Origin of the sequence: Aeromonas sp. Y289-2 (genome assembly GCF_027705925.1) — a bacterium.
Taxonomy (GTDB): domain Bacteria; phylum Pseudomonadota; class Gammaproteobacteria; order Enterobacterales; family Aeromonadaceae; genus Aeromonas; species Aeromonas veronii.
In genome coordinates, this window is record NZ_JAPDCH010000001.1 from 406,736 (window position 1) to 522,078 (window position 115,343).

A 115,343-nucleotide genomic window follows, 5' to 3' on the forward strand; every position below is an offset into this window, starting at 1 on the left:
GATTGTGGTAGATTTGGGTCTCGCTCATGGTAACTCCCTGATTAATCGCAAGATGGGATTAGAAACGGCGCTATTGTAGGGGAAAGTGATGGTCAGGGTAAGCAGCAGTGGAAAGGAATTGAAACGAATTTGTTGGCTGATTGTGGCTGGCCTGCTGGGCGCCTGCACACCCGCCCCCGAATTTACCGATGCCACAGGGCAGTCGGTCAGCCTGCGCCACTTTGCCGGCAAGCCGCTGCTGGTCAACTACTTCGCCCCCTGGTGCGCCCCCTGCCTGCGGGAGATGCCGCGCCTCAACAGGCTGGCAGCGGAGGGCCAGATCACAGTGGTGGCCATCAACTACGACCCGACCACCCCGGCAGAGCTGGGCAAGCTGGCTGCGCAGTACCACATCAAGGTGCCGCTCCTTATTACCAATGAAGATGCCAGGCTTCCCTTCCCGCGCCCAAGCGGCCTGCCCACCAGCTATCTGCTCGATAGCGAGGGCAAGCTCAAGCAGACGCTGGTCGGCGAGCTCGACCAGCAGCAGATCGAGATGCTCAAGGCGACCGCCAGCAGCATGAGTCACTAGCCCATCGCTGCTATCACCGTCCCCCACATCAACGCCACCGCCATAAACAACAAGGGCGCACCATAGTGCGCCCTTGTTTGATAGGTTTCGTTAGCCCTTGAGGCTGTCGAGATCCTTCTTGGCCCGCTCCAGCTCGGTGATGCGCGCCTCCAGACGAGCCAGGGTCATCCGATCGCTGGTGGTGCCACGCGCCACGATCAGCTCGTCGATGGCCGCCTGATAATCACCGCGCAGGGAGAGGATTTCAGCCCGCGCCATATGCAGCTCGGTCATTCTGCCCGCCTTGCGATAGGCGTCGGAGAGCAGGTTCCAGGCCAGATTGTTCTCCTCATGGGCACGGGCATAGGGGTCGAGGATGGCGATGGACTTCTTGTAGTTGCCGCTCTCGAGGTAGGCGTTGCCGAGGTTGACCACCACCACTTCGTTGTCCGGCATCCGGCTGCGGAACTTCTCGAGGCGCGCGATGGCCTGAGCACTGCGCCCCTTGGCCAGATCGATGTCGGTCTGGGCATCGACGATAAAGAGATCTTCCGGATGACGGGCCGCCAGCTCCTGCATCAGGGTATCAGCTTCGTCAGTGCGCTTGAGCTGGATCAGCGCCAGCGCCTTGCCATAGATGGCGGCATCCTTGAGCGGGTAATCCCCCTTCTGGATCCGGCTATCGAAGTAGCTCAGCAGCCCCTGCGGGGTATCGGTACCAAAACGCACCTGAATCCGTACTTTGGCCAGCCAGAAGTCGAGGCTGGGCGGCAAGTCGCGGCGGCCATAGCTGCCCGCCCGAGCGCGAGCCTCGCTGATCCGGGTCTCCGGCAGCGGGTGAGTGAGCAGCATTTCCGGCGGCTTGCTGGCGTAACGGTACTCGGCAGCCAGTTTCTGGAAGAAATTGGCCATCCCCATGGGGTCGAAACCGGCATCATAAAGCGTCTTCATGCCGATGCGATCCGCTTCATATTCGTTGTCGCGGGTGTAGTTGATGGCCGACTGCATGGAGAGGCCCAGCGTAGTCTGCAACGCAGCGATACCGGCGGTCGGGTTGATCACAGCCAGCGCGATGGAGCCCACCAGACCGGCCAGGGTCACCGCCGAGCTGCTCGCCTGCGCTTCCATATAACGGGCGATATGGCGCTGGGTCACGTGGGTGATTTCGTGGGCCAGTACCGAGGCGAGCTCGCTCTCGCTGTCGGCGTAGAGGAAGAGGCCAGTGTGCACCTTGACTCGCCCACCGAGGAAGGCGGCCGCGTTGATGCTGGGATCATTGATGAGGAAGAAGGTAAACGGGAAACGTACCCCATCGGCGTTGGTCAGCAATCGCTGACCCAGATCGTCAATGTACTGGCTCAGCACCGGATCATCGATGATCGGCAGACCCGCACGGGCAAAGCGCATAAAAGCGTTGCCGTAACGCACTTCCTGCTCGATGGGCAGGGCAGCAACCCCGGCCGTGCCGATGTCGGGAAGCTGATTGTTGGCCTCGGCATGAAACGTGGCGCCCATCAGGGAAGCCAGCAGGGGAAGCGATGCCATCAGGGGGGAAAAACGTGCCACGTTATCTCTATCTCCATCAGAAAGGGCCTCGGCAGAATACCCTTGCCCATCAAGGGCTACAAGCGTTGTTTCACGCTCTTATCACGGCCATAATAGCGGCCACCTGCCTGATGGAGCCCCCATGGAAATTCTCGACCTGACCCCCTGGCGTTGCCCCGAGCCGCTGATCCGGCTCAAGCTCTGGTTAAGAGAGGCCAAAAGCGGTCAAACCGTCACCATCCGGCTGGCCGATGCGGGCTCCCGGCAGGATATTCCGGCCTATCTGCACCGTCAGGGCCACCATGTCGAGATGCAGCAACAACCGGACAATACCCTCTCTTTGCAGTTGGTTGTCGGGGCGAAACAGCCATCTTGAGCCCCAGTGATGTAAGGATGCCGTCATGTTAGAAGTATTGAAGCGCTGGTATCAGACCCGTTTTTCCGATCCCGATGCCGTTACCCTTTTTCTGTTGCTGGTGTTCTGCTTCACCATCATCTGGCTGTTTGGCGATCTGCTGGCCCCCCTGCTGGTGGCGCTGGTAATGGCCTATCTGCTGGAGTGGCCGGTCGCCCGGCTGCAAAAAGCGGGGCTGTCGCGCACCCTGGCCACCAGCGTCATTCTGCTCCTCTTTATTGCGGTAGCAGTCGCCTCCTTGCTGGGTCTTATCCCGACGCTGGTCAGTCAGGGGATCAATCTGGCCAAAGAGGCGCCGGCCATGCTGACCCACGCTCAGGATTATGTGCGCACCCTGCCGGACAAATACCCCGAGCTCATCGACGTCAGTCTGGTGGAGACCGTCATCGACAATATTCGCCAGCGCATCCTCAGTGGCGGCGAGCATCTGGTAAGCGCCTCCCTCAGTTCGCTGGTCAACGTGGTCGCCATCATGATCTACCTCATTCTGGTACCGCTGATGGTCTTCTTTATGCTCAAAGACAAGCGGGTACTGATGGGCAGCCTGCGCCGCTTCCTGCCGCGCAACCGCACCCTGGTCAACCGGGTGTGGGTGGAGATGAACAACCAGATCATCAACTACATCCGCGGCAAGGTGATCGAGATACTCATCGTCGGCATCGCCACCTATGTCCCCTTCGCCCTGATGGGATTGCGCTACTCGGTGCTGCTGGCGGTCGCGGTCGGCTTCTCTGTGCTGATCCCTTATATCGGCGCCGCCGTGGTGACGGTTCCGGTCGCCATGGTGGCCCTGTTCCAGTGGGGGCTCACCCCCGAGTTCGCCTGGCTGATGGTGGCCTATCTGGTCATTCAGGCTCTCGATGGCAACCTGCTGGTGCCGGTGCTTTTCTCGGAAGCGGTCAACCTCCATCCGGTGGCCATCATCATCGCCGTGCTGGTGTTTGGCGGCTTGTGGGGATTCTGGGGTGTCTTCTTCGCCATTCCCCTCGCCACCCTGGTCAAGGCGGTGCTCAATGCCTGGCCAAAACGTGAAGAGATGCCCGGTGCCGCAAAATAACCTGCTTCCCCTGCAATCGTGACAACGGAGTGTCCATGACCTTTTTTCGTCAAATCAGAGCGGCAGGGCTGACGGCCCTGCTCCTCGCTGCCGCTATGCCAGCGCGTGCCGATATCGATCTTGGCGCCATGGATCTGCTCACCAGCGACAGCCCTACCAGCCCGGTGCCACAGGGCTTTGTCGCCGGTGCGGCGCTCATCGGGGGACAGGCCCGTTATGAAGCGCAGGACAACGCCCTCTACGCCATCCCCGGCTTTATCTACTTCGGCGACCAGTTTATGTTTCTGGGGGATCGGGCCCGCTACTACTTCCACAAGGATGAGAACGTGGCCCTCTACGGCTATGGCCGGGTCCGTTTTGGCAATCTGGATCCCGAGGACTCTCCGGCCTTTACTGGCATGGAGCAGCGAAAATGGCAGCTGGAAGGCGGGATCGGTGGCAACATCATCACCCCCTATGCCCTGCTGACCGTGCGTGCCAACAGCGATGTCACCGGCCGCAGCAAGGGACAGGAGCTGCTGCTGTGGGCCGACTTCCCCATCCTGCGCGACAACCTGCTGATCATGCCGGGGATGGGGCTGATGCTGCGCAGCGACAAGATGGCCAACTACTACTTCGGCGGCATCTCCGAGAGCGAGGCGACTGCCCAGCGGCCCGCTTGGGATACCGGTACCACCCTATCTCCGATGGCGGCCCTCATCACCAGCTACCGCTTCAGCCCCAACTGGATTGGCATGTTTGCCATGAACTACGAATGGTATGATCGGGACATCAAAAACAGCCCCGTCGTCCAGCACGATGGCGAGCTCTATGCGGGTTTTGCGCTGGGCTATATCTGGTAACGGTTATGAGTCTTGAACCGTGAGACACGACCAAACAAAAGGGAGCCCTCGGCTCCCTTTTTCACGGCCATCATCAAGCTGGTCGTACAGCCTACTCAGGCGTCCAATTCAGGCTTACAGCGCCGCCAGAAAATCGGCCAGCTGCTGATTGACGAAGGACGGATTTTCCAGCGACGAGATGTGGCCAGCCATCGGGATCTCCCTGAACGGGCAACCCAGCACCTCGGCCATCAGATAGCCCTCCAGCACCGGACGAGCCTTGTCTTCGCAGCCGGTCATCACCAGTGCGGGAGTGGTGATCTCCTCCAGCCACTCGATACGATCTTCGCGGGTCACAAAGCTGCGGCCCACCGCCACCATGGCAGCAATCTTCTCGTTTGGCCAAGCGGCCAGACGCGCCTTGAAACCACTCATCAGCGCCTCATCAGGCTGGCTGGCAAAGAAGATAGGCGCCACCTGTTCGATGATGGGTGAAGGGACGGTGCCGAGCTGCTCGATCATCGCCAGCATGCCTAGGTAGCGCTCGCAGGTGATCTGGGGCTCGAGGCCGACAAAACTGTCCATCAGCACCAGACCCTTGAGGCGGTTTGGCACCATGCGCGCCAGCTCCACACCCCACATGCCGCCGATGGAGAGGCCCACCAGTACGAACTCGTCAACCCCGAGGGCATCGAGCAGCGCCAGGTGATCCCGCGCCAGAGTCGCCAGGGTGCAGCCACCTTCGGGGAGCAGGTCGGAATCGCCGTGGCCCCACAGCTCGGGAACGATGCAGCGATAGCTGCCCTTGAGCGCCTCGATTTGCGGCGCCCACATGGCGCTGTCCCACAGATAGCTGTGACCAAACAGCAGTACCGGCCCTTGCCCTTCGTCCAGATAGGCCATCCGGCGGCCCGCTATCTCCATAAAATGCTTCATGTTATCTCCTGTTGCCAGCGATGGGCGGGCAGTGTATCACGTCCCCCTTGGCAGGTGACGCCTCCCTGGTGCAAGCTGACAGTGACTCAAAGAAGTCACCCATGAAAGGATGCCAAAAGGAGAAGCCCATGGCGAAGGAGAAGAGCAAGAAGCGGCCACGTCTGGACAAGAAGTGCTACGAGCACCACCTTGCCCATCTGCAGGAGGAGCTGGTCAAGCTGCAGGAGTGGGTCAAGCAGGAGGGGTTAAAGGTAGTGGTACTGTTCGAGGGACGCGACGCCGCCGGTAAAGGGGGCGTCATCAAGGCGATCACCGAGCCGCTCAACCCCCGGGTCTGCCGGGTCACGGCGCTGCCCGCCCCCTCCGATCGGGAGCGCTCCCAGTGGTACTTTCAGCGTTATGTAGCCCACCTGCCCGCCGCTGGCGAGATGGTGCTGTTTGACCGCTCCTGGTACAACCGGGCCGGAGTCGAGCGGGTGATGGGATTTTGCAGCGACGCCGAGTATCGCGAGTTTCTGCGCGCCTGCCCCGAGTTTGAGCGGATGCTGATCCGCTCCGGCATCACCTTGATCAAATACTGGTTCTCGGTCAGCGATGAGGAGCAGGAGAAGCGCTTCAAGGAGCGGATAAATACGCCCATCAAGCGCTGGAAGTTCAGCCCGATGGATTTGCAATCCCGGTCACGCTGGGTGGAATACTCCCGCGCCAAGGATGACATGTTCACCTACACCGACACCGAGGATTGCCCCTGGTTCGTAGTGGAGGCAGATGACAAACGCCGTGCCCGGCTCAACTGCATCGCCCATCTGCTGAGCAAGGTGCCCTACGAGGCGATCCACTACGAGCCTATCAAGCTCCCCCCCATCAAGACCGAAGGGTATGAGCGCCCGCCGCTGGCCAGCCAGACCTTTGTGCCCGATATTACCGCCGAACTCGAGGCTTGAACCGGGCTACCTTGCCTATCTGCATGTTCCAATCGCAGGCAATAAAAAGCCGGTCTGACGACCGGCAAAAAGGCATTGATTATTAAGAAAGGAAAACCGGCACAACAAAAAAATCAGGTACGGATATATTTGGCGGTGCGGGGGAACGCCTGCTCCTTGGCATCGAACAGGTAGCAGGCTTCGGCCGGGATACCCACGCTGTAGGTCTGACCGGTCGCCACATCCACATCCGAGGTGGCCTTGACGGTAAAGTCGTGACCATCCACATCCATATAAACGAAGGACTCGGCCCCCAGGTGCTCGGCCACCTGCACGATCCCGCTCACCTTGCTGTGCGCATGGGGGTGATCCAGCGGCATCAGGTGCTCGGGGCGAATACCCAGCTCCACCTTGTCACCCACAGCGCCACTGCGGGCATCGACCCGGGCCCGCACGGTATCGCCAGAGGTCAACTTGACCAGGCACTCCTGCTCTCCAATCTCCAGCAACTCACCCGCCAGGAAGTTCATCTTGGGAGAGCCGATAAAGCCCGCCACGAACTTGTTGTCCGGGTTGTGGTAGAGATCCAGCGGTGAACCGAACTGTTCCAGGTTGGTGGCAGCTTCGGCCTTGAGCGGGCTCAGCACCACAATCTTGTCGGCCAGGGTCATCGCTTCCACCTGATCGTGGGTCACATAGATGATGGTGGAGTTGAGCTCCTTGTGCAGCTTGGCGATCTCGATCCGCATCTTGACCCGCAGCGCGGCATCCAGGTTGGAGAGCGGTTCGTCAAACAGGAACACCTGCGGCTGCTGCACGATGGAGCGACCGATGGCGACACGCTGACGCTGACCACCGGAGAGCGCCTTGGGCTTTCTGTCCAGCAGCGGCTCGAGACCCAGGATCTCGGCGGCGCGCATCACCCGCTTGTGGATGTTCTCTTTGTCCATCTTCTTGAGCTTCAGACCAAAGGCCATGTTCTCGTAGATGTTCATGTGCGGATAAAGGGCGTAGGACTGGAACACCATGCCGACGTTGCGCTCTACCGGCGGCACGTCGTTCATGTAGCGACCGCCGATGGTCAGCTCACCGCTGGTGATGTCTTCCAGACCCGCGATCATCCGCAGCAGGGTGGATTTGCCACAGCCGGACGGGCCGACGAAGACGATGAACTCCCCTTCCTTGATGGAGAGGTTGATGTTGCGCAGGGTGTCCTTGTGAACAGCCGGATCGTAATTTTTGCGAACGTTGTTGAGTACTACTTCAGCCATGACGAGCTCCGCTCTTGAATCTTTGCAAATCGTGATAGCGGGGGGAGTCAGCTCCCCCGGCCATAAACTTAACCTTTCACACCACCAGCAGTCAGACCGCCAACCAACCAGCGCTGTGCCAACAGGAAGACCACTGTGATGGGGAAACCGGAGAGCACTGCGGCCGCCGCGAAATCACCCCACAGATAGTTCTGCGGATAGAGGTACTGCTGGGCCCCGACCGCCAGGGTCAGATTGTTCACATCCTGCAGCAGGATGGAGGCCATGGGCACCTCGGTAATGGAACCGATAAAGGCCAGAATAAACACTACCGCCAGGATGGGCACCGACAGGGGCAACAGGATCAGACGGAATGCCTGCCACGGGGTCGCACCGTCGATGGCCGCCGCCTCCTCCAGGGAGGAGTCGATGGTCTCGAAGTAGCCCTTGATGGTCCAGACGTGCAGGGCAATCCCCCCCATGTACGCCAGGATCAGGCCACCGTGGGTGTTGAGACCCAGCCAGGGAATATAGTCACCAATCTTGTTAAAGAGCGCGTAGATGGCTACCAGCGCCAACACCGCCGGGAACATCTGGAAAATCAGCATGCCCTGCAGGATGGTGGACTTGCCACGAAAACGCAGGCGGGCAAAGGCGTAAGCACAAGTGGTGGAGAGCGTCACGATCATCAGGGCTGTGATGCCGGCGATCTTGATGGAGTTCCACAACCAGGTCAGCACCGGGAACGGCGGCGGCGTGATGCTGCCGTCGGCGTTGGTGATAGACATGCCCAGCGCCAGCTTCCAGTGATCCAGCGTCGGATTGGAGGGGATGATCTCCCCTACCGCGAAGTTACCGTTACGGAACGAGATGGCGATAACCATGATCAACGGGAAGATGATCAGCGCCAGGAAGCCCCACATGACCAGGTGGGTTGCCCACACCCGGTATTTGACTGATTTGGGTTGTACGATTGCCATGTTGAAGCCTCCTTACAGCTGCTTGTCGGCTTTGGACAATTTCAGGTTGAGCAGCGCCAGCGCACCTACGATGAGGAAGATAGCTGTGGCGATGGCACTGGCCAGACCGTAGTCCTGACCACCCGATCCCTGGAACGCAATCCGGTAGGTATAACTCACCAGCAAGTCGGTGGTACCGGCCGGGGTGCTGGCGCCGATGATGTCGGGCGCACCGTTGGTCAACAACTGGATAAGCACGAAGTTGTTGAAGTTGAAGGCGAACGAGGCAATCAACAGCGGTGTCAGCGGCTTCATCAGCAGCGGCACGGTGATCTTGAAGAAGTTCTGTACCGGGCCGGCACCGTCCATGGCGGACGCTTCATAGAGATCTTCCGGAATGGCTTTGAGCAGGCCCATGCAGAGGATCATCATGTAGGGGTAGCCGAGCCAGGTGTTGACAATCAGGATCATCACCTTGGCCAGGAAGGGGTTGGTATACCAGTCCGGTTTGATGCCAAATGCCGCTTCCAGGAACATGTTGATCTCACCGAAGTTCTGGTTGAACAACCCCTTGAACACCAGGATGGAGATAAACGCCGGGATCGCATAGGGCAGGATCAACATGACCCGATAGAAACCGCGCCCCTTGAGCTCTTCCCACTGCACCAGACAGGCCAGCACCATACCGATAGCCAAGGTGAAAGCGACGGAGCAGGTTGAGAAGATCACGGTCCAGATGAAGATCTGCAGGAAGGGTGACTGGATGCCCGGATCGGTGACGATGCGCGCGAAGTTCTTCCAACCGACGCTCACCACAAAGCCCGGAGCAATACCCTTGCCGACAAACTGACCCTGTTCGTCGATGTACTGATAGAAGCCGGTCTCACCATTGGGCAGCATCAGCTCGCCATTCTGGGTATCACGCAGCAGGTTGCTGTCTTTGATCACCACGCCGGACTTGAGCACGGCACCATCCATCAGACGGGTGTAGTGCTGCTTCTGGGCGGCAAACTTGCGCAGGCTGCTCAGGGTCAGGTGGGTACCGCCATCCGGCAGCACCAGATCAAGGTCACTCAGGTGAGTACGATGCTCAACAATGGCGCGGATCGGTGCGGCCTTGCTGGCCGATTCGCCGGTGAAGGGCTGCAGCTCGACCACTTGCTGTGTGTTCTGCACACGGCCCTCGCGGGACGCCAGCTCACGGGCCTTGTTGGTCATCAGGGAAACAGGTTGGCTGATAAAGGATTGATCATCCTGTGTCAGCAGCAGCTGGAACTGGCCGTTGTCGCCACCCAGCAGGGTAAAATCGAATTCACCGCCCGCCACCTTGTAGGTTTTCTTCAGGTGGTAGTCCCGCGCCTGCTCCACGGAGAGCAAGTTGGACCCCGAATAGTTGGTGAAGGCAATGCCAATGGTGTAGGCAAGAGGGAAGATGATAAACACAACCATGCCCGCAACACCCGGAAAGATGTAGCGATGGGCATAGGTCTTCTTGTTCATGAAGACATACAGACCGACGGAAACCACCACCAGATCCAGCAGCGCGAATACCCACTCGCCACTGGCGTACATCATCACGGCTGCGTAGCCGTTGAGGATGGCAACCAGGGCCGCTATGGTCCACTTAAGCCAGGTGTGCTTATCCTTCGGACCGGCATAGGACTCAACAGAAGGTACTACTTCCATGCCAATTAACCTTTATAACGCCAAGAGAGATTTGAGAGAGTGGGAGGCCATGACGGCCTCCCGGGTAGTGCGTGCTTACTGAACGATACGCTTGGCAGCGGTATCCAGAGCTTCGTCAACACCCTGACGACCGGAGGTCACGTTCTTGAGGGCAGTTTCGAAGGAAGACCAGAAACGGCTCATCTCGGGAACGGATGGCATCGGCTCGCCAGCCTGGGCGTTCAGCATGGTGGCCTTGATGTGCGGATCGGATTCCAGGGTCTTCTGGAAGGATTTCAGCGCAACGGCACCCAACGGCTTGTCGGCGTTAACCGGCGCCAGACCGGCATCGGTCAGCAGGTAGTTTTCCAGGAACTCGATAGCCAGATCCTTGTTCGGGCTGGCGGCGTTGATGGTGGCACCCAGTACGCCAACGAAGGCTTTGGCCGGCTTGCCGTTCAGGGTCGGCAGCGGCGCTACGCCGTACTTGATGCCGCTCTTGTCCAGGTTGCTCCAGGCCCAGGGACCGTTGATCATCATGGCCACTTCGCCCTTGTTGAACTTGGCGTCCATCACACCGTAGTCGATGCCTTTTTCCAGGTGACCGGACTTGATCATCTCGGAGATGTAGCCCACGCCCATCTTGGCACCTGCGTTGTTCACGCCGGTATCTTTAACGTCATAACCGGTAGCGGTTTTCTTGAAGGCGTAACCACCGTTGGCAGCCACCAGCGGATAGCTGAAGTACGGGGTGTCATAAGCCCACATGATGGCGCGCTTGCCGTTTTTCTTCAGAGTCTCGTCAATCTTGGCGATCTCTTCGAAGGTTTTCGGCGGCTCGGGCAGCAGGTCTTTGTTATAGATCAGGCTGACCGCTTCCATGGCAACCGGGTAGCCATAGGTTTTGCCATCAACAGTCATGGCATCCCATGCCAGCTGTTCAAATTTGCCTTTGGTGGCAGCGTTCGGCGTTACCGGAACCAGCAAACCGGCTTTGACCCACTCACCGTAACGGTCGTGAGCCCAGAAGAAGATGTCCGGGCCGTTGCCAGTGGCGGCGGCTTGCTGGAATTTCACTTCAACCTGATCCGGGTGAGCCACAGTAACCTTGATGCCGGTTTCTGCTTCAAACTTCTTACCCACTTCAGCCAGACCGTTGTATCCCTTGTCACCGTTGATCCAGATGGTCAGCTGGCCTTCATCGATGGCAGCAGTAGCAGAGCAAGCGACGCCAAGAGTGGCCAGACCGATCAGGGATGACAGCAATTTCTTTTTCATGAGCCTTTCCTTGTATTAGTTCCGCGCTGTAAGAGCATTGTGTGCGAGATGAATATTATCCCAAGCGGCAAACGGCTCACATGACGCAACTCGCATTTTTGAAATGCAATTACGTATTTCCTTCCAGAAAGTTTTGAAAACATTTTCTTATTTCAGGGAATTACGGCCATTTATCGGCTTAATTCCAGACAACCACAGAATAATAATTACCAAAATGAAATAAAATTTCATGAATGAAAGGGTTTTCACCTCAATGAAAACCCTTTCAGATGGTTTATTTTGTTTGATTTGTTAACAAAGTACCGCGCCAGTTTCGAGGTCTGCCCGGGCGCAATAAAAAAAGAGACCCCGCCGGGGCTGGGTCTCTTTTTGCCAGAAATGACGACTTGATCACACTCGGGAGCATGACTACGACTGGCGCAGCAGCTGATCCTTGAGATTGGGCGGCACACCCTTGATGGTCAGGGTGTCGGTCTGGGGATCGTAAAAGATCCGGCTGTTCAACAGCTTCTGCTCAAAGCTCAGAGTCAGACCGCCGCCGGAGCCAACAAACTTGGTCAGCCCGCGCAGGGTAGAGCGATCCGCCGGGAAGCGCTCTTCCAGCTCATACTCCTGACCGATAAAGCTGTAAAAATCGAGGTCACCGTCGCCAGGCAATTCTGCAGACAACTCCTTGATTTCGATCTCTTCACCGGCACTCGCCTGTTCGGTGCAATATTTGAAGACCTGCTTTTTATAGTCATTGCGCTCGGTCGGCTCGAGCTGACGACTGTCGCAATAATCTTCGACCGCCTGCAGCAAGCCTTTATTTTGTACCTTGGCATCCATGCCCTCGCGGGCACCCAGCAGATCCATAAAGAAGTCGCCCAGTTTGCGACCAATGCGCCCCTTGCTGAAGGTGATATAGCGGCGCGAATCAGGTTGGGTTTTCCATTCGGTCAAATCAATGCGGGCCACCAGATTGAGTTTGCCGATATCCAGATACTGGATATGGCGCAATTCCAGCGCTTCGCTGACGGTGACGCTCTCCTTGCCCTCCAGCAGGGCAATCAGCAGATAATCGACCCCGACGTAGTTATATTTGGCAAACAGCAGCACCCCTTGCTCATCGAGAGCGTGCTCCACCAGCTGCTTGACCAGCATCTGGGTCACGGTGACCGAGAAGGGGACGAATTCGGTCTGCTCGTCGAGCAGCTGTTCGAGGGCGATACGAAACGCGGGTGAAGGCTGCTTGGGAGCCTCTTCACCATCGGCCAGCTCGGCGACGGCGGCCTCGGGGTCGGCAAAGAAGCCAAAGCCCTTGCCGCCCTTGCCGTTGTAGATCCGATGCAGTTCCGCCATCAGTCCCTGTACCGCCTCATCAGGGGGCAGGGTCTGGCTGCGGGTATCGGCGTGGGGTTGACCATCGCCGCCCTGGCGCAAGGAGTGAAGAATGATCTTGTCGATATCGAGACTCATGTCACAAAGCCATAGTGTTAGCCGAAAGGGTGAAGTATTATAAGGCGCTTTGAACCGAGATGAACTGAAGATTATGCCTATCGTATCAAAGTACAATAACGAGCAATTTGACGCCCTGATGAACGACCTGATCACCGCGCTGGAAAAGCATAAAGCGCCGGTGGATCTCAGCCTTATGGTGCTTGGCAATCTGACCACCAATATCATCAACGGTATGGCACCGGCCCAGCGCCAGGCCATCACTGAAAAGTTTGTCCAGGCCCTGACCGCATCGGTCGATAATCGCCACGACGCACACTGAGTCCCCGACTCTGTTGATTTGACGTTTCTCAACGCAGATGGATCACTATGGTCGAAACCGGTAACCCCTATCGTGATAATGTCTCTCGCCTGATCACCTGGGGGCATTGGTTCTCCTTCTTCAACATTATTCTGGCCATGCTCATCGCCACCCGTTATCTGGGTGCCATCAGCTGGCCATCGACCACGCTTGGCGTGATCTATCTCGTTGTAAGCTGGATTGGCCACTTCTCGTTTTTGAGTTTTGTCACCTACCTGTTGACGATCTTCCCGCTCAGCTTCGTGCTGCCCAAGGAGAAGTCGTTGCGGTTCATCTCGGCCATCATCGCCACCCTGGCGCTGGTGTTGCTGCTGATCGACACCCAGGTATTCCGGCTGTTCAAGTTCCACCTCAACAGTCAGGTATGGCAGTTGCTGCTGGATCAGGCGCAGACCGAAGAGGGCTCAATCTGGAGCATCATCTTCGTTGCCGTGCCCACCATCTTCCTGCTGCAACTGCTGCTGTCGGCCTATGTCTGGCGCAAGATCAACAAGCGCAAGCGCCGCCAGTACGGCAATCAGGTGGGGCTGGCTCTGCTGATCTGCTTTATTCTGACCCACGTGGTCAACAGTTGGGCGGATGCGACCCTCTATCAGCCCATCACCATGCAGAGAGCCAACTTCCCCCTCTCCTACCCTATGACGGCCCGCTCCTTCCTAGCCAAACATGGCTGGCTGGATCTGGATCAGTACGAGAAGCAGGCGGCCTCCCAGGGTGATAACAGCGACAGCCGGATGCACTATCCGCTGCGCCCGCTCAACGTCAACGCGCCCCTGACTCACAACAATCTGCTGATTGTGGTGGTCGACTCATTGCGTTTTGACATGCTCAACAACATCAACATGCCCAATCTGCAGCGCTATGCGGATCAGCATCTGACGTTCCGCAATCACCTGAGTGGTGGCAACGACGACCTGATGGGCATGTTCAGCCTCTTCTACGGGTTGCCCGGTCACTACTACAAGGACATCAGCAGCGACAAGCGTCCGCCGGTGCTGTTCGACGAGATGCTGCGCCAGGATTACCAGTTCGGGCTGTTCGGCGCGATGGAAGATGCCCAGAAGTATCGCAAGAGCATCCTCGCCGGTCTGCGCAAACAGGTGTTTGTCTCCGAACAGAGTGACGATGGCAAGCTGCTGACCGACTGGCAACAGTGGCTGGAGAAGCGCTCTCCCGAGCGTCCCTGGTTCTCGCTGGTCTATCTCTCGAGCCCAGGCGACTACCAGTTACCCGCCACCATGAAGGGGCCGTTCCAACCGGAGCTTGCCAACTTCAATCCGGCGACCGCCTATCGGGCGGAGAACCTGCAAAAACTGGAGAACCGCTACAAGAACTCGGTCTTCTATACCGACCAGTTGCTTGAGCAGATGCTGACCAAATTGCAGTCGCAGGGGATGGACAGCAACACCATCGTCGTCATCACCTCCAACCACGGCCAGGAGTTCAACGACACCCGTAGCAACAGCTGGGGCGCAGGCAGCAACTACTCACCCTATCAGGTGCAGGTACCGCTGGTACTGGCCTGGCCGGGGCGCGGCAGTGACGTTTGGGAACAACCAAGCAGCCATTTCGATCTGGCGCCGACCCTGATGCAGGGGATGCTGGGCGTGCGCAATCCGGCGCGCGATTACAGCGTTGGCCGCTCGCTGTTTGATACCAGCCCGCGCAACTGGCTGCTGGCGGGGGATCAGAATGACTTCGCCATCTATGAAGGGGACACCATCACCCACTTCAACAAGCAGGGTGACTTCGAACTGCTGGAGCGCAACAGCTATCGCCCGATCAAACACGGCACCCCGGATATGGGCGCAATGATCCAGGTGATGAACGAGCTGAACCGCTTCTATCGCAACCAGTGAAACGCCCGTTAATGGCTTGATACCATAAAAAAGGCTCTGTCCCAATTACGTGTTGAAAGGCTAATCTTGAAGTAGGCCATCACCTTGAGGTCTACCATCATGGATACTCCAGCCTTTCAACACCTGTTGTCCCTTTTTCCCCAATTAACCCTGCGCCAGCGCCGTGTTGCTCAGCAGGAGCTCACTGCACCCCACACCATTACCTCGCTCAATAATCAGTTACCGGCATGCAGTGGCTGCCCACATTGTCAGGCTGATGTCACCCAGCTGGCGCCTTGGGGATGGAGTCGGGGACTGCGCCGCTACCGTTGCAAACTGTGTCTGCGCACCAGCACCGTTCTGACCAAGACGCCCTTGGCCAGATTGCGTAAAGCACAGTGCTGGGAAGACTACGCGCAAGCTCTCATCGAAGGACTGACTGTCCGCCAGGCCGCGCGGCACTGTGGGGTCAGCAAAAACACCGCGTTCCTCTGGCGTCACCGATTCTTGCGCGCGATGGCAACCCATCAGGCCACCCGGGAAGAGGGCATTGTTGAGGTGGATGAGACCTTCTTCCTTGAATCGTTCAAGGGGCAGCGGGGACTGCTGCGTCCACCACGTCATCGCGGTGGTAAAGGTCGAACTCGTGGAACCGGGCCAGATTGCATCCCGGTGATGGTGGTACAAGACCGTGCAGGCCACCATGTGGATTTCCAGTTGGAGAAAATAGATGCCGAGACGGTCATCACGGTGTTGAAGCCGTTGGTGTCACCGGATGCGGTGCTGTGTAGCGATGGCGCGGGTGTGTATGCCTGTTTCAGCAAGGAACAGGGTATAACCCATCAGGTGGTGCGCAATCGTCAAGGCGAACGGGTAGTCGGTGCGTATCACATCCAGCATGTGAACGGATATCACCATCGGTTGAAAGAGTGGATGGAGCGGTTCCATGGCGTGGCGACGCACTACCTGAAGAACTACTTGGGTTGGCGCAGGATGCTGGAGCGTTACGGAAAAGGCGTAAATATCAAAACATGTTTGCATGAGGCGCTGGGGCGCCCCATGCAACACGTAATTGGGACATAGCCATAAAAAACGCCCCGAATTCGGGGCGTTTTTCGTTGTATAGCCGGACCACGTTCACGACAGTTAGCCACCCCACCCTTGCGGGTACTTGTAGCCGACGAAACGCTTGGCTGCATAGGCCTTGAAAGCCGCCGAGTTGTAGGCTGCCGCCACATCTTTGGCAAAAGGCTGATCCGCATCTGCGCTTTTCACCACCACCCAGTTAATAAAATCGTAGCTGCGCTCCAGAAACAGTCCTTCAGTGAACGGGATTCCGCTGGAGGCGGCAAAATTACCGTTGATCACCGAAAAGTCCACATCCTCCCGCGAGCGGGGCAACTGCGCGGCTTCCAGCAGTACCAGCTTGAGATTGTGCGGATTGTTCACCACATCAAACTCGCTCGCCTTGAGCGGGTTTATCCCCTCCTTGAGAGTGAGCCAACCAAGATCCTGCAGCATCAACAGCGCCCGCGCCTGATTGGTGGGATCGTTGGGGATGGCCACCGTGCTCCCCTCTTTCACCTTGTCGAGTGCCGCCAGCTTGCCGGAGTAGAGTCCCATCGGACCGGTTGGCACCTGGGTAATGGGCGCCAGCGACAAGCCGCGATCTTTGGCAAAACTCTCCAGATAAGGTTTGTGCTGGAAACAGTTCACATCCAGTGATCCGTCAGCCAGAGCAATATTGGGAGTCACATAGTCGGTGAACTCCACCAGCTTGACCTTGTACCCCTTGGCCTCCAGCTGCGGCTTGATGGAATCGGTCACCATGTCGGCAAAATCCCCCACCGTAGTACCAATCACAATCTCCTGTTTGGTCGGCAAGGGCGCATCGGCGGCAACCGCGGAAAAAGAGAGGCTCCCGACCGCCATCGCGGCAATAAAGGTGCTGGCGCCAGTAGTGGCGCGCAAGGAAGCAGTCAAAGGAGAAGATAAGAAGGAACGAAACGGCATAGGGACTCCCTGTCAGGTACGCATCAAGCTATGGGACTGCGGCGGGGTGGCTCTCAGAGATTAGGCCCCTCAAACCGCAGCAATCTAGCCATCCAAACGGCTATTTCAATTACCATAACAGAGCCATCCACCGCCGCCAAGCAATAAACCGCTGGTCCCACCTCATCACCCTTGCTGTCACCCCCGAATGCATAGCTGTACTCACATTGGCACACACAACCATGCCACTCACGTTCAAGAGCGCACGAGCTCCCCTCGGGATTGCCCCGAATCGAGATGGCTGCGGCGAAGAAGAGTCACGAGAGAGTGAATTACAGATAAAAAGATCAGTAGTGAGCTGTGAGAACCATTCTCAATAGAACACATAACCAGTGTCATTGGAATACCTACCACAAACTGAATCGGATTTCTTTGAACCTCATTGCGTTTTTTGAAAATGGCTCTTTTTGAACCCCTTTCACCCGTGTATAGATTTCCGTCGCACTCAGGATGGTGCGATCCAAGATGGAGTTAAAAAAATAATGAAGCAAACATCGTTAGCACTGGCGATCACAGCACTGCTGTCGACCCTGCCCAGTGTGCTCGTTCAGGCAAATGAAGGTTGTGCGCCGCTCACCGGCAAGGAGAGCGGCATGGATATCGGACGCAGCAGCACCGAGCGCTGCCTGCCAGGTACCAATCCCCTGCAGGATCAGCAGTGGTATCTGCTCAACAGCGGCCAGGATGGATTCAGCGCCCGTGGCGGCATAGCGGGCAATGATCTCAACCTCTGGTGGGCTCATCGCACCGGCGTGCTGGGCCAGGGAGTCAATGTGGCCGTGGTGGATGATGGTCTGGCCATTGCCCACCCGGATCTGGCGGAGAACGTGCGCCCGGGGTCGAAAAACGTGGTAACCGGCAGCGATGACCCGACACCGACCGATCCGGATTCGGCCCACGGCACCTCGGTCTCCGGCATTATTGCGGCGGTAGACAACGCCATCGGAACCAAGGGGATTGCCCCGCGAGCCCAGCTGCAGGGGTTCAACCTGCTGGATGACAACAGCCAGCAGTTGCAGAAAGATTGGCTCTACGCCCTTGGCGACAGCGATGCCAGCCGCGACAACCGGGTGTTCAACCAGAGCTACGGCATGAGTGTGGTGGATCCCCGCTCTGCCAACTCTCTGGATCAATCCCAGCTTGATCGTCTGTTTGAACAGCAGACCCTCAAGGCGCAGGGTGCGGCCTATATCAAGGCCGCCGGCAACGGCTTCAACAAGATAGCGGCGGGCGGCTATGTGCTTAACCGCACCGGCAATGGCCCCAAATTGCCGTTTGAAAACAGCAACCTCGATCCCTCCAACAGCAACTTCTGGAACCTGGTGGTAAGCGCGCTCAACGCCGATGGCGTCAGATCCTCCTACTCCAGCGTCGGCAGCAACATCTTCCTGAGCGCGACCGGCGGCGAGTACGGTACCGACGCTCCGGCGATGGTAACCACGGATCTGCCCGGCTGCGACATGGGTTACAACCGCACCGACGATCCCAGCACCAACCGGCTGCACGGCAACTCGCAACTGGATGCCAGCTGCGACTACAACGGCGTGATGAACGGCACCTCCTCCGCCACCCCCAGCACCTCCGGCGCCATGGCGCTGCTGATGTCCGCCTACCCGGATCTGTCGGTGCGGGACCTGCGGGATCTGCTGGCGCGCAGCGCAACCCGGGTCGATGCCACACAGAAACCTGTGATGGTCAGCTACACCAGCAGCACCGGCAAGGTGCGCGACGTGAAAGGACTGGAAGGTTGGGAGCGCAATGCCGCCGGCATGTGGTTCAGCCCGACTTACGGTTTCGGTCTGATCGACGTCAACAAGGCCCTTGAGCTGGCAGCCAATCACCAGCCCCTGCCCCCGCTGGTACAGCTGCCATGGCAGAAGATCAATGTCACCGGCAGTGCCGCCGCCATTGCGGATGTGGGCAACAGCCCGACCAGCTCAACAACCCGCATCGCGACACCATTGACGGTAGAAGCGGTTCAGGTGATGGTGAGTCTGGATCATCAGCGCCTGCCCGATCTGCTGATCGAACTGGTCTCCCCCGCTGGCACCCGCAGCATCCTGCTGAGCCCCTTCAACAGCCTGGTCGGCCAATCTCTCGACCAGCAGCAGCTGGGCTTTGTGCGAACCAAGGGATTGCGCGACATGCGGATGCTATCCAACAAGTTCTACGGCGAATCGGCGCAAGGCACATGGCGACTGGAAGTAACCGACGTTGCCAACGGTACCCGTCAGGTCTCTCTGCTCAATCGCGAGACCCGTGAGCGTACCACCCTGACCGAGCGCAACAATCGCCAACCGGGCAAGCTGATCTCATGGTCCCTGCGGGTCCTGGGTCACGATGCCAACCGCAGCTAACACGCTAGGAGTATTACCATGAACAAACCTGTTACCTTGCTTCTGGCAACCCTGCTGGCCCCCCTCTCGGGACAGCTCTGCGCCCAGGAGTCCATCACCATGGATGGCAAGCAGTACAGCACCATAGAGGTGAACGGCCAGACCTACCTCATTCCTGACAATGGCAGCAAGAAGCGGGTCGCCCGCAGCCTTGACAGCAAGGTCCCGCAACAGACCCTGCGCCGCGGTGACGTGTTGATGCAAGGGGCCGCCAGCCCCGAACTCACCGTCAGTGGCACCCTGCTAGTGGAAGCTGACGATGCCAGCGCCAAGGCACTGGCGACTCGCCACGGCTTGAACTTCAAGCAGAGCAGCGGCGGTATCGCCCTGCTGGAGGCCAAATCGGGCACCGATCTCAACGCCATCGCCACCAAGCTCAAGAGCGAAGGGGTTAATGTGCAGATCGAGCTGTCGGGGGCCGAACAGCAGCCGAAATAGGTCGCGACACACAGATAACAAAGGGGGCCATCATGGCCCCCTTTCTGTGCTGCTTATTTTGATAGTGGCTTACTTGGCGCCATGCTGCTCCGCCAAATAGAGCCAGGTATCGACCACGGTATCGGGGTTGAGCGACACCGAGTCAATCCCCTGCTCCACCAGCCAGGCGGCGAAGTCTGGATGATCAGATGGGCCCTGACCGCAGATCCCCACGTACTTACCCGCCTTGCGCGCAGCCTGGATCGCCATCGCCAGCAGCGCCTTGACCGCCTCGTTACGCTCGTCGAACAGATGGGCAATCAGCCCCGAGTCCCGATCCAGCCCAAGAGTGAGCTGGGTCATGTCATTGGAGCCGATGGAGAAGCCATCCACGTGCTCGAGGAACTGGTCCGCCAGAAGGGCATTGCTCGGGATCTCGCACATCATGATCACCTTGAGCCCCCGCTCGCCGCGGCGCAGACCGTTCTCGGCCAGGATGTCGATCACCTGCTCCGCCTCGCCCACGGTGCGCACGAAGGGGATCATCACCTCGACGTTGGTCAACCCCATCACATCGCGCACCCGCTTGATCGCCTCGCACTCGAGGGCAAAGCAGGGGCGGAAGCTGTCGGCGATGTAGCGGGATGCGCCACGAAAACCGATCATCGGGTTCTCCTCGTGGGGCTCGTAGCCACGACCGCCCACCAGATTGGCGTACTCGTTGGACTTGAAGTCTGACATCCGCACGATCACCCGCTCCGGCCAGAAGGCGGCCCCCAGAGTGGCGATCCCCTCGGTCAGCTTGGCCACGTAGAACTCACGCGGGCTGTCGTAACCGGCGATCATCTTGCCGATGGTGGCCTTGAGCTCTGGGGTTTGCTGGTCAAACTCCAGCAGCGCCTTGGGGTGCACGCCGATCATCCGGTTGATGATGAATTCAAGGCGTGCCAGCCCCACCCCGGCATTGGGCAACTGGGCAAAGTCGAAAGCACGATCCGGGTTGCCGACGTTCATCATGATCTTGATGGGCAGGCGCGGCATATTGCCCACCTCGGTCACCGCCACATCAAAGTCCAGCTCGCCGTCATAGATAAAACCGGTATCCCCTTCCGCGCAGGAGACGGTGATCCGCTGGCCCGGCTGAATATGGTCGGTGGCGTTGCCACAGCCCACCACCGCCGGAATGCCCAGCTCGCGAGCGATAATGGCGGCGTGACAGGTGCGGCCACCCCGGTTGGTGACGATGGCGGAGGCCCGCTTCATGATGGGCTCCCAGTCCGGGTCGGTCATGTCGGTGACCAGCACATCGCCGGGTTGCACTTCGTCCATCTGGCTGATGGAGGAGATGACCCGCGCCGGGCCCGCGCCAATCTTGTGACCGATAGCACGCCCCTCGATCAACACCTTGCCCGCTTGCTTGAGGGCAAAACGCTCGAGGGTGTTAGCCTCCTGGCGGCTGCGCACGGTTTCCGGGCGGGCCTGCACGATATAGAGCTGGCCATCCTGACCATCCTTGGCCCACTCGATATCCATCGGGCGGCCATAGTGCTGCTCGATGATGAGGGCCTGTTTCGCCAGCGCCATCACCTCCTCATTTGTGATGCAGAAGCGGCTGCGCTCGGCCTCATTGGTGTCGACAATCTTCACCTGACGGCCGTGACCGGCATCGTCCGAATAGGTCATCTTGATAAGCTTGGAGCCGAGGGTCTTGCGCACCACCGCCGGGCGGCCCCCCTTGAGAGTCGGCTTGTGCACATAGAACTCATCCGGGTTGACCGCCCCCTGCACCACCATCTCGCCCAGACCATGGGCCCCGGTGATAAAGACCACGTCGTTGAAGCCGGACTCGGTATCCAGAGTAAACATGACGCCGGAAGCGGCGAGATCCGAACGCACCATCCGCTGTACCCCGGCCGAGAGGGCAACACCCTTGTGGTCATAGCCCTGATGCACCCGATAGGAGATGGCGCGATCGTTGAACAGGGAAGCAAACACATGCTTGACCGCCGTCATGACGGCATCGATGCCACGTACGTTGAGGAAGGTCTCCTGCTGACCGGCAAAGGAGGCGTCCGGCATATCCTCGGCGGTGGCGGAGGAGCGCACCGCAAACGAGGCCTCGACACCGGCACTCAACTTTTCATAGGCAACCCGGATAGCCTGCTCCAGCTCGGGCTGGAACGGGGCGTCTATCACCCAGTCGCGGATCTGCTGACCGGCCCGGTTGAGGGCGGCGATATCGTCCACGTCGAGATTGTCGAGCAGATGGTGGATCTTGCCGTTGAGGCCGCTTGACTCCAGAAACTCGTTAAACGCAAAGGCGGTGGTAGCAAAGCCCCCCGGCACGGATACGCCGGCGCCAGAGAGGTTGCTGATCATCTCGCCAAGGGATGCGTTCTTGCCGCCAACTCGTTCTACGTCCTGCATTCCGAGTTGTTCGTACCAGAGCACGTACTGTTGCACTTGGATGTCTCCAGGTTGGTGGGCACCGATGCCATAGCACCTCGTGCGCCCGATTTAATCGATGAGGTTATGGGTAAGTCAGGTGCGTTATTGTCTGTTTCTTTTGTTGCCAACGACCATGAAAACGTTTTCTATTGGTTTTCAAAAAAATCCCCGAGCAAGAGTTGGGGATGGTCGAATGACCGGAACATTCTACAATGGCGACACAAAAAGATAACGATTCAGGTTTGCAAGCCACTTCACAACTTGGGCACAGCAGACCGGTTGACAAAACTGGTATGGTTTCGGGAGATACTTCTCACCCCTTACCCCATGCGACCCCACCCGCGGTATCACAGGAGCCCTACGTGCACACCGTATTTTATGTTTCAGACGGCACCGCCATCACCGCCGAAGTGTTCGGCCACGCGGTACTGAGCCAGTTTCCGCTGGCCTTCGAGCAGATCACTATCCCCTTTGTGGAGACACTGGAGAAAGCCCGTCAGGTACGGATGCGGATCGACGAGCAGTTCCGCCAGACCGGGGTACGCCCCATCCTGTTTCACACCATCGTCGACCCGCTGGTACGGGAAGAGGTACTGAAATCGGAAGCGTGCGGCCACGACTTTCTCAATACCTTCGTCAGCCCGCTGGAGCAGGAGCTGGGGGTAAAAGCCGAGCCCCGCCTCCACCGCACCCACGGTATGGAGAATCGCAAGCTCTATGACGATCGCATCGAGGCGGTCAACTTTGCGCTGGCCAACGACGATGGCATCACCACCAAAGAGTACGATGAGGCGGACATCATCCTGATCGGGGTCTCCCGCTGCGGCAAGACCCCCACCAGCCTCTATCTGGCGCTGCAGTTCGGCATTCGCGCCGCCAACTACCCCTTTATCGAGCAGGACATGGGGATGCTGGAGCTGCCCGCCCCCCTCAAGGCCAACCGTCACAAGCTGTTTGGCCTCACCATAGCGCCGCAGCGGCTGCACGAGATCCGCAACCAGCGCCGAGCCAACAGCCGCTACTCCTCCATCGAACAATGCGAGCAGGAGCTGGCCTGCGTGGAGAGGCTGTTTCGCCAGGAGGCGATACGCTTCCTCGATACCAGCTCCCACTCGGTGGAGGAGATCAGCGCCAAGGTCCTCGAGGCAACCGGTCTGCGCCGCCAGCTCTGTTAAGCCAGCTTGACAGCTATCGGCATCAACAAAAGATAAAAATTACAGTGTCGCGGCGAAAGTCAGCTGTGGCGAACTGCAATTTACATAGATGACAGTGAAAAGCGTGGATAAAAAAGGGATAAGCACCACAAATGCTTATCCCTCTTCTTGTCGACCTTGGCGTTGTGCCTTGTCACCTGCTGCCAGTTAGCCGCTATTCGATTCCGTTCTGCTGCGCTCGGCAAACAGCCAGCGTTAACTAACGATTGAGCTCCGGGTTGTTCATCAACCGGGCATAGAAGGCCAGCAAACCGTGGCGCAGGCGAACCCGCTCCGCCAGCCAGCCACCAACGAGCGCCCCCGTTACCCCACCCACCAGCAACAGCGACTGCCAGTAGTGCAGCAACTCCTGGTCACCGAGTAACAGCCAACCCAGCAACATAATCGCGGCCACCAGCAACAACAGTGGACTGGCGGCAATCCCTAACCAGAGCGCCACCAGCACACCCCGGGCAACCCCTTGTTGCAGCACGCTGTCGCGCTCTCTGTACTCCAACTCCCTGCACTCTTCCCTGTACTCTTGCTTGTTTGGCATCATTTGCATCCATTTGTGGCTTGGCACCACAAAAGCACACCAACAAGACAAAATGTCAACAAAACAGAATTCGATTGCGCAAACATCAACCAAAAACTACCAAGAAGCCTCTTCAAATCATGAAAAAGCTACCTTTGGTACAAAATACGGCCATTAGAGATGGAAAACAGGTGCATTCATGGCGGATTATCACTATTCTGCTTCGGTTGCCAGCCAACAGTAAAAATTGAAAATGGCATGACGTAACGAAATAAATACAGCTTTCGTCAGGTTTTGGCTACGCAATGCGGCCTGCTCAGGATGAGCCCAACACCGACCAGAGACAACAGAGACGTAAGGACAGACCCATGGATTTGAAACAAGACGGTGAGGAGCTGAAGCGCGGCCTTAAAAACCGCCACATTCAGTTGATTGCTTTGGGCGGCGCCATCGGCACCGGCCTCTTTCTGGGCATTGCCCAAACCATCAAGATGGCAGGCCCCTCAGTCCTGCTGGGGTATGCCATCGGCGGCTTTATCGCCTTCCTGATCATGCGCCAGCTCGGTGAAATGGTGGTGGAAGAGCCGGTAGCCGGTTCATTCAGCCACTTTGCCTACAAATACTGGGGTGAGTTTGCCGGTTTTGCGTCCGGCTGGAACTACTGGGTGCTCTACGTGCTGGTGAGCATGGCCGAGCTGACCGCGGTGGGCATCTATGTCCAGTACTGGTGGCCCGAGATCCCGACCTGGATGTCGGCCGCCTTCTTCTTCGTGCTGATCAACGCCATCAACCTCTCCAACGTCAAAGCGTTTGGCGAAATGGAGTTCTGGTTCGCCATCATCAAGGTGGTCGCCATCATCGGCATGATTGGCTTTGGCGGCTATCTGCTCATCTCCGGTGCCGGCGGACCCGAGGCAAGCGTCACCAACCTGTGGGCCCAGGGCGGTTTCTTCCCCAACGGCATCAGCGGTCTGGTGATGGCAATGGCGGTGATCATGTTCTCCTTTGGCGGTCTGGAGCTGGTGGGCATTACCGCCGCGGAAGCGGACAACCCCGAGAAGAGCATTCCCAAGGCCACCAATCAGGTGATCTACCGCATCCTCATCTTCTACATCGGTGCTCTGGCTATCCTGATGTCCCTCTACCCCTGGGGTAAAGTGGTGGAAGGCGGCAGCCCGTTCGTGATGATCTTCCATGCACTGGACAGCAATCTGGTCGCCACCGTACTCAACATCGTGGTGCTGACGGCGGCACTGTCGGTCTACAACAGCTGCGTCTACTGCAACAGCCGGATGCTGTTCGGGCTGGCCAAGCAGGGCAACGGCCCGAAAGCCCTGCTCAAGACCAACAAGAGCGGCGTGCCGCTGGTTGCCCTCTCGGTCTCGGCCATCGCCACCCTGCTCTGCGTGCTGATCAACTACCTGATGCCGGGCAAGGCGTTCGGTCTGCTGATGGCGCTGGTGGTCTCCGCACTGGTGATCAACTGGGCGATGATCAGCCTCGCGCACCTCAAGTTCCGCAAGGCCATGGTCGCAGAGGGTGTCCAGCCCAAGTTCAAGGCGTTCTGGTACCCCTTCGGCAACTATCTCTGCCTCGCGTTCATGGCCGGTATTCTGGTGATCATGTATATGACCCCCGATTTCCGCATCTCGGTCGAACTGATCCCCGCCTGGCTGGTGGTACTGGGCATTGGCTTTGTCATCAAGCGCAAAGGACAAGCCCAAAGCAAGGTCGCAGCCAATCTGGGTTAATGCCCGCAGCTGAGAAAAACAATGCAAAACGCCGATCGGATGATCGGCGTTTTTTTATTGCGCGCAGCACTACTAGCAGCCATAGCCCTCAGGAAGGCAGCTCTTGCCTTTGATCTTGCCGATGCTCCGGGCTGTTGACGCAACACTCATCGCGGAAAAAGGCGATGATCTCCTCCAGCACCGCGTATTGAGAGACGCAAAGCAGGGTGCGACTCTCCCGGTTTTGCTTCACCAGCCCCACCGAGACCAGCGCCGCGATATGGTGGCTGAGGGTGGAAGCGGGGATCGCCAGCTGCTTTTGCAGCTCCCCCACCGGCAGTCCCTGCTCTCCCGCCTTGACCAGATGCTTGAAGATAAACAGCCGGGTCGGATGACCCAGCTCTTTCAATGCCTTGGCGACCTCTTCCAGTTGCATCTCTGCGCCCTCCACAAATTTGATATTTCGATAATACCAGAAATATCTTGACCGAACATTCATTTCGATTATTTTGGAAATATAGAAACCAAGTGAGGATACGACAATGAATGAGTGGTTAACCATGCTGACCGATGCAGCCCAGATGTTCCTGTTTCTGGCTGTCGAGCTGTCGGTGCTGTTTCTGGTCATTAGCGCCGGGGTCAGCCTGATCCGTCAGAAGATCCCCGACGAGAAGATCCAGCGGATGCTGGGAGCGAGACATGGCAAGGGCTATCTGCTCTCGGCCCTGCTCGGTGCTGTCACCCCGTTTTGCAGCTGCTCCACCATCCCCATGCTGAGAGGGCTGCTCTCGGCCAAGGCTGGCTTTGGCCCCACCCTCACCTTCCTGTTTATTTCGCCACTGCTGAACCCCATCATCGTCGGCTTGATGTGGGCCACCTTTGGCTGGAAAGTGACCCTGCTCTACGCCGTGATCGCCGCCAGCGTCTCCGTCATGGCGAGCATGTTGCTCGACAGATTGGGATTCGAGCGCCATGTCATCGACCCCAAAGAGGCCACCCCCTCTTGCGGTAGCAACTGTGGCCCGGCGACCCGCGCCACAACTCAAACAAATTGCAGTGACAACCAACGCAGTGCCATTCGCGCAATCAAACCCCTCAACGGGGCAGCATGCTGCCCGGCTCCGCAACCAGAGATGGCAGAACAGGCCACCCTCCCCTGCTGCGGCTATGGCACGGCTGCCCTGACCAGAGCGCCACAGCTCCCCACCGCCTGGGTCAAAGCTCGCATCGATGCCTGGCAGCAGTTCAAAGCGGTATTGCCCTTCCTGCTGCTGGGGGTGCTTATCGGCTCATTTATCTACGGCTTTATTCCGGCCGAGTGGATCGCCGCCCATGCCGGCGCCGACAACCCGCTGGCCATTCCATTCAGCGCTATCGTCGGGATCCCGCTCTACATCCGCGCCGAGGCCGTGATCCCGCTGGCGTCGGTGCTGCTGGGCAAAGGGATGGGGATGGGCGCCGTCATGGCGCTGATCATCGGCAGTGCCGGTGCCAGCCTGACCGAGGTGATCCTGCTCAAATCGATGTTCAGAACCCCGATGATTGCGGCCTTCCTTACCGTGATACTCGGCATGGCGATCCTGATGGGCTACCTGACGCAACTGCTGTTTTAAGTCGCCCATCTTTAAACAGACAGAGTTTTAAGCCAGCCGAGTGTGAAACCATCCGGCACCTCATAGACAAAACGCCGATCAACTGATCGGCGTTTGTCTATTCCGTACGGCAATCAATTTGAGACCGCCAAAGGATGAGGGGTTTGCTGCTCTCCGGGCCATGTGACTTGGCCTGCCACCCCTCGCCAAACCATGGTGTAAAAATGTGAGACCCATCCCGTCCCCACGCAGTAGCACAAGAGTTAATGTGCAACAACACAATAAATGAACATCCTCTGCCATACTCAAACGAAGTATTCCGTTACGCCGAAACCGGAGCCTGATCATGGTAACCAGCTCGCTTCACACCACAGATACCGAGGTTGAATTTGCCGACGATATCCAGTTGGTATCGACGACCGACCTCAAAGGGGACATCACCTACGCCAATCCGGCGTTTTGTCAGGTGGCAGGCTATCGCTTGGAAGAGATGTTGGGGCAGCATCACAATCTGGTGCGCCACCCCGACATGCCCAAGGCAGCGTTTGCCGATCTCTGGGCCCACCTGCAGGCAGGCAAACCATGGCGAGGCATGGTAAAAAATCGCTGCAAAGATGGTCGCTATTATTGGGTTGATGCCTATGTCACCCCGATCTATGAAGATGGCAAGATGGTCGGTTACCAATCCGTCCGCTGCCGTCCCGCCGCAGAGCACAAAGCGCGTGCCAGCAAGATGTACAAAACCCTTAAAGCCCGTGAAACCGGCTCTGCCATTCACATGGGCCTGCGTCAACTCACACCGGCCATGATGACCATACCTCTGCTGCTCGTCAGCGTGATCAGCGCGCTCTGGCTGCTCTCACCGCTGCAGGCGCTCTGGGTCATCATTCCTCTCTTGGCAGCCATCTGGTTCAATCGCCACCCTCTCTTCCTCACACCGCGATTCTTGCAGCAGCTCGAGCAGGATTACGACAGCATCAGCCGCCTTATCTTCTCGGGGGATGCCCCCCACAGCATTGCCGATTTCCATATCAAGCTCGGGCAAGCGAAGATCCGTACCGTACTCGGCAGGGTGGATGACACCACCGCGTCGCTCAATGCCATGGCCAATGACCTGCGCGGCTCCGCCTCGCTGGCCAGCCAGGATATCTCTTCGCAAGACACGCAGATCCAGCAGATTGCCACCGCCGTCACCCAGATGGCTTCGGCCGCCGAGGAGATCAACCGCAATATTCAAGACAGCAACAGCCAGATTGAAGAAGCCCGTAGCCACTGCATCACCACCAGCACCCAGCTTTCGGAAGCAGGAGAAGAGATGTCGGCGCTTGCTACTCAAGCGGAGCAAGCCTTTCAGTCAGCCGTCGAACTGGCGAGCGAATCCGAGCGGATCGGCACCATCATGAGCGAAATTCGCGGCATTGCAGATCAAACCAACCTGCTGGCGCTTAATGCCTCCATCGAAGCCGCACGGGCAGGCGATCAGGGGCGCGGCTTTGCAGTGGTGGCGGACGAGGTTCGCAGCCTGTCGACCAGAACCCACAAGGCGACAGAGCAGATCCAGAACAGCATTGGCCATATCCAGCAAACCCTGGGGGGATGGAAAGAGATGATGCATCTCAATGTGACCAGAACCAACGCCTGCCTCGCCACCACCCGGGCAAGTACCGGCAACCTGAATCAGGTTGTGATCGAGATAGACAAGGTCTCTGATTTTTCAAACCAGATCACCGCCGCTGCCACCGAGCAACAAGCGGTCATCGAGGAGATCAGTCGTAATATCAACCAGATATCCTCGCTCTCTCACGATAACAGTCTCAAAATCGATCAGGTGAGTGAAACCAGTGCCAACTTGCAGAGCAAAGCGAGCCAACTCAAGGACTTAAGCCGGACATTCGGATAGCAACATGCAGATAAAGTCCATGTAAACGAAGGGCCACCCGTCTGGGTGGCCCTGTTGTTTATAAGGCTTAACTGTTGCACCTAAACGTGATCATGACCATTTAAGTTGGAAACTAGCTGATCAATCGATTCAGTAACTTAGCGAGCCCACAAGTGACATTTAAGTTGGAAACTCAATAGCAATCCTCCGCCAGCTCAACCAACAAGCAGGACATTGAAGTTGGAAACCAAGTTCTGTTTGCCGTGACAGTGACTATGTAACTAAATTACAAAACAGCTAATTACCTCTTATGAGGATTAGTGAGCAGACGCTTGTCATTTGTGCGCGTTAGCAGAAAGGCTACATGCTAGTGTTGAAAAGTGTGGCAATGACATCATTTGTTAAGCACACCATCAAAATCCGATAGTTGTAAATCCTTTTTCCCCTGCAACATATCACTCGCTAACAATCTCCGCTGATCCAGCAAATCATCGAGCGTTGCCTCAAAGGTCTGAATTTCAGCATCACGTATGGTTGGATAATAGACAAATACATCCTTGGTCTGGCCGATACGGTATGCTCTATCGGTCGCCTGATCTTCTTTGGCCGGATTCCAGCATCGGGTGAAATGGATCACATGGTTTGCTCCCTGCACATTGACACCAAACCCCACCGCCACGGTGGAAAGAATAATTACATTGAAACCGGTCACAGCCTGGAAACGATCAATCAGACGTTGGCGACTATTCAGGCTATCGCTACTTGTACTGGTGTCCCCATTAATGATTGTTGGGGATATATCGAAACGGACCTTAACCGCGTGCTGTACTTCACGCTGAACATCCCGTAGTTCGGTGAAGATGATAACCTTATCCCCGCTGCGACGGATGTTATCCAGTTGTTCTAAAAGCCACCTCATCTTAGGGGAATGTTCGCGTAACCAAAGATCAGGCTCCACACAATAGGGGTGAGCACAGACCAGCTTGAGTTTATGCAACACAGGAAGGATGAAACTCTCTTTACTCCCTGCGGCCTCCTGCACCAATTGTCGCTGTCGATATTCACCAATCTGCTGGTTATAGAGGGAACGCTGCCGACTAACCATGGTCAGATTGCGGCAAGTGCGATCTTCTATCTTGGAAGGCAAATCCTTAGCCACGTCCTGCTTGGTTCGCCGTAAGGTTTGAGGTTCAATCAAGGAGCGTAATCGAGCCAGAGCAGCTAGATCCTTGCACTCTCCCTCTTCAATTGGTTTTTGGTATTCACGACCAAATTGGTTCAAGGCCCCGAGCAAACCAGGCTGGACAAAATCAAACAGGCTCCAAAGATCGATCAGGGTGTTTTCTACTGGAGTCCCAGTACAAGCGATACGAAACCTAGACTTCATGGCTTTTATAGCCCTAGTCACCATAGCTGCCGGATTTTTGATTTTTTGGGCTTCATCACAGATCACCATGGCCCATGACTGACGACCCAAGGAGATCTCTTGGGAACGCATCGTCTCGTATGTTGTTAACACGATACGAGCCTCCTTCAACCAACCGGGACGCAGCAAATTTGTTACACCCTGCTGACGCAATGATTCTGGGATTTCATAGCTACGAAACTTTGCCTCTGATAGAGCGTCACCGTAGAGTCGCATGACGACAATGTCATCGGCATAGAAGAACTTTCGCAATTCTGCTTCCCAGTTATCCAATAACGAAACCGGGGCAACGATAAGAACAGGATCGCCACTAGGTTGACGTTCCAGATAATCAACCACAAAGGTCAGCAATTGGATCGTTTTACCTAAGCCCATGTCATCGGCTAAGAGGCAACCAGATACATGTTCTGGCGACAGTTCGAACAGATGCTGTAACCATGCCACACCGTGCAATTGGTGCTCACGCAGCGAAATTTCTGGCTTAAGTCTCTCCGGTAAGGAAGGGGAAGAAAGATGCGCCTGTTCAATCGCATCTTGTCGCCACTTGGCATAACCCACCTCATCGATGTTTTCTTCCATCAACAAGCCAATGCCATTTTTCCTCATGGATTCTTGAACTGTTGTATCTTCGCTTTGAAGGCGCTTTTGCCATTCCTTTTGTAACTGCTCAGCCAAGCGCAACGGGACTGGTTGCTCAGAACCGGGCAAACAAAGATGTCCAATGTCGTTTGCAAGCGCAGCATCAATCCTCTTTGACAACTCATCTAGCAGAGCTGAATCATCAAAATTGATCTGTGCGATAGCATCTCCCAAGGATTCCTCTATTTCATGCGACTCGCTCGCGCTCGATAGCCAATCCTGCCCCGTGGTTCTAGCCAGAAAGGGCGATGAAACAGGAACGACTTCTCCCAGACCGATGATGCGATCCCCATAGCGAGAAAGCTCAAACAAAGAATCGAACAACTCTCCGGCCACCTCTCTTTGCCAGCGATCTAGCAACTTTTCGATGTCGAACAACTGCTGTTCGTCAAAGTCGCCGAGCTCAAGCTCAAAACCCTGCCAGAAACCTGCACTCATACCAGCAGCCATCTTAAGGCGAAGCTCTTGTACAAAAGGAGCAAATACTCCTGGTGAATTGAAACAAAGGGTTACATCTGGGAGTGGCTTTCGGCTTATTGGGGAAAGGTGCAGCAATACGATGGTGATTTTCCCACTCTCGACCTCGAATTGCGGCTCCAGACGAAAGTGATGAAAATAAATCCCCGCATCGACAAGCGATTGCTCGTGCTGATCTGGATCGAGTACTACGCTGGTCTTTTCTCCCAGCAGGGCATAGGGGTTACGTAACAAAGACAAAGCCGAATCCCCAGCAACTCTTCTGCCTGGGATCGCCTTGATGGCTTCGAGCACATGTTTAATTTCAGGCTCTATCACCACATGAGCAATAGTGCCATCTGACTGCGTTATACGGTATCTATCCTGCACCCGTTGCGTGGCATCAAATGAGGAAAGGAACCCTGCCGGTTGTTCAGGAAAATCAACGCTAACCTCAATGACGGGACAGGAATCGATCTCAGCCTTCCGTGGTCGCAAGGCCAGTCGCTGAGGCTTGACAACCACGGTCTTGGCAAGAAAACCATCCATGTCAGCATTAGCTGCCTTAGCTGCACTGCGAATAACGGCCCATCCCTCATAGTTGGTCGCCTCACCTGGTTGCTCCTTCTGACAACGAACAAGATCACGCAACGCTTCACAGAGCTGCCAGCTAGCCTCGCTCAGCAAACCCTGTCCTTTTGCCGTTGTTACTAACGCCCCTTGGCGTTTTAACTCAACATGTTCTCCTGTTGCGCCGTCACACCAGTGAGTAATCGCAACGGTAAAATGAGCATCAAGCAGGCTACCAGTACATTCCAATTTGGGGCGTACATCAGCAAAGTGAGGCAAAGATAACAACGCCAGACTGCTTTCATGCTCGGGATCCGCTAGTAATCGATACAAGTTACGCCAAGTTAGGAGCCAGCGGTCGCTAAGCTCTGCGGCGTAATCCTCCTCAGCAAGCTGTTCCAAATAGGCAACCAAGGCCCATCGCGCAGGTTCGTCCTGTATACTTTCGGCAAACACGAGCCCTCTTTGATCCGCCTGCCAACATGGGCTGAGATCAACCGGGTCATGCTTATTTTTCCCAAATTTGCTAAACCAACGTCCAAGCATCATTTTTTCCAAAACATAAACGGGCTACCATTTTTGACCACAAATCCATTGCGTCTAAGAAGCAAAATGTCATCTGTATTGCGCTGCTTGATCTCTATATGGAAAGCTCCCCCCTTAGCGCGATGATCCGTATAGTGCCGCAGGTTTCCGCCTAACTGTTCTAGCAGTAGAGAGAAATCATCTTTTATCGACACTGCCGCTTGGGGAGTACTAGTGCTTTCATTGTCCTGAATAACTGTACTGAACATGAGAGGTTTGTTTTTGTCCGCGATGAAGTTACAGCTTTTTAATAACCATTCATGCCGTTCATGCCGTTCCCTGAGCTCTATATGGAAAGTCCCATACTTGTTGCTGTTATCCACATAGCGCAGCAAGTTATCGCCTAACTGCTCAAGCAACAGGGTAAAATCCCTTTTCCCTTTACTGTCTGAATACACTGAGTTACTGGCTGCCGTCTGCCGTTCAGGTACATTGTAAGATTGGCGCTTAGGTTCTGCTTTGGCTGAGGATGCTTGATTGGATTGGACTGCTGGCTTGACAGATTGACTCCATGACTGATGGGCACCCTGTGGTGTAGGAATAATACCCAGCCGTCGCAATTCATAGTCATAAGTGGTCTGCCACCCCTCCATCGCATCAGGTCTAGATGGCCTAGGAGCATGACGCCAACGAGTACTTCCTCGTTTCAAAACACCATTAAGCTCTAATGTATGTGCATCTGGATTGAACCCACAGGAATCAGCATGATAGACATAACAGGCATTTCCTGTACGTGAAAACTCAACAAAAAGGTATCTGCCAATCTGCATAATTACAGCATTATCGGCTGACGTTCCTCCGGATAAATGCCCTAGGCGCCCCTTATTCTGATCACGAAAACGGGCAAACTCTACATCCCTGTTTAATTGTGCATCACGTCCCATCACAATTCGGGTGTAGCTCATTTGATCAGCAAAACGCAGCCAATAGAAGAGGCGAGCCTGATCAACCTCACCTTCGCCTTTAAGTAAACTAAAGAAATGTTGTAAATCCTGTTTGGCAAGCCAAGCACCCACCATGTCGCACACTGGTTTGCCTACATGGTGGCGCCAACGATTCTGCTCTGACTTCAACTGGGGATTTCCCCAGATCTCCAGACCAGCTTGCATCAAATGGGGTTGTGGCTGAGCATGACAGTGACAATCACGATACCGAGCAAGACAAGCGGCTAAGATCTCGTCAGCATGTCGTCTATTGTTTACCCCCATCAGCGTCAGCAACTCCGGTAACCGGGCTAAAAATCTCGTCTCATCAAGTTCGGTAATTTTCTTCTGCACGACCGCGATAACTTGATGCCAGAGCCAACTTTCTGCCGGGATCTGGGCAAGAGTCTGAAGCTGAGTAAGGTCTGTTACAGTCCCCTCAAATATCTGCTGCCCTAACTGCAAGCCAGCCTCACTCTGAAAAAGATCTTGGTGCTCATCAACTATCCGCATCCAAGCTTTCAGCTTCGCCGGATTCCGTAAAACTCGGTAACCATCCCGGATATAGGTGCGCAACTGTTGCCAGTTTTGACTCTTTTCTGGATCGATTGCCTGATAGCCAAAATAGCTAAAACAAAGTGCCAACCAATCTCGACGAGCTAACCCACTGTTATCGATGTGAGCACGAACATGCCTACCCACTCGTGGAAAGACTCTTTCATCATCTAGTAGTTGTTTACCTGCCTCAACAGAGTCAACAAGTCCTGCATATACCAGCCGCCACTGTCGTCGAGTGAGTGGTTCATTGCGCAGGAAAGCCGCCAAAGCGGCATGACGCTTCTCCTTCGGTGGTTCTGGTGCAGCATCCGCTTGGTCAAAGCTTGCCTCAACCTCAGCACTAGCTTGCTTCAAAGCAGCAAAAGAATGTAGAGGTCGCTCCAGATAGTGTTCCTTGACCCGTTCTACACTGGACTCCAAGGTCGCGGTAAAACGGGAAATTGCATCCACCATCAACGCATCTCCAATTGACAGCGTTCAGCAGTCATCAAACCAGAAAAATGAGGTGCGCTCTCCACTGCCTGCTGCTTGTCTTCCTTGAGTCCATAAAATTGCATGCGCAACTCTACTCGACGACTTGCCTCTTTGCTGTCCTTTGCATTGTTAAAAGAAACGCCTCCAGCTAAAAACAAGCTGCGGATCTGCTGTTGGTGCTCGGCTGATAGGGACTGCTGCAACTGGCTCCGCCCATCAAGCAGAGAACACATTACCCACTCGGAACGCTGTAGGGACAGATGGAGGTTATAGAGGTAAGAACCATCCGTATCAGTAAAACCTTCGACCACCACTTGCTTCATCCAACGTTGCCCTTCCGGGCTATCGGCAACATCCAAGATCAATGGCACCACATCCTGCAATGCCTGCTGACCCTGTGGGTCGAGAAAATATTGGTTGTGGCCAAAGCGACCAGCCTCCCCAAAGCTAATTCGGTTGTCGCGACAGTCTACCTTGATGATATTGCTCTTCTTTCGCGCCTGAATCTCCAGGCTTTGACAGATACGGGTAATATCCTGTCCTCTTTGCTTTTCCCCAGCCTCTACTTCCCGAATTCGCTGGGTCACAGATGCAAGTGAGGCAACCATAACCACTAGGAACAACACCATCATGGCGGTCATCAGATCGGCATAAGATATCCAAAATGGCTTTTCCGCCTCATCATAGCGACGTGAGGTTGAGGCCCCTTTCATCCCGAACATAAGTTAGCCCCTTAGCGTCGTACCTTGACCGACTCAAACAACTCGGAAAGATCCTCAATCCCTTCCTTCATTTCATCAATACCACCAGCAAGGCCTTTCACTGCCTTATCCAACTCGCTATCCAAACTCCCCATGGTCTTAACCAGATTTCGATTCAGCCCATCAGCAAACTCGTTGAACCCCTTTGCCATCGCGTTGCCGATCTGGTCGAGGTATTCTGTAGCCTCACGGTTCAGATCACGCATTCGCTCACCGTGTTGTTTAAGATCGCTAATAAGTTGCACTCGCTGGCTCTGTTCGCTCTGCGCTCCAGCGACAACAGACTCGATAGTACCCAGAATTTTGACGGCAGACTCTCGATGAGCGCGGTATTCTGCGATGATAGTTGTGAGCTCACGAGAAGCGCCTGCCAGGTCTCCACCAACTTGCTGTACCGACTCCATCACTTTGGCAGTAGTTTCACCAACCTGAGCCACACTATTGCCTGCCGTGTCGAACCGATCCGCAGCGAGGCGCATTTTGTCCGCCCCTTGTGCCATCTGCTGCAAGTGCTCCCTTGTTTGCTGACCAAGAACTTCAATAACTTGCTGCGCTTCTTCGCGCTGCTGTTCTACCAGCGCCATCAAACCTCGAATCTGTTGTTGCAGACCATCAACAATGTTCTCAGTCATAGTACGAACGTTAGTTAATGCTTGGCTATGCGCTGTATCCATGCCCTCTCGATTGGTCGCAAACGTCTCGAACATTTGCTCAAGCTTGGAGCCCAAATGAGTTAGTGAGCTCGACATGCTCGCCATAACCTCTTCTTGCCCCTGACCTACTCGGTGCTGAATCTGAGCAATAAAATGATCCAGATTCTCAACCATTGCTTGTTGCTGGCTATCGCTAGCCCGCTGTGCCACTTCTCTCTGCTGCTCGACCAATTGCAGCGTCTCTTTAAGCTGCTTATCCAACCCACCAATAACAGTCTCCGTTGTGTTCCTGATATCGGCCTGTGCCTGACGATGAGCAGCATCCATTCCCTCTTGGTTAGAGGAAAAGGTCTGGAACATCTGGTTGAGTTGGGAGCTCAAGAGAGTCAAGTTGGTGGACATGTTGCTCATGATCTCTTCCTGTCCCTGACCAACACTTTGCTGGACCTGCTCTATAAAGCTGGTCAGACTTTCGGCCATCTGTTGCTGACGAACCTCACTCTCAGCAAACAATTTCTCAAGTTGGTGAGCTATACGCTCACTGGCATCTTCGCCCGAACTTCCCATTCGTTCTACCGTAGTCTGCATCTGTGACAGCATTTCATTCATGCCCGTCTGCATACTTGCTTGGCCAGCCTGCATATCAGCAAGAAGTTGCGCGATCATGGAGGAACTTTGCTGAGAAGAGGATTCTCCAGCTCGTCGCATATCGTCAACCAATGCCATAAAGCCTTGCTGCATGGACTGCATTGCTGTTACGGACTGACCGAGCATCTCATGCAAACCGCTGAACTGTTGACCGAAAGATGCATCTAGTTTGCTCATGAAAGCACTCAGTACATCAGTCAATAGATGCTGTACCTGGCCCGACTGATCGCCACTTGCCTGCTTCACAGATCCAGCAATTTTTTCCAACGGGTCTTTAAGACTATCTTCGATAGAACGCCCAATTTGGTTAGCTAAAGACGCACCGACTTCTTGATAAGAGGTTGAGAGAGTGTTGGCTAATTTGAAGTTTTCCTGTACCTGGGTATCAACCAGGTTTTGCAACATGGTGCGTAGGTCATTCACCAAGCTGTCTTTCAGTTGCCGGGCATTCACTGCACTTTCATTGCTGGCCTTAACCAGGTCGGCTAAATATTCCTCACCCACCCCCCCCTTGAAGAGTTCATCAATGGACTCGGTCAGCTTTTCCAGCAATACAAGGCAACGTCCCCATCGAGCCTTCTCAAACCCAGTAACTAAAATAGAGGCCAAAATTGCAAATGAAGACCCAACAAAAGCGTAAAGTACATCACTGAGCAGGCGAGAAACACTTTCGGTCACTTTCGCGGGATCTGATACATCAAAATGCGACAATCCCAACATCAGTCCTAAAAAGGTGCCGACAATACCGATACCAGTAAGTACGCCTGGTAGATGCTTGAAAACCTCAGTGCGAAGCGGCATTTCCACCATACTTGGCACTGAGAAGAAGGTCGCTGACAGGGTTGTCGCGCGAACAGCTATCAAGCGACTCTCTCCCTCGGCCAGTTCACTCTGCTTATGCAAAGTGTCTTCATATTCTTTCCACGCATGCTTCATAGCTATAAATTTTGGCGATGCAAACATTGCTGTTGCCTGCTCCAACTTCTCAAAAGCAGGCAGGTCACGCAGTGGTTCTAATCCTTTGCTTGCCTGCTTCAGATTGTTCGCCACAAACAGAGATGGCCAAAGATAGAACAAGCCAAAAAGCACTAACAGCAGCCCGACCAGGCAGACCACGAAAGTAGGGGCAGAAGTCGGCTCAAGAAGCTTGAGCCAATCGAACAACAAGGTGAAATTCATGCATCACTCCCGATTTTGAAGTGATGCAGTATACCAATTCCAATGAACACTTTTTTAATCGAAATCATGCAATTGGGTCCAGTGAAGAAGGCTCGATAGCTATCCCCCGAAAAAACTTATTCAAAGTGACCCCATTATGTTTAATTACCGGCCTCGTTTCGCAAATCGACCACACTTTTCATGCAATTTAGGCCTGAAGCCAAACCTTTGATTCTCACGAGAGGCCATGGCAGCTCTGGAGGATTGAATATTTGTAGAGCCGCGAATAGGTTGATTAATAGTAGCCAGGCAGGGAACAGAGTGAGCGAACGATAATTGTCATATGGAGACCATCAACCAATCGGTGCGCGCTTGTGTTGAGCGATGACGAATCTAATTGGAATGAATGCACTTAACGCATTGATTAAATTGAATTAAATTATAATGTCGATTTTTTAGCCAACGACTTGCGAAATGCCCCAAACTAGATGATGACCCAATGAACTCCTGAGTGATGATTCGCATTGGGCTGCCATCAACAACCCCCAGACGGAGGCGCAGACTAATCATGACTCATGTAGAGCAATCTCCCCCAACCAGCAATCTATCTGTTCTGGAGTCGCTCGGTCTACCACGTAACTGGCTAGCCGCCCATCAGCACATAGTGTCTGGTGTATCTCCTGAGATCGTCGTCAAACTGAGCACGCTATTGGGGTCTAATACCCGAACAATTTGCCAGATGATTGGCATTAGCCGAGACACACTGAATCGCCAAATCAAACGGGGCAATCGCTTATCGACAGCTCAGGGAGATCGCGTTTACTGGGCAGCCTTAGCAGTGGACGCAGCCATATCCCTACACCGGGGAGATACTGCTAAAACGATGAGATGGCTCACCCGCTCTGCGTGGGGATTAGGTGGTGAAAAACCGGCCGATGTGATTACTACGCCTATGGGAGCGCAGGCAGTTATCGATCTTGTCGGCCGGATTCGGCATGGCATCCCCTGTTGATTAACAGTTCATACGTGACCATAAAGCACCAACAATAGGCTCATCTGGTGAGCCGATCACCCCGACCAATCGGCTCATTTGATGAGCCGATCACCTCGACCAATCGGCTCACTTGATGAGCCGATCACCTCGACCAACCGACTCACTTGATGAGCCGATGACCTCGACCAATCGACTCACTTGATGAGCCGATCAACACAACCACTCAAATCGTGGTTAGATAAGCTCTCGATTGCCTTCAATTTTCCCAAATTGATCAGGGTCTGCGGGTTGATAATCATCCGAAAACATATTCATCAACCGATGCTCCTGTCTCAGGTTGGCCAGCGCCCCAAAAAAGCAGCCTTCACATAGGTGTACCTGATATCGTTCACCATCGTGCTGCGAACCATAACCCCAGCAAGCTTCCAGCGTGCCGAATTCCTGCGTACCGAGCGATTTAGTAGTACTAGCACCACAGACATCGCACAAAATATCGACGACCTGTGTGGTAGGAACGATTGCTTCGACCTTCATGGCAATACTCCTCGTTGTGATGCCTGATATCAGAACCTGTATAGGTATCGACGGCGAGCATCAGGGCATAGGATGTTGAGCGGCATACGCCGCAACCAGCCGCACAGCCAATGCGTAACTGAGCGGTAGACGTGTTTTGTATTTCCTCAGGCAGTCTGGCCTATCGACTGCCCGTTCCAGTGCAGATAGAGAGCTTGCCTGCTCGGCCAGCAGCCCCAGTTGCTCAGCCAGTTTCCTATCCCGTTCTTCCCAATCCACACTGGGATGGTGAACTGCTCGCTTGGCGGCAGGTAACTGTTGATACAACCAGGCACGATCATGTTTATAGAGCCAGGTGAAAGCCGTTCTGCACACCTGCTCGACAAAGCCTCGACTAGCATCAGCATGTTTTGCCAAATATGCAGCCACCGTTACACGGTGCTCACGGAGACGGTTAACCCTTCTCAAATGCCGTCGCCAGTCAGACAGCCCTTGGTGGCTCTGAATAATGGCTTCGACCGCCCCGACAGAAACGCCATGACTGTGCGCGATCTGCTGCCGTGATCCCCCCATGAACGCCTGACGCCATATTCCCCGCTCAACTTCAGCTGTAATGCGCTTGGCACGGTGATCAACCGGTTGATTGTGTCTCAGGGCGAGTTGCTTGATATAGCCGATGCTGTATCCGGTCTGGCAGGCAATCTGTCGCATGGAAACCCGCTTCACCAACAATGTCAGTATTGCTGTTTCTGATAGCTGTCCGTCGCTAGGCATAGTGGATTGTATCTGCACCGCAGCTGGGCTACTGATAGAAAAAAATTCCGCTGGGCTACGGCTTACAAACGCCATCAGCATCACATGTTTCAGGTAGTGGTGACTGCGGTCACCGTGCACCAGCCCCGAGACGTATCGATAGTTGGCCAGCCCCGGCGGCACTATTGGCGTTATATCGGCAAACAACCCCTGCCAGAACTCCGTCATGGCCTGCAACAGGGGCTGGCTACGCAGATGGCCTCTGGCCGTCAGATAGCCCTGTTGCCCGAGCCATCGCTGGTACAGCTCAGCTAGCGACTCCGTTGGCGACTGGACGCACAGATACCGATGCATAGCGGTGATATATGTAGAAAGTTTGATTTCCTGTTCAGATGGACGCGATGGTTCACAGGGTATCTCGGGATCCGGTATTAGCAGTCGCCGATCAATACCTCCCGCACTGGCCGCCAGGGTTTGCAATCGTAGCTCATGCTTGGCACAGGCCGTGACCCCATACAACTGGTGTACTGTATGCCAATACCCACACCCGAACTGCTTTTCATCTTCTAGAAGACAGGCCGGACACCATTTCAGGCAAGCGCCACCGACCCTTAGTTTGCTGGCGGCTTGTCCTGACAGGGCCATTATTCCCCTCCCCTCACCCAGCATGGCGGCAGCCAGGGCGTGGACTTGGTGCTTATTGTTCAGCGTCAGGGCGAACAATGGGAAGGCCGAGCCGTGGTGCAGCAGGTATTGCGGATCCACCCCCGCCGCCTGGGCAGCCGCCTTAATATGGCCTGGTAATGCCGGATGCAACCGAACAGCAGGACAGTGGAATAGCTGGTTACAAAAATGGTTTCGATCACTGTATGCCGAATGAACAAAATACTGGCTGACCCAGCTGTAGGCCGACTCGCCAGGAATATAGGTGGGGATCACCGAGGTCAACACTGATCACCCCTCAGATCCCAAGAGCCCCACCAGATCGACGCCAGCATGCTGCAACATCATTAGATGGGCCAGAGGGTGCAACGGATCTCGGGCTGACTTCTCATGGTAGCCCCGTGCATTGCGCAGCTGTGGGGGTAATTGCCATACCTGACCTGGCCCCCCACTATTGGTGAAATACGCAGTAAGTGCCAGGGGATCACATTGCGAGTCCATCTGCTGAAACCACGCATTGATCGTTTTGATACTTTTGACCGTGCGCATCGCCTCGCCCGAGATGCCCATCGAATCAGTCACCAGCTGAGTTAGCGCACACAGGGTGAGAGCACTCGCGGACTGGGCTAATGCCAGCGACGCCAACTCAATCTCTTTCATCCGCTCGGAAAAATGACCATCGTATCCCCCCATCCAGTGCCCACAATGGGGGCAGAGGCCCTCGTATGGTGGGATCAGTTGTTCCGACAATAATTTGGCAGAAAAACCACAGCCTGCGCAGTGACCAGACAAACCGCATTGATGCCGATAACAATGGAACACTCCTGGTAGTTGATGATCTCGGTGGTAGTAGGGCATACCATGGAGCTCATAATCCTCGGCAATACAGTCTGCGCACCAGCGCCAATATTGGTGTTGTACATTGTGCAGGCCAGTCACCCGTAACCGAAGCTGAGAACGGCCCGCCAGTGCTGATGTCACTATCCTCTGCTCATCCGGAGTCAAAAAAGAAGCTAAATAATTGCCGACAGAGTGATCCTGCCACGCACGTTGAACGTGTCGGGCCCGAAATTGGGTATCGAGGACAGGATCGTCGGGATGACATAAACGATGGGGACGGATTTGTGGGCTGCTCAGCCCCAGCACCTGGGCCGTTGCAGTAAACGTCCCGTGCGTGCTCAGCACATGCATCCGGCCAACTACCGCCCCTAAATGCTCACCAGGTAGCAACTCCAGCCGATGGAGGATCATTTCCACGACCCCTTATCTACAGAGTAACCGAGTTGCCCCAGCAATGAATCCGGGGATAATTGCTCTAAAGTTTTTAGCTTCTTTTCCTCTGTTTTTGGCAGCTTTTTGGTGATTTTAACCTCGCCTTGCAGCAGGATTTCTCCTTCTGCTGAATATGCGTCTCCATCAACAACCTGACTATTTCCCACTGATTCGAGCAGTAACATCGGCGATAAGTCCTCAAATTGGTAGTAATCACCTTTACGCAGAGCACTCAACGCAGGCTGGAGGATTTTAAATTCGCGATTGAAACATAGGTCCAATGCTGCGATCGAGAGATCTTGATCTGTTGGTTTCAGCAGGGTTAGATATGATAGCGTGGCGCGAACTAGACTGGTTGCAATAGCCGGGATACCGGCACTCAAATAATGTATATGTTGGCGTAACACATCCTCTGATGTTTTCTGGTTTTTCAGAAATCTGGTTTGACATATCAGGCGGATAAAACGCAGCCAAAATGAGCTATTTATATCGCAGCTAACCAACTGCATAAATCCATTTTTAGTTGCTCGGCGGGTTAGCGTCATTTCGCTATCAAACAATTTCATCGTGGCCAATGTTCCGACAAACATCAACGGGATCCCCACTCGATTTAATAGTTCCTCTAAAAATTTCATGGTGGTTTTCTCGTTGTTACTGATCACTTCATTCTTGGCAGACCTGGCCAGGTTTTGCGCTTCATCAAGGATCAGCAAACCAACCCCATGGCCGATAAACGATTTTTGCACTACCGAAATCAACTCATTAACAGAGCGGTTCCTATGGGTATGGCTATAACTCTCACCAGTGACAGCGTCGAGTGATTCTAACAAGTTCAGCAAAAGTGCTTTTTGGCCACGGCGATCATGAATTTCAATGTACAGATAGGTCACCTGCACTCGACTCACAATAATTTCGTGACCATGCAGGTCCGTATAGCGATCATGCTCTATCGTTTGTGGTATCTGTTGGCAAATTTGCCTAACCATCGTGCTCTTCCCACGTCCGCTGAGCCCTAGCAATAACAGGCTATACTGAACAGACAACCCAAGACTCAGTACATGAGAGGCTTTCCATGGCTCGGCTTTGTCACGATCAATTGCAGCTAATAGCCGGCGCACATCTGCCCCCACTGGATTGCGTCGAGTATACCCGGCCTCGATCATTCGTCGTATTTGGTCATATAAACGGTACGCCTCATCTGGAGAGGTATACACGTCCGCCAGTTGATCTATGGCAGTGCGGATAAAATATGAATGCAGCGATTCATCCACCCCTGCAAGATCCAGATCACACTGAAAAGGGATCTCACAGTTCGCATAAAATTGTGCCGTTGAGAGCGGCAAGCCAAGCCCCTCGATATAGGGGTTTCCCCGATATTTTGAATTGGGATGTGGGTAATATTGAGGTGCGGCCATGACTATTTCTCCTGAACTGTAAATATTGTCGGATCAGCAAGGTTCTGACTGGGTGTTTTTTTAATATAATTATCTGGCTGACATGTATTTCTTAAATCAGCAGCAATAGCCATTTCCTCATGATGACGTTGCAAGTTCCCTTCGACCTGTTTATGGCTTTTCATTCCTGACTGTATATTTTTTGCAGTGGATTTTTTCAGTCCACGATTAGTTTTTCGAATTACCTCATCACATTCGCGAAAGTCCATTTCTAACACTGCGCGAGCATTGAATCTCTTCTCATCCAACGCAGCCAATTGTTGTTTAACAATATACAGGCGATGCATGACATTTGCCCAAACCTGATTCCGATATGCCTCACTGCGATCTGTCAGCTCAACCTGATAGACCTCATCACTCTCCTCAGTTTTAAACCAAAGATAATTAGTACATGTATCTATGTACCTGACTCTGATTTTGAAACGTCCGAGATTTTTCGCCTGATCCAGCCACTGCATTCGAACAATTTCATTACTGCTATAGTAAAGGCCTCGAAAAAATATCCCCTCAGCACGCACCGTAGCCTCATCCTCTGGCAACAGCGCAAATCGCAGACGGTCTATGGGAACAGGCCTCACCATCACTGAATTTTTCAGACCCCAGTTCCATACATCACGAGGAGTAAAACCAACCCCATCACGTGACATTTCTAGGTTGTGCGAGGTCACGCGCTGACGATGATTATTTGAATAGATAATGATATTAATAAGCCGATACATGAACTGTTCATACGTCAGCAGGGGGCGACGAGATGCGTGCTGATCCTCCTTATGTGGATACTTAACCACCTTGCCTGCCTCGAACGGGATCGCTAGAGTCTGAATAATGTCGAAAGTTTTCTCCACTTGGCCTTTCATATCCCCGCGATGATAGGCATTAAAATTACCGACTGTGATACCAATGAGTCCGCGCAGCAGGCTGCAAATATTGGTATCAGTATTCTCAGAGCCCCGGTCGAACGTTAATTCACGACATGGTAAATTGCAGGGCCAGTCAGCCTCTTCGATCTCCACACCATACTGCCTACAAAACGCTTGCTTACTGCTCATCGCATTGAATAGAGCCTGACTTGCTCCATGCCAACAAGGCGAGTCGAAACCGACATGCAATCCAACAATCATACTGCTCGCGGTATCAACGACAAAATATATAACCGGTCTTCCAGTACTCAGTAGTTCATCGTTACTGTACGGGTAACGGATGTAAACATCGGCAATAGTACTGTCTATTTCATATCGTGACGTTGGCCCCCTCAGGCCCGCACGGGCAAGACCAGGCTTTCCTGCATGGTCACGAGAATAATTAATACTGCCTACTCGTTTTTTCAGGAACGTGAGATTACTGACGAATTTTTTTAGATGATATTTAAATATTCTTGGTGATATTAAATCTTCCCTATGAAGTAACATTTTAATTGGTTCTGCTATGTCACAATCCTCAACACCCTTCGGTAAAACATTGACGCACTCATATTTCAAACAATAGTCAAAGTATAGCTCTGACAACCTCACTTCCGAGCCAGATTTAATAGATTTTGAAAAGCGCTCAATCTGTATAATATCTCGCCGAGTAATGCCACGATATGGTGTACCATATCGCGTAATTGGGCCGCTCTTGGTTGCTCTCTGACCTAAGGGCACTTCTGGCAGTTGAAAGTTGCTGCCACAATTAAAATAGTGTGGGAGCAATGAATTTGGAAATGATCCAAAAATGAAATAACTGTTCAATTGAGCACAAATGTATTTCCTACTTCGACCGGAATTTTCAATCAACGTTTTCAATATACCACTTGCATCACCATATAAATAGCGATGTAACAATTCAGGCTGACTAAGCAGCGGACTAATTACAGCCAGTCTCTCATTGCGAATCTTGATCCATTGAGGTTCTAGCTCACTATCAGAGAAAAACAAAACTTTTGGAAATTGATGTTCAGCCAGAGTCCACTCACCACTTTCAATATTAGACTCGACGTTCTCTATTAATAGATTAATCGGCCGTTTTGGTGGCCCATCCAATAATTCACTTACAGCTAACAACCCCATGTCATAACAAATAGAGACAATCAGAAACTCTGAACCACCATTTGTATTAGTGATCAGTTTCTGGTTAACTCGCATGAACCACCTCGTTGAATGGCACAGGCCTATATAACTCTAAACGTTGTGTAAGATCAACGATTATAACACCATGATAGACTGCATATTGAAATACACATTTCACCTGCACGTCAGAAATATTCAACTCCTTAGCCACCTGCTTGATCAACACTAACAAGGTATTTGAGGGATGGGCAATCAGGTGATGTTTGATACGTCCCAATATAATGAGGTATATGGTCTCAGATACCTGAATATACTCAGGCGTATCAAAACACTCACGTAGGAATTCCAGATTATATATATGTACTTTATTGAAGCTTTTTTCCGTTAACAGCACATGATCAATATTTTGAGTACGCCAATATTCAATGGCAATTTTCTCCTTTGCCCTTGTACGATTAACAACACGGGGGGATGTTATTTCCGGATCCAGCGCATCCGAATATTTGAAGCTATATGGAGCCAATATATGCTTCCCTGCCTCCGTTTTCCGAATAATGACAAAATCCTGAGTCATTGTTTTGGCTGGGATGCGGCCACCATAATTCGCCCGCTCTTTGTAATTACCAGGATGGACAATGTGCAGAGATGCCGCAATTTTGAGCGTTTCATGCAGTGGTAACGGATACTGTTCGAGAATGTCGATAACGGTTGGATCGCGCTCGAAATAGAAAAATGGCGCCCTCTCACCGCGACTCAGCAGATGATGCTCACGTTTGGTCTTGTGACTATACACAATCTGCCCCTGACCATAGGTATGGGACTGCCGCACCGTGACCCAGGGGCGATACCCCGAAGCTTTGATGTCCCGGTTATACCGTGCTGTTTTTGCGATCTCCGCATCGGTGACGATGGGCTGCTGAACCGTTTTTTGCTGCATGACTACTCCTACCAGACCTACATACAACCTAGTAACTGGGCAGGGGGTCGTCAACCGCAACAGTGCACGTAAGGCGTTGTTTTTACTTATTTATTTTTATAAATAATAACTATCGACGCTATCATGGCAAAAATACCACACTCAACTAAATTTCATTTTTTATCTTAAAAAACATATATTTATAAAAAATCACATAAGCATACATAATCACGAATATTTATTTTTATAAATAATAAGTAAATGTTTTTTATTCCTTTTTTGACATAAGAGGACGGCGGATATAGAACATTATTCTGAGGCGATTGGTGATTCCGCTCAGAAAAAATGTCCATTTTGGGCTACAAAAGGCTCCATGCGAAGAGCAATCAATGCATCCATACCAAAAAATTCAGCCCGGCAAGGGTGGCCTGCCGGGCTGTGGGTGACTGACGAGCGGATAACTCACGTCAACAAGCGATTAGACATGCCATCCAGCTTCGCTTTGGTCTTTTCCCAACCGGGCATCACCTGACTCATCAACCGGTAAAACTCAGCCTGTTAGAGCTCGCCAAAGAGCTCAATAACGTCAGCAAAGCCTGCAAGCTCATCGGCTACAGCCGTCAGCAGTTCTACGAAATTCGCCGTAATTACCAGACCTATGGTGCCGAGGGATTGCTCGACAAATTGCCCGGCTGCAAAGGGGTTCATCCCAATCGGGTCGCTCCCGAGATTGAACAGGCCATCCTCGATTACTCCCTCACCAGACCAACCCATGGCCCACTGCGGGTCGCCCAAGAACTGGCTCTGCATGGTATCAACGTCAGTGCCGGTGGAGTGCGTGGCGTGTGGCAACGGCACGACTTGCTCTCCAAACACGACCGCTTGCTGCGCCTTGAGAAAACGCACGTGAGCAGACCATTGAGCTCAATGACGAGCAAATTCGCCTGTTAGAGCGCTTCAGCCCCGAGTTTCGCGAACGTCAGATTGAGGTCCACAACACCGGGGAACTGGTGGCGGTCGATACCTTCTTCGTCGGCGCGCTCAAGGGGGTTGGTAAGGTGTATCTGCAAACAGTGCTGGACTGCTACAGTCGCCACGCCTGGGGGCTCTACACCAGCAAGCTGCCGGTGACCTCGGTCCATGTGCTCAATGAAACGGTACTGCCGTTTTTCGAAGCCCACGAGGCACTGATCTATACCATCTTGTCGGACAACGGGCGTGAGTTCTGTGGACGACCTGACCACCATCCCTACGAGCTGTTCCTGCAACTGGAGGGGATTGAGCACCGGACAACCAAGGTACGCAGGCCGCAGCGCAACGGCTTTATCGAGCTACTGCATCGCACACTGCTGGATGAACACTTCCGTATCAAGGGGAGGACGACCTGGTATGAGTCGGTAGAACAGATGCAGGCAGACCAGGATAGCTACCTGGAGCACTACAACACCCAGCGGTCACATCAAGGCAGGATGATGGAGGGTCAACCCCCCTACAACATGTTCAAGAAGAGTCTGAAATTGATACCGAAGGAAGTGCGCACTAAAATAGCGTAAACAAGACACCGGTTTGAGGCCGGTGTCAGGTGATAACTAGATCTGTACATACCAATAGAGGCTTATGATCTCACATCAAGGACTTATTCGCTCTTTCCCTAACCTTCCCTTAATGTCAGGACACCAGTTGATAATACAAATTATTTTCTACTCAGCATCTTAAATATGTCTAGAGCCTTTGAACAGGTGTGATACAAATAAGGTTCCAAGATGCAAAGCCTTTCGAGCATTGCCTCTATTCTAAAAATTGCATCATCACTGATTGGCAGATATGCTAATTCTGTACACCATTGCCCTATATATTCAGCCCAGTCATTCTTATCCTCAAAGGCAGCTCCTGCGACTAAACCTAATGAAAGATAGTTTTCGGGCTCAGAGTCCACATCAATATAGTCCCGATATAGACGACTTAAAATCACTACCGACGCAGAAAGCTTTCTGCTTCTAGTCAGACAAGAAACTTGCGCTAACCCGTTCAGCACCTGATAGACTGAATCTTTATCGTTTACCGAGGATAACTTATGCTGTGCGCTTTCTAACAGCGAAACTGTATGTTCCAAATATTTTTCATCAATTTTCCAGAAAGGCGCTGAATTCATCAAAACTTTGAACGATGCTAATGAAACATTAGCGCCGACTTGCTTATCAAGCAAATTAAATATTTCTCTCGGCACATCAGCGGGAATAGAGTTACCTTCCAACGGTCCAGGTAAAAACGAATTCATATTGAGTCGAGAACCAGTCATAAGCTCTTCTTGCAGACATTCAGCGATCTCGAATTCACCAACTTCTTGACATACATTATATACCCGTCCATAAATCTCATTAATGAATTGATCTGCTGTCAAGTACGTTGGTAACCATCTTGGCTCCTCTAGTAGATCAATAAAATTTTGACAGTAAAAATAAAGCCCTCTCTGTTGAGCCGCCCATTGCTCTACTTTGTCAAAGGTAACATTTTCTTCCAGTGCAGCTTCAACAATTAAGGCTGACTGGGCAAGTGAAGCGAGACGCCGGTAGAATGGTGGCATACTGCGAAATATCTGAAGTCGCGCCAGTTCACCATCGACGAAAACAGCCATCGAGCAAAAAAGACGTAGATTTTCTAATGTTTTTACAGCCGACACACTCTCAAAAAGAGCTTTAAGAGTCGCATCTAATGAATTTGCGAATTTCAAAATACCGATTTCAAGGCAAGATATCAAAAGTATCGGATGACTGCTTTCAATTGCTCGCTTTGCTATTGACTGATACGAATCTTCGTCAACGAGCCTAGTTGAAATGACTTTTGATATTGACTTATGCATACAAAGCAATAAATTATTTTCAGTTACTCCACCTTCTATTCTACCTTCGAGGTACTGCTTGAGTTCATTATTACAGAACTCCTCAATGTTTTTACTCCCGCTGTACTTACCCACAAGCCGTTCATAATAACGGGTTTCATTTGGGACCAGTGCTGAAACACTATTTGATGGTCCTTGAAACTCATTCTTTAACACACCTTTAATGTGGGCTGGTGATAAATCCAAATCAAGCAACAAGTCAGATACATCATCATCACTTACTGCCTCCATTGAGAGAACTGCTCTCCAGTACTCAAACTCCTCTTTCGAAAGGCAACTCTTCTTCGCTACTGTCTCAAATATACTTAACCGTCTGTCGATATCTCCCAAAAGCGGCCAAAAACTATTATTAAGTATCTGCACATCACCTTTGGTTAAAGAAAATGCTGAACTTTCTTCTGGAATATTTCGTAGAAACCAAACATTGCGATTAATATCCTCTAAGGAGGACTCTTCCTCGACATTGTCAAAAGTACTGCGAATAGCTTTAAAGAGAGCGGTTCTGGAAAATGCGACTTCTTTATCACCAAAACTAATCGTGACATCTGTTACTAGCTCTAGTTCTTCCAACAACTTACTATCAGATAATAGTTCCTCTCTCACCAAACTGGGGAATAAATTGAGAGTGTGCGAAACCATATAAGCTCGCACTGAATATGAGTTAGTCATAAACCTCTTCCTCCAGTATCGATTTCTGAGCGATACTTTTAACCTCCGACTTCATCGAATCAATTACAGTCTTAAAGCTCCACGGGTCATTATCCTTTAGCGGCCCCAAAACAAACTCATCCAACCATGCTTTGTAGCCTTTCTTTTGCTCGTCTGATAAAGACTCCGGCGGAATCAACACTGAATTCACTTTAATAACCTCGCCTAAATAGGCCATACCTTCATCCCCTCTTATTTTATGAGCTTGGGCCCACTCCCTATAACCCATAAGCTCATATAGCCAGCAGGAGCTAGCGCGACTTAGTTCAGGTGAGATATCGGCGGTCCACTGAGTTTTTATTGCTTTTGCAATAGTCTTCATCGTCTCATGTAGCCACTGGGCATCTCTTGGGAGCTGAACCAGACCACTAATCCTGATCAAAAACAGATTTTCTCTTATCATTCTTAGCTGTTTAGTTGGTTTAAACTCACCATCAGACATAACGGAGTGATTTAGGTGATATTCAAGCTCTTCACTGGAAATGCTAACAATCTCTAACCCAAACTCCCGAAGTAATGTTCTGAATTCAAGCTTCTGAGCTTTAGAAATAAGTCCTTTATGGTGTAGCGTCTCGATAAAGTCTAATGATGTATAGATTGGTACTGTTCTTTCATCAAATGCAATATTTCGATGCTTATTCATAAATCGATCATCTATCAAAGCTGCATCGCATATTTTTAGCGCCTCAAAAAGCTCTTCTGTTGGCTTGGCATAATTGTTCTCAGAAGCAGCTACTTGGTCTTTTTTTAAAGGTATTTCAGCGAGTGTAACTTTCCCAGATGTAAGCCCATTAAAAAACAACTTTCTTATACTTTCTATTTTCGAATCTGCCTGCTCGACAACTGAACCGTAGTTTATCAGCGTTCTATATCTATCGCGCTCGCCCTTAAATACATACACTTCGAATCCGGCTTCGCTAAGTCTATCAAGCATATCAACGGTAATCAGGTAGGTAATTGACAGTGAATCGAGAAATAATCGTGCTCCACTGACCACTTCAAGATCGACAGGCCATTCTTTTTCGTGCTGGCTAAGATAATTTAAGGCTTTAACACACTGAAATTCAGTGATTACGGCTAGATCTTTGAGTTTTTTTATTAATTGGGAACATGAAGTCAGACTGTGATGAAATAAAGAAAGGTCAGCTTCCACCTCTCTAAAGGTGCCTCCTGCCTTATATACAGGGTAGGAACACACGACCACAGATTGCGACTCATTCGCAGGATTCTCACGCACCTCTTCTAGCATAAACGCAAGCTCTTCACCTACATCTAGTGCCAGCTCAGGATTATTAATTTTCTTAGGATGAAAAACGGAAATTTTGCCATCAGTAACAAGCCGCTCAAAATACTTTGCCTTTTCAATTTGGCTCGGCTGATGAAAAGCAACTTTCTGCTTCTCTTCAAAAAGCCATCGCATAAAAGAATGCGGGATAACTATTTTTTCAAAACAATCAAACAGATGGGTTAATATACCAATATTTTCCATCACCAAAGCACTGGAAGCATCGACTACAATTGTATTACCAACAATGACCTGATCCAACCTTACACCATGAAATAGCGGAATTACATTTTTCCGCCTTATATCTTTAGCCTTTTTATTTTCAAATGGCTGGATCAGATAAAAATCAGACATTGTCTTATTCAATAGTTCCGCCACTGTAAAAATGGGTGCATCGCCATCTAAATAGGCTTTATAGACCCTCTCATTTTTCTCTCTAGCCTCGGACACCATCTCCCTTACATCTTCGAATGAAGCCCTTCGCAATGGACCGTTGTCATTAGAGAGATCTATTGCCTTATTGAGCCATGCTGATGTTTCTTGATTGTCCTCCATGCCCATTGTTGTAGCGATGAAGTATGATGATGCTAGCACTTGAGGATCATCCATATATTTTCCTGTACAGAAATCTAAAATTTGCCTTGCTCTCCGTGGAGAAATTGCTTTAGCTAACTGGGCAGCTTGTAAAAGGTCATTGGCCTTTAACTCATCCCGATTATTCCAGCAATCTTCCACAAAAATGCTAAGAGACTCCCAGTCACCACCAAAAATAGATAGATTGATCTCAAGAGTTTTAAGATCAGTCTGTTGCGACTTATACTGCTTCAATCGAACAATCTGTTCATGAGCACCGATTAAGTCTCCTTTTCTAAAAAGAGACCAAGCCCAATGGGCTTGCAGCCTCTCGCTTCTTTTTACAAGATCTATCTTATCTAATAAAAACTGATGAAGTTCAGCAAACCGCCCCAATAAACAGGCCGCATTACAGACTCTGATAGCATCAGTTTCCTGGCCTGTACGGTAAAAAAGATCTCGGCAGTATGAGTAGTATTTACTACCTCGATTTGTCCTTTCTAACAAATTAACCAAATGAGCAAGATCACTTGTATCTTCACTTTGTTGATATTGACTTATAGCTAATGCAACTGGGTCAGCCCCCTTAACTGATTCGATGATATTTTGCAATTTTCTGACATCAGCATCTGACGCTCCAGAATTCCCGACCTTCTGTAAAAGCTGTTGTGCATCATCGACCAACCCTGACTTCGCTAATGCCTCTATCTCTAGCATACTAATTGCAATGGAATTAACGGCGGCTTCCATTTGAGTTCTGTGGCGGTTAATATAATCCACTGCTGCCGATATTGGCTTTTGTACCTGTGCCAATACAAATCTGGCTAAACCAAGAGTTGCATCATTCTCTGGACTTAGTGCTGTTTGTCTATTTACTTCCTTTTCTATCGCATCAAAATCGATTTCAATTCCAAAAGCAAATGCCAATGACAAATTCTCAAGTGTTTTCTGAGTGTAACTAACAAAGTAGCTCTCAAGTTCTGAAATTGCTTGTTCGTGTGTTTCACTGTTTCTAAGCTGTAACCACAGCACATATTTATCTGATACATTAGCGACATCTTCAGCACCGAGGTGCCTTGCCTGACCTGAACAATATTTGAATAGTTCGACAGCTCTATTTCTAAGCGCTGTCGATTCAGAATCATCTGCAAGTGGAAACTTATCTGCTGCTAAAGGAATAAAAGCCAACACGCTCTCGCGGAGTTCAACAGCCTTAATTGCATTTACCAAGAATGCAAACGCAGAAATCTGCGCCAGTGCTGGTGAAATATAAAATGATGCGTCGCCTATCGTCTGCGCCGAATCTAAAGCCTTTTCCCATTGATGCTCTATCAACAATGTAGAAACCAAAAAGACTTTGCCATCATTGTCTAAATCTTGAGAGCTTAATCCTGCACTTTCTAACCAGAGCAAAGCAGCGTCGTTTCCTTCTACTATTTTTTTAATCATAAAAAAGGCAGAATAATTTGAAGCCCCCCCTGCAAGCAAACCAGACGCCGCATCTACTCTGTTCAATTCAATAGCATCGATAAAGGCCTGTGCTATCGCAGCCTCCTCCGTTTGACACAATTTTTTAGAACATGATAGCCATTTTTTCGCTAGCTGAGCCCTTTCTCCTACACATAAGTATCTTGCAATTAGCGCTAGCGCCCTAGCTTTTACTTGAGGGGTGCCGCCGGACAGCTCTCCATCAATAATGCTTTCTGCTAAAGCAATCGATTTCTCTTCCTTAGGAAAAGAACCGAAAAATCTCAGCAAGGTAATTTCGTGGGCAAGTTTTTCTATTCTTTCGTCTTGAAGATGCTGAGCGGTAAATCCGGCCCCCCTCATCTGATCAACTATCAAATCCGCTGTTTGTTTTGGATGATTTTTAACGGTATCCAGTAGCTTTTTTTCACTTTCCTGGCGCATTGATTTAATTTGAAGCCACACTTCAATAAAATAAATAAAAATACTTAGACCAATTAACACCCACCCGGTTATAAACATTGGAGTTGATATTGGTCCACTATATTCTGGGAAGAATTTTTGGTTACTCAAAAGCCAATTTAAAATATCTAGCCATAAAGGAGTGTTGAGAATGCCTACTCCTGCCAACAACAACGGTACACTTAGTGCTTTCGCTAATGAAGGTCTATATAGTGCAACTAAAAATTTTATGTTTTTTCGCACAACATCCCAATCAATATTCATGTTGTTCTAAACCCTCTCTGAAGGTGGAGTTTCCTTATCAAATGGCTTGGATATCTGCGCCGTTTCGGTATTGGTTGGTAGCGTCACCTCTTTTGGTGGGCTCTTCTCTTATCAACTCGGTCATCTGTATGCCCATCTACCGCACAGAGAAGTAATCTCGTAGAGCTCATGTTCCATGGCGCCATCGCAGATGGTTATTCCACTGCTGCATGTAGTGAATTCGCAGCGTGGTGTCGAGTGGATAGGAACGGCTGCCGTTGTCAGCTTTCGGGTAGACCGGTTCAATGACACTGAGCATTCTGGCCCATGGGAGCAAAGCGTCCATGCGGGCTAGGAATGTCTCTTTGCGGGTTTTGCGGCGTTTACCATTGAACTTGCTATCCGCGAAAGTAAACTGTTGGACCATGCTGAACCTCATCCCTGATACCAAGTGAGACTGATAGTCTCACACCAGAGTCTTGTTCGCACCTTCCCCAACACGGCTGAAAGATCAAAATGCGATCATTTTTATAATTTAATGACTCTCAGTCCACGGAATAATAAAAAGGCCCTGCTGTTGCAGGGCCTTTGAGTTTCCAACTTGAATGTCACGGTTTCCAACTTAAATGGCCGTGATCAAAACGCCACTTACTTGGCGTAATCCTCGGTCGGGATACAGGCACAGAACAGGTTGCGATCGCCGTAGACGTCATCGATGCGGTTGACCGACGGCCACAACTTGGCGGCACGCACGGCGTCGGACGGGAAGACCGCCTCGGCGCGGCTGTAGTCACGGGACCACTCTGCATCCATCACGTCATCTTGGGTGTGCGGCGCATGGACCAGCGGGTTGTCGGCGAGGCTCCACTGCCCCTCCTGCACCTTGGCAATCTCGGCGCGGATGGACGTCATCGCCTCGACGAAGCGATCCAGTTCGCGCTTGGATTCCGACTCGGTCGGCTCGACCATCAGGGTGCCCGCTACCGGGAAGCTCATGGTCGGTGCGTGGAAGCCGTAGTCCATCAGCCGCTTGGCCACGTCCATCTCGCTGATGCCGGAAGCCTCCTTGAGCGGGCGGATATCCAGGATGCACTCGTGGGCCACCCGACCGTTTCGGCCGGAATAGAGCACCGGGAAGGAGTCACCCAGCTTCTTGGCCAGATAGTTGGCGTTGAGGATGGCCACCTGAGTGGATCTCTTCAGCCCCTCGTCACCCAGCATGGCGATATACATCCAGCTGATGGGCAGGATGCTGGCCGAGCCGAACGGTGCCGCCGACACGGCGCCATTGTCACGGCTCTCCTTGTCGGTCTTGACCACGGCGTGGCCAGCCACGAACGGTGCCAGATGCTTCTTCACGCCGATGGGGCCCATGCCCGGGCCGCCACCACCGTGAGGAATGGCGAAGGTCTTGTGCAAGTTGAGGTGAGAGACGTCCGCCCCGATAAAGCCCGGTGCAGTCAACCCGACTTGCGCGTTCATATTGGCGCCGTCCAGATAGACCTGGCCACCGTGCTGGTGAACGATGTCGCACACCTCCTTGATGGTCTCCTCATACACCCCGTGGGTGGAGGGGTAGGTCACCATCAGACAGGAGAGCTGCTCCCCTGCCTCGGCCGCCTTGGCCCGCAGGTCGTCGAGATCCACGTTGCCGGATTTGTCACAGGCGGTGACGATCACCTTGAGTCCTGCCATCTGGGCAGAGGCCGGGTTGGTACCGTGGGCAGAAGCCGGAATAAGGCAGATATCGCGATGCCCCTCGCCACGGGATTCATGGTACTTCTTGATGGCCAAGAGACCTGCGTACTCCCCCTGCGCACCTGAGTTGGGCTGCATGCAGACCGCATCGTAACCGGTCACTTTCACCAGCCAGTTTTCGAGGTCGGCCAACAGCAGTTGGTAGCCCTTGGCCTGTGCCAGCGGGGCGAATGGGTGCAACTTGCCGAACTCGGGCCAGGTCACCGGGATCATCTCGGCGGTGGCGTTGAGCTTCATGGTGCAGGAGCCGAGTGAAATCATGGCGTAGTTGAGCGCCAGATCCTTGGCTTCGAGACGGTGAATATAACGCAGCATCTCGGTTTCGGAGTGGTACTTGTTGAACACCTCGTGGGTCAGCACGGCATCGGTGCGCAGCAGATCCTGCGGAATGGCGTGATGAGCCTGGGCCGCCTTGTCGAGGGCCTCGATATCGAGCCCATGGCCTTGGCCGAGGAAGAGATCAAACAGTTCGGCTACATCGCCACGGGTGGTGGTTTCCGAAAGCGACACCCCTACCGCACTGTCCAGATCCGCACGCAGGTTGATGCCGAGCCCTTCGGCCTTGGCAATGAGTGCTGCTTTATCTGCCGTCAGCACGGTCAGGGTATCGAACCAGCTGGCGTGCTTGAGGGCAACACCCTTGGCCTTGAGGCCGAGCGCCAGAATGGTGGTGAGACGGTGCACGCGGGAGGCGATGGTTTTCAGCCCCACCGGGCCGTGGTAGACGGCGTAGAAGCTCGCCATGTTGGCCAGCAGCACCTGTGCGGTACAGATGTTGGAGTTGGCCTTCTCGCGGCGGATATGCTGCTCGCGGGTCTGCATCGCCATGCGCAGGGCACTCTTGCCACGGGCATCCTTGGAGACACCGATGATGCGACCCGGCATGGAGCGCTTGTAGGCATCGCGGGTGGCGAAGAAGGCGGCGTGGGGGCCACCATAACCCATGGGCACGCCAAAGCGCTGGGCGGAGCCTAACACCACGTCGGCACCCAGCTCGCCCGGGGATTTGAGCAGCAGCAGGGAGAGCAGATCGGCGCTGACGCAGGCCAGCCCTTTCTGGGCCTGTACCGCGGCGATGAGGGCGCGCAGATCTTTCACTTCACCGGTGGTGGTGGGGTACTGGAACAGGGCACCAAACACCTCTTCGCTCACCGCATCGCTGGCGGCGCCAACCGCCACGTCGAAACCAAAGTGAACCGCGCGCTCCTTGACCACGTCGATCACCTGCGGGTGCACGTCATCGGCCACGAAGAAGAGGTTGGACTTGGACTTGGCCATCCGCTTGGCCAGCGCCATCGCCTCGGCGGCGGCGGTCGCTTCATCCAGCAGGGAGGCACTTGCCAGATCCATGCCGGTGAGATCCAGTGTCAGCTGCTGGAAGTTGAGCAGGGCTTCGAGACGGCCCTGCGCCAGCTCGGGCTGGTACGGGGTGTAAGCGGTATACCAGCCCGGGTTTTCCAGCACGTTGCGCAAAATGACGTGGGGCACATGGGTATCGTGATAACCCATGCCGATATAGCTCTTGGCAATCTTGTTCTGGGCGGCATAGCCCTTGAGCTTGGCCAGCGCCTCCACTTCGGTCATGCCGGCACCGATGCCGAGCGGGCCCGGCAGGCGAATGGCGGCAGGCACGGTCTGTTCAATCAAATCGTCCAGGCTTTCGGCCCCGACGGTCGCCAGCAGCTGGCGCAGCTCTTCCTCGCCCGGGCCGATATGGCGGCGGACAAAATCGGTTTTTTGCTCGAGTTCAAACAGTGACTGGGTCATTTCCCTATTTCCTGATAAATAAGTCCTGGCATGACATCCTGATAACCAAGACCTGATGTTCCTGATCGTCGGCTGATACCGACTCCACTCATGTTCTGGGTCCCGCAGACAGGGCGCGGCACCGGATGCTGCGGCAGCATCGAGAGGGGATCGCCTTGTTGCGAACCGGCCCGTTTGCCCCCTAGGCTCCCAGGCTGGCAAACGGCAGGCGCGGGCGACTTCACCCTTCCACCGGCCGGTGCTTGCCCGGCTGGCGGTCATACAAAGGGGCCCTGCTGTATTGGCAGGGCCCGGGGGCATTACTCTTCGTCCACCACGTTCTGGTAGCCTTCGGCATCCAGCAGGTTGGCCAACTCGCTCTCGTCATCGAGCTTGATGCGGAACAGCCAGCCAGCGCTGTAGGGGTCGGAGTTGACCAGCTCGGGGCTCCCTTCCAGCTCTTCGTTGACGGCGATGATCTCGCCGCTCACCGGGCTGTAGATGTCGGAGGCCGCCTTGACCGACTCGGCCACGGCGCAGTCGTCACCGGCACTGACCTGCTTGCCCACTTCCGGCAGCTCGACAAACACCATGTCACCCAGCAGCTCCTGGGCGTGCTCGGTGATACCGACCACGGCCTCGCCGTTGGCTTCAACACGGATCCACTCGTGGGAAGTGGCATATTTCAGTTCGCTCGGGATATGGCTCATTTGTGCTTCCTTTGATCTTTGAGTCGCGTTTAAAAACGAATATGAAAAGGGATGGGGGAGGCACAGCCCTCCCCCAAGACGGTATTAAACCAGCTTCTGGCCGTTACGGACGAAAGCGGGCTTGGTGACCTTCACGGTGACCAGCTTCTTGCGGATCTCCACCTCGGCCAGCTCACCGATATCACGGGGCACCCGCGCCAGGGCAATACTGTAGCCCAGGGTGGGGGAGAAAGAGCCGGAGGTGATCACACCTTCCCGCTTCTCACCGTTTGCCGCGGTGAAGGTGACCGGCATACCGGCACGCAGCACCCCTTTCTCTTCCATCACCAGACCCACCAGCTTGGGCTGGTTGCCCGCCGCTTTCTGCGCTTCCAGCACGTCGCGGCCGATGAAGTTGCGATCGCTCGGCTCCCAGGCGATGGTCCAGGCCATGTTGGCGGCGAGTGGAGAGACTGACTCGTCCATATCCTGACCATAGAGGTTCATCCCCGCCTCGAGGCGCAGGGTATCGCGGGCACCGAGGCCGCACGGGGCCACGCCGTTATCCAGCAGCGCTTGCCACAGCTCGCAGGCTTTCTCTTGCGGCACCACGATTTCATAACCATCTTCGCCGGTGTAGCCGGTAGTGGCGATAAAGAGATCGCCAGCCTGCACGCCGAAGAAGGGTTTCATCCCCACCACGGCGGTACGCTGAGCGGCGCTCAGCACAGCAGCAGCCTTGACCTTGGCGTTGGGGCCCTGCACCGCGATCATCGCAAGCTCGGGACGCTCGGTCACTGTGATATCGAAATCGATGGCGTGATGGCGGATCCAGGCCAGATCCTTCTCGCGGGTAGCGGAGTTGACCACCAGCCGGTAGAAGGTATCGGTGAGGTAATAGGTGATGAGGTCATCGATCACGCCGCCTTCCGGATTGAGCATGCCGCTGTAGAGGGCCTTGCCGGGGGCAGTGAGTTTGGCCACGTCGTTGGCCAGCAGGTGTTGCAGAAAGGCTTTGACCCGTTCGCCGGTCAAATCGACGATGGTCATGTGGGATACATCGAACATACCGGCATCGCTGCGCACCGCGTGGTGCTCTTCCAGCTGGGAGCCGTAGTTGATGGGCATTTCCCAACCGTGGAAGTCCACCATCTTGGCGCCGGCTTCCAGGTGTTTGGGATGCAGTACAGTAGTCTGGATCATCGCATTCTTTCCTTAGCAAAAAGCCTTTTCGCTTTGGCGACCACCCTTGCGACCCACGCCACCGCTCTGACTGCACTACGTACAGCAAAAAGCGACCGGATCCAAAAGTGTGTGCTCGCTCCTGCCCTTGCCAGGCAAGAGGGATTCCTTGAACGGAGCGGATTATATGACAAGCAGGCGAGCGTGCCGCTCAAAAAAAACTAATCCCCTCCCGTAAAACTGACTCCAGACACTAAGATAAATGCAGTGATAAAAACAGCCATAAGCCGACTCAGGCGAGATTAAATTTCGATTTTTACCGTTTCGTCACAATTTGCAGAAAAACGTTTCGCTCCAGAGCAAAATTAAAGGCTGACACCCAAAACGGGTCATCAGCCTTGTCGGATTACTTTTGTTGTCAAAAACGGCGAGTAATATTAGTTTTTTTCAGCCTTGGCCTGCATGGCACTGCCCTTGGTCGCAGCAACAGCCCAGTCAGGACGGGCCAATGCGGGCAACTCTCCCTCCAATCCCATGGCGGCGCGGATCACCCCCTCCTTGAAGGGCGTCAGCAGATTGGCCGCGCGCAATCCCACGCCCCGCACCAGCTTCTTGAGCGGGTTGGCCCCGCTGAACAACCGCTTGAGCCCTTCCATCGCCGCCAGCATGCGAGCCGCCTCGCTCTTGCGCCAGCGCTCGTAACTGCGCAGGTTGGCGAGCAGGCCGATATCCTCGCCCGCGGCATGATTTTGCAAGATCTGCTCCGCCAGCGCGGCAGCATCCAGCAGGCCAAGGTTGACCCCCTGCCCCGCCAGCGGGTGGATGGTGTGGGCAGCATCTCCCACCAGCACCAGCCGCTCGCGAGCAAAGTCGCGGGCATAGCGGGCGGTAAGAGGAATCGCGCTACGCGCCCCCTCCACCTTGCACAGACCAAGGCGGGCATCGAAGGCGGCGGTAAGCTGGCGATTGAACTGCTCGTCATTGCAGGCGCAGAGCGCCTCGGCGCGGGCCGCAGGCAGCGACCAGACGATGGAGCAGAGGTTCTCCTGCCACAGCGGCAAAAAGGCGAGCGGGCCATCCGGGGTGAAGATCTGGCGAGCAACAGCTTCATGGGGTTCGGCGCAGCGCACCGTCGCCACCAGGGCGTGGTGACCGTAATCCCAGCTGGTGAGCGGGATATCGGCCTGACGGCGCACCCAGGAGTGAGCGCCATCGGCAGCCACCACCAGTTTGGCCGAGATGGCCTGACCATCTTCAAGGAGCAGCAGGGCGCCCGCCGGGCCGCTCTGCAGGCTCTTGGCTCTGGCGGGGGTCAGCAACTGGATATTGCTGGCACCTTCAATCGCCTCAAGCAGCGCCAGCTGGATCACCCGATTCTCGACGATGTGGCCGAGGTTGGCCTGACGCAGGCTGGCGGCATCGAAATCGATATGGCCGAAACTGTCCTGCTCCCACACCGCCATCTTGTCGTAGGCCTGCAGGCGGCGCGCTTCAATGCCGTCCCAGGCGCCGACATGGCGCAGGATCTGCTGGCTGGCCAGACTCAGGGCGCTGACCCGGTTATCGGCCACCTCCCCCAGCTGCGGGTCGGGCAGTTGTCCCTCCACCACCAGCACCTTGAGGGCGCTATGTTTCAGGGCCGCAGCGAGCCCCAGCCCCACCATGCCGCCACCGACAATCACCACATCCACATTTTGCATCTGCATCATCTCATCCTTTCAGGGCTGACCGGCTGGCCAGCGAGGGGACGCCCGCAGGCATCACCTCTTTATTCAATAGGTTTTGATCAACGAATGGCGGTCACCATCTTCCGGTCAACAGGTTCCACTCAACAAGTGCTGGCTAGTTGCCGCACACATCGGCGACAAAGCCCAGGGTGCGCGAGGCAAGCGGCGCCTTGAGGCACGGGAATCGCCCCATCAGGGTGAGCGCCAGATTGCGCCCCGCCACCAGCGGATCGTGACCATTGGAGAAGAGCTGGGCCAGCGAAGAGGTGAGCCAGACGGTCTGCGCCTGATCGCGCTGACGCTGCTGCCAGTAACCGTTCAGCACCTTGAAGCTGCCGATATCCTCCCCCTCTGCCAACGCCTTGGCTACGGCGCCGGTAAGCAGGTCCAGATCCCGCATCCCGAGGTTGAAGCCCTGCCCGGCAATCGGGTGCAGGGCGTGGGCGGCATTACCGACCAGCACGGTGCGCTGGGCCAGCGGGTAGTCGCAGGCGGTCAGAATGAGCGGATAAACATTACGCACGCCACATCGCTCGAAGCGGCCGAGCCGCCAGCCAAAGGCCTGCTGCAGACGGGCAAGAAACGCCACCTCATCGAGGGCCATCAGCTCATCCACCTCATGCTGCCCGACGCTCCATACCAGCGAGGAGAGCCCATCCTGCATCGGCAGCAGGGCCAGCGGCCCCCCTTCGGTAAAACGCTCGAAGGCGCGTCCCTCAGGGTCTTGCGCCGTTTTGACCGTGGCGATGATGGCGTGCTGCTCAAAGTCGTGGCGGGTCACCGGCAACTTGAAGTGCTGACGCACAAAGGAGTTGCCGCCGTCTGCCGCCACCAGCAGGCGGGTCTCAATCTGTTCACCGCTCTCGAGGGTGAGGGTCACCTTCTCCTCATCGGGCGCAATCTCGCTCACCCGAGCCGGACAGCAGACCCGGATATTGGGAGAGGCCGCCATCGCCCGTTGCAGCTCATGACCGGCAGCTGCCAGCTCGATCACTTGGCCCAGCGCGGGCAGACCGTATTCGGCAGCCGACAGGCGAGCCTGACCGAAGTGGCCCCGATCCGAGACATGAATCTGGGTAATGGGGGCGCAATGGGGGGCAAACAGCGGCCAGAGTCCGCGTCGCAACAGCGCATCGCAGGTACCGGCCGAGAGCGCAATGGCGCGTGCGTCGAACCCTGAATGGGTGTGCTGTTCGGGGACGCTTGCCTCCAGCAGCAGGATCTCGAGGGGGGAGCCATCGGATCGAAGCAGGGCTGCCAGCGAGAGGGCCAGCACGGCGCCGCTCATTCCACCGCCGACCAGGGTGACATCGACCTGTCGCACATCAGATTGAGACATAAGCAGAGAGGAAGAAGTGAAAAAGGTGGCCTCATGCTATCACAAAGCCGCTGGCCGAATGCGAGGTCACCGGCAAAAAACCGGTTGCGCCTCACAGGGTTAGCCACCACAAGGGAATAAAAAAGAGCGCCATCAGGCGCTCTTGCAGATTCAGTAAGGGTCGCGTTGACCCGCACCTCAATGCAGGGTCGGCGGTGCGCTCGGGGTATCGGGGCGCTTGCCAAACTCTTCGAATGCCATCATGACACCCAGTTTGACGTGTTCGTAGAGCACCAGGAAGGAGGCTTCGTTCTCGTCATCTTCCTGATCGAACTCGGCAGAGACCTGAGTGATGCTGGCGATATCCTGGATCATCTCCTGCAGCTCTTCCGACGCGCGGGAGAGCTCCTGCTGCACCACGCCGAAACCGGCCAGAAATGCCTGTGACCAATCCACCAGCGAATCGATGCGCTCATCAAGGGGGGCATCATCACTTGGCAGCAGCAGCTCGACGCCCTTCTGGGCCATCAGGCTCTCGACCACATTGTGATAAAGATCGGTCATCACCTGGCGCACCGGGGCCGGCAGGCCGAAACCGTCGTTCACCAGATCGTTGAAATGGGGGACCCAGCTCTTCTCATCCAGTGCCACACCACCACACACCAGACCGCAGATCACACCATGGGCCTCGACTGCACTGGCCATCAGCTCATGCTGCTCCATGATGTCGGCCACAGCCGCATATTTAAGGGGGTTTGTTTTGCTCATAGAGGATCCGCTCAAAGTTCAGGCAAATTTGCAGAATTAATGGTCAGGATCCTAGCATTCTCCCTCTTGCAGAGCCAGCAAGGCCTTGAAACTTATGCATCTGCGCTATATAGTCCCGCCCAGTTGTCCACGTGGATAAAGGCGGAAATCAGCTCCGCCGTATTGAGGAAGGCATGAGCACAGAGGCCGTAGAAATCGTCATTTTGGGACGTCCCTACAAGGTATCCTGTCCCTTGGGACAGCAGGATGCCCTGCGCCAGGCCGCCGAGCAGCTGACCGACAAGTTGATCGACCTGCGTCAACGTTCCAAAGTCTCCAGCAACGAGCAATTGGCTATCATGGCGGCGCTCAATTTCTGTCATGAGCTCTGCCTTGAAAAAGAGAAGAACCACCAATACTCTGAGACCATGGACAAGCGGATCAAGATGCTGCAGCGCACCATCGAAGCGGCCCTGATCGAGCACGGACAATATGGTGATTCCAGCGAAGAGGGGCAACAGCCCTAATCGCAAACCGTTTTAAAATTCCCTGGGATGTTTGTCAGCCGGTTCAAGTCCCCGAGCCGATATTCATACCAAACAGGGGATCTGCCTTCTGGCTATTGCGCATGCTCGGCACGACCGAGAAGCCTGCGGTCAGATCCGATCCCCGCCTTGAACCGACGGTTCAAGGGCCCAAACCGGCAACGGCATCTCGGGGTACCAACAGCAAAAGCCCGTCACCAGCGTGACGGGCTTTTTCTTTGCCTGATGATCAACGAACTGTCCCGTCCTGAACATGGTTTACACCTTTCCCCCCCAATAAATGGAGAACCCGATGGGACAAGGTGTGAAACGGACACAGCCATAACGACAAAGCCCGCCAAAAGGCGGGCTTTGTTTTGCAACTGGCAAGCAAATTTAGATGGCCATCTGCTCGTGAGGAGAACCGTGGTGGCGTAACCAGACAAAGCTCAGCGCCACGATCAGCACCATCAGGGTCATGATGGCCCCCAGGGTCACCTGTCCAGTCATCGGGAAACCGGCGGCCAGCAGGGTCACCACACCCGCCCCCAGATTCTGCATCCCGCCGAGAATGGCCCCCGCGGTGCCGGCCTGACCCGGGAAGGGCTCGATGGCACAGGAAGTTGCGGTCGGGTAGAGAATACCGCTACCGATGAAGTAGACAGCCGCACCACCAACCAGCGAGGCGGCACTCACCACCCCGAACAGCCCCGGCACCAGAATGATGAGTGAGCCGAGCGCCAGAAAGGCGATCCCCAGACGCATCAGCTTGCCCTGAGTCAAACGGAAGCTCAGCTTGGCAGAGAGCCAGGCCCCGAACAGATAGCCGGGCAGCGGCAGCACGAACAGCACGCTCACTGTGCGGGCGCTCAGTTTCAGCACATCGCCGAGCAGCACACCGGCCGCAGCCTCGAACACAGCCAAACCGGCAAAGGTCGCCATCAGGCAGAGCAGGTTGCCCTGAAACTTGGGGTTGCCCAGCACATGGCGATAGGCAGCACCGACGCGCAGTGGCTGACGGGCAGCAGCAGGCAGGGTCTCGCCAAACCAGGCCATGATCGCCAGGGTGGCTACGGCACCAAAACCGAACAGGAACCAGTAACCGGCGCGCCAGTTGAACAGCTCGGTCAGCCATCCCCCCAGCACCGGTGCCAGCAGCGGGGAGAAGATCACCCCCATGCTCACCAGACTGTTGGCGCGGTTGAGCTCGGCGCCGTTGTAGCGATCGCGCATCACGGTACGGCTCATGGCGCCACCGGCACCGGTACCCAGCCCCTGAATAAAGCTACCCACCAGCAGGGCGGCAAAATGGGGGATGACCTGAATGGTCAGGGTGCCCACCAGAAACACCATCATGCCGACAATCAGCACCGGACGACGACCGATGCGATCCGAAAGCGGCCCGTAGACAAACTGGGAGAGGCCATAGGGGATCAGGTAACAGGCCATCACCGCCTGCAACTGGCCCGAGGCCACATTGAAGTCCCCCGCCATCATGGGAATGGAGGGAACATAAAGGGTCTGGGTCATCTGGCCCACAGCGACCATCAGAATGGTCAGTAAAAACAACGGATAAAAACTGTGCCGATCCATATCAGTCCCAAAAAATCGAAAAAATGCTGCCGCCCCTCTGGCACAAAATGGCCCAGAGGAATCTGATCACAGAGGCTGTGATGCAATCAAAAACAGTGTTGGAAACAGTAGGCGGGGAGCCCGCCAAGCCACCGCACAGGACGCTTGGTGGTATGGGGGCATCATAGTGATTCAGCTCACAAAAAACGAACGAATCTTTATAATCGGCTTGCCTTAGTTTTTCTAATATTACGGGGCATTTCGCCCCGTCAGCAGTTAAAAATCAACGCGTTACCATCTGTTGCGCCTGCTTGATCAGCTCATCGGGCTGCTCCTTGCGCGGCGGTATGGTGATCCCCTTCTGGCAGGCTGGCTTCTCTGCCATGCGATCCATCCAGGCTTGCAGATGGGGCAATCCCTCGATGGAGATACCGCTCCAGTCATAAATACGCACCCAGGGCCAGGTGGCGATATCGGCGATGCTGTACTCGTCCGCCAGATATTCGTGATGGGCCAGATGGCTGTCGAGCACCTCGAACAGACGGCGCCCCTCCTTCTGGTAACGTTCGATGGCGGCGGGGATCTTCTCGGGGAAATAGCGGTAGAAGACGTTAGCCTGCCCCATCATGGGCCCTACCCCGCCCATCTGGAACATCAGCCACTGGATGGCTTGAGAGCGGCGTTTGGGATCAGCGGGCAGCAACTTGCCTGCTTTCTCCGCCAGATAGATGAGGATGGCCCCCGACTCGAATACGGCGAAATCGTCGTTATCCCGATCGACGATAGCCGGAATACGGCCATTTGGGTTGATGGCGAGAAACTCGGGCTTCTTCTGATCCAGCGCCGAAAGATCGAGAGGAATGACCCGATAGGGCAAACCCAGCTCTTCGAGGGCGATCGCCACTTTGAAACCATTGGGGGTCGCGGCGGTGTAAAAGTCGATCATGATTCACTCCTTGTTGGTCATAGCCAGATTGCACGGTTGGAACAGGGTGCAACACCATAGCCGCCTCATCTTGCAACAAGTGACCGGCTCCAGACCATTAAAAAGCGGCGCACCGTAGGCCAAACAAGGCCACGGTGCGCCGCTGGTGCTCTCTGGCAATAGTAGATATTAGTTAATCACGGCGACCGGCTTGCGCTGGCGCAGCATGATCAGGCGGGAAAGCAGCGGGAAGTAGGACTCCAGCTTGCGCAACAGCACCCGGCTGCAGGCAGGCTCGGCCAGCTCCGACTCATCCAGCACGATGCCGTTTGAGACAAAATAGAAACGGGGGTCACGCACATCCGGCCCGCAGACCGTCAGCTCCTTGTCCCCCTTGCGGATCAGCAGCGGCAAGACCGGCAAACCGATCGTCTCATCCTCTCCCCGGGCAAATCCGGCATCCTGCCAGGGCGCATCGCCGTCGATCAGCAGGATCGCCGCCTCCGTCTTGGCCGGTTGCCACTGGGCCAGGGGGGTCACGGTGATGTGGGCAAAGTGATCACCATACTCAGGTGATGACCGCAAGATGGCCAACAGTCCCTCGCTGGCCGCTGACACGTTCTGACTCACTAATGACAAATTCATGGTTCACATCCCTATGCTCATGACAGCCTGTATCCGGCTGCTGGGATAAGACTAGCGCAGATCTGGTCTATATTGGAGCCGTCAAATCTGGCAGTGGTAATCAATTGGTCGTAGGGGGATAACAGTTGCCATCGCACAAAATACTGGTATTATACCGCGTCCTTTTATCCCCCGTTCTTTAACATCCAGTGGTGAACCTATGCATCCGATGCTGAATATCGCCGTGCGCGCTGCGCGCAACGCCGGTCAAGTTGTAGTAAAAGCCTTCTCCCAGCCTGAGAACATTGAGGCTATCCAAAAAGGCAGCAATGACTTCGTGACCAACGTTGACCGTGAAGCCGAAGCGGCCATCATTCACACCATCAAAAAATCTTACCCGGAGCACAGCATTGTTGCTGAAGAGTCTGGTGAGATTGCCGGTACCAATCCGGACTACCAATGGATCATTGACCCACTGGATGGCACGACCAACCTTGTCAAAGGCATTCCGCACTTTGCCGTTTCCATCGCCCTGCGCGTAAAAGGCAAGACTGAACAAGCCGTTGTTTACGATCCCATCCGTGACGAGCTGTTTACTGCTACCCGTGGTAGCGGCGCCCAGCTGAACGGCTACCGTATCCGTGTCGGCAAAGCCAAAGAGCTGGCTGGCACCGTACTGGCTACCGGTTTCCCCTACAAACAAAAGCACCACATCGAGTCCTACCTGAAGATGTTCCAGAGCATGTTCATCGAATGTGCCGACATCCGTCGCTCCGGCTCTGCCGCACTGGATCTGGCCTACGTGGCTGCCGGTCGCGTCGACGGTTTCTGGGAAATCGGCCTGAAACCCTGGGACACCGCTGCCGGTGAACTGCTGGCCAAAGAAGCTGGCGCCATCGTCACCGACTTCGTAGGCGGTCACAACTACGAAAACTCCGGCAACATCGTGGTTGCCAACCCGCGAGTCCTGAAAGAGATGCTCGGCAAGATCCGTGAAGAGCTGCCGGAGTCTCTGGCCAAATAAGCCAGCTCCCCAGACTTCACCAATATAAAAAAACCGGCGCAAGCCGGTTTTTTTATTGCTGCGATATGCCCTGTCAGGGCATTCCAACCAACTGCTTATGCTCTTCTTCCCCGTAGCTCGCGCCCCAACAGCTCACCCCGTTCCCCATCCCCAAAACAGTTCGTCGCCCTTCTCTCGTTAGCAAATACGCCTTAACCAACCATCTTGAATATCACCACACAGGCAGAGATAAGCATCTGATCTCCCTCCCAGTTTGCCCTGATCTTCATCCTCTGTATGAAGAGCCCCAACCATCAGGCCTCGTACCCATCGCCAGATAAAAAACACCCGGCACATGGCCGGGTGTCGTGAGGGCAGGCAAAGCGCCCCGACTTTTATGAATGAAGAGGTCGGCGTACGCCAGCCCCTTTATCAGGCAAGGCGGAAGCGACCGATGGTCTGCTTCAGACCCACCGCCAGCTGGCTCAGCTCCAGACAGGCGCGGGCAGTATGATCCGCCCCCTGCGCCACCTCATTGGCGGATTCGTTGATCCGCTCAACATTGCGACCCAGCTCATCAGACACCGCATCCTGCTCACCACAGGCGCTGGCAATCTGGATCGCCATATCGGCAATCTGGGCGACAGCCTCTTCGATCTGCTGGATACCGGTGCCGGTCTGCTCGCTTTGGGTGACGCACTGACGGATCATGTCACAGCTCAGCCCGGTCACCTCTTTCGCCTGATTGGCGCGAGACTGCAGGGTTTCGATGATGGCGACGATCTCGCCGGTAGAGGCCTGGGTGCGGCCCGCCAGGGTGCGCACCTCATCGGCAACCACCGCAAAGCCACGGCCCTGTTCACCGGCACGGGCTGCCTCAATGGCGGCATTGAGAGCCAGCAGATTGGTCTGATCGGCAATGCTGCGAATGACATCGACCACTACGTTGATCTGGGCGGATTCACGCTCCAGTTCGGCCACCAGCGTGCCAGCCTGCTCAATCTCTTCCGCCACACGGGTGATCGCCACCAGCGAACGCTGCACATCCTGATTACCTTTGCGGGCTAAGGTATTAGCCGCACTGGCAGACTCAGAAGTGTGCTCTGTATTGCCCGCCACATCAGCAACGGTCGCTTTCATCTGGGTCATGGCCGTCGCCACTAGCGAAATCTCTTGCTGCTGGCTCTGAATACCCTTGGCAGACTGTTCGGAAACCGCACTCACTTCGTCAATCGCCGCCCCCAACTGGGTAACCGCAGCCACCACCTCTTCAATCAGACCACGCAGGTTGTCCTGCATCTTGAGGGAAGCTTTGGCCAGCATGCCAAGCTCGTCGCGGCCGATATGCTGACGCTCCAGCTGATGAGTCAGATCGCCGGCGGCAATGGCGTTGGCCTGAGCCACTACCGCTTGCAGCGGCAGGCAGATCTGGCGGGTCAGGAACCAGGTCATCACCACCATGAACACCAGCAGAGCACCAATGCTCACCATGGCGAAAGTGGTCACCATGCTGACGCTGCCAAGCAAGCTGCTGCGGTTTTCCTTCACAAAACCGAGGTTCACATCGATCAGAGCATTAACTGCCCGCTCCAGAGAACCAAAAGCAGCATTCGAGGCAAATAACTGTGCCTTGGCTTGCTCTTGTTGTCCTTGTACCAGCAGTTGATCAAACTCGTTCACTGCACGTTGGTAACTGAGCCACTGTTGTTTGGCCTGATTAAACACCTGACGCTCATGATCAGCACCGACGGTCGCCTCATAGGCGTGAAATGCGTTGTCTACTTTCTGGATATTCTGCTGGATCCGGCTGCGGCGAGCCTGCAGATCAGCGGCATCGTTCACCATCAGCAAGGCGAACTGGGCACGACGGACATAGGAGACGTCATAGAGCAGGGTTTCAACCGACAGGACACTCGGCAGCGTAGAGTCGGTAAAGTTCAGCACCCGATCACGCACACCGCGCAATTCGCTGGAGAGAAAAACACCGAAGAGAACGTTGACTGCGGCAATGACCGCAAAAACCACGGCAATCTTTTTGCCGATGGAGAGATTCTTGTAAAACATAGTGGCGGGTGATCCTCTACTGCTGACAGGCGAATGGAGTGTGGCGATCACGTCCCTATGAGCAAATCCCCGGACCTTCCTGACGGGAAAAAATGCAGAACACCGGGAAGGTAGAGTTCCGCAAAGGCGCGCACTCTAGCACAAAGCGACCACGCCCTCACTTTTCTTTAAAAATTAAAAGCAACTTAACAAAACCAACAATCAGAGCCGGATCACAAAAAACTTCATATTCACCTGACGCCATTTTTCGATAGCGGCAATCGCCTTGCAGACATAGACAAGGGGCGGCCAAGTGGATGTAATGCCACCATCCACTTTGCACACCTTGAGGTCATGCCATGGACCATCTCTCAGCTCTTCCTCCGTTATCCTGGTCACAGCAACTGCGCAGCCAGATGCAAAGCCGCCCGCTCACTGCTCTCGGCCTCTTTATCGCGCTGGCTGCCGTCTTGTTGCTGCTGTTGCAGAGTCTCATCATGCTCGCTACCGGCGAGGTGACCAGCGGCGTGCGCTATGGCCTTGTCGGTGGTGCCGCCGGGTTTGCCGCCACCGCCATCGGCGCCCTGCCCGCCCTGTTTCTGCGCTCGGTGCCGCAAAAGGTAGAGGACACCATGCTGGGCTTTGCCGCCGGCATGATGCTGGCGGCCAGTGCCTTCTCCCTGCTGCTGCCGGGGCTGGAGGCCGCCGAGGGGATCACTGGCAACGGCTTCAGTGCCGCCGCCGTGGTGGTGGTCGGCATGACCCTCGGGGTGCTGTTGATGCTGGGACTGGATCAGTTCACCCCCCACGAGCATGACAAGACCGGCCCCTGCGGCCCCGGCCATGAGAGCTGCTCCCGGGTCTGGCTGTTCGTCTTTGCCATCGCCCTGCACAACCTGCCGGAAGGGATGGCCATCGGGGTCAGCTTCTCGCAGGGGGATATGTCGGTGGGGCTGCCGCTTACCACTGCCATCGCACTGCAGGATATTCCGGAAGGATTGGCGGTGGCGCTGGCCATGTGCGCCGCCGGTTTTCGCCCTTCGGTGGCTGTGCTGGTCGCCATCGCCAGCGGCCTGCTCGAACCGATTGGCGCCCTGCTCGGGGTGGGGCTCTCCAGCGGCCTTGCCATCGCCTACCCCATCGGACTTGGGCTCGCCGCCGGCGCCATGCTGTTTGTGGTCTCGCACGAGGTGATCCCGGAGACTCACCGCAACGGTCACCAGACCTATGCCACCCTCGGCCTGATGGCAGGCTTTGCCCTGATGATGACGCTAGACACCGCGCTCGGCTAAAGGCCCCCTCTGATCTCTAACCAATGAATGCTGTTGTGGTCACCTGCGGCGCCTCCATATGGGGCGCCGCACTTCATCTCTCCTTTCGCGTGTGCCTCTCGGCGCCGACGCCATCTTTTGTTATGATCTACAGCAACTTAAATTCAGCCACACGGCTAGCAAGACGAGGTCAGCAATGAAAGTAGGTATTATCGGCGCCATGGAGCAAGAAGTAGCCCTGCTGCGCAGCCAGATGAGCAACCCCACCACTCTGCAACTGGGCGGCTGCGAGTTCTATCAAGGGATGCTGGCGGGCAAAGAGGTGATCCTGACCCGCTCCGGTATCGGTAAGGTCGCCGCCAGCGTGGCCACCAGCCTGCTGCTGGAAAAATTCGCCCCCGACTGCGTCATCAATACCGGCTCTGCGGGCGGCTTTGCCCAGGATCTGCACATCGGTGATGTGGTGATCGCCAGCGAGATGCGTTTCCACGATGTGGACGTGACCGCTTTTGGTTACGAGATGGGCCAGATGGCGCAGCAACCCGCCGCCTTCCCCTGCGACGAGAAGCTCATCGCGGTCGCTCAGGATTGCATCGCCGAACAAGGCAAACACCAGACCAAGGTCGGCCTTATCTGCACCGGCGATCAGTTCATGTGCAAACCGGACGCCATCGCCAAGGCTCGCGCCGACTTCCCGCAGATGCTGGCGGTCGAGATGGAAGGTGCCGCGATCGGTCAGGTGTGCCACATGTTCAAAGTGCCCTATCTGGTGGTGCGTGCCATGTCCGATATCGCCGGCAAGGAACAGGTTGAATCCTTCGATGCCTTTATCGAAGTGGCCGGCAAGCACTCCGCCGAAGTGATTATCAAGATGCTCGGCAAACTGTGATCGAAACCGGCTCGCTTGATTTGATGGCCGACGCCCTCCTCTCGACGACGGCGGCCATTCTGGTGGGGGCTGCTTTGCTGGAGGCGGTGATCCCGTGGCCATCCCATCTGCGTCTTTCGGCCGTAACGCCCTTGCTGACCCGGCTGGGGCACAAGGTGCACAGGACTGATGGCACGCCACACCAGCAGCTGCAAGCAGGTATGCTGGCGATACTGGTGGTCTGGACACCCTGCGCTGCCGGGCTCTGGTCGCTACGCAATCTGGCCCTGAGCGAGCCGCTCTTCGACCTGCTGTTTCTGCTGTTGATGATCGAATCTCGTCCACTACGCGAACTCGCCCATGCCACTCACTCACTCGCCACGCAGGAGACCCTGCCGCTGGCGAGATTGCAGGCGGCTCCTTGGCTCAAGCGAGAGACTGGCAAGCTCTCGGCCATGGGGCTCGCCAAAGCAGTGACGGAGAGCTGCGCCCTGCGCCTGATCGGCCAATGGGCTGGCCCGCTGCTGGGGTATGCCCTCGCGGGGGTACAAGGCGCCCTGCTCTGGCGGCTGGTACAGCTGATGAGCCAGGGCTGGAGCATGAAGGATCCCGCGTTTGGCTATTTTGGCCGCGCCGCCAGCGCCCTCTATCAGGGGCTCAATGCTCCCACCATCCTGCTACTGGGGCTACCGCTCCTGCTACCGCGGCTCAAACAGGCCGCACAGCTGCTGCGAAGTGGCGCGATCTGGCCCTATCCCGCCATCGGGATGCTGCTCACTCTGCTGGTAGACAAGTGCCGGATCCGTCTTGGTGGCCCTCGCTACTATCAGGGAACCTTGCAACGCTGGCCGATACTTGGCAGCGGTGATGACCCCGACGGTGAGTCACCGCGCAAGGTGCTCAATATTCTGCAAGGAATTGGCTGGGGCTGGTTGATGCTGGCGCTGCTTGTCACTGTGGCGGGGTTATTTCATGGTTAGATGGTTGCGATTGCCTATCTGGCTGCCCTGCGTGTTGCTTGCCTGGTTGCCCGCTGCGCTGCAGGCAGCCACTCCGAGCCGGGTGGTGAGCGTGGTACCCCATCTTACCGAACTGCTTTACGACATAGGTGCCGGTGACAAGCTGGTGGCCATCGACGATGCCTCCGACTATCCCGCCGAGGTGAAAAACAAACCCAAGGTGGCCAATTATCGCAGCATCAATGTCGAGGCGCTGCTGGCGCAAAAACCGGACCTGATCCTGGGCTGGCGCTCGGCCCAGTCTCGCATGCTGGCCCCGCTGGAGCGGCTGGGAATCCCGGTTTTCTACTCTGAGCCCACCGATTTTGCCTCGCTGGCCACCGAAATGCGGGCGCTGGGCAAATTGCTTGGAGTGGAGAAGAGTGCCAACGAAGCCGCCGATCGCTATCTGACGCGCCTGCATTCCCTGCAACAGCGCTATGGCCAACCAACCGGTGTCAAGGTGTTCTACCAGCTCTGGTACCCGCCGCTCACCAGCGTCAGTGGCAATGCCTGGCCGGCTCAGGCCATCGAGCTTTGCGGCGGGATCAACATCATGGCGAATGCCAAGACCCCTTACCCTCAAGTGGACATGGAACAGGTGATCAGAGCCAACCCATCGCTGATCCTGGCAGGAAGTCAAGATCCTGACGCCCTGCTTCACTGGCGAAAGTGGCCAAATCTCGACGCGGTGCAGCATCAGCGACTCGATTTGATCAACTCGGATGAGCTGCACCGCTTCACCCCGAGAGCCCTCAATGCGGTGGAGCAGGTTTGCCGAGCCATTGCCCAACGCAGCAACAAATAGCCAAAAAACAGCCATTCAGATCACGCCTTCCAATTTACGTCTGCAAATGGCATAAAAAGTGCTTTAGAATTCCATAGATACCAATCTTCATCATGGGACACCGTCATGTTTAATGGAAAAACAATCCTGGTTACCGGTGGCACAGGGTCATTTGGCAAAAAATTCATCGCAACCGTGCTATCCCGCTACCAACCGGCACGACTGATCGTCTACTCCCGTGATGAGCTCAAGCAGTTTGAAATGCAGCAGCGTTTCAACCATCCCTGCATGCGCTATTTTATCGGCGATGTTCGCGATGCCGAGCGCCTCGACATGGCGATGCGCGACGTCGACTTTGTGGTGCATGCCGCTGCACTCAAGCAAGTGCCAGCTGCCGAATACAACCCAATGGAGTGCATCAAGACCAACGTTGGAGGAGCCGAAAACGTCATCAAGGCCGCTCTCAACAATGGCGTGCAGAAGGTCATTGCACTCTCAACCGACAAGGCTGCCAACCCGATCAACCTTTACGGGGCAACCAAGCTCTGTTCTGACAAGCTCTTTGTCGCCGCCAACAATATGGCGGGCAAGAACCCGACCATCTTCTCGGTGGTACGTTATGGCAACGTGGTCGGCTCAAGGGGCTCAGTAGTTCCCTTCTTCGACAATCTGATCAAGAGCGGCGCCAGTACGCTGCCTATCACCCACCCCGAGATGACCCGCTTCTGGCTGACCTTGCAGCAAGGCGTAGATTTTGTTCTTAGCAACTTCCAGCGTATGCGCGGTGGCGAACTGTTCGTGCCGAAAATCCCGTCGGTCAAGATCACCGATCTGGCGGCAGCCATGGCTCCGACCCTTAAGCAGGAGATCATCGGCATCCGTGCGGGGGAGAAGCTGCACGAGGTGATGTGTCCGGCTGACGACTCTTTCCACACTTATGAGTTCAACGATTACTACGTGATTGCCCCCAGCATCAGTTTCACCAGCCGCAACAATGATTTCAGCGTTAATGCTCTGGGTGAAACAGCCACACTGGTTGCACCGGGCTTTGAATACAATTCCCTAAATAATCAGCACTTTCTGTCGATAGCCGAACTACAGAGCATGAACCAGCAGGTATTGTCCGAATGATCCCTTATGGCCGCCAATCGATCAGCGATGCCGATATAGAAGCCGTCGTTGCCGTACTGAAATCTGATTATCTGACCCAAGGCCAAGCCGTTCCCGCTTTCGAACAAGGACTGGCCGATTACTGCCAAGTGCCGCATGTGGTTGCTTGCAGTAACGGCACCACTGCGCTTCATCTGGCCTGTGCAGTACTGGATATTGGCGCCCAAGATACAGTTTGGGTTTCTGCGGTCAGTTTTGTTGCGTCGGCGAACTGCGTTCGCTACTACAATGCCAACGTTGATTTTGTCGACGTTGACCCTGCTACCGGTAACCTCGATGTAGTGGCACTGGATAAGAAACTGCAGCAAGCTATGCGCACCCACTCCCTTCCAAAAGCGCTGATTGCTGTACATCTGGCCGGACAGCCCTGCGATCTCGAAGAGATCGGTGCGCTCTGTCGCCAGTACGGAATCATTCTGATCGAGGATGCCTGCCATGCACTGGGTGCCCACTATCAGGGGTCACCTATCGGTAGTTGCCGTCACAGCGATATGACGGTCTTCAGCTTTCATCCGGTCAAACCGATTACGACCGCAGAAGGAGGCGCTGTCACCACCCGGGATCAGGTGCTGGCCGACAAATTGCGACTCTATCGCAGCCATGGAATCACTCGAGATCCGCAAGCGCTGCTCATGCCCTCTCCCGGAGAGTGGTATTACGAGCAACAACTTCTGGGCTTCAACTATCGCTTGACCGACATTCAGGCGGCACTAGGGCTTAGTCAGTTGAGCCGTCTTGACCAGTTCATTACCCAGCGTCGTGAACTTGCCAGGCGATATGACACGCTGTTATCCCCCTTGCCAGTCCAGCCGTTGCAGCAGAGTAATAATCGCCAGAGCGGTTATCACCTCTATGTCATTCAGGTGGCTGAACGCGATCAGGTGTTTGCCCGCCTGCGTGCTGCCGGCATTGGCGTCAACGTTCACTATATTCCTATCCCAGCCCAGCCCTACTACCGTGGGCTGGGACATGACCCAGCAGCCTATCCGGGCGCACAAGCCTACTATCAGGGAGCAATCTCTCTTCCACTGTTCCCGGCTCTGACTCTCTCAGAGCAGCAACAGGTCGTAGATGCGCTGGAGCAGGCACTATGCGGCTAGCTCTGGGCACAGTGCAATTCGGTCTGGATTACGGGATCAGCAATCACGACGGACAAGTCAGCGATGAGGAACTCGACGCGATCATTGCGTTAGCTCGTCAAGCAGGTATCGATACCCTGGATACGGCGCAAGCCTATGGCAATGCCGAGCAGAGGCTGGGGCAAAGAGATATCACCGACTTCACTCTCATCGACAAGCTGGCACCAGGGCTACCGCTGTCCGATGTTAAGGCTGCGCTCAACAACAGCTTGCATTGGCTGGGGCGAAAACGGCTCGATGGTTTGCTGCTGCACCGTAGCCAAGATGCCTCACCTGCCTTGTTCGAGTTACTCACCGATTTGCAGCAACAGGGCGCGATCGGAAAACTCGGGATCTCCGTCTACTCCCCGGACGAGCTCGATACCTGGAGCGCAGCTGGCTATCCTCTGGAACTGGTGCAATTACCTGCCAATTTGCTCGATCAACGCTTTTTACGCACTGGATGGCTCGACAAACTGGTAGATATGGGGTGTGAAATCCATGTTCGCTCGCTCTTTTTACAGGGCCTGTTATTGATGCAACCAGCGCAGCGACCTGACTATTTTCAGCGTTTCGCTACCGCACTTGAACGGTTTGACCACTGGCATCCCTCGGTGGCCCCGCTTGGCAGAGCCCTCTCCATCATGACAGCCCTACCACAGGTGAGCCGCTTTGTTGTCGGTGTTTGTCATGCCCAAGAGCTGGCCGCCATCGTTGCGGCCAGTCAAGTACAGCACGAGTGCTACGAGGCCGATATCGCACACCTGGCGTCTATGGAACAGGAACTTATCAACCCCGGACTCTGGAGAACACGATGATCTTGGGTATTCTGCAGGCCAGAACCAGTTCTTCCCGCCTGCCCAACAAGGTACTAAAGGAACTGCTGGGCGAACCCATGCTGGCAAGGCAGATTGAACGGTTGCAACAGAGCAAGCTACTGGACAAGCTGCTGGTTGCCACCAGCGATCAGTCGGAAGATCGCGCCATTGCCGAGCTGTGCGAGAGGTTGAATATCCCCTGTTTCTGCGGTCCTCTTGACGATGTGTTGCTGCGTTTCTATCTGGCGGCCCAACCCTACAGTCCGACCCATGTTGTGCGTCTCACTGGTGACTGCCCACTGGCTGACCCTATGGTAATAGACGAGCTGATAGCCCTCCATCTCTCGGGCAAGTTCGACTACAGCAGCAACTGCGGCAACCCCAGTTATCCGGATGGGCTGGATGCCGAGATCATGAGTGGAGCGACTCTGGCAACCTTGCAGGAAAAGGCCGCCACGCAGACCGAGCGGGAACATGTCACCTATTACGTTCGCTGTCATTCCGAACAGTTTTCTATCGGCGAACTACAGCGCTCGCCTTCGCTGGCCCACCTGCGCTGGACTGTCGATGAGCCTGCCGACTTTGAACTGGTAGAGCGAATTTATCAGGCTCTCTATCCTGCCAACCCAACCTTTACGACCGACGATATCCTCGCCCTGCTGGCGCAGCAGCCGGAGCTGACAACACTTAATACCCGGCACAAGCGCAACGAAGGATTGGCTAATTCGCTGGCCAAGGAGAATCATATATGACCTCACGTTATCAACATTCACTCGCTCTCTCGGCACGTGCGGAACAGAGCATTCCACTCGGCTCCCAAACCTTCTCCAAAAGTCGCCTCTGTTTCCCCTATGGCGCCGCCCCACTCTTTATCGAGCGCGGCAATGGGGCGCATGTTTGGGATGTAGATGGCAACGAGTATCTTGATTTTGCCAGCGGCCTACTGGCCATCAGTCTTGGATATTGCGATCCGGATGTGAATGAAGCGGTAATGGAGCAACTCAGTCTTGGCTCGATCTTCTCACTTCCCCACCGGCTGGAGACTGAAGTCGCAGAACAGCTCATTGAGCTCATCCCCTGCGCCGAAATGGTTCGCTTTGGCAAAAACGGGACTGATGCCACCTCAGCCTGTATCAGGCTCTCCAGAGCAGTCACAGGCCGCGAGCGAGTAGCCGTCTGTGGCTATCATGGCTGGCAAGACTGGTACATCGGCTCAACCACCCGCCATTTGGGGGTCCCCGAATGCGTGAGAGAGCTGACCCACAGATTTGACTACAACGATCTTGCCTCGCTACAGTGCCTACTGGAAGCTCACCCGGGCGAGTTTGCAGCCGTCATTCTGGAACCGATGAATGTAACCTGGCCAACCCCGGATTTTCTGCCTGGTCTGCGCCAACTCTGCGATGCTCATGGCGCACTACTCATCTTTGATGAAACCATTACCGGTTTTCGCTACCACTTGGGCGGGGCACAGAGCCTCTTTGGTGTGACGCCGGATCTTGCTGCGTTCGGCAAAGGCATGGCCAATGGTTTCCCGATTTCCGCCGTTGTTGGCCGCCGCCAATATATGAAACGGATGGAAGATATCTTCTTCTCCGGCACCTTCGGCGGGGATGTAATTGCCCTCGCTGCGGCCAACGCCGTCATCAAAAAGATGCGGCGACTGGATGTACCAAAGAGGCTTGCAGAGCGGGGACAACAGGTACTGGATGGGCTCGATAGCTTGCTAAAAGAGATCGATGCCCCGGACTGGCTGCATACCGCCGGACATCCGAGCTGGAGCTTTCTGCTGGTTGCGGATTCAGTAAACCACTCTACCTGGCTTCTCAAGAGCTATCTGATCCAGGAGTTGTGCAAGCGAGGGATCCTCACCCTTGGCAGTCACAATATGAATCTGGCCCACAGCGAACAGGATGTGGCCGCTTTGCTGGCCGCCTATCGCGACATACTGCCAGTGCTCATTCGTCACGATAGAGATCTGACACTGGCCAGTGCGCTTGATGGAGAACCTATTCAACCTGTATTCAAGGTGAGATAATTGCTACCACTATGGATATTTACCGAAGGAGATCTACAGCGCGGCATGGGACATATAAGCCGCTGTAGTGCCTATGCATGCGCATGGAAGCAAAGAGGCGGTGACGTCTATTGGATAATAGATGGGGATTCATGTGCGCAGAATTTTATTCCAGATGAAAATATCTCCTGGATATGCTGGCAAGATAATCCGGGGGTAGTTAATAGCATCACTGGCTTTGCACTTATTGATAGTTACTATGCATCACCACCTGTTTTAAAAAAGATTTCTGATTGTTTTTTACAAACTGTGTATCTTGATGATACTTTCCGATTGAATTATCCAAATGGATTAGTAGTTCACTGTATACCAGAGCAAAAACCTGATCATCTTGTTGATGCAAAATGGCTTATGGGTATTGAGTGGCAACCATTGAGGCCAGCTTTTTGGAATACTGCTGTGAGGGAAAAATCGACCAGCGATATTATTGATATTTTAATCATTATGGGTGCAACAGATATCAGAAATCTGACTGAGCGTATATTCAACCTAGTTATTGCCATGTATCCAAACGCACATGTAAATATTATTTCAAACAATCAAGATGTTGCGTTTAATAAAGAGTGCACCATCTACAAAAATATTAATGACATTGAGATGTTGCAATTGATGTCTCAATGTGACCTTGCCATTAGCTCGGCGGGACAAACCATGTTTGAACTTGCTAAATGTGGCTTACCTAGCATTTTGGTTTGTGTTGTTGACAATCAAGAAAAACAATTTAAATGGAGTCAGGAAAATAGCTTATTCCCAGATGGGATATATTGGGATGATCCATTCTTTGATGAAAAAATAGCCACTCAGTTAACGAAAATGTCATCCCCCATATATAGAGATTCAATTGCCAAACATGCACAATCACTCATCGATGGGCAGGGCGTTAACAAATTAATTAATGTGCTGATAGGTTCTTAAATGAAGATATCAATAATTTGTTCAGAGAGTAACCACCCTGTAAATAGTTGGATTCACACTTGGGCGAACAATATAAGTGAACGACACGAGATCAACATAGTAACTAAATCAAACCAGTTAACCACTGGCAACATTCTCTTTTTAGTTTCTTGCCATGAAATAATAGATAAAGAAACAAGAGACAATTTCGATTACACACTAGTCCTCCACGCAAGTAATCTGCCTTATGGTAGGGGCATGTCTCCTCATATTTGGCAAATAGTTGAAGGGAAAAACCGTATTCTCCTAACACTTTTAAATGCAGAAGACAAACTAGATTCTGGGAAAATATGGAAACAAAAAGAAATATTCTTTGATGGTAGTGAGCTTTTCGATGAAATAAATAATAAAATTTTTTCATCCGAAATAGAGTTGATGTCATGGGCAATAAAAAATATTTACACATCATCTCCATTTGAACAAGTTGGTGAACCAACTTTCTACAGAAAGCGAACTCCTGAAGATAGCAGAATTGATATCAAAAAGACCATTGATGAGCAATTTAACTTGCTACGCGTGGCAGATCCAGAACGCTATCCCGCTTTCTTTGAAAGAAATGGTCACACGTATAAAATAAAAATTGAAAAAATCATAAAATAATTTACTTCGAGTAAGTAATACATAGCAAAAAGCAATGTAGTCAATTTTTATGATGGTAACTGTTTATTTGACAGATTGCCTGCAAAAATGAATACTTCAACTATGATCACATGTTAAGCAAGTAGGACACCATGTCATATTTTTCTATTGATGGAAGAGAGATTGGGCATCACAAAAAACCCTTCATTATTGCGGAGCTATCAGGTAATCATAATGGGAGATTAGAAAATGCACTAGCGCTCATCGATGCAGCTGCGGATGCTGGTGCTGATGCCATAAAATTACAAACCTATACTGCTGATACAATGACATTGGATATCGATTTGCCAGAGTTTCATATTCAAGGTGGATTATGGGATGGGTATAAACTGTATGATTTATATAAACAAGCCCATACGCCGTGGGAATGGCATCAAGCACTTTTCGAGCGAGCAAAAACTAGAGGACTAATTATTTTCTCGACACCATTTGATGAGAGTGCTGTCGATTTTTTAGAGAGTCTAGGCACACCTGCATACAAGATTGCCTCATTCGAAATCACAGATCACCCTTTGATAAGGTATGTGGCCAAACAAGGAAAACCAGTCATTATTTCTTCAGGAATGTCTAGTGAAACCGAAATAGCCCAAGCTCTGACCATTTTACGTGAGAACGGATGTACACAGATTCTATTGCTTCATTGTGTAAGCGGCTACCCGACACCACTTGCCGATATCAACCTCAAACGAATCACTCGTTTGGCCGAGACCTTTTCAGTACCCGTTGGTCTGTCTGATCATACATTGGGCAATACCGCCGCTCAGTTGGCTGTCGCCTTGGGCGCTGTAGCCATCGAGAAGCATGTGACTCTGGCTCGTGAAGATGGCGGACCTGATGCTGAATTTTCTTTAGAGCCAGATGAATTGAAAGCACTATGTGACCAGACCAACCTCTGTTGGCAAACATTGGGAACCGGTGAAAGTGGTAACAACCAAGCTGAAGAATCCAGCTTAATATTTCGTCGCTCTCTTTATTTTGTCTCTGATATACAGGCTGGAGAAATCATCAAACCGGAGCATATTCGAAGGATAAGGCCTGGCTATGGATTGCCACCCGAAGCTTTACCAAAGATACTGGGAAGAAAAGCTCGTTATGATATTCATCGAGGTAAATCTGTCCATTTTGATGACGTTTTATAATACCTTAAATGACATTTTCTGATAACTTGCAATAAAGGGGAATTTACATGATACAGAAAAGCATCTTCATGCAAGAAGAGGCTGATGCATGGTATGAGAGAAATAAGTTCTGCATCAATCAAAAATCTCTGAGTAATGACCCCATATTCACAGCACTACAAAATATCGGCTACCAACCGAAACGAATCCTTGAAATTGGCTGTGCCAATGGTTGGCGATTAGCACAACTGGCTAACCATTATGGTGCCACCTGCTATGGTATAGATCCCTCACAAGCAGCTATTGAGGATGGAGCTAAGAGCTATCCCGCATTAAATCTAAGTGTTGGAACTGCAGATGGTTTACCTGACTTTGAACCTGTCGACCTGATTATTTTCGGTTTTTGTTTATATCTATGCGATCCACAGGATTTATTCACAATTGCGGCTAATAGTGACAGATTGCTCGCAGACAAGGGGGTAATGGCTATTTACGATTTTTGTCCTCCGACAGGACACTATCGAAATGACTACCAGCATCATGCCAACCTTTTTAGCCATAAAATGAATTACAGTAGTATGTTCAGTTGGCACCCAAGTTATTGTCGAGTATTTGAGCACGTCATGCATCATGATGGTACTCACGAGCTGGAACCAGATGCATTGGTTTCTGTTCAACTATTGAAAAAAGACTCGCAGCTTCTTGATGCAAAAAATCCATATCCCCACCCAAATTAATAATAAAAAAGGGAGGCATTAGCCTCCCACAAAAAGAATAATGCATTGTTCACTACATCAGAAACATCATTATTTTCTAAAAAATGACATAATTTCATTATCAACCATATCAACACTATCGAAAGCTCTTGGATACATCTCTTTTACTTTCGCCAAAAAGTCTAACCATAAGCTGATTGCTGGCCTCATCAGCTCCATCGTTTTTTCCTCTCCATCAAAAGAATAGAGAATTGAACTCAATATGGTAAACACATAGTTCATTGAGCCAATCATAATTTGAGATATATGTTTTTGCCGAGTTGCTGCAATCTGTGCGAGATAACCAAAATTACGCAACATTAATTGATTAATTTCATTTCTAGATGAGAACTTCTGTTGCCACTCACCCATCATTTTATCGATTAAAACATCGAAAAACTCAACATCAAGATATGGTTTGAAGTCTTCTTTTGACAGAGGGATCGGGGTTGATAGCTGTGTAATTTGGTGAATCAGCTCAGCTTTATCTATGACTCCTGAAAAACTGATCTCACTATCAGGCAATGGCCTTGCTTTTGCAATTTTAGCCCCGTCGCTGCAGTTAAAACACTGAACATGTTCATTCGCAGCTAATACTTGCTCAATAACTTTTCGAGATGTATTAAACATGGCGTTACTTATTACAACACCACCAAAATTACCTTCATGCTGCCACTGGCTGTCTCCATACATCAACTCACCTAGTACCTCAGCACCTTTATCACTGTTATAATAAGCACTAAATTTCGAGTGATGATGCCCTTTGTTTTTATAACCATTATCGAGGCCAAATAAATATATATTTTTAAAACCAAGATGAATAGGTGCACTCACCCCGATATTCCCGACTAAAGGGTTTACCCCTCCCAATGCAGCATATTTGGGAAGAAGAGGGAAGTTTACATGATAGAGGATAACTCCAGGCTCACTAAGTTTAAACATTAATGCTGATTTGTCGAACAGCGTTGAGCAATAGGGGTGAATAACATCCGTGCTTAGGAAAAGTATATCTCTAAGATAATCTGGGTCATTCATATTAACCAAGAAATCATAAACAACCTTAGTTCGTTCAGTCTCAACATGAATATCTGGTTTAATACCTACTTTATGCAATGCAGAAATAGCACTACCACATGAAATTAAAATTGCTTTTTCTTTATTCCTTTCAATAACAGGAAGAGATGCATCCAAAGATGGACCATTAGCAATCACAAAAACTGGGGTTCTATTATATTCCGATGGAATTTTCTTCCCCTGCACCAGGAACGGAACAGTTCGTTCAAGATTATCAACCGTATGAGAAAGAGCTATCAGATTATCATCAAAAAAACCCCACCCCATCACCAGAAGATAATACTCCCGCTGGATTCTCTCAATTAAATATTTAATTTTATCATTTTGGTAACCCCACATGATAAAGGCATTAGCGATAAGAAAAGAACCACGGCTATGAATAGCAGATGCAAAATCATTAAAAATAGTATCTTCATCCTGGCCTAACAGGATATGGAGACCAAGGTTCTCTTTATATAAATAATCAAGCAGAGGTGCCCAATCAAAACAAAAAAGAGATGCATAAAAAAGATCTAGATCTGGTTCAAAAAGAAATAAGGTGCCAATTTTGCATTGTTCATAAAGATAACCAAGGTGGTAACCCAACCCAACCCCAAACACCAGTGCGGTCGGAACTTCAGTTGGTACTTTTTTTAATGGTTCTTCTCGAGCAGCAAGATCATCAAGATAAGCATTGAGTTTATTAAGATACTCAACGTGCATAAATCCGAGTGGGTTGGCTTCTTGACTAAATGAGAACTTGGATAATCCCCCTTTATCCATGAACTCTTTAACTAATGTCTCACAGATAAGATACGGCTCATCACCATATACCGCGACATCATCATCGATCCAAGCCATATTTGGCTGGCCATTTTCATTACAAAAAAAACGAAATGGTCGGCTTGGTTGATATGACTCATACATATCTGCAATATGGGGGATATATTTACGAAATGCAGCAATATTCTGTGAGAATCGAAGCGGCAAGGCCACCGACATGGCAGCCTCTTGCTCTGCACGTTCTTTTAGTCGTAAAGCAACACCTTCAGCTTTTTCCAAAATATCATCAATATTTTCCGACATCAGAACTCCTTGCTATTCACACTATAAATTTGCTTTGCTTTACTCGCCAACCCAATCACAGACAACTCATTGAAAATGATTTTACGGTGATCAGATGCCACTTTTTTCATGCTTTCTTCTTGTTGAAAAAGTAATGTAGCCAATAAAGTGGCATCTTGTTTTAGTGAAGGCTCACTTTCAACGAGATACAACAAACGGTCAATCAAAGAAATCCGATAATCCATACAGATCAGAGCATCATCATAGCTTTTTCTGGCTAATAGATATTGAAGTTGCTCGTAATTTTCTGTGAGAGCTTGTTGCAAAGAGGCTAAAGTGGTCATTACAACTCACCCAGTTGCTGTCTCATTTGATAGCCCTGTTGTTTAGCAGAATCTGGTAACTGATCCCAACCAGATTTTATAGTAACCATCAAAGCCATGACCTCTTCAATCGGGGCTACATCCAATGCAAGGCTTGCATCCCAAATTCGCTCATCCATATAGGAATAGAGGCTATATAAATCTTCAGCAATAGCCCCTTGACTCATATCAAGTGCATCCTGCAAACCATGTAATAACCCCTGAGCTTTCGATACAGCGGTAGATTTTGCTTCCATATCACGACGTTCAATTGCACCTTTGGCTTGAGCCAAACGTTCAAGTACACCTTGCATCATGAGCTGAATAACACGATGAGGATCGGCAACAGCCAAGTCAGCAGCGACACTGGTTGCCTTATATGCTTTAAGATTACGCTGGTACATAGCCTGCTCCTCGTAATATAAATTTATTTCTTGTTATTAATCTGTAATGATTGCAGTGCTGCCGCTGAGTGATTCATTTTCACTAACAAGGCGTCTAGGCTACCATATTGAGCACGTAGTGAAGCTTCGTATTTAACCAATTGAGCGTTTGATGTGGCCTGCTTCTGGTTCAAGCTACGCAGATCGGCATTCAAAACATCTGTACGTTGATCCAGCATACCGCCAGACTTGGAATACTCTTTTAAACCTGTATTCAAGGTTGCAGCAATACCCTTTTCTCCACCGAAAAGCCCAACGACTTGGTCAAAGTTTTTATCAACAGCATCATCAAATTTTGTTTTGTCCAGAGACAACTTGCCTTTATTATCCATCTTAATGCCTACTTCAAAGATGGTTGAGTAAGTCGTACTGGTACCTGCTTTATTTGTTACAGTATTAGCCATAAAACTGCTAATGGTACGAGTGCTCGCATCACCAGCGAGCGCGCCACCATCATCTTGTCTAACTCCACCAACGATACTATTACGCTTGCCCAACGCGTCCATTTTATCTTGCAGCGCGTTATAACCATCAATAAACTGCTTGACCATATCCTGAATCGCAGTTTTATCAGTTGTTATGGCAACTTTATTGGATTTCAGAGTTGTGCCATCATTCTCTTTATCGGATACACGTAAAACCGTTAATTTTAAGTCCTGAATAGAGTCGTCAAACACATTGGTATCACTTTTAAGTGTATTACCATCAACAGTAATTTCAGCACTACTAGCGGCTTGCTTTTGGCTCATCGCAGAACCAGTAGCACCAGTTGCAAAGATATCCAGCTCAGAATTATTACCAGTGATCAGCAAATCTTTGCCATCTCCAGATATCCCAGAGTCAATAACAAATTTTGCCTTACCATCGGCAGTATTGACAATATTTGCACTAAGACCGAAGTTATCTCCGTTGCTATTAATACTTTTACGAATGTCTTGCAGAGTATCCCCGGCCTTGACATCAACCTTGAATTCCTTGTCACCGGCTTTGAAGGTCAACTGACCATCCTGAGTCACAAGTGGAGTTGTCGAACTGGCAAATTCACCTTCAACACGGCTAGTGGTTGCCAATTTATTGACGGTAATATTGTACTGACCATTGGAGCCACCACTTTTACTCTCCACCTTCATCACCGGGTTATCTTTATCTTGGGTGATGGTGACGGCTCGCTTGTTGAAGGCCCCTGGTTTGCTCAAGGTATCGAGAATATCGGTGAATGCGGTGAGGGATGACTTCAGCTGGCCTATACCAGATATGCTGATCTGGGTGCTGTTTTGCTTGGTCAAAATCGGTTTCTGTAGCTGGGCCTTCTTGGCCGCTACGCTAGCAGCGATGACGCTCTCAAGATCAAGCCCAGAGCCCGCCCCGGCAGAAGTAATGGCCATGTTATCTTCTCCTCATCAATTCGGTTCAAATCTCGCTATCAAACAACAGTCCGCGTTTAGGGTTCGCCCCTGCTTCACCTTGCTGCAACGCCTGGATCCGCTTGTGGATAGCAATCAACTCTTCTGTAGGGATCTGGCGGATCACCGAGCGGGTATCAGAATCCATTACCTTTATTACCACCTGGCCAGACTCCTGCTCCATGCTGAAATTAACGGTCCACCCTTGCAATTTGCCAAATTCCTGCAAGTTTTGTACCTGTTTTTCAAAATCTGCCTGGCTCTGCACTTGTTGAAGCTCAGTTTCCTTGGCCTGCTCCTGACTTTTTTGCTGTACAGTCCCGGCATCCTCTACCGTGCCAGAAAGCAGTTGAGCGGCCACCTGGCCGCTCTTGTCACTTAGCTGTAAGGAAGCGCCATTGGCAGATGACAGATTGCCTATTTCGGTTGCCATCTTATCTCTCCCATCTTAGTCAGCCTAGTCAACCCATTACCCAAGCAGGGAAAGAGCAGACTGCGGTCTCTGGTTAGCCTGAGCCAAGACACTGGATGCGGCCTGTTGCAGAATATTCTGCTTGGTCATGTTAGCAGTCTCGGTCGCAAAATCCGCATCACGGATACGAGAGCGAGCGGCACTAACGTTTTCCGCGATATTAGCTTGGTTACGAATAGTCGAATCTAATCGGTTTTGTACCGCACCAAGCTCGGCTCGTTTGCTATCAACCACTCCCAACATTGAGTCCACTGCCGCCAATACGTTTTGAGCGTTACTCTGACTACTAATGCTGATACCACCAGCACTTCCACCAACAAAAATGGTCGTGACACCAACAGCAGCTGCCGTTGTAGCAATAGTTGTCGCTGCGGCGGCAGCAATACCGGAGATGCTAAAACCAGCGGATTGATCAAGTGCAAAGCCGATCGTCTGATTGGCGTCAGCACCGACCTGGAAAGTACCTGTATAAGAACCATCAAGTAACTTGGTTCCCGCAAAAGTCGTATCTTTGGAAATGCGATTGATCTCTGACCCCAGCTGGTCAACCTCTTTCTGCAATGCTTCACGATCTTTGGCTGAGTTGGAACCGTTAGCAGATTGCTGTGCCAACGTACGCATGCGCTGCAACATACCGGTCACTTCATCCATCGCGCCTTCAGCCGTTTGAGCCAGAGAGATACCGTCGTTGGCGTTACGGTTACCCTGATCCAAACCGTTGATCTGGGAGGTCAGACGGTTGGAAATCTGCAGACCCGCTGCATCATCTTTCGCGCTGTTGATGCGCAGACCGGATGCCAAACGCGTGTACGAGGTATCCAGAGATTTGGTGGTATTCATCAAATTACGCTGGGCGTTCAATGATGACGTATTGGTATTAATAAACATGGCCATAATAAATTCTCCCGAAGAACATGCGACTGCGGGTTGCGCTGTCAAAGCTGACAACGGCCCACCGTAGAAGAGGAGGTTGAACGAGCCTCTCTCTTCTGGCGGGTATCTGTTTGAACGGACAGGCTACCCGCAGCTATGCAAACGTTGGATTCCGAACACCCCTCGATTGCCTCATCTTGGTTAACGGCGGCCAAGTCGCAATCTTTAGGACATTATTGGCAAAAACAGAACGCTTTCTCTCATCACTTTTTCAACCAGCCTTGCAGACATAACGCAAGCATTACCCGACTTTTCCCAGGTTGTATTCAGAAAGCTCAATAAAACTCAAGCGGCCTTAAGTTGGCCGCTTGAGTTCAAGACTGCTACACAAAAGTGAGGAACTATTAACCAAGCAGAGATAGTGCTGATTGAGGACGTTGATTAGCCTGAGCTAAAACGCTTGAGGCCGCCTGCTGCAGAATATTCTGCTTCGTCATATTGGCTGTCTCAGTCGCAAAGTCGGCATCACGGATGCGCGAACGTGCAGCACTGACGTTTTCAGAGATGTTTGCCTGGTTGCGAATGGTTGAGTCCAAGCGGTTTTGTACGGCACCAAGCTCAGCTCGTTTGCTATCCACAACTCCCAGCATGACGTCTGCAGCAGCGAGGACTTGCTGTGCTCCGCTCTGAGTACTGATGCTGATGGAGCTACCTGCAGCAAAAATAGCAGTAACGTTAATCGCGGTACCAATCACGGTGCCTACGTCAACGGTAGTATTCGCCGCAGCAGCAATTCCAGAGATACTGAAGCCATCAGCTTGAGACAAGCTAAAACCGATGGTCTGGTTGGCGTCAGCACCGACTTGGAAAGTTCCACCGTAAGTGCCGTCCAGTAATTTAGTACCTGCAAACGTAGTGTCTTTAGAGATACGGTTGATCTCGGACCCAAGCTGGTTAACCTCTTTCTGCAGAGCCTCACGGTCCTTTGCTGAGTTTGAGCCGTTGGCAGATTGTTGCGCCAAGGTGCGCATGCGCTGGAGCATGCCGGTCACTTCATCCATTGCGCCTTCAGCCGTTTGTGCCAGAGAGATGCCGTCGTTAGCGTTACGGTTACCCTGATCCAGACCATTGATCTGAGAAGTTAAACGGTTGGAGATCTGCAAACCCGCAGCATCATCTTTTGCGCTGTTGATACGCAAACCGGATGCCAAACGGGTATACGAGGTATCCAGAGATTTGGTGGTATTCATCAAATTACGCTGGGCGTTCAGTGATGACGTATTAGTGTTAATGAACATAGCCATAATAAATTCTCCCGAAGAACATGCGACTGCGGGTTGCGTCACCATAACTGAGTGACGACCCACCGTAGAAGAGGAGGTTGAACTGGCCTCTCTCTTCTGGCGGGTACCTGTTTGAACAGACAGACTACCCGCAGCTATGCAAACGTTGGATTCCGAACACCCCTCGATTGCGTCATCTTTTTAGCGGCAGAATTTAGCCAAGCTTTAGGAAAATTGTTGCCGATAGCGGCAAGTCTTCTCCTGTGAGGGGTAACATACTCAATCACCCCACCCTCTATGGGAGAGCCTTCCAGCCATGCCCATAGATGAGCCTGAGGAAATATAATTTTGGCATGATGTATGCACACACTGGGAGGAGTGACGCCAATTTGGCGACACAATAAAAAATGGCCGGAGAACCGGCCTAAAAATGAGCATATGCTCAGGAGAATATGACCAAGCGTGACAGAACTGAACAGCTGGACAACACTTGGCATTACTAGTAGAGAATTATATCTCTCCCGATAGAACAGAGTGCGAACCCGAACACCCCTTTGTTCCATCTCTTGACCAGGGCGGCCTGAACAACCGCCCTGTTTTCTTTTGTTAGCCTTGCAGCAGCTGAAGTGCTGACTGAGGTCTCTGGTTGGCCTGTGACAGGATACTGGAAGCTGCCTGCTGCAGGATATTCTGTTTGGTCATATTGGCAGTTTCGATCGCGAAGTCAGCATCACGGATACGCGAACGAGCTGCACTAACGTTTTCCGAAATGTTGGCTTGGTTGCGAATAGTCGAATCCATCCGGTTCTGTACTGCACCAAGTTCAGCACGCTTGCTATCAACGACCCCGAGCATCGCATCAGCAGCAGCTAACACTTGCTGTGCACCACTTTGGGTACTGATGCTGATAGAACTACCGGCGACAAATATAGCTGTCACGTTGATAGCTGTACCTATAACAGTACCAACATCCACTGTTGTGTTTGCTGCAGCCGCAATACCGGAGATACTGAAACCATTGGCCTGTGACAAGCTAAAGCTGATTGTCTGGTTAGCATCAGCACCGACTTGGAAAGTCCCCCCGAAAGAACCATCCAACAGTTTGGTCCCCGCAAATGTGGTAGAGGTAGATATACGGTTGATCTCTGCTCCCAGTTGATCCACCTCTTTTTGCAGTGCTTCACGATCCTTGGCAGAGTTGGAACCGTTAGCCGACTGTTGTGCCAAAGTACGCATACGCTGCAGCATGCCGGTCACTTCATCCATGGCCCCTTCCGCAGTTTGTGCCAGAGAGATACCATCATTAGCGTTACGGTTACCTTGATCCAGACCGTTGATCTGAGAGGTCAAGCGGTTGGAAATTTGCAGACCCGCGGCATCATCTTTGGCGCTGTTGATACGCAAACCAGATGCCAGTCGAGTGTAGGAAGTATCCAGTGATTTGGTCGCATTCATCATATTACGCTGAGCGTTGAGTGATGAAACGTTAGTGTTGATAAAAAGGCCCATGACTATTCTCCTAAGCTATTAAATTTACTCTTCTATTTGCTCGAGCTTTATTATTTTCTGTGCCCGATGCGTCTTATTTAACGGCTCGTTTTTGGATGTCTTTAGCATTTTTTTCAACGCTTCATCGCATTAACGCCGCTTATCTTATATATCGGCGGGTCGGGGGGATACTTAAGGAAAAAATCGGGCCTAAACCTGTGATGGAACTCAACCTTCTAAAGCTCGCCAACGGCGGAGAGCTACGGGCACGCACGAGCCTCACCCGGTTCATGCCGCGAGAAAAAATCCGTCCCGACTCTCAATTTTGTCGAGCACTGTTGGCGATTGGGCTCACCAGCCCCTAAAATCGCGGCCCCATCAACAATTTGGCGTGAGTTGTTCTCCATGCAGACACTGGTTGAGCAGATTGTTTACATCAGCGACATGTTTGGTACTGCGGTATTCGCGTTTTCAGGGGTATTGGTGGCTGGCCGACTCAGAATGGACGGGTTTGGCGTCATGGTTTTAGCGGCGGTCACTGCCATCGGCGGCGGCACCATCCGCGACATGATCCTGGGAGCCACCCCTGTATTCTGGGTGCGCGATCCCCTCTATATATGGGTCGTCATCGCAACGGCGCTGATCGGTATGTGGATGGTCAAGCTGCCCCGCAGGATGCCCTGGTATGTGCTGCCGGTGGCGGATGCCTTCGGACTGGCCCTCTTTACCGTTATCGGTGCCCAGAAGGCCCTCAATTTCGGCACCCCGGGGCTGATTGCCGTGATCATGGGCACCATGACCGGGGTAGCCGGTGGCATGATCCGCGATGTACTGGCGCGGGAGGTACCCATGGTGCTGCAAAAAGAGATCTATGCCACCGCCTGTATCCTTGGCGGCATTCTCTATACCCTGGCGCTTGAGGCCAACATGGACAGAGTAACGGCCATGCTCATCTGCATGACGGCCGTGTTTGGCCTGCGGGTCGCGGCTATCTACTGGCATCTGTCGCTGCCCACCTTCTCCCTGCAACGCAATTGAGAGCAGGCCCACAGCGTCATCATGTCGCTGTGGGCCACGCGTTGAACCAAATAAGCTTTTCTGTTGTCATAGAAGCAGTCGTTGTTAGCCGGAACTTCTCATGCGCAAAATCGGTATGCTTACCACCCTTCTCCTGGCGAACGTGACGGCAGCCCACGCCGAAGCACAAGTGGTATTTGGACGACTGGCCTCGGCGCCGGTGCAGCAGTTCAACCAGCAGATACGCCAGGCAAGCCATCAACAGCAAAACTGGGTAAATGACTACCGTGAGGTAGCACTGCGATTCGTCGGCCATGGCGACATACCCAGTCGCATCCATGCCCAGCAACTAGATAATGATCTGGTACTCTCGGTCGCCCTCGATGGCAGCAAGAGCGACATGATCTACATCCTGACCCTCTATCGCAGCGACAACTTGTGGCAGATGCGGGAAGCTGAAATGGGCTGGCGTTGCCAGGGGCAAGACTCCTTCACCCCGGTTCCCTGCCCTTGATAGTCATTACTCAGTGAAATAAAAAATCCGGCACATTGGCCGGATTTTTTATTGAAGGCGAAAGCGCGCTTACGGGCGGTACACCTTGACGTTGTCAAAGCCCTTCTCTTTCAGATAGAGCGCCTGCAGCTTGCTCATCACGCCGCGATCGCAGTAGAGCAGGTAGGTCTTCTCCTTGGGCAGATCGCCAAAGGCGGTGGCCAGCTTGAAGAAGGGGATATGCAGTACTTCACGATCTTCCACCACCAGCGGCTTCTCGTCGTGTTCATCGGCAGAGCGGATATCCAGGATCACCTCGTCAGCGCCCAGCACCTGGGTGGTTTCCACCTCTTGCACTTCAGCGGCAGTCTCTTCACCGATACGGCGGATATCAAGGTAACGGGCCTCGGAGACCACCTTGTCCAGAATGGAGAAGTCAAAATTGGCCTCTTCCTCTTCAATGCGGGAGAGCTCGGCCTTCACGGTCGGCTTTTTGGAGATGACGCCACAGTACTCCGGCATGGTCTCGGCAAACTCCAAAGTGCCGATGCGGCGGGCTTCACTGATGATATCCGGCTTGTCCCAAGTAATGAGCGGGCGCAGGATCACCTTGTCGGTCACCCGGTCGATCACGTTCAGGTTGGTGAGAGTCTGGCTCGATACCTGACCCACGCACTCGCCGGTCACCAGCGCCGGGATCTGGAATTCGTCGGCCACCTTGGCGGCAGCACGCATCATCATCCGCTTGAGCACCACGCCCATCTGACCGTTGTCGATCTTCTCGAGGATCTCGGCAACCACCGGCTCGAAGTCCACAGCGGTGAAGCGTACCCGGTGGGAGGAGCCGAAACGGTTCCACAGGTGATAGGCCACCTGCTTGACGCCGATTTCGTGGGCAGCACCGCCCAGATTGAAGAAGCAGTAGTGCACGCGGCAGCCGCGCTTGATGAACTGGAACGACGCCACGCCGGAGTCAAAACCGCCGGAGAGCAGGCTCAGCACATCTTCCTGGGTCGCGATGGGCATACCGCTCAGGCCCTGATGGATGGCGCTGACGATGAAGAGCTCCTCGCCGTCGATCTCGAGGTTGATCTTCACATCCGGGTTCTTGAGGCGCACACCATTGCTTTCGCAGTGCTGATTCAATCCACCGCCCACGTAACGCTCAACCTCGAGGGAGGAGAACTCATGCTTGCCGTGGCGCTTGGCGCGCACGCAGAAGGTTTTGCCCTTGAGCTGGTCGCCCCATACGGCTTTCACCTGCTCGAAGATGTCGTGCAGATCGGTAAACTTGCTGGCTTGTACCTCGAGGAAGGCCTGAATGCCCGGAATACAGGCCAAAGCTTCGATAGCCTGCTCGCGGAACTGGTCATTGCGGGAGCTCACGATCAGCTTGTCCCAATCCATCCGTACGCGGGCATCGTCGTCGAAGCGGCGCAGGACATTGCGGATATTGCCCTGCAGGATCTTGATAAAGCGCTGGCGAACCGACTTGCTCTTGATGGTGATTTCCGGGAACAGCTTGATAATGAACTTCATGGTAATGACTCGGGTGACCTTGATTTAAGGGCGCGAATTATATCAGAACTTTGTGGCCAGCGCCTACTGGATGAGCGTTTGCTCACATTCCCCCACGCAGTGTTTGCCGCGCGGCCGCAATCTTGCGTATATTCCCGACCCTGCGCCTCGCCAGATTTTTGACAACAGACTGATCCGATGAAGACCTATATCTATTACCCCGGCATGGAGGTACGCGACGAACTCTGGCTCAAATTTGCCCTGCTCTATCTGGAGCGGCTCGCCTTCGTCTTCACCGTCAGCGAAAAGAGCGGCCTCACCGCCCTGCTCGATACCCTTCAACAGCAGACCGATCTGCTGGCCGAGCGACCCGATGCCGCCTTCTTTGCCGCCATTACCCCGCAACTGGAGAACCAGATAAGCGGCCTGGTGGCCCCCGATTTCGTCCGCCACAAGGTGTTTGGCAACAAGGAGCTGATTGGTCGTTGGCGTCAGGAGGCCAACCACGACTGCTTCTGCCCGGATCAGGCGGGACTGGAGCGACTACACGGCTTTTGCCTGACTCACGGCTTTGCGACCCGGGATGAGGGTGGGATCAGAATGGCGCGGCGCTTTGCCAATCTGCTCTCCATGCGTCTCGCCCGTGAGTGGGCACTCGCCAATGACGGGGCGCTCATTACCGATCACGACTATCTCGACCGACTGCTCCATCTGCTCGAATCCCGCTACCACAATCGCGGTGGTCAGGATTGCTTCCACCTCGAGATCCCGTTGCAAGTGCCCACTCACCTGGCCGACATTCCGTTGGCAGAGCTGATTGCCCTGCGCGGGCGCAGCGGCTTTCGCCAACAGCTGGCCGAATTTCATCTGGCCCTCGACAACCTGCTCACCATGCTGGGTAGCGGTTATGCCGACCCGGCGGCCGTGACCCGCTTTGAGCAGGCTCAGCAAGGGCTCAATCAACTGCTCGGGCCCGAGACCCTCAGCATGCCACTCACCACCCTGGTCAGCACCAGCCTGCCCGCCGTAGCCATGCTCCACCAGTTAAAGGCGAGCCATCCCGAAAGCCGCCTCATCTTCCATCCCATCAAGAAGAGCCACTTTCACCAACGCAAGAGCCAGCACTTCTTCACCCGGCTCGGTCATCTGCGCCAACAGGGCTGAATTGGCGGAATGAAAAAGGGGTTGGCATCTGCCAACCCCTCTCGTTTTCTGCTGCCTACCAATCATCACCCCGGTGATTGGCCCGCTCTTGCGCCTGCCTGCGCGCCTCCATCGCCCTGTCACGGCGGATATTGGCAGGGGTACAGGCAAACTGTTTCTGATAGCAACGCGCAAAACTCTCGGAAGCAGGTTCGAAAGGTGAATAGAACCCGGTACGTTCAGGAGAAACATGGTGATCACCATGATTGGTTGTGGCACAACCCGAACTCATCAGCACCAGCAAGGGACACAGAACACGCAGCAAAAGAGAACTCCCGATTGGATTTGAATGAATTCGTAATTATTCACAAATTAATTCATCCAATCAAATATTGATGCATTTCAAATAGTTAATTACATTCACCTCAATGGCTGTCGGCAAAACGATCAACGGGTGATGGTGCTGGCATCACTGTCAGGATGCACCACGCGAAACTCGATACGATCGCTGTTGCCCGCTTCATCCACCACCACCAGCTGATAACGACCCGCCACACTCAGCACCTGATCCCCGTCCCAGCGCAGTCGCTGGCCGTTGAGAAACCAGGCTGGCTTGCCAACACCGCCAAGCACCTTGGGCTGCAACCGGTAGCGCTGGCTGCGGATAAGGTTGCCCTCCCCCAGCGCCATGATGCGAATTGGAGCTTGCTGCTCGGCGCTCTGCCCTTCCCCAGCACAACCACTTGCCAGCAGCGCCTGTCGTCGCTCGCCGGGCGTTCGCCACGGCTCCAGTGACAATGGCCAGAGCGCCCGAAAACCGGATTGCGCCGCATCGGGGCAACGGGTCAGAGTCGGCTTGCCTTCGGTAGTGAGTGCAACTTGGCGCAGCGGCGAGGGCCAGTCCATGGGATCCGGCAAGGTGGGAGGATCGCGCCCTGCCAGCAACCAGGCGCTCTGGCGCTGCAAACAAACCTCAGACAGGGTCGCGCTGGCCTTGCGCCCCAGCGGCCAGCACACTTCGGCCTCGCTCACCGTGTTGGGCTGTGCCGGCAGAGGGCTGTTGTCAGCCAGTCGCGAGTAAACCGAAAGCAGCAGCGGCACCGCCGCGCTCTGGCCGTAAAAACCGGGCATGGGGGTACCGTCGGGGCGCCCCAGCCAGACGCCGATGGTCCAGCGACCGGAGACTCCCATCGCCCAGCTGTCGCGATAGCCGTAGCTGGTGCCGGTCTTCCAGGCCAGTCGGTTGACCCGGCCGGTCGCCTCACTGGCAAAGGGCTGATCCGCGCGCCCCTGGGCACTCAACATCTGCCAGATGATCCAGGCCGCTCCCGGGCTCAGCAAGGGGCGTGACACCGCCTGCTGCCCCGCCAGCCAGACCGGCATCGCCACCTGCCCCTGCCGGGTCAGTGCGCTGTAGAGGGCCACCAGCTGCTCGAGCCTAATGCCCGCAGCCCCCAGCGCGATGGCCGGATTGGGTTTGTCGGAGAGCGCCAGTCTCACCCCGGCGTTGTCGAGGCGGCTGACCAGTTTGTCCGGCCCGAGCGCCTCCAGCACCTGCACCGCCGGCACGTTGAGGGATTGCTGCAGCGCCTGAGCGAGGGTCACCGGCCCCTGAAAGGCGCCGGAAAAGTTGGCGGGGCGATAATCAGATCCCAGCCTTGGCGCATCGGAGAGCAGGGAGGCCGAGTGCACCAGCCCCTCATCCATCGCCAGACCGTAGATGAAGGGCTTCAGCGTAGAGCCGGGAGAGCGAATCGCCTGCACCATGTCCAGATAACCGTGGCGGCGCAAATTGCCATACTCGGCGCTGCCCACATAGGCGCGCACCGCCATGGTTTTGTTATCTACCAAGAGCAACGCCGCTGAGGTCTGCTCGGGGAAGCGGCGAATGTAGCTCGCCACCCGCCCCTCCAACCAGCGCTGCAGATCGCCATCAATGGTGGTGTGCACCAGCGCCCCGGCCTGATGGTCGGCGGCGAGACGGGCAAAGAGCGGCGCCTCCATCGGCGTGAAGTGACCGCGGGCCAGCACCGGCTCGATACGCCCCTCCAGCCACACCTGTTCGGGCCAGACGCCTTGCGCTACCAGCCGCTGCATCACCTTGTCACGGGCGGCGCGGGCCCGCTCGGGATGCCGGTCCGGCCGATTGCGGCTGGGAGCCTGCGGCAGCACCGCCAACAGCGCCGCCTCGGCATAGGTCAGCTTGGCCGCACTCTTGCCAAGGTAGGCAAAACTTGCCGCCTGCACACCCTCCAGGTTGCCGCCAAACGGCGCCCGATTGAGGTAGACGGTGAGCAAGGTGCGCTTGTCGTAGTGCCACTCCAGTTGCAGCGCACGGGCCATCTGACGCAGTTTGCCGGGCACGCTCCTGTGGTAGGGCTCGATAAGGCGCGCCACTTGCATGGTGAGGGTCGAGCCGCCCGACACAGCCCGCCCATAGCGCAGCCACTGCCAGACCCCGCGCACCATGGCCACCGGATTAACCCCGGGATGACGCCAGAAGTAGCGATCCTCGTAACCCAGCAACGCCTCGATATAGCGGGGGGAGACCTGCTCCAGGGTCACGGGGTAGCGCCACACGCCGCTGGTATCGGCAAAGGCGCGCAGCGGCCGCCCCTTCATGTCGAGCACCACCCGTGCATAGGCAGGGTCGAGTGGCGGCGGCGGGAAGAGTCGATCCAGCGCCAGCAATGACAGCAGCAGTGCGACAACCCCCAGCACCGAGACACGCAGCCAGCGTGGTAGACGGCCAAGCCAGCGCCAGCCAGCGCGGCCACTGCGACCCAATTTCAGCCAGCCACGCTGCCAGAAAGTGAGCGGGCGAACCCGCTCAAGGGAGGGTTTGTTACTCAGAAATACGCACCTCGTGGATATCCTCACCGACAGCCCGCAGCTCGGGCCGGTACATATCCTCCACCTGGGTCGGCGGCACCTGATAGCGACCCGGCGTCACCGCCCGCATCAGGTAGACCAGCTGCTGGTTGCTCCCCTCGCTCAGATCCAGCGCTGCCGTGTAGCGGTCATCGCGAAACTCCTGATGCTTGAGATAGTCGTTCCATTCGCTCTGCCACGCTGGTTTCCCCTCGATGGAGAGCTCTTCCAGCTTGATGCTGTTGCCAAGGGCCGGGTTCTCCAGCTCGAAGCCAGCGGGCACCATCTCCACCAGCAGGGCATCGGGCACCGCCGATTCGCTGCTGACATTGAGCCGTACCACCACCAGATCGCCCACCATCACTGTGGCGGGATCGAACGGTTGACCATCGCTGTTGAACCAGCTGCGGGTCACGCTCATCCCTTTGCTAATCCGTGCTGGCGCCTGTTCGGGGTAGCCGACCAGAGTGCGCTGTACATAGAGGGCTCCCTTGCCTTCGTTGGTAACCACACTGGCCGCCAGTGCCTCGGGGGCACCCAGTTGCAACGGGGCCGAACCGCTCAAGGCTTCGATGCCAGAGGATGAGGCGACCTTGGCCTGCCAGTCGACGGCCGGATCGAAGCGGGCGAGTCGCAACAGAGCGAGCCGCTCCTGAGTACTGAGCCACTGACGATGGGCCAGGGTATCGGCTACCTTGGCGCTGAGATCAGGCCAGCGCTCCGCAGCCAGCTTGTGCTGGCGCAGCAAGGAGAACTCAAGGGCCTGATCGCGCAGCGTCGAGCCGTAATCCCCGAGATAGTCGTCACCACGCTCGGTCGCCAGTGCCCGGCTGAGGGCCTTGGCGGCGTTCTGCTCATCCCCCATGGCCGAGAGCGCCAGCGAGAGGTGCAAAAGCGGCAAACCTGAGCGGGCGTGATCGGCCTGCTGCTCCCAGATAAGACGCAGGGTAGCGAGCGGTGCCTTGCCCACCCGGGCCAGCACATAGGCGCTGTAGGCCTGATAGGCCAACCGGCTGTGCTCGGGGGCACTGCTCCAGCGCTCACCATACTGACTGTCGGTGAGATAGCTTTGCAGCCGGTTCAGCGCCTGATTGAGCATGGCCTCCGGCACTGCGTCGCCCGCCTCCTTGCGCGCCAGCAGGTAGTCGGCGGCATAGGCGGTGAGCCACTGCTCCTCGTCGGAGCGACCATCCCAGAGACCAAAACCGCCGCTGGGCAGTTGCAACCGCTGTAGCCGCTGCAGCAGGACGCGTTGCACATCCGCCTCGCTCGCCGCTTTCTTGTCCTCTGCTGGTTTGCTCCAGGCGGCCCGCTCATCCGCCGTTGTCAACAAGTAAGGCCAGGCCCGCGACAGGGTCTGTTCCAGACAGGCGTAGGGGTAGTCGGCCAGAGCCTGCCACTGGGCTGCCGGATCCCAGGGGGGAGTACCGGAGAGGCTGAGCAGCCCCTGCAGGTTGGCACGATCCAGCCCGACCAGCTCAGCTGGCGCAAAGCTCATCTGTTGGCCGGGAGCCAACATCTGATAGCGCTGGCGAGTCTCGGCAGGCCAGGGGGAACGCAGCGGCAAAGTCCAGTCGCGGCTGATGGCAAAATCCTTGCCGCTGGCCGCCAACTGCAGGCTCGCCACACCGCTCGCCCCGGTCACGGTGAGCGGCAGGGTCAACCACTGCTCTTCGCCATTTTTAAGGGAAAGGTTGCCGGGCAGCTCGCCGTTTGCTTTGAGCCCACCGTTGAGGGTCCAGACAAGGGAGAGGGTCTGATCCTCGCCGCTCATGTTGCGCAGCTGCACCAGCGCACGGGTCTCATCCCCTCTCGCGCCAAAGCGCGGCCAGCCGATCTCGGCCACCAAGGGCGCCACCACCTTGACGGCGCGCTCGGCCTCACCGACCTGTTGTTCGTTCCAGGCCAGCGCCATCAGTGCCAGCTCGCCGTTGAAGTTGGGTAGATCGAGCGGGATCACCACCTTGCCGCTCTCATCAAAACTCACCTCGCCACTCCACAGTGCGGCTACTTCGACCCGGCTCTCCAGCGCGCCGCCCTTTTTCAGCGGTGCCCGGTCACCCCCATAATTGAGGCGGGCCAGCTTGCCATCCTGCGGCGGGATCACTTGCCCGTAGTTGTCGAACAAATCTTGGGCGAAGCGCTTGCGACCAAAGAAGATCTCGAACGGGTCGAGAGGCTGGTAGTCGCTGATATTGAGCACGCCCCGATCCACCGCCGCCAGCACCACCCGTCCCTGACTGTTGGGGGTGGAGGTGGCGGTCACTTCCAGCCGGGTAAGCGGCACCGCTTTATCCGGTGCGCTCAGGGTGAGCGGCATACGGCGCGCTTCCCGATCCAGGGTGAGCGGCACCAGCCCAACCGAGCGCAGACTCTGCCCTTGCTGGCTACTGACCGGCTTGGAGGCGCTGTCTGGCGCGGCGAGCTGGGCCGAGATATGCAAGTCATGGCGCTGCCACTCGGGGCTGACCGGGATCTCGAACTCGCCGCGGGCATCCTTGGCATCGTCAGCGGCCCCCTTGAGCTCGATACGCTGCCACCAGCGCAGACCGTCGCCATCTTCCACCAGCAGCAACCCCTTGCCGGGGCGCGGCGCCACCAGCGTCACTTTGGCCTTGTCACCCGCCTGATAGGCGCGCTTGTCGAGGGTGATGGCAATCTTGTCGGGCCTTGCCTGCTCGCCACCGCCGCCCCAGGCGTAACTGCCGATCTCCACCCGCAGGCTCGATTGATGGCCCTGACTGTTCTCCACCTCCAACCGATACCAGCCCGCCGCCAGTTGCAGCGTGAGCGGAGTCGGCCCCTTGCCGTCCAGCTGCAGGGTCTGCTCCTGCTCCAGATAGGGCTGGCTGTTGAACTCGTACTTCCACCCCTCGCCATCGGCGTAGTGCCAGTAGTAGTCGCGGTACTCGTTGATAAGGCGCACTTTCACCGCCCCCGCCACCGGTTGGCCTTGCTCATCGAGATTGAGGATCTGGAAGGGCAGAGGCTTGCCCCCCTCTACCCGATCCGCCACGAAGTCGGCCTTGAGCGCCGGCCACTGGCTGCCCGCAGGCCAGCCATACTGGGTGCGGCTGCGATTGACGGCGCGGCCACCGGGCTCGGAGAGCGACACCCGATAGGCCACCTCCAGCGGCCCGAGGGCGCGCACCCCATCGAGCTCATCAGTAAGCGAAAAAGTCCCCTGCCCCTGCTCATTGAGGGTGAGACTGCGCGCCTCGAGATCCTTGGCCTGCTCGGCGAGCAGCACGTCACCCAGCGTGAACTCCTGCCACTGAGTAAAGGGCATGGTGGCGCGGCTGATCTTCACCTCTGCCTTGGCCTTAGTGGCACTCGCTGGCGCACCGTAGAGATAGTCCCCTTGCAGCGACAGGGCGAGAGCGGCGTCCAGATCCGTCACTTCACCATCCGGCCCCTTGCCAAGCTGCAGTTTCAAGCGCTCTGGCAGAAACTCCTCCACCAAAAAGGGCCACTCGAAACAACTACCAGCGGCGGTCTTGAGGTTAATGGTCCAGCGCCCGAGCGGCGCATCGTCCGGCAGACGCAGGCCGTAATGGGCCGCGCCAAGATTGTCCGGTAGCAGCCGCTTTTGTTCGAGCAGCTGACCATCCGGCTGTTTCACCTCCAGCTCCACCGCCATCCCCGGCAGCAGCTGGCCATCTTGGCCCTTGAGCAGGATCTCGCTGTCGAGCCGCTCGCCGGGGCGATAAAGGTCGCGCCCGCTAAAGAGATACAACTGCTGGGCCTGCCAGGGCTGGGTGCCGAGATCGAAGGTGGAGAGATCGAGCGCAGCCCCATCGAGACGCAGCACCGCCAGATGGTTGCCCTGCTCGGCCAGCAGCAGGCGAGCCCCCTGCACCTGATCGAAGCGACGATGACCCTGTGGATCCGTGGTTTGCACCTGCAACCGGTTGCCCTTCTCATCGAGCAGGGAGAGCTGCACATCCTTGAGCGGGTCGGCGCTGGCCAAGGAGCTCACGAACACCTCCAGCTGATCGCGGTAACGGCGGGCACTGAGCCCCATGTCGCTCACCGCGAAATAAGTGGTCTCCTTGCGCCAGTCATAGTTGCCAAGGGGCGACATCACAGCAAAGTAGACGCCAGCCTCGGCCAACTGCGGCTCTTTCACATTGATGAGACGGGTCTCGCGCCGGTTGGCATCGAGCTCCAGCGCATAGCGGCCACTGAACACCCGCTTGGCCCGCTGGGTAATCTGCTCAAGCTCCCAGTTACCCATGCCGGCACCGGGGCGATATTCCGCCAGAAAACGGGGCAGATATTCCGCATCGACCCGGAAGAAGTCGATATTGACCTCATCCACATTGACCGCGCTGATGGGCAGGCGCAGCTCTTGGCGCAGCGGCAATACCATGCCACTGGCGGTAAAGGAGGCTCCCGCCTCCAGCGGCCGGGTTTTGAGGGTCCAGCTCTGGGGGGATGGGCCCAGCCCCGCCTTGAGGCTCACCTCATAGCTTTTATCAGGCTGGACGTTCGGGAAATAGAGGGTGCGGCCATCTTCGGCGAGGATCCACTCCCCCTGCACCTGCTTGCCCCCCTCACTGACCCCGAGCCAGCTCTGCCAGTTTGCCTTCGGCGCCAGGGGGCCGGAGAAGACCAGCGCCAGCGCTGGCGCATCGCGATATTGGCGGGCATTGGCCTGCACTACAGAAGTTGGCGCCCCGGCCTCCTGCTGGGCTGTAGATTCTGGGGTCAGTACTTGGCTGGCGGGCTTGTCAGGGCCACAACCAGCCAGCAGCAAACCTGTCAGCCCGGATAGCAGCAGGGCCGAGCAGCGGCGGCGCAGAGCGCCGGTTCCGGCGGTAGAGCGGTGAGAAGCAGAGGGAGAGTCGAAGAGGCGCATAGGTTCCATCCCGAGTTGGAGCGCTGCAAACGCAGCGTGGCTGGAAACAGGATAAGGCATCCTGCTCACCCGACACAAAGCTCATTACCCGAATGGGCACAATTCCGCGCCCCTGCAGCACGAGAACCCCCTTGCCCACTGATCCAGTGCGGCAAGGGTTGTCATCTAGTCGTGGCTGGTCTCGTTTTTTGCTCCGCCTTTGAACCAGCGAAACAGGATGGCCATGACGGCCGCCAGAAACAGCACCAGCGAGGTAATCAGCAGGGCCCGGGTCAACAGTTCGCTGTGGTGGAGGAAGAAGGGGGTATTCATCGCCAGCTTGCCCACCAAACTGAGGCAGAGCGCCCACATAAAGGCACTGGCAAAGCTGGCCACGCACATGCGCAGCACGCTCAGGCGGCCAATCCCCATCAGCATGGGGGTCAGCACCCGCACGAACGGGATAAAACGGGAGGAGAACATCGCCAGAAAACCGTACTTTTTCAGCAGCCGGGTCGCCTTGGGCAGGCTGTCGGGAGGCAACATCCGTTCGATATGATCCATAAAGCGGGTGCGCTGCAGGGCCCGTCCCTGCCAGTAGGCGAGCACGGAACCTATGCCAGCAGCCAACGGCAGATAGACAAGAGTCACTTCGGGGCCAAACACCCCCATGCCCACCAACCCACCGGCCAGCAGTACCAGGCTGTCCCCCGGCAGGGGCAGGAAGACGAATGCGGACTCCAGCAGCAGTACCAGCATCAGGCAACTGATCAGCAGGGGTACCGCCTGCATCTGAACCAGGGCGTCAAAATCCTGATGCCAAATGGCCATCAGCATATCCAGCATGTCACTCTCCCTACTACACGGTTCATCATGAACGAGGCAGGGGTTATAGCACCCATCCCCTGAACAAAACGTTAATTTTGTCCGGCACAGGAAATAAAGTGTGTCGAAATATTGCTGCAATTAGGGAATGCAAGGAGGGCGAAAAGCAGAAACAAAAAGCCCCTCATCTTGCACGCACAAGGGAGAGGGGCAAACAGGCACAGAAATAAAACGGTTACTCGGCAGTGGCCATCTGCCAGGTTTTGAAGCCGCCGGAGAGATTCTTCACTTTAAAGCCGTGCTGGCTCAGCAGGCGGCAGGCGACATGGCCGCGCAGCCCGACCTGACAGCTGATCAGCAGCTCTTTCTCTTTGGGCAACCCATGGAGGCGACCACGCAACTCGTCGAGGGGAATATGCAGCGCCCCCGGAATGCGGCCCAGCTTGTCGAGCTCAGGGCCATTGCGCACATCCACCACCAGCTGATGGGGGTTACGAGCCTGCACCTCGGCCACGTGGCAGAGCAGGGTGTCCCCCTTCAGGTGGTTGCTTGCCACGAAGCCGGCCATGTTGATCACATCCTTGGCCGACCCGAACGGCGGCGCATAGGTGAGTTCCAGATCCTGCAGGTCAAACACGGTGAGACCGGCGCGCTGGGCCACTGCCAGCACGTCGATGCGCTTGTCGATGCCATCCTTGCCGATGGCCTGGGCACCGTAAATCTTGCCATCCGGGGCAAACAGCAGCTTGAGGCTGACCGGATGGGCGCCCGGGTAGTAACCGGCGTGGCTGCCCGGATGGACATAAACCTTCTCGAACGGCAATCCCAGTTGCACCAGTCGCTTCTCGTTGAGGCCGGTGCTGGCCACCGCCAGATCGAACAGCTTGCAGATGGCGGTGCCTTGGGTCTTCTTGTAGGTTTCGCTTCGGCCCAGCATATTGTCGGCGGCGATGCGCCCCTGCCGGTTGGCGGGGCCCGCCAGCGGGATCAACACAGATTCGCCGGTGACGAAGTCAATCTCTTCCACCGCATCCCCCACCGCGTAGATGAAGGGATCCGAGGTACGCATCCCGGCATCCACCTTGATGCCGCCCCGTGGGCCCAGCTCCAGCCCCGCCTTGGCGGCGAGCAGGGTTTCCGGCTTGACGCCGATGGCGAGGATCAAAAGACCGGTATCAAGATGGGAGCCGTCATTGAGGGTCAGGCGCAGGCCACCGCTTTTGGCGGTCGGCACGGCGGAGGTCTTCTCGGCAGGCAGATCCAGACTCTCGATGGCGGTGAGGCCGGTGCGCAGGCGCAGGTCGATCCCCTCTTCCCGGATGCGGGCATGGAGCATGTTGGCCATCTCCTTGTCCACCGGTGCCATCACCTGATCGGCCAGCTCCAGCAGGGTGACATCCAGCTTGCGCTGGTGCAGTGCCTCCATCATCTCCAACCCGATAAAGCCGCCGCCCACCACAGTGACGTGGCGCGGCTGATCGTGGTGCAGGGCCGCCAGAATGCGATCCATGTCCGGGATGTTGCGCAGGGTATAGACATGGGGGCTGTCGATACCGGGGAAGGGAGGACGGATCGGCGCCGCCCCCGGGCTCAGCAGCAGCACATCGTAATGCTCGCGCTGCTCTTCACCGGTTTGCAGGTTGCGCACCAGCAAGGTCTTGCCCGCCTTGTCGATCTCAATCACATCGTGGAAGACCCGCACATCGACGTTGAAACGGCGCTTGAAACTCTGGGGAGTCTGCAGCAGCAAGGCATCCCGGTCGGGGATATCGCCCCCGATGTGATAGGGCAGACCGCAGTTGGCGAAGCTGACAAACTCGCCCCGCTCGAACATCACGATCTCTGCCTCTTCACTCAAACGACGAGCACGAGCCGCCGCCGATGCGCCCCCCGCGACACCACCGATAATCAGGATCCGTTTCATCTGCAAGACTCCTCATACATGATAATGGGCAATAAATTAGACTTTTCTAATTTAGAATTCAATGAAATTTTGTTTCGCACCATTTTGCAGTATTCTTGCAACCCCGACGGTTGCTTAACAGGATGTTGTTTGTTCATGTCGTCTACCGCACTCAGTCATCTTCCTCCTGCCCTCCAGACGCCGCTCTTTTTCCGTCTGGATCTGCGCAGTCAACGGCTGGTCGCCCTGACCGACGTGATGCAAACCCCGCTCTACTGGCTCGACGAACCGCGCGCCCCCTGGCCTGCCCAGCTGCCCGATGCCCTGCGCCTGCCCATCGAACAACTGTTGGCCAACGGCCATGGCGGCAAGATCACCGTGCGCTTTGCCAGCCAGTTGTGGCATATCGCCCTCGCCCACGAGCAGGATGGCTTCTGGCTCATCTGTCTGCAGAACCTTCGTCAGGAGCCCATCGCCGATCTGGCATTACAACTGCCGCGCCTCAGCCAGATGGCGAGCCAGCAGCAGTATGCGCCCCTGCTCGAGGCCCTTAAAGAGAGTTTGGGGGCCGATCGGCTCATCCTCTGGCACTATCAGGCCAACGGCGATCTCGGCAGCGAGCAACTCACCCCGGTGTTCACCCTGGGGGTCGAAGCGCTCTACCCCATTCGTGGTGACAGCCGCTATATCCGCGCCCTGCGTACCCGCAAATCGTTGAGTTTCTCGGAGGCCGCCCACCAGCCGATGCTGAGCAATCACCTCTATCTGACCAGTGCCGGTGTGCGCTCACGCCTCGATGGTGCCCTGCTGGAGCAGGACAAGCTGTTCGGGGTGCTGAGTCTGGAGTATCTCGATCCCACCCCGCTTAGCGAGGAGATGTTGCAACTAGTGCGCAGCAGCGCCCAGCTGCTCGGCCACTGGCAACCGCAACCAGAAGAGCACCGCGCCGAGCTGGCCCTCCCGCCCGAGCTGCACCAGCAGACCGGCATCGACTACTGCAAGACGTTGGTAAGCTGGGCCATGAGCGCCAGCGGTGCCCGGGTGGGCTGGATCGGCGAGTTCCAGCCCCGCGGTCAGGATCTCTGGATCATCCCCCGCTGCGTCATCAACGAGGAGATCTGCTCCACCCTCAAGCCCATCCAGCTCGACCCCGGCCCCGCTCAGGAGCTGTTCCTGCATGGTCAGGCCATCTATGTGGAAGATCTGCCAGTGCGCTATCCCAAGGCGACCCGGCTGCTGGCCCTCAATGCCAGCGCCTACATCGGCATTCCGCTCCATGGCCAGAGCGGCGCCCCCATTGGCCAGATCACCCTGCTGCTCGATACCCCCCTTGAGGAGCCCGAACAGCTGCTGGATCTATTGAGCAGCCAGCACGAGCGGGCCGCCATCGAACTCAAGCGCCTCGCCACCGACGATGCCCTGCGGCTGGCCGAGGTAGCCTTTAATACCCACGATGGGCTGATTGTGATGGATCACAACGGCATCATCCTCAAGGTCAACCACTCCTTCAGCCGGATCACCGGATTTGGCGAGGTAGAGGTGATCGGTCACTCCATTCGCAAGCTGCGCCCCACCTACTACGGGGATCATCTCAAAGAAGATGTCAGCCGCACCGTCAACGAGCAGGAGTTCTGGCTCGGGGAAGAGCGCTGCCTGCACAAGGATGGTCATCTCTTTCCGGTGCGCTTGATGGTGAACGGCGTCAAGGATGAGCAGGGGGAGCTCAGCCACTTCATCTGCAGCTTCTACGACATCACCCAGGAAAAAGAGGCGGCCAGACATATCGAGCAGCTCGCCTACTACGACGATCTCTGCGGTCTGCACAACCGCCGCAGCCTCAACCATATTTTGCAGCAGACCCTGAGCGCCACCAACGGCCAGTGGGGCGCCCTGCTGCTGGTGGATCTCGACAACTTCAAGTCGATCAACGACTCCCTCGGTCACGCCTGCGGCGATCTGTTGCTGCAGGCCGTGGTGCAGCGTTTCAGGGAGCTGCCCCAGGACAATCTGGTGCAGGCGCGCATCTCGGGGGATGAGTTTGCCCTGCTCTTTACCCAGCTGGGACAAGGGGAAGTCACCGCCAAAATTCTGGCAGAGCACTTCGCCCGCGAGCTGATGGGGCTGTTTCGCACCCCGTTCGACATCGGCGATCACAAACTGCACTGCAGCGCCTCGGTGGGGATCAGCCTCTTCTCCGGCAACGAGACGGATCATCTGGTCCTGATGCAACAGGCCGACACCGCGACCCACATGGCCAAGCGCGCCGGTCAGGGCCACTACGTCTTCTTTTCCGAGGCGATGGCCCAGCATGAGAAGAACCGGCTGACCCTCACCAATGAGCTGCGCGATGCCCTGCGTCACCACGAGCTGCAACTCCACTACCAACCGCAATATCGGGTCGACAATGGCTCGCTGTCGGGTATCGAGGCGCTGCTGCGCTGGCAGCGCAGCGACGGCACCATGGTGCCACCCGGGGAGTTTATCCCCATCGCCGAAGAGACCAGCCTGATCCTCGAGATCGGCTACTGGGTGATGAAGACCGCCTGCGCCCAATACAGCTTCTGGCTCAACCGTGGCCTGCAGATCCCCCATCTATCGGTCAACGTCAGTGCCCGCCAGTTCCACACCCAGGGCTTCGTACAACAGGTGGAGTACATCTTGCGCGACACCGGTGTGCCCCCTTCCCGCCTGCTGCTGGAGGTGACCGAATCGGTAGTCTTGGAGAATCGGCAGGAGAGTATTGCCAGAATGCGCCAGCTCAAGGAGCTCGGCATCCTCATCTCCATCGATGACTTCGGCACCGGCTACTCGTCGCTGGCCTATCTGCGGGATCTGCCCGCCGATGAGGTGAAGCTGGACAGAAGCTTCATTCAGACCCTTGTACACAGCGAACAGGACAGAGCCATCGTCAAGGCGATACTCGATCTGGCCCAGGTCTTCCGTTTTACCGTCACCGCCGAAGGGGTGGAAGAGGAGGCGCAGCTGGCCATCCTCAAAGCGCTGGGATGCCAGCATTATCAAGGGTTTCTCACCAGTCGGCCGCTCACCGTCAAGGGGCTGGAGCAGCTGCTTGGCAGCCGGGCACCGGACTAAAGGTGTAGGATCAATAGGGGTTTATGTAATAAAATAACGGCCTGCTCGAATCGTTGGAGTTGTTTATGTCTGTCATTAATCGGATCCCTGCCGTTGAAATCAGCCAGCCAGCCGGAGCTCACGGCACCGTTGGCCGGATCCATTCCGTCGAAACCTGCGGCACTGTCGATGGCCCGGGAATACGCTTTATCGTATTCATGCAGGGCTGCCTGATGCGCTGCAAGTACTGCCACAACCGCGATACCTGGGATACCGAAGGTGGCCGCGAAGTGACCGTACCGGAGTTGATGAGTGACATCACCAGCTATCGCCACTTCATGAATGCTTCCGGCGGTGGCGTGACAGCGTCCGGCGGTGAAGCCATGCTGCAACCGGCTTTCATTACCGAACTCTTTACTGCCTGCAAAGAGAAAGGGATCCACACCTGTCTCGACACCAACGGCTTCGTCCGTCATCTCGACGAACAGGTGGACAAGCTGCTCGACCAGACCGATCTGGTGCTGCTCGACATCAAACAGATCAATGACGAGAAACACATTCCGCTGACCCACGTCAGCAACAGATACACCCTGGAGTTTGCCCGCTATCTGGCAGCCAAAGGCAAGACCATGTGGATCCGCTACGTGGTGGTACCGACCTGGAGCGACGACGACGAGAGCGCCGAAGGGCTGGGCCAGTTTATCGCCGAGCTGGGCGATAGCGTGGAGAAGGTGGAGCTGCTCCCCTACCATGAGCTCGGCAAACACAAGTGGGACGTACTGGGCGACCCGTACGAGCTGAGCGGGATCAAGCCCCCCAGCAAGGAGACCATGGAACGGGTCAAGGGCATCCTCGGCAAGTACCACAACAACGTCAAATATTGATGGTAAAAGCAGGCTGACTCGTCAGCCTGCTCTGCTATGGGGCGGTCGGGAAGGCCGCCCGGACTCTACTGCATGAATGGATGACAAGATGAGTGAAGGACAACTCGCCGCCCTCCTGATCTGGCTGGTACTGCTGGCCTTCAGCCTGCGCCGCTCCCTGTGGCAAACCCTCTATGACAACCCCCTCTATCAGCACCTGTTGCTGGGCAGTGCCATCGCGCTGGTGCCGCTCTGGTATCTAAGGGCCGGTCTGCACGAGGGGCTGGAGGTCCATTTTCTCGGGCTCACCTCCCTCACCCTGCTGCTGGGCTGGCGGCTGGCACTGCTCGCCCCCTGCCTGACCCTGCTGGTGCTCGGTTACTTCGGTGTCACCAATCTGGCCGATTTTGGCTGGCAAGCGCTGGTGGGCATCGCCCTGCCGGTAGCCACCAGCTGGCTGCTGTTTCTGGCCAGCTGGGCCTGGCTTCCGCGCCATCTCTTTGTCTATATCTTCGTGGCCGCCTTTCTCGGTGGCGCCATCACCATCTCGGTCAAGGTGGCCGCCAGCGCATTGCTGATGGGGTTAAGTGACAGCTACCCCTGGCACACTATCACGGCGGATTACCTCTCCATCTGGCCACTGCTGCTGTTCCCCGAAGCTCTGCTCAACGGCATGGCGATGACGGTGCTGGCCATCTACCGCCCTCACTGGGTCAATACCTTCTTCGACCGTGCCTATCTGGGCAAGTAACGCTCTCTTTCCTGATCTGCGCCCATAAAAAAGGAGAGGCCATCGCCTCTCCTTTTGGTATTCAACATGGTGCCAAATCCCGGCTTAGTGCAGCTTCAGGGTCGGGCGCAGAACCCGGTTGATGCGGCCCACCAGCATGATGAGACCGGTCTTGACGTAGCCGTGCAGGGCGATCTGGTGCATCCGGTAGAGGGAGATGTAGACCAGACGGGCAATGTAACCCTCGACCATCATGGAACCGCGCATCAGGTTGCCCATCAGGCTGCCCACGGTGGAGAAGCGGCTGAGGGAGACCAGCGAACCGTGGTCGTGGTAGAGGTAGGGCTTCATCTCGCCGCCGTTCATCTTGGCCAGAATGTTCTTGAACGCCTGGCTGGCCATCTGGTGGGCAGACTGGGCGCGCGGCGGCACGAACTTGCCATCCGGCTGCGGGCAGGCTGCGCAGTCACCGATAACGAAGATGTTCTCGTCACGGGTAGTCTGCAGGGTCTCTTTCACCACCAGCTGGTTGATGCGGTTGGTCTCAAGACCAGCGATATCCTTCATGAAATCCGGAGCCTTGATACCGGCCGCCCACACCATCAGGTCAGCTTCAATCAGCTCGCCATCCTTGGTGTGCAGACCGTCGCTGGTCGCTTCGGTGATCATGGTGGCGGTACGCACGTCCACACCCAGCTTGACCAGCTCCTGATGGGCGGCGCCGCTGATGCGCTCCGGCAGAGCCGGTAGAATGCGTGGGCCCGCTTCCACCAGGGTCACCTTCAGGCTGTCGGTGGTGAGGTTCTTGAAGCCGTAGGCGTAGAGCTGCTCGACCGCGTTGTAGAGCTCGGCAGAGAGCTCGACGCCGGTGGCGCCGCCGCCAACGATGGCAATCTTCACCTTGTCGCCCGGCTGGTATTCGGTGGCGAACTGCAGGAAGCGGTTCATCATGCTGTTGTGGAAACGGTGCGCCTGGGAGGGGCTATCGAGGAAAATACAGTTATCCTTGATGCCCTTGGTGTTGAAGTCGTTGGAGACAGAACCGATGGCCATCACCAGATAGTCGTAGGGCAGCTCGCGCTCGTTGACCACGATGTCGCCATTGTCGTCGTGGATCGGGGCCAGCACGATGCGTTTATCGTCACGCTTGATGTCGGTCAGGGTGCCGAGCTGGAAGTCGAAACCGTGGTTCTTGGCGTGAGATTGGTAGCTCAGGGCATCGATGCCCGCATCCATGGAGCCGGTGGCTACTTCGTGCAGCAGGGGTTTCCACAGGTGGGTGCGGTTGCGATCGACCAGAGTGATCTTGGCCTTGTTCTTCTTGCCAAGCTTGCGACCCAGACTGGTGGCCAGCTCCAGGCCACCGGCGCCGCCGCCTACAACGACAATATTCATCATGATGATTTTCCTCGGTTCCTCAAAACGAAAGGGAGCCATTGGCTCCCTAAAACGAAATCGGTCGACGTGATGGATCAGGCTTCTTTGAAGGCCTTCATCCGCTGCAGATGATGCGAGATATTTTTGAACTTATGAGTCTCGCGCTCATCCCACACGATGTCGTAATAGTTCTTCAATTCACGTTCAGTGTCCCGATTATCGCGCACTTCATCCTGAACGGAAAGGATACACAGGCAGTTTCCTGAATTTTTCTTACGAAATTCAGTTACACACTTGGTACCGATATCGTCATATTCTTCCGGCCGGTCGATCTTGCCCTGCATGTTCTCTTCCGGATGGAGGTTGGGGTTGAAGATCACCTGGCGAATACCGCACAGAAAGCCGATCCGCTCGCTCCAGTAGCCACCAAGACCCACGCCGCAGATCAGCGGTTTGGGATCGGTACTCATATCGAGCTGTTTTTTCACTTCCTTGAGCAGATGGCTCATATCATGACGGGGGTGAACCGTGCTGTAGTGCACGAAACGCACATCATCATCAATAAACTGCAACTGCAGCACTTTCTCGTGATTGCCTGGGCTGGTGGCATCAAAGCCATGCAGATAGATGATCATGGATAAGACCTCAGGATCTGTGTCGGTTTTATCGAAACTACCCCAGCGGCGGCCCCGTGCGCCACCAAAACATCCAACTTTCTTGCTTTGGATCACGCCCCCGCCCCCGATTGCGCCCTGTGGCCCGCGAGCGCCGTCACATGCAGAGGGGGGCATTGCGAGCAACATTATGGTGCCCGGCTATCAAAGTGAGATCGCCAGACCAATAATGATAAACCCCTTACCAATCTGAGATGCCCTCACCTCCTTCCCCTGCCAGCAACCGGACACTTATCTGGCCGGTATGTGACTCATCCCGCAAAAACAAGGCGTTATCGCCAAACGCTTTCTATCGTGAGCGGTGTTGTGCATGTTTTGTGCACTGACCCGTGCTGCACCGGATCCCTCTCACTACTGCCGAGGGATCTGGCTCCTCTGTCAATACACGAGATCAATGACCGGGAAAGCTGCGGCTTTCACTATCTTGCCTGTAGCAGTTGCGCGGGCTTCAAGGAGTGATCTGTTCATGAACGAGACCAATCCCCCCTCCCCCCGACCGGGTGCGCGCAAGCGCCCGGTGGATGAAGTGGAGCGCATGCTCCCCATGGGCCAACTCTTTACCCTGGGCCTGCAACATGTGCTGGTGATGTACGCCGGCGCCGTGGCGGTGCCACTGGTGATTGGCGGCAGTCTGGGGCTGCCCAAGGATCAAATCTCCTACCTTATCAGTTCGGATCTCTTCTGCTGCGGCATCGTCACCCTGCTGCAATGTGTCGGGATTGGCCGCTTTGCCGGGATCCGGCTGCCGGTCATCATGTCGGTCACCTTTGCCGCCGTGATGCCGATGCTGGCCATCGGAGCCAACCCGGATCTGGGGCTGACGGGCATCTTCGGTGCCACCATCGCCGCCGGTATCATCTCGACCCTGCTGGTGCCGCTGATAGGTCGGCTGATGCCACTCTTCCCCACCGTCGTCACCGGGGTGGTTATCACCTCCATCGGGATCAGCATCATGCAGGTGGGGATCGACTGGATGGCGGGGGGCAAGGGTAATCCGGAATATGGCAGCCTGCGCTATATCGGCACCAGCTTTCTGGTGCTCGTCTTTATCCTGCTGGTGACCCGCTTCACCAAGGGCTTTTTCAGCAATATCTCGGTGCTGCTCGGGATCATCTTCGGTTTCGCGGTGGCCATCGCCATGGGCGAAGTAAGCCTCGATGGCCTCGGCGAGGCAGCCTGGTTTGCCCCCATAGTGCCCTTCGCCTTCGGCTGGCCCACCTTCGATCCCATCTCCATCGCCACTCTGACGGTGATCATGCTCATCACCTTTATCGAATCCATGGGGATGTTTCTGGCCCTTGGCGACATCGTCGGCCATCCGGCCAGGCGCGGTGATATCGTACGCGGGCTGCGGGTGGATGGCATCGGCACCATTATTGGTGGGGTATTCAACAGCTTCCCCCACACCTCCTTCTCCCAGAATATCGGTCTGGTGAGCGTGACCGGGGTATCGAGTCGCTGGGTCTGCGTGATGTCGGGGGGGATCCTGCTCGCCTTTGGCCTCATCCCCAAGATGTCGGTGCTGGTCGCCTCCATCCCGCCCTTCGTGCTGGGGGGCGCCGGTATCGTGATGTTCGGCATGGTGCTGGCCACCGGCATTCGCATCCTGGCGCGCACCGATTACAACAGCAACCGTCACAACCTCTATATCGTCGCCATCAGTCTCGGAATTGGCATGATCCCGACGGTCTCCGGGAATTTTTTCCAACAACTTCCGGCGCAGCTACAACCGCTTTTTCATAGCGGTATTCTGTTGGCCACCATCAGCTCGGTGCTGCTCAACCTCTTCTTCAACGGCTATCAGCCGGATCTGACTCACCAGACCCGCCCCCTGTTCGTTGGTCCCATCAAACCGCAACAAAAGCAGGCATAACAAACAGGCCCCCGGACAGCGAGACTGTCCGGGGGCCTGTTGTTCATATCACCGCTGACCCAATCAGGCAGGCAACTGTGCGAAGCGTTCTATCGCCTGCGCTACTTGTGCCAGACTCCCCTGCCAGAAGGCGGCCTCACGGATATCCTGCCCCAGATGCTTGGCTACCAGATCTTCGGCGCTCATCCGGCCGGTATCGCGCAACAAGGCACGATACGCCTCGGCAATGCCCTCTTTCCCCGCCGGCTTGCGGCTCATCAACTGCTGATAGACCCCGAGGCTGAACAGATAACCGAACAGATAGGGATAGTTGTAAAAGCCCAGCCCCGCGATGGAGAAGTGCGCCTTGGCCGCCCAGAACATGGGGTGATAGCGGGTCAGGCTCCCCTCATACCAGCGTCCCCACGCCTCGTCGGTCAACGCCTTGAGCCGCTCTGCCGACACATAACCCTGCGCCCGCTCGGCCACCAAGGCCTGCTCGAAATCGAAGCGAGCCGGGATATTGACCAGGAAGGTGGCCGCGCCGTCGGCCTCGGCCCAGGTGATGGCCAGCTGCTCTTCCGGGCTTTGCGCCTGCTCGAACAGGGCGCTGCGCACCAGGGTTTCGGCGAAGATGGAGGCGGTCTCCGCCAGCGTCATGGGGTAGCTGCGCTGACTCATCGGCAGATCGCGGATCACCCAGTTGTGCCAGGCGTGGCCCAGCTCATGGGCTAGCGTAATGACGTTGTCCATGGTACCGGCATAGGTAACGAAGACCCGCGGTTCGACCGGTTCGGCAAACTTGGTGCAGTAGGCGCCGGTGCGGCGATTTGGCGTGGGCGCCGCATCAATCCACCCCTTCTCGGCCATCATGCGGGCAAATGCCCCCATCTCGGGATCGAATCGGCTAAAGGCAT

The 115,343-nt window shown here is 54.8% G+C and carries 87 protein-coding genes, 1 other RNA gene and 2 pseudogenes (2 of these 90 running past the window's edge); 39 read left to right on the forward strand and 51 right to left on the reverse strand.

The genetic code is table 11. The annotated features are described in order from the left end of the window. Positions 1–28, reverse strand: partial view of an arsenate reductase (glutaredoxin) gene (gene arsC / locus OKC43_RS01840; RefSeq protein WP_042657676.1) — the beginning only. 323 nt of this gene lie to the left of the window's left edge; only the first 28 of its 351 coding nucleotides appear in the window; its start codon is at positions 26–28; its stop codon lies off the left edge, out of view. A gap of 60 nt (positions 29–88) precedes the next feature. On the opposite strand from arsC, the gene OKC43_RS01845 reads away from it, so the two are divergent. Beyond that, positions 89–571 carry a TlpA family protein disulfide reductase gene (locus tag OKC43_RS01845; protein WP_270803764.1) on the forward strand — a complete coding sequence of 161 codons (483 nt, stop codon included), beginning with the start codon at positions 89–91 and terminating at the stop codon, positions 569–571. Between the two features lie 90 nt (positions 572–661). On the opposite strand, the gene OKC43_RS01850 is transcribed toward OKC43_RS01845, so the two are convergent. Then, positions 662–2,116, reverse strand: a complete 1,455-nt coding sequence (locus tag OKC43_RS01850; protein WP_429089297.1) for a beta-barrel assembly-enhancing protease — start codon at positions 2,114–2,116, stop codon at positions 662–664. Between the two features lie 121 nt (positions 2,117–2,237). Between OKC43_RS01850 and OKC43_RS01855 the strand changes: the two genes are divergently transcribed. The 3 genes from OKC43_RS01855 to OKC43_RS01865 are packed head-to-tail and all read left to right on the forward strand — an operon-like array spanning position 2,238 to position 4,409. Beyond that, positions 2,238–2,471, forward strand: a complete 234-nt coding sequence (locus OKC43_RS01855; protein WP_167558267.1) for a sulfurtransferase TusA family protein — start codon at positions 2,238–2,240, stop codon at positions 2,469–2,471. A gap of 25 nt (positions 2,472–2,496) precedes the next feature. Further along, entirely contained in the window at positions 2,497–3,567 is a 1,071-nt protein-coding gene (locus tag OKC43_RS01860) for an AI-2E family transporter (RefSeq protein ID WP_270803765.1), read from the forward strand. Positions 3,568–3,602: 35 nt separating this feature from the next. Beyond that, complete coding sequence (locus tag OKC43_RS01865; RefSeq protein WP_268011714.1) at positions 3,603–4,409, forward strand: MipA/OmpV family protein; 807 nt, start codon at positions 3,603–3,605, stop codon at positions 4,407–4,409. A gap of 114 nt (positions 4,410–4,523) precedes the next feature. On the opposite strand, the gene OKC43_RS01870 is transcribed toward OKC43_RS01865, so the two are convergent. Continuing rightward, positions 4,524–5,324 carry an alpha/beta fold hydrolase gene (locus OKC43_RS01870; RefSeq protein ID WP_270803766.1) on the reverse strand — a complete coding sequence of 267 codons (801 nt, stop codon included), beginning with the start codon at positions 5,322–5,324 and terminating at the stop codon, positions 4,524–4,526. Positions 5,325–5,452: 128 nt separating this feature from the next. Here OKC43_RS01870 and ppk2 point away from each other — a divergent pair, with 128 nt between their 5' ends. After that, positions 5,453–6,268, forward strand: coding sequence for a polyphosphate kinase 2 (ppk2, locus tag OKC43_RS01875; RefSeq protein WP_005361444.1), 816 nt, complete (start codon positions 5,453–5,455; stop codon positions 6,266–6,268). Between the two features lie 113 nt (positions 6,269–6,381). Here ppk2 and OKC43_RS01880 read toward each other — a convergent pair whose 3' ends face one another. From OKC43_RS01880 to yejK, 5 genes are all read right to left on the reverse strand, one after another. Then, positions 6,382–7,518, reverse strand: a complete 1,137-nt coding sequence (locus tag OKC43_RS01880; protein WP_005333867.1) for an ABC transporter ATP-binding protein — start codon at positions 7,516–7,518, stop codon at positions 6,382–6,384. A 68-nt stretch (positions 7,519–7,586) separates the two neighbouring features. Continuing rightward, the gene (gene malG / locus OKC43_RS01885; RefSeq protein WP_005333868.1) at positions 7,587–8,477 is read right to left on the reverse strand and encodes a maltose ABC transporter permease MalG; all 891 of its coding nucleotides are present in this window, start codon (positions 8,475–8,477) and stop codon (positions 7,587–7,589) included. A gap of 12 nt (positions 8,478–8,489) precedes the next feature. Beyond that, entirely contained in the window at positions 8,490–10,142 is a 1,653-nt protein-coding gene (gene malF, locus OKC43_RS01890; RefSeq protein WP_270803767.1) for a maltose ABC transporter permease MalF, read from the reverse strand. A gap of 75 nt (positions 10,143–10,217) precedes the next feature. Next, positions 10,218–11,399 carry a maltose/maltodextrin ABC transporter substrate-binding protein MalE gene (gene malE, locus OKC43_RS01895; RefSeq protein ID WP_005333871.1) on the reverse strand — a complete coding sequence of 394 codons (1,182 nt, stop codon included), beginning with the start codon at positions 11,397–11,399 and terminating at the stop codon, positions 10,218–10,220. A 408-nt stretch (positions 11,400–11,807) separates the two neighbouring features. Then, entirely contained in the window at positions 11,808–12,857 is a 1,050-nt protein-coding gene (gene yejK / locus OKC43_RS01900; protein WP_005333872.1) for a nucleoid-associated protein YejK, read from the reverse strand. Positions 12,858–12,930: 73 nt separating this feature from the next. Here yejK and OKC43_RS01905 point away from each other — a divergent pair, with 73 nt between their 5' ends. From OKC43_RS01905 to OKC43_RS01915, 3 genes are all read left to right on the forward strand, one after another. Continuing rightward, entirely contained in the window at positions 12,931–13,158 is a 228-nt protein-coding gene (locus tag OKC43_RS01905; RefSeq protein WP_005333874.1) for a YejL family protein, read from the forward strand. A 47-nt stretch (positions 13,159–13,205) separates the two neighbouring features. After that, positions 13,206–15,056 (forward strand): DUF3413 domain-containing protein, encoded by a 1,851-nt coding sequence (locus tag OKC43_RS01910; RefSeq protein ID WP_270803768.1) that lies wholly within the window; start codon positions 13,206–13,208, stop codon positions 15,054–15,056. A gap of 99 nt (positions 15,057–15,155) precedes the next feature. Beyond that, positions 15,156–16,118, forward strand: coding sequence for an IS1595 family transposase (locus OKC43_RS01915; RefSeq protein ID WP_270808797.1), 963 nt, complete (start codon positions 15,156–15,158; stop codon positions 16,116–16,118). Positions 16,119–16,181: 63 nt separating this feature from the next. On the opposite strand, the gene OKC43_RS01920 is transcribed toward OKC43_RS01915, so the two are convergent. Next, positions 16,182–16,967: a MetQ/NlpA family ABC transporter substrate-binding protein gene (locus OKC43_RS01920; RefSeq protein ID WP_270803986.1), complete on the reverse strand. Its 786-nt coding sequence runs from the start codon at positions 16,965–16,967 to the stop codon at positions 16,182–16,184. A gap of 602 nt (positions 16,968–17,569) precedes the next feature. Between OKC43_RS01920 and asp the strand changes: the two genes are divergently transcribed. After that, positions 17,570–19,444 (forward strand): serine protease Asp, encoded by a 1,875-nt coding sequence (gene asp / locus OKC43_RS01925; protein ID WP_270803770.1) that lies wholly within the window; start codon positions 17,570–17,572, stop codon positions 19,442–19,444. A gap of 18 nt (positions 19,445–19,462) precedes the next feature. Further along, a complete protein-coding gene (locus OKC43_RS01930) occupies positions 19,463–19,921 on the forward strand; it encodes a serine protease chaperone (RefSeq protein WP_064342001.1) in 459 nt (152 codons plus the stop codon). A gap of 69 nt (positions 19,922–19,990) precedes the next feature. Here OKC43_RS01930 and ppsA read toward each other — a convergent pair whose 3' ends face one another. After that, entirely contained in the window at positions 19,991–22,363 is a 2,373-nt protein-coding gene (gene ppsA, locus OKC43_RS01935) for a phosphoenolpyruvate synthase (protein WP_270803771.1), read from the reverse strand. Positions 22,364–22,710: 347 nt separating this feature from the next. Here ppsA and ppsR point away from each other — a divergent pair, with 347 nt between their 5' ends. Next, positions 22,711–23,523, forward strand: coding sequence for a posphoenolpyruvate synthetase regulatory kinase/phosphorylase PpsR (gene ppsR / locus OKC43_RS01940; protein ID WP_005344832.1), 813 nt, complete (start codon positions 22,711–22,713; stop codon positions 23,521–23,523). Positions 23,524–23,761: 238 nt separating this feature from the next. On the opposite strand, the gene OKC43_RS01945 is transcribed toward ppsR, so the two are convergent. After that, positions 23,762–24,058 carry a hypothetical protein gene (locus OKC43_RS01945; RefSeq protein ID WP_270803772.1) on the reverse strand — a complete coding sequence of 99 codons (297 nt, stop codon included), beginning with the start codon at positions 24,056–24,058 and terminating at the stop codon, positions 23,762–23,764. A 386-nt stretch (positions 24,059–24,444) separates the two neighbouring features. Here OKC43_RS01945 and OKC43_RS01950 point away from each other — a divergent pair, with 386 nt between their 5' ends. Next, entirely contained in the window at positions 24,445–25,827 is a 1,383-nt protein-coding gene (locus OKC43_RS01950; RefSeq protein WP_270803773.1) for an amino acid permease, read from the forward strand. A gap of 88 nt (positions 25,828–25,915) precedes the next feature. Here OKC43_RS01950 and OKC43_RS01955 read toward each other — a convergent pair whose 3' ends face one another. Then, entirely contained in the window at positions 25,916–26,242 is a 327-nt protein-coding gene (locus OKC43_RS01955; RefSeq protein WP_005344826.1) for an ArsR/SmtB family transcription factor, read from the reverse strand. Between the two features lie 106 nt (positions 26,243–26,348). Here OKC43_RS01955 and OKC43_RS01960 point away from each other — a divergent pair, with 106 nt between their 5' ends. Together OKC43_RS01960 and OKC43_RS01965 are read left to right on the forward strand one after the other, a co-directional pair. Continuing rightward, entirely contained in the window at positions 26,349–27,419 is a 1,071-nt protein-coding gene (locus OKC43_RS01960; protein WP_013723621.1) for a permease, read from the forward strand. A 325-nt stretch (positions 27,420–27,744) separates the two neighbouring features. Further along, positions 27,745–29,298 (forward strand): methyl-accepting chemotaxis protein, encoded by a 1,554-nt coding sequence (locus OKC43_RS01965; RefSeq protein WP_013723620.1) that lies wholly within the window; start codon positions 27,745–27,747, stop codon positions 29,296–29,298. 373 nt (positions 29,299–29,671) lie between these two features. Here OKC43_RS01965 and zorD read toward each other — a convergent pair whose 3' ends face one another. The 4 genes from zorD to zorA are packed head-to-tail and all read right to left on the reverse strand — an operon-like array spanning position 29,672 to position 38,149. Further along, positions 29,672–32,917, reverse strand: a complete 3,246-nt coding sequence (zorD, locus tag OKC43_RS01970) for a type I Zorya anti-phage system protein ZorD (protein WP_197971419.1) — start codon at positions 32,915–32,917, stop codon at positions 29,672–29,674. Continuing rightward, positions 32,914–34,887 (reverse strand): type I Zorya anti-phage system protein ZorC, encoded by a 1,974-nt coding sequence (gene zorC / locus OKC43_RS01975; protein WP_232038181.1) that lies wholly within the window; start codon positions 34,885–34,887, stop codon positions 32,914–32,916. Before zorC ends, zorD begins: the two co-directional genes overlap by 4 nt. Then, positions 34,887–35,630: a type I Zorya anti-phage system protein ZorB1 gene (zorB1, locus tag OKC43_RS01980; RefSeq protein WP_024941361.1), complete on the reverse strand. Its 744-nt coding sequence runs from the start codon at positions 35,628–35,630 to the stop codon at positions 34,887–34,889. The genes zorC and zorB1 overlap by 1 nt, the downstream gene beginning before the upstream one ends. A gap of 11 nt (positions 35,631–35,641) precedes the next feature. Further along, entirely contained in the window at positions 35,642–38,149 is a 2,508-nt protein-coding gene (gene zorA / locus OKC43_RS01985; RefSeq protein WP_088869620.1) for an anti-phage ZorAB system protein ZorA, read from the reverse strand. Between the two features lie 547 nt (positions 38,150–38,696). On the opposite strand from zorA, the gene OKC43_RS01990 reads away from it, so the two are divergent. Beyond that, complete coding sequence (locus tag OKC43_RS01990; RefSeq protein WP_077097823.1) at positions 38,697–39,140, forward strand: antitoxin Xre/MbcA/ParS toxin-binding domain-containing protein; 444 nt, start codon at positions 38,697–38,699, stop codon at positions 39,138–39,140. A gap of 216 nt (positions 39,141–39,356) precedes the next feature. On the opposite strand, the gene OKC43_RS01995 is transcribed toward OKC43_RS01990, so the two are convergent. Genes OKC43_RS01995 through OKC43_RS02020 form a run of 6 tightly spaced genes read right to left on the reverse strand, consistent with a single transcriptional unit; the run spans position 39,357 to position 46,759 of the window. Continuing rightward, on the reverse strand, positions 39,357–39,656 hold the full coding sequence (locus tag OKC43_RS01995; protein WP_024941359.1) for a hypothetical protein: 300 nt from the start codon (positions 39,654–39,656) through the stop codon (positions 39,357–39,359). A gap of 60 nt (positions 39,657–39,716) precedes the next feature. Further along, positions 39,717–41,339 carry a TnsD family Tn7-like transposition protein gene (locus OKC43_RS02000; RefSeq protein WP_077097821.1) on the reverse strand — a complete coding sequence of 541 codons (1,623 nt, stop codon included), beginning with the start codon at positions 41,337–41,339 and terminating at the stop codon, positions 39,717–39,719. Positions 41,340–41,342: 3 nt separating this feature from the next. Next, complete coding sequence (locus OKC43_RS02005) at positions 41,343–42,302, reverse strand: TniQ family protein (protein ID WP_077097819.1); 960 nt, start codon at positions 42,300–42,302, stop codon at positions 41,343–41,345. Continuing rightward, positions 42,299–43,738, reverse strand: a complete 1,440-nt coding sequence (locus OKC43_RS02010) for an AAA family ATPase (protein WP_130632594.1) — start codon at positions 43,736–43,738, stop codon at positions 42,299–42,301. The genes OKC43_RS02005 and OKC43_RS02010 overlap by 4 nt, the downstream gene beginning before the upstream one ends. A gap of 2 nt (positions 43,739–43,740) precedes the next feature. Beyond that, positions 43,741–45,897: a transposase gene (locus tag OKC43_RS02015; RefSeq protein WP_130632595.1), complete on the reverse strand. Its 2,157-nt coding sequence runs from the start codon at positions 45,895–45,897 to the stop codon at positions 43,741–43,743. Continuing rightward, a complete protein-coding gene (locus tag OKC43_RS02020; RefSeq protein ID WP_017784504.1) occupies positions 45,887–46,759 on the reverse strand; it encodes a TnsA endonuclease N-terminal domain-containing protein in 873 nt (290 codons plus the stop codon). Before OKC43_RS02020 ends, OKC43_RS02015 begins: the two co-directional genes overlap by 11 nt. Positions 46,760–47,266: 507 nt before the next feature. On the opposite strand from OKC43_RS02020, the pseudogene OKC43_RS02025 reads away from it, so the two are divergent. Beyond that, positions 47,267–48,291: pseudogene (locus tag OKC43_RS02025) on the forward strand (IS481 family transposase). Between the two features lie 140 nt (positions 48,292–48,431). On the opposite strand, the gene OKC43_RS02030 reads toward OKC43_RS02025, so the two are convergent. The 9 genes and pseudogenes from OKC43_RS02030 to OKC43_RS02070 form a co-directional block, all read right to left on the reverse strand. After that, positions 48,432–50,306, reverse strand: a complete 1,875-nt coding sequence (locus OKC43_RS02030; protein WP_130632596.1) for a hypothetical protein — start codon at positions 50,304–50,306, stop codon at positions 48,432–48,434. Further along, positions 50,299–54,396 (reverse strand): HTH domain-containing protein, encoded by a 4,098-nt coding sequence (locus tag OKC43_RS02035; RefSeq protein ID WP_130632597.1) that lies wholly within the window; start codon positions 54,394–54,396, stop codon positions 50,299–50,301. Before OKC43_RS02035 ends, OKC43_RS02030 begins: the two co-directional genes overlap by 8 nt. A 144-nt stretch (positions 54,397–54,540) precedes the next feature. Further along, a pseudogene (locus tag OKC43_RS02040) lies at positions 54,541–54,802 on the reverse strand (IS5/IS1182 family transposase); the annotation flags it as partial. A gap of 221 nt (positions 54,803–55,023) precedes the next feature. Then, positions 55,024–57,900 (reverse strand): aminomethyl-transferring glycine dehydrogenase, encoded by a 2,877-nt coding sequence (gene gcvP / locus OKC43_RS02045; RefSeq protein WP_270803774.1) that lies wholly within the window; start codon positions 57,898–57,900, stop codon positions 55,024–55,026. Between the two features lie 299 nt (positions 57,901–58,199). Then, a complete protein-coding gene (gcvH, locus tag OKC43_RS02050; protein WP_005333898.1) occupies positions 58,200–58,589 on the reverse strand; it encodes a glycine cleavage system protein GcvH in 390 nt (129 codons plus the stop codon). 84 nt (positions 58,590–58,673) lie between these two features. After that, positions 58,674–59,771, reverse strand: coding sequence for a glycine cleavage system aminomethyltransferase GcvT (gcvT, locus tag OKC43_RS02055; protein ID WP_005346577.1), 1,098 nt, complete (start codon positions 59,769–59,771; stop codon positions 58,674–58,676). A gap of 416 nt (positions 59,772–60,187) precedes the next feature. Then, the gene (locus tag OKC43_RS02060) at positions 60,188–61,456 is read right to left on the reverse strand and encodes an FAD-dependent 2-octaprenylphenol hydroxylase (protein ID WP_270803987.1); all 1,269 of its coding nucleotides are present in this window, start codon (positions 61,454–61,456) and stop codon (positions 60,188–60,190) included. A 136-nt stretch (positions 61,457–61,592) separates the two neighbouring features. After that, positions 61,593–62,816, reverse strand: a complete 1,224-nt coding sequence (gene ubiH, locus OKC43_RS02065) for a 2-octaprenyl-6-methoxyphenyl hydroxylase (protein WP_270803775.1) — start codon at positions 62,814–62,816, stop codon at positions 61,593–61,595. 177 nt (positions 62,817–62,993) lie between these two features. Continuing rightward, on the reverse strand, positions 62,994–63,563 hold the full coding sequence (locus OKC43_RS02070; RefSeq protein WP_033138039.1) for a UPF0149 family protein: 570 nt from the start codon (positions 63,561–63,563) through the stop codon (positions 62,994–62,996). Between the two features lie 173 nt (positions 63,564–63,736). Here OKC43_RS02070 and zapA point away from each other — a divergent pair, with 173 nt between their 5' ends. Next, positions 63,737–64,069, forward strand: coding sequence for a cell division protein ZapA (zapA, locus tag OKC43_RS02075; RefSeq protein WP_005333910.1), 333 nt, complete (start codon positions 63,737–63,739; stop codon positions 64,067–64,069). A gap of 16 nt (positions 64,070–64,085) precedes the next feature. After that, positions 64,086–64,267: non-coding RNA, 6S RNA (ssrS, locus tag OKC43_RS02080), on the forward strand. Between the two features lie 195 nt (positions 64,268–64,462). Here the strand turns inward: ssrS and emrD are convergent. From emrD to OKC43_RS02095, 3 genes are all read right to left on the reverse strand, one after another. Next, positions 64,463–65,659, reverse strand: coding sequence for a multidrug efflux MFS transporter EmrD (emrD, locus tag OKC43_RS02085; RefSeq protein ID WP_216948412.1), 1,197 nt, complete (start codon positions 65,657–65,659; stop codon positions 64,463–64,465). 262 nt (positions 65,660–65,921) lie between these two features. Beyond that, positions 65,922–66,584 carry a glutathione S-transferase family protein gene (locus OKC43_RS02090; RefSeq protein ID WP_005333923.1) on the reverse strand — a complete coding sequence of 221 codons (663 nt, stop codon included), beginning with the start codon at positions 66,582–66,584 and terminating at the stop codon, positions 65,922–65,924. Positions 66,585–66,752: 168 nt separating this feature from the next. Then, entirely contained in the window at positions 66,753–67,208 is a 456-nt protein-coding gene (locus tag OKC43_RS02095; protein ID WP_005352991.1) for a hypothetical protein, read from the reverse strand. Between the two features lie 199 nt (positions 67,209–67,407). Here OKC43_RS02095 and suhB point away from each other — a divergent pair, with 199 nt between their 5' ends. Further along, the gene (suhB, locus tag OKC43_RS02100) at positions 67,408–68,211 is read left to right on the forward strand and encodes an inositol-1-monophosphatase (RefSeq protein WP_005352992.1); all 804 of its coding nucleotides are present in this window, start codon (positions 67,408–67,410) and stop codon (positions 68,209–68,211) included. A gap of 411 nt (positions 68,212–68,622) precedes the next feature. On the opposite strand, the gene OKC43_RS02105 is transcribed toward suhB, so the two are convergent. Continuing rightward, on the reverse strand, positions 68,623–70,254 hold the full coding sequence (locus tag OKC43_RS02105) for a methyl-accepting chemotaxis protein (RefSeq protein ID WP_158112290.1): 1,632 nt from the start codon (positions 70,252–70,254) through the stop codon (positions 68,623–68,625). Positions 70,255–70,592: 338 nt separating this feature from the next. Between OKC43_RS02105 and OKC43_RS02110 the strand changes: the two genes are divergently transcribed. From OKC43_RS02110 to OKC43_RS02170, 13 genes are all read left to right on the forward strand, one after another. Continuing rightward, positions 70,593–71,525, forward strand: coding sequence for a ZIP family metal transporter (locus OKC43_RS02110; protein WP_103251745.1), 933 nt, complete (start codon positions 70,593–70,595; stop codon positions 71,523–71,525). A gap of 175 nt (positions 71,526–71,700) precedes the next feature. Beyond that, positions 71,701–72,393: a 5'-methylthioadenosine/S-adenosylhomocysteine nucleosidase gene (gene mtnN / locus OKC43_RS02115; RefSeq protein WP_040067225.1), complete on the forward strand. Its 693-nt coding sequence runs from the start codon at positions 71,701–71,703 to the stop codon at positions 72,391–72,393. Continuing rightward, positions 72,390–73,352: a cobalamin biosynthesis protein CobD/CbiB gene (locus OKC43_RS02120; RefSeq protein WP_270803776.1), complete on the forward strand. Its 963-nt coding sequence runs from the start codon at positions 72,390–72,392 to the stop codon at positions 73,350–73,352. Before mtnN ends, OKC43_RS02120 begins: the two co-directional genes overlap by 4 nt. After that, positions 73,345–74,178 (forward strand): cobalamin-binding protein, encoded by an 834-nt coding sequence (locus OKC43_RS02125; RefSeq protein WP_270803777.1) that lies wholly within the window; start codon positions 73,345–73,347, stop codon positions 74,176–74,178. The genes OKC43_RS02120 and OKC43_RS02125 overlap by 8 nt, the downstream gene beginning before the upstream one ends. A 105-nt stretch (positions 74,179–74,283) precedes the next feature. After that, a complete protein-coding gene (pseB, locus tag OKC43_RS02130) occupies positions 74,284–75,288 on the forward strand; it encodes a UDP-N-acetylglucosamine 4,6-dehydratase (inverting) (protein ID WP_064336725.1) in 1,005 nt (334 codons plus the stop codon). Then, positions 75,285–76,427 (forward strand): UDP-4-amino-4,6-dideoxy-N-acetyl-beta-L-altrosamine transaminase, encoded by a 1,143-nt coding sequence (gene pseC, locus OKC43_RS02135; RefSeq protein WP_270803778.1) that lies wholly within the window; start codon positions 75,285–75,287, stop codon positions 76,425–76,427. The genes pseB and pseC overlap by 4 nt, the downstream gene beginning before the upstream one ends. Then, a complete protein-coding gene (locus tag OKC43_RS02140) occupies positions 76,418–77,263 on the forward strand; it encodes an aldo/keto reductase (protein ID WP_270803779.1) in 846 nt (281 codons plus the stop codon). Before pseC ends, OKC43_RS02140 begins: the two co-directional genes overlap by 10 nt. Further along, positions 77,260–78,015, forward strand: coding sequence for a cytidylyltransferase domain-containing protein (locus OKC43_RS02145; RefSeq protein ID WP_113739249.1), 756 nt, complete (start codon positions 77,260–77,262; stop codon positions 78,013–78,015). Before OKC43_RS02140 ends, OKC43_RS02145 begins: the two co-directional genes overlap by 4 nt. After that, the gene (locus tag OKC43_RS02150; RefSeq protein WP_236272156.1) at positions 78,012–79,301 is read left to right on the forward strand and encodes an aminotransferase class III-fold pyridoxal phosphate-dependent enzyme; all 1,290 of its coding nucleotides are present in this window, start codon (positions 78,012–78,014) and stop codon (positions 79,299–79,301) included. The genes OKC43_RS02145 and OKC43_RS02150 overlap by 4 nt, the downstream gene beginning before the upstream one ends. Further along, positions 79,302–80,255, forward strand: a complete 954-nt coding sequence (locus tag OKC43_RS02155) for a hypothetical protein (protein ID WP_270803780.1) — start codon at positions 79,302–79,304, stop codon at positions 80,253–80,255. Next, a complete protein-coding gene (locus OKC43_RS02160; RefSeq protein WP_270803781.1) occupies positions 80,256–80,894 on the forward strand; it encodes a formyltransferase family protein in 639 nt (212 codons plus the stop codon). 131 nt (positions 80,895–81,025) lie between these two features. Next, positions 81,026–82,072 (forward strand): pseudaminic acid synthase, encoded by a 1,047-nt coding sequence (pseI, locus tag OKC43_RS02165; RefSeq protein ID WP_270803782.1) that lies wholly within the window; start codon positions 81,026–81,028, stop codon positions 82,070–82,072. Between the two features lie 47 nt (positions 82,073–82,119). Further along, positions 82,120–82,788: a class I SAM-dependent methyltransferase gene (locus OKC43_RS02170; RefSeq protein WP_263086031.1), complete on the forward strand. Its 669-nt coding sequence runs from the start codon at positions 82,120–82,122 to the stop codon at positions 82,786–82,788. A gap of 69 nt (positions 82,789–82,857) precedes the next feature. Here OKC43_RS02170 and OKC43_RS02175 read toward each other — a convergent pair whose 3' ends face one another. The 8 genes from OKC43_RS02175 to OKC43_RS02210 all read right to left on the reverse strand — a co-directional run bounded on the left by OKC43_RS02175 (position 82,858) and on the right by OKC43_RS02210 (position 91,269). After that, the gene (locus tag OKC43_RS02175; RefSeq protein ID WP_270803783.1) at positions 82,858–84,945 is read right to left on the reverse strand and encodes a motility associated factor glycosyltransferase family protein; all 2,088 of its coding nucleotides are present in this window, start codon (positions 84,943–84,945) and stop codon (positions 82,858–82,860) included. Next, positions 84,945–85,268: a hypothetical protein gene (locus tag OKC43_RS02180; RefSeq protein WP_270803784.1), complete on the reverse strand. Its 324-nt coding sequence runs from the start codon at positions 85,266–85,268 to the stop codon at positions 84,945–84,947. The genes OKC43_RS02175 and OKC43_RS02180 overlap by 1 nt, the downstream gene beginning before the upstream one ends. Next, on the reverse strand, positions 85,268–85,690 hold the full coding sequence (fliS, locus tag OKC43_RS02185) for a flagellar export chaperone FliS (protein ID WP_042083790.1): 423 nt from the start codon (positions 85,688–85,690) through the stop codon (positions 85,268–85,270). The genes OKC43_RS02180 and fliS overlap by 1 nt, the downstream gene beginning before the upstream one ends. Before the next feature lie 23 nt (positions 85,691–85,713). Beyond that, positions 85,714–87,114: a flagellar filament capping protein FliD gene (gene fliD, locus OKC43_RS02190; protein ID WP_270803785.1), complete on the reverse strand. Its 1,401-nt coding sequence runs from the start codon at positions 87,112–87,114 to the stop codon at positions 85,714–85,716. A 25-nt stretch (positions 87,115–87,139) separates the two neighbouring features. Continuing rightward, on the reverse strand, positions 87,140–87,565 hold the full coding sequence (locus OKC43_RS02195) for a flagellar protein FlaG (protein WP_064336734.1): 426 nt from the start codon (positions 87,563–87,565) through the stop codon (positions 87,140–87,142). A gap of 36 nt (positions 87,566–87,601) precedes the next feature. Further along, a complete protein-coding gene (locus OKC43_RS02200; RefSeq protein WP_064336735.1) occupies positions 87,602–88,498 on the reverse strand; it encodes a flagellin N-terminal helical domain-containing protein in 897 nt (298 codons plus the stop codon). A gap of 383 nt (positions 88,499–88,881) precedes the next feature. Then, positions 88,882–89,781 (reverse strand): flagellin N-terminal helical domain-containing protein, encoded by a 900-nt coding sequence (locus OKC43_RS02205; protein ID WP_064336736.1) that lies wholly within the window; start codon positions 89,779–89,781, stop codon positions 88,882–88,884. Between the two features lie 585 nt (positions 89,782–90,366). Next, positions 90,367–91,269, reverse strand: a complete 903-nt coding sequence (locus OKC43_RS02210) for a flagellin N-terminal helical domain-containing protein (RefSeq protein WP_236272150.1) — start codon at positions 91,267–91,269, stop codon at positions 90,367–90,369. A gap of 384 nt (positions 91,270–91,653) precedes the next feature. Between OKC43_RS02210 and OKC43_RS02215 the strand changes: the two genes are divergently transcribed. Then, positions 91,654–92,286 (forward strand): trimeric intracellular cation channel family protein, encoded by a 633-nt coding sequence (locus OKC43_RS02215; RefSeq protein WP_005333975.1) that lies wholly within the window; start codon positions 91,654–91,656, stop codon positions 92,284–92,286. Between the two features lie 100 nt (positions 92,287–92,386). Beyond that, positions 92,387–92,779: a hypothetical protein gene (locus tag OKC43_RS02220; protein ID WP_033138631.1), complete on the forward strand. Its 393-nt coding sequence runs from the start codon at positions 92,387–92,389 to the stop codon at positions 92,777–92,779. A gap of 69 nt (positions 92,780–92,848) precedes the next feature. Here the strand turns inward: OKC43_RS02220 and thiI are convergent, their stop codons facing one another. Beyond that, positions 92,849–94,297 (reverse strand): tRNA uracil 4-sulfurtransferase ThiI, encoded by a 1,449-nt coding sequence (thiI, locus tag OKC43_RS02225; protein WP_139463962.1) that lies wholly within the window; start codon positions 94,295–94,297, stop codon positions 92,849–92,851. A 177-nt stretch (positions 94,298–94,474) separates the two neighbouring features. Between thiI and OKC43_RS02230 the strand changes: the two genes are divergently transcribed. After that, positions 94,475–95,440: a hypothetical protein gene (locus tag OKC43_RS02230; protein WP_270803786.1), complete on the forward strand. Its 966-nt coding sequence runs from the start codon at positions 94,475–94,477 to the stop codon at positions 95,438–95,440. Positions 95,441–95,866: 426 nt separating this feature from the next. Here the strand turns inward: OKC43_RS02230 and pbpC are convergent, their stop codons facing one another. From pbpC to OKC43_RS02250, 4 genes are all read right to left on the reverse strand, one after another. Then, positions 95,867–98,212, reverse strand: a complete 2,346-nt coding sequence (gene pbpC, locus OKC43_RS02235; RefSeq protein WP_270803988.1) for a penicillin-binding protein 1C — start codon at positions 98,210–98,212, stop codon at positions 95,867–95,869. Positions 98,213–98,264: 52 nt separating this feature from the next. Continuing rightward, positions 98,265–103,151: an alpha-2-macroglobulin family protein gene (locus OKC43_RS02240; protein ID WP_270803787.1), complete on the reverse strand. Its 4,887-nt coding sequence runs from the start codon at positions 103,149–103,151 to the stop codon at positions 98,265–98,267. Between the two features lie 165 nt (positions 103,152–103,316). Then, positions 103,317–103,976, reverse strand: coding sequence for a DedA family protein (locus OKC43_RS02245; RefSeq protein ID WP_005353037.1), 660 nt, complete (start codon positions 103,974–103,976; stop codon positions 103,317–103,319). Positions 103,977–104,190: 214 nt separating this feature from the next. Then, a complete protein-coding gene (locus OKC43_RS02250) occupies positions 104,191–105,879 on the reverse strand; it encodes an FAD-dependent oxidoreductase (protein WP_270803788.1) in 1,689 nt (562 codons plus the stop codon). A 135-nt stretch (positions 105,880–106,014) separates the two neighbouring features. Here OKC43_RS02250 and OKC43_RS02255 point away from each other — a divergent pair, with 135 nt between their 5' ends. The 3 genes from OKC43_RS02255 (at position 106,015) to OKC43_RS02265 (ending at position 110,544) form a co-directional block, all read left to right on the forward strand. Continuing rightward, positions 106,015–108,951: a sensor domain-containing phosphodiesterase gene (locus tag OKC43_RS02255; protein WP_270803789.1), complete on the forward strand. Its 2,937-nt coding sequence runs from the start codon at positions 106,015–106,017 to the stop codon at positions 108,949–108,951. A 65-nt stretch (positions 108,952–109,016) separates the two neighbouring features. Further along, a complete protein-coding gene (pflA, locus tag OKC43_RS02260; protein ID WP_080768686.1) occupies positions 109,017–109,814 on the forward strand; it encodes a pyruvate formate lyase 1-activating protein in 798 nt (265 codons plus the stop codon). Positions 109,815–109,902: 88 nt separating this feature from the next. Further along, entirely contained in the window at positions 109,903–110,544 is a 642-nt protein-coding gene (locus OKC43_RS02265) for an energy-coupling factor ABC transporter permease (RefSeq protein ID WP_270803790.1), read from the forward strand. 84 nt (positions 110,545–110,628) lie between these two features. Here the strand turns inward: OKC43_RS02265 and OKC43_RS02270 are convergent, their stop codons facing one another. Together OKC43_RS02270 and ycfP are read right to left on the reverse strand one after the other, a co-directional pair. After that, complete coding sequence (locus OKC43_RS02270; RefSeq protein WP_005353047.1) at positions 110,629–111,921, reverse strand: NAD(P)/FAD-dependent oxidoreductase; 1,293 nt, start codon at positions 111,919–111,921, stop codon at positions 110,629–110,631. Between the two features lie 74 nt (positions 111,922–111,995). Continuing rightward, positions 111,996–112,535: an alpha/beta hydrolase YcfP gene (ycfP, locus tag OKC43_RS02275; protein WP_005334000.1), complete on the reverse strand. Its 540-nt coding sequence runs from the start codon at positions 112,533–112,535 to the stop codon at positions 111,996–111,998. Positions 112,536–113,040: 505 nt separating this feature from the next. On the opposite strand from ycfP, the gene OKC43_RS02280 reads away from it, so the two are divergent. Beyond that, complete coding sequence (locus tag OKC43_RS02280; RefSeq protein ID WP_270803791.1) at positions 113,041–114,447, forward strand: nucleobase:cation symporter-2 family protein; 1,407 nt, start codon at positions 113,041–113,043, stop codon at positions 114,445–114,447. Positions 114,448–114,510: 63 nt separating this feature from the next. On the opposite strand, the gene OKC43_RS02285 is transcribed toward OKC43_RS02280, so the two are convergent. Next, positions 114,511–115,343: the 3' end of a M3 family oligoendopeptidase gene (locus OKC43_RS02285; RefSeq protein WP_270803792.1), read on the reverse strand. The gene runs 964 nt beyond the window's last position; the window shows 833 of its 1,797 coding nt (coding positions 965–1,797); the start codon falls outside the window, past its right edge; it ends in the stop codon at positions 114,511–114,513.

Excerpts from the sequence above, each read along its gene's own strand:
- OKC43_RS01845 (WP_270803764.1), top strand. The coding sequence starts at position 89 with ATGGTCAGGGTAAGCAGCAGTGGAAAGGAATTGAAACGAATTTGTTGG.
- OKC43_RS01855 (WP_167558267.1), top strand. The coding sequence starts at position 2,238 with ATGGAAATTCTCGACCTGACCCCCTGGCGTTGCCCCGAGCCGCTGATC.
- OKC43_RS01860 (WP_270803765.1), top strand. The coding sequence starts at position 2,497 with ATGTTAGAAGTATTGAAGCGCTGGTATCAGACCCGTTTTTCCGATCCC.
- OKC43_RS01865 (WP_268011714.1), top strand. The coding sequence starts at position 3,603 with ATGACCTTTTTTCGTCAAATCAGAGCGGCAGGGCTGACGGCCCTGCTC.
- OKC43_RS01870 (WP_270803766.1), bottom strand. The coding sequence starts at position 5,324 with ATGAAGCATTTTATGGAGATAGCGGGCCGCCGGATGGCCTATCTGGAC.
- ppk2 (WP_005361444.1), top strand. The coding sequence starts at position 5,453 with ATGGCGAAGGAGAAGAGCAAGAAGCGGCCACGTCTGGACAAGAAGTGC.
- OKC43_RS01880 (WP_005333867.1), bottom strand. The coding sequence starts at position 7,518 with ATGGCTGAAGTAGTACTCAACAACGTTCGCAAAAATTACGATCCGGCT.
- malG (WP_005333868.1), bottom strand. The coding sequence starts at position 8,477 with ATGGCAATCGTACAACCCAAATCAGTCAAATACCGGGTGTGGGCAACC.
- malF (WP_270803767.1), bottom strand. The coding sequence starts at position 10,142 with ATGGAAGTAGTACCTTCTGTTGAGTCCTATGCCGGTCCGAAGGATAAG.
- malE (WP_005333871.1), bottom strand. The coding sequence starts at position 11,399 with ATGAAAAAGAAATTGCTGTCATCCCTGATCGGTCTGGCCACTCTTGGC.
- yejK (WP_005333872.1), bottom strand. The coding sequence starts at position 12,857 with ATGAGTCTCGATATCGACAAGATCATTCTTCACTCCTTGCGCCAGGGC.
- OKC43_RS01905 (WP_005333874.1), top strand. The coding sequence starts at position 12,931 with ATGCCTATCGTATCAAAGTACAATAACGAGCAATTTGACGCCCTGATG.
- OKC43_RS01910 (WP_270803768.1), top strand. The coding sequence starts at position 13,206 with ATGGTCGAAACCGGTAACCCCTATCGTGATAATGTCTCTCGCCTGATC.
- OKC43_RS01915 (WP_270808797.1), top strand. The coding sequence starts at position 15,156 with ATGGATACTCCAGCCTTTCAACACCTGTTGTCCCTTTTTCCCCAATTA.
- OKC43_RS01920 (WP_270803986.1), bottom strand. The coding sequence starts at position 16,967 with ATGGCGGTCGGGAGCCTCTCTTTTTCCGCGGTTGCCGCCGATGCGCCC.
- asp (WP_270803770.1), top strand. The coding sequence starts at position 17,570 with ATGAAGCAAACATCGTTAGCACTGGCGATCACAGCACTGCTGTCGACC.
- OKC43_RS01930 (WP_064342001.1), top strand. The coding sequence starts at position 19,463 with ATGAACAAACCTGTTACCTTGCTTCTGGCAACCCTGCTGGCCCCCCTC.
- OKC43_RS01950 (WP_270803773.1), top strand. The coding sequence starts at position 24,445 with ATGGATTTGAAACAAGACGGTGAGGAGCTGAAGCGCGGCCTTAAAAAC.
- OKC43_RS01955 (WP_005344826.1), bottom strand. The coding sequence starts at position 26,242 with ATGCAACTGGAAGAGGTCGCCAAGGCATTGAAAGAGCTGGGTCATCCG.
- OKC43_RS01960 (WP_013723621.1), top strand. The coding sequence starts at position 26,349 with ATGAATGAGTGGTTAACCATGCTGACCGATGCAGCCCAGATGTTCCTG.
- OKC43_RS01965 (WP_013723620.1), top strand. The coding sequence starts at position 27,745 with ATGGTAACCAGCTCGCTTCACACCACAGATACCGAGGTTGAATTTGCC.
- zorD (WP_197971419.1), bottom strand. The coding sequence starts at position 32,917 with ATGATGCTTGGACGTTGGTTTAGCAAATTTGGGAAAAATAAGCATGAC.
- zorC (WP_232038181.1), bottom strand. The coding sequence starts at position 34,887 with ATGGTGGATGCAATTTCCCGTTTTACCGCGACCTTGGAGTCCAGTGTA.
- zorB1 (WP_024941361.1), bottom strand. The coding sequence starts at position 35,630 with ATGTTCGGGATGAAAGGGGCCTCAACCTCACGTCGCTATGATGAGGCG.
- zorA (WP_088869620.1), bottom strand. The coding sequence starts at position 38,149 with ATGAATTTCACCTTGTTGTTCGATTGGCTCAAGCTTCTTGAGCCGACT.
- OKC43_RS01990 (WP_077097823.1), top strand. The coding sequence starts at position 38,697 with ATGACTCATGTAGAGCAATCTCCCCCAACCAGCAATCTATCTGTTCTG.
- OKC43_RS01995 (WP_024941359.1), bottom strand. The coding sequence starts at position 39,656 with ATGAAGGTCGAAGCAATCGTTCCTACCACACAGGTCGTCGATATTTTG.
- OKC43_RS02005 (WP_077097819.1), bottom strand. The coding sequence starts at position 42,302 with ATGATCCTCCATCGGCTGGAGTTGCTACCTGGTGAGCATTTAGGGGCG.
- OKC43_RS02010 (WP_130632594.1), bottom strand. The coding sequence starts at position 43,738 with ATGGCCGCACCTCAATATTACCCACATCCCAATTCAAAATATCGGGGA.
- OKC43_RS02015 (WP_130632595.1), bottom strand. The coding sequence starts at position 45,897 with ATGCGAGTTAACCAGAAACTGATCACTAATACAAATGGTGGTTCAGAG.
- OKC43_RS02020 (WP_017784504.1), bottom strand. The coding sequence starts at position 46,759 with ATGCAGCAAAAAACGGTTCAGCAGCCCATCGTCACCGATGCGGAGATC.
- OKC43_RS02030 (WP_130632596.1), bottom strand. The coding sequence starts at position 50,306 with ATGACTAACTCATATTCAGTGCGAGCTTATATGGTTTCGCACACTCTC.
- OKC43_RS02035 (WP_130632597.1), bottom strand. The coding sequence starts at position 54,396 with ATGAATATTGATTGGGATGTTGTGCGAAAAAACATAAAATTTTTAGTT.
- gcvP (WP_270803774.1), bottom strand. The coding sequence starts at position 57,900 with ATGACCCAGTCACTGTTTGAACTCGAGCAAAAAACCGATTTTGTCCGC.
- gcvH (WP_005333898.1), bottom strand. The coding sequence starts at position 58,589 with ATGAGCCATATCCCGAGCGAACTGAAATATGCCACTTCCCACGAGTGG.
- gcvT (WP_005346577.1), bottom strand. The coding sequence starts at position 59,771 with ATGATCCAGACTACTGTACTGCATCCCAAACACCTGGAAGCCGGCGCC.
- OKC43_RS02060 (WP_270803987.1), bottom strand. The coding sequence starts at position 61,456 with ATGCAGATGCAAAATGTGGATGTGGTGATTGTCGGTGGCGGCATGGTG.
- ubiH (WP_270803775.1), bottom strand. The coding sequence starts at position 62,816 with ATGTCTCAATCTGATGTGCGACAGGTCGATGTCACCCTGGTCGGCGGT.
- OKC43_RS02070 (WP_033138039.1), bottom strand. The coding sequence starts at position 63,563 with ATGAGCAAAACAAACCCCCTTAAATATGCGGCTGTGGCCGACATCATG.
- zapA (WP_005333910.1), top strand. The coding sequence starts at position 63,737 with ATGAGCACAGAGGCCGTAGAAATCGTCATTTTGGGACGTCCCTACAAG.
- emrD (WP_216948412.1), bottom strand. The coding sequence starts at position 65,659 with ATGGATCGGCACAGTTTTTATCCGTTGTTTTTACTGACCATTCTGATG.
- OKC43_RS02090 (WP_005333923.1), bottom strand. The coding sequence starts at position 66,584 with ATGATCGACTTTTACACCGCCGCGACCCCCAATGGTTTCAAAGTGGCG.
- OKC43_RS02095 (WP_005352991.1), bottom strand. The coding sequence starts at position 67,208 with ATGAATTTGTCATTAGTGAGTCAGAACGTGTCAGCGGCCAGCGAGGGA.
- suhB (WP_005352992.1), top strand. The coding sequence starts at position 67,408 with ATGCATCCGATGCTGAATATCGCCGTGCGCGCTGCGCGCAACGCCGGT.
- OKC43_RS02105 (WP_158112290.1), bottom strand. The coding sequence starts at position 70,254 with ATGTTTTACAAGAATCTCTCCATCGGCAAAAAGATTGCCGTGGTTTTT.
- OKC43_RS02110 (WP_103251745.1), top strand. The coding sequence starts at position 70,593 with ATGGACCATCTCTCAGCTCTTCCTCCGTTATCCTGGTCACAGCAACTG.
- mtnN (WP_040067225.1), top strand. The coding sequence starts at position 71,701 with ATGAAAGTAGGTATTATCGGCGCCATGGAGCAAGAAGTAGCCCTGCTG.
- OKC43_RS02125 (WP_270803777.1), top strand. The coding sequence starts at position 73,345 with ATGGTTAGATGGTTGCGATTGCCTATCTGGCTGCCCTGCGTGTTGCTT.
- pseB (WP_064336725.1), top strand. The coding sequence starts at position 74,284 with ATGTTTAATGGAAAAACAATCCTGGTTACCGGTGGCACAGGGTCATTT.
- pseC (WP_270803778.1), top strand. The coding sequence starts at position 75,285 with ATGATCCCTTATGGCCGCCAATCGATCAGCGATGCCGATATAGAAGCC.
- OKC43_RS02140 (WP_270803779.1), top strand. The coding sequence starts at position 76,418 with ATGCGGCTAGCTCTGGGCACAGTGCAATTCGGTCTGGATTACGGGATC.
- OKC43_RS02145 (WP_113739249.1), top strand. The coding sequence starts at position 77,260 with ATGATCTTGGGTATTCTGCAGGCCAGAACCAGTTCTTCCCGCCTGCCC.
- OKC43_RS02150 (WP_236272156.1), top strand. The coding sequence starts at position 78,012 with ATGACCTCACGTTATCAACATTCACTCGCTCTCTCGGCACGTGCGGAA.
- OKC43_RS02160 (WP_270803781.1), top strand. The coding sequence starts at position 80,256 with ATGAAGATATCAATAATTTGTTCAGAGAGTAACCACCCTGTAAATAGT.
- pseI (WP_270803782.1), top strand. The coding sequence starts at position 81,026 with ATGTCATATTTTTCTATTGATGGAAGAGAGATTGGGCATCACAAAAAA.
- OKC43_RS02170 (WP_263086031.1), top strand. The coding sequence starts at position 82,120 with ATGATACAGAAAAGCATCTTCATGCAAGAAGAGGCTGATGCATGGTAT.
- OKC43_RS02175 (WP_270803783.1), bottom strand. The coding sequence starts at position 84,945 with ATGTCGGAAAATATTGATGATATTTTGGAAAAAGCTGAAGGTGTTGCT.
- OKC43_RS02180 (WP_270803784.1), bottom strand. The coding sequence starts at position 85,268 with ATGACCACTTTAGCCTCTTTGCAACAAGCTCTCACAGAAAATTACGAG.
- fliS (WP_042083790.1), bottom strand. The coding sequence starts at position 85,690 with ATGTACCAGCGTAATCTTAAAGCATATAAGGCAACCAGTGTCGCTGCT.
- fliD (WP_270803785.1), bottom strand. The coding sequence starts at position 87,114 with ATGGCCATTACTTCTGCCGGGGCGGGCTCTGGGCTTGATCTTGAGAGC.
- OKC43_RS02195 (WP_064336734.1), bottom strand. The coding sequence starts at position 87,565 with ATGGCAACCGAAATAGGCAATCTGTCATCTGCCAATGGCGCTTCCTTA.
- OKC43_RS02200 (WP_064336735.1), bottom strand. The coding sequence starts at position 88,498 with ATGGCCATGTTTATTAATACCAATACGTCATCATTGAACGCCCAGCGT.
- OKC43_RS02205 (WP_064336736.1), bottom strand. The coding sequence starts at position 89,781 with ATGGCTATGTTCATTAACACTAATACGTCATCACTGAACGCCCAGCGT.
- OKC43_RS02210 (WP_236272150.1), bottom strand. The coding sequence starts at position 91,269 with ATGGGCCTTTTTATCAACACTAACGTTTCATCACTCAACGCTCAGCGT.
- OKC43_RS02215 (WP_005333975.1), top strand. The coding sequence starts at position 91,654 with ATGCAGACACTGGTTGAGCAGATTGTTTACATCAGCGACATGTTTGGT.
- OKC43_RS02220 (WP_033138631.1), top strand. The coding sequence starts at position 92,387 with ATGCGCAAAATCGGTATGCTTACCACCCTTCTCCTGGCGAACGTGACG.
- thiI (WP_139463962.1), bottom strand. The coding sequence starts at position 94,297 with ATGAAGTTCATTATCAAGCTGTTCCCGGAAATCACCATCAAGAGCAAG.
- OKC43_RS02230 (WP_270803786.1), top strand. The coding sequence starts at position 94,475 with ATGAAGACCTATATCTATTACCCCGGCATGGAGGTACGCGACGAACTC.
- OKC43_RS02240 (WP_270803787.1), bottom strand. The coding sequence starts at position 103,151 with ATGCGCCTCTTCGACTCTCCCTCTGCTTCTCACCGCTCTACCGCCGGA.
- OKC43_RS02245 (WP_005353037.1), bottom strand. The coding sequence starts at position 103,976 with ATGCTGGATATGCTGATGGCCATTTGGCATCAGGATTTTGACGCCCTG.
- OKC43_RS02250 (WP_270803788.1), bottom strand. The coding sequence starts at position 105,879 with ATGAAACGGATCCTGATTATCGGTGGTGTCGCGGGGGGCGCATCGGCG.
- OKC43_RS02255 (WP_270803789.1), top strand. The coding sequence starts at position 106,015 with ATGTCGTCTACCGCACTCAGTCATCTTCCTCCTGCCCTCCAGACGCCG.
- pflA (WP_080768686.1), top strand. The coding sequence starts at position 109,017 with ATGTCTGTCATTAATCGGATCCCTGCCGTTGAAATCAGCCAGCCAGCC.
- OKC43_RS02265 (WP_270803790.1), top strand. The coding sequence starts at position 109,903 with ATGAGTGAAGGACAACTCGCCGCCCTCCTGATCTGGCTGGTACTGCTG.
- OKC43_RS02270 (WP_005353047.1), bottom strand. The coding sequence starts at position 111,921 with ATGATGAATATTGTCGTTGTAGGCGGCGGCGCCGGTGGCCTGGAGCTG.
- ycfP (WP_005334000.1), bottom strand. The coding sequence starts at position 112,535 with ATGATCATCTATCTGCATGGCTTTGATGCCACCAGCCCAGGCAATCAC.
- OKC43_RS02280 (WP_270803791.1), top strand. The coding sequence starts at position 113,041 with ATGAACGAGACCAATCCCCCCTCCCCCCGACCGGGTGCGCGCAAGCGC.